Annotated in this window: 113 protein-coding genes, 3 tRNA genes and 1 pseudogene (1 of these 117 cut by a window edge); 43 read left to right on the forward strand and 74 right to left on the reverse strand. The window is 66.2% G+C overall.

Going from position 1 to position 109909, the window contains the following annotated elements:
* Both SZ55_RS28400 and SZ55_RS26190 read left to right on the forward strand, forming a co-directional pair.
* Positions 1 to 229, forward strand: a pseudogene (locus SZ55_RS28400) (IS110 family transposase); the annotation flags it as partial.
* A 149-nt stretch (positions 230 to 378) separates the two neighbouring features.
* Entirely contained in the window at positions 379 to 930 is a 552-nt protein-coding gene (locus SZ55_RS26190) for a GNAT family N-acetyltransferase (protein WP_052807680.1), read from the forward strand.
* Between the two features lie 153 nt (positions 931 to 1083).
* On the opposite strand, the gene SZ55_RS27800 is transcribed toward SZ55_RS26190, so the two are convergent.
* Complete coding sequence (locus SZ55_RS27800) at positions 1084 to 1323, reverse strand: DNA-binding protein (protein WP_232060751.1); 240 nt, start codon at positions 1321 to 1323, stop codon at positions 1084 to 1086.
* A gap of 171 nt (positions 1324 to 1494) precedes the next feature.
* On the opposite strand from SZ55_RS27800, the gene SZ55_RS26195 reads away from it, so the two are divergent.
* Positions 1495 to 1851 (forward strand): hypothetical protein, encoded by a 357-nt coding sequence (locus tag SZ55_RS26195; RefSeq protein ID WP_236692495.1) that lies wholly within the window; start codon positions 1495 to 1497, stop codon positions 1849 to 1851.
* A 46-nt stretch (positions 1852 to 1897) separates the two neighbouring features.
* Here SZ55_RS26195 and SZ55_RS26200 read toward each other — a convergent pair.
* The 4 genes from SZ55_RS26200 to dapA all read right to left on the reverse strand — a co-directional run bounded on the left by SZ55_RS26200 (position 1898) and on the right by dapA (position 5140).
* Positions 1898 to 1987, reverse strand: a tRNA-Ser gene (locus tag SZ55_RS26200).
* A gap of 148 nt (positions 1988 to 2135) precedes the next feature.
* Positions 2136 to 3005, reverse strand: a complete 870-nt coding sequence (locus SZ55_RS26205) for a phosphoribosylaminoimidazolesuccinocarboxamide synthase (protein ID WP_044414056.1) — start codon at positions 3003 to 3005, stop codon at positions 2136 to 2138.
* Positions 3006 to 3127: 122 nt separating this feature from the next.
* On the reverse strand, positions 3128 to 4243 hold the full coding sequence (gene bamC, locus SZ55_RS26210; RefSeq protein WP_044414059.1) for an outer membrane protein assembly factor BamC: 1116 nt from the start codon (positions 4241 to 4243) through the stop codon (positions 3128 to 3130).
* 18 nt (positions 4244 to 4261) lie between these two features.
* Positions 4262 to 5140 carry a 4-hydroxy-tetrahydrodipicolinate synthase gene (gene dapA, locus SZ55_RS26215; protein WP_044414061.1) on the reverse strand — a complete coding sequence of 293 codons (879 nt, stop codon included), beginning with the start codon at positions 5138 to 5140 and terminating at the stop codon, positions 4262 to 4264.
* 166 nt (positions 5141 to 5306) lie between these two features.
* On the opposite strand from dapA, the gene SZ55_RS26220 reads away from it, so the two are divergent.
* Together SZ55_RS26220 and SZ55_RS26225 are read left to right on the forward strand one after the other, a co-directional pair.
* Positions 5307 to 5864, forward strand: a complete 558-nt coding sequence (locus SZ55_RS26220; RefSeq protein WP_044414064.1) for a glycine cleavage system protein R — start codon at positions 5307 to 5309, stop codon at positions 5862 to 5864.
* Positions 5865 to 5880: 16 nt separating this feature from the next.
* Positions 5881 to 6354 carry a peroxiredoxin gene (locus SZ55_RS26225; protein WP_044414067.1) on the forward strand — a complete coding sequence of 158 codons (474 nt, stop codon included), beginning with the start codon at positions 5881 to 5883 and terminating at the stop codon, positions 6352 to 6354.
* A 53-nt stretch (positions 6355 to 6407) separates the two neighbouring features.
* Here SZ55_RS26225 and SZ55_RS26230 read toward each other — a convergent pair whose 3' ends face one another.
* Together SZ55_RS26230 and SZ55_RS26235 are read right to left on the reverse strand one after the other, a co-directional pair.
* Positions 6408 to 7487, reverse strand: a complete 1080-nt coding sequence (locus SZ55_RS26230; protein ID WP_044414070.1) for an AI-2E family transporter — start codon at positions 7485 to 7487, stop codon at positions 6408 to 6410.
* Positions 7488 to 7509: 22 nt separating this feature from the next.
* Positions 7510 to 7749 (reverse strand): sulfurtransferase TusA family protein, encoded by a 240-nt coding sequence (locus SZ55_RS26235; RefSeq protein ID WP_044414073.1) that lies wholly within the window; start codon positions 7747 to 7749, stop codon positions 7510 to 7512.
* Between the two features lie 106 nt (positions 7750 to 7855).
* Here SZ55_RS26235 and SZ55_RS26240 point away from each other — a divergent pair, with 106 nt between their 5' ends.
* Positions 7856 to 9289, forward strand: coding sequence for a M48 family metalloprotease (locus tag SZ55_RS26240; RefSeq protein WP_044414076.1), 1434 nt, complete (start codon positions 7856 to 7858; stop codon positions 9287 to 9289).
* Positions 9290 to 9350: 61 nt separating this feature from the next.
* Here the strand turns inward: SZ55_RS26240 and nadA are convergent, their stop codons facing one another.
* From nadA to aspS, 16 genes are all read right to left on the reverse strand, one after another.
* The gene (gene nadA, locus SZ55_RS26245; RefSeq protein ID WP_044414080.1) at positions 9351 to 10409 is read right to left on the reverse strand and encodes a quinolinate synthase NadA; all 1059 of its coding nucleotides are present in this window, start codon (positions 10407 to 10409) and stop codon (positions 9351 to 9353) included.
* Between the two features lie 187 nt (positions 10410 to 10596).
* Positions 10597 to 10672, reverse strand: a tRNA-Lys gene (locus tag SZ55_RS26250).
* Between the two features lie 58 nt (positions 10673 to 10730).
* A complete protein-coding gene (gene queC / locus SZ55_RS26255) occupies positions 10731 to 11405 on the reverse strand; it encodes a 7-cyano-7-deazaguanine synthase QueC (RefSeq protein WP_044414083.1) in 675 nt (224 codons plus the stop codon).
* A 1-nt stretch (position 11406) separates the two neighbouring features.
* Positions 11407 to 12054: a 7-carboxy-7-deazaguanine synthase QueE gene (queE, locus tag SZ55_RS26260; protein WP_044414455.1), complete on the reverse strand. Its 648-nt coding sequence runs from the start codon at positions 12052 to 12054 to the stop codon at positions 11407 to 11409.
* 118 nt (positions 12055 to 12172) lie between these two features.
* Positions 12173 to 12994: a tol-pal system protein YbgF gene (gene ybgF / locus SZ55_RS26265; RefSeq protein ID WP_082078346.1), complete on the reverse strand. Its 822-nt coding sequence runs from the start codon at positions 12992 to 12994 to the stop codon at positions 12173 to 12175.
* Between the two features lie 5 nt (positions 12995 to 12999).
* Entirely contained in the window at positions 13000 to 13497 is a 498-nt protein-coding gene (gene pal, locus SZ55_RS26270) for a peptidoglycan-associated lipoprotein Pal (protein ID WP_044414089.1), read from the reverse strand.
* 59 nt (positions 13498 to 13556) lie between these two features.
* Entirely contained in the window at positions 13557 to 14861 is a 1305-nt protein-coding gene (gene tolB / locus SZ55_RS26275; protein ID WP_044414092.1) for a Tol-Pal system beta propeller repeat protein TolB, read from the reverse strand.
* Between the two features lie 2 nt (positions 14862 to 14863).
* The gene (gene tolA / locus SZ55_RS26280) at positions 14864 to 15880 is read right to left on the reverse strand and encodes a cell envelope integrity protein TolA (RefSeq protein WP_044414095.1); all 1017 of its coding nucleotides are present in this window, start codon (positions 15878 to 15880) and stop codon (positions 14864 to 14866) included.
* Positions 15880 to 16338 (reverse strand): protein TolR, encoded by a 459-nt coding sequence (gene tolR / locus SZ55_RS26285; protein WP_044414098.1) that lies wholly within the window; start codon positions 16336 to 16338, stop codon positions 15880 to 15882. The genes tolA and tolR overlap by 1 nt, the downstream gene beginning before the upstream one ends.
* 36 nt (positions 16339 to 16374) lie before the next feature.
* Positions 16375 to 17070, reverse strand: coding sequence for a protein TolQ (tolQ, locus tag SZ55_RS26290; protein WP_044414101.1), 696 nt, complete (start codon positions 17068 to 17070; stop codon positions 16375 to 16377).
* A 2-nt stretch (positions 17071 to 17072) separates the two neighbouring features.
* Positions 17073 to 17519 (reverse strand): tol-pal system-associated acyl-CoA thioesterase, encoded by a 447-nt coding sequence (gene ybgC / locus SZ55_RS26295; RefSeq protein WP_044414103.1) that lies wholly within the window; start codon positions 17517 to 17519, stop codon positions 17073 to 17075.
* An 86-nt stretch (positions 17520 to 17605) separates the two neighbouring features.
* Positions 17606 to 18658, reverse strand: a complete 1053-nt coding sequence (ruvB, locus tag SZ55_RS26300) for a Holliday junction branch migration DNA helicase RuvB (protein ID WP_044414106.1) — start codon at positions 18656 to 18658, stop codon at positions 17606 to 17608.
* Between the two features lie 6 nt (positions 18659 to 18664).
* Positions 18665 to 19270 (reverse strand): Holliday junction branch migration protein RuvA, encoded by a 606-nt coding sequence (gene ruvA / locus SZ55_RS26305; RefSeq protein ID WP_044414109.1) that lies wholly within the window; start codon positions 19268 to 19270, stop codon positions 18665 to 18667.
* Between the two features lie 21 nt (positions 19271 to 19291).
* The gene (gene ruvC, locus SZ55_RS26310) at positions 19292 to 19816 is read right to left on the reverse strand and encodes a crossover junction endodeoxyribonuclease RuvC (protein WP_044414112.1); all 525 of its coding nucleotides are present in this window, start codon (positions 19814 to 19816) and stop codon (positions 19292 to 19294) included.
* 133 nt (positions 19817 to 19949) lie between these two features.
* Positions 19950 to 20699, reverse strand: a complete 750-nt coding sequence (locus tag SZ55_RS26315; protein ID WP_044414115.1) for a YebC/PmpR family DNA-binding transcriptional regulator — start codon at positions 20697 to 20699, stop codon at positions 19950 to 19952.
* A gap of 62 nt (positions 20700 to 20761) precedes the next feature.
* The gene (gene aspS, locus SZ55_RS26320) at positions 20762 to 22537 is read right to left on the reverse strand and encodes an aspartate--tRNA ligase (RefSeq protein ID WP_044414118.1); all 1776 of its coding nucleotides are present in this window, start codon (positions 22535 to 22537) and stop codon (positions 20762 to 20764) included.
* Between the two features lie 245 nt (positions 22538 to 22782).
* Between aspS and SZ55_RS26325 the strand changes: the two genes are divergently transcribed.
* The 4 genes from SZ55_RS26325 to SZ55_RS29230 all read left to right on the forward strand — a co-directional run bounded on the left by SZ55_RS26325 (position 22783) and on the right by SZ55_RS29230 (position 26447).
* Entirely contained in the window at positions 22783 to 23892 is a 1110-nt protein-coding gene (locus SZ55_RS26325; RefSeq protein WP_044414121.1) for an HD domain-containing phosphohydrolase, read from the forward strand.
* Between the two features lie 148 nt (positions 23893 to 24040).
* Positions 24041 to 24511: a Dps family protein gene (locus SZ55_RS26330; RefSeq protein ID WP_044414123.1), complete on the forward strand. Its 471-nt coding sequence runs from the start codon at positions 24041 to 24043 to the stop codon at positions 24509 to 24511.
* A gap of 107 nt (positions 24512 to 24618) precedes the next feature.
* Complete coding sequence (locus tag SZ55_RS26335; RefSeq protein ID WP_044414125.1) at positions 24619 to 25686, forward strand: GGDEF domain-containing protein; 1068 nt, start codon at positions 24619 to 24621, stop codon at positions 25684 to 25686.
* 158 nt (positions 25687 to 25844) lie between these two features.
* The gene (locus SZ55_RS29230) at positions 25845 to 26447 is read left to right on the forward strand and encodes a cold-shock protein (protein ID WP_044414456.1); all 603 of its coding nucleotides are present in this window, start codon (positions 25845 to 25847) and stop codon (positions 26445 to 26447) included.
* Positions 26448 to 26524: 77 nt separating this feature from the next.
* Here SZ55_RS29230 and SZ55_RS26345 read toward each other — a convergent pair whose 3' ends face one another.
* Together SZ55_RS26345 and SZ55_RS26350 are read right to left on the reverse strand one after the other, a co-directional pair.
* Positions 26525 to 26734 (reverse strand): SlyX family protein, encoded by a 210-nt coding sequence (locus SZ55_RS26345; protein WP_044414128.1) that lies wholly within the window; start codon positions 26732 to 26734, stop codon positions 26525 to 26527.
* Positions 26735 to 26737: 3 nt separating this feature from the next.
* Complete coding sequence (locus tag SZ55_RS26350) at positions 26738 to 27163, reverse strand: HIT family protein (RefSeq protein ID WP_044414458.1); 426 nt, start codon at positions 27161 to 27163, stop codon at positions 26738 to 26740.
* 615 nt (positions 27164 to 27778) lie between these two features.
* Here SZ55_RS26350 and SZ55_RS26355 point away from each other — a divergent pair.
* Positions 27779 to 29152, forward strand: a complete 1374-nt coding sequence (locus SZ55_RS26355) for an OprD family porin (RefSeq protein WP_044414131.1) — start codon at positions 27779 to 27781, stop codon at positions 29150 to 29152.
* 71 nt (positions 29153 to 29223) lie between these two features.
* Here SZ55_RS26355 and SZ55_RS26360 read toward each other — a convergent pair whose 3' ends face one another.
* The gene (locus SZ55_RS26360) at positions 29224 to 29640 is read right to left on the reverse strand and encodes a PaaI family thioesterase (protein WP_044414134.1); all 417 of its coding nucleotides are present in this window, start codon (positions 29638 to 29640) and stop codon (positions 29224 to 29226) included.
* A 105-nt stretch (positions 29641 to 29745) separates the two neighbouring features.
* Between SZ55_RS26360 and SZ55_RS26365 the strand changes: the two genes are divergently transcribed.
* Both SZ55_RS26365 and SZ55_RS26370 read left to right on the forward strand, forming a co-directional pair.
* Positions 29746 to 31461 carry a proline--tRNA ligase gene (locus SZ55_RS26365; RefSeq protein WP_044414137.1) on the forward strand — a complete coding sequence of 572 codons (1716 nt, stop codon included), beginning with the start codon at positions 29746 to 29748 and terminating at the stop codon, positions 31459 to 31461.
* A 10-nt stretch (positions 31462 to 31471) separates the two neighbouring features.
* Positions 31472 to 32428: a hypothetical protein gene (locus SZ55_RS26370; protein ID WP_044414140.1), complete on the forward strand. Its 957-nt coding sequence runs from the start codon at positions 31472 to 31474 to the stop codon at positions 32426 to 32428.
* 28 nt (positions 32429 to 32456) lie between these two features.
* Here the strand turns inward: SZ55_RS26370 and SZ55_RS26375 are convergent, their stop codons facing one another.
* Both SZ55_RS26375 and SZ55_RS26380 read right to left on the reverse strand, forming a co-directional pair.
* On the reverse strand, positions 32457 to 32732 hold the full coding sequence (locus SZ55_RS26375; protein ID WP_044414143.1) for an acylphosphatase: 276 nt from the start codon (positions 32730 to 32732) through the stop codon (positions 32457 to 32459).
* A complete protein-coding gene (locus SZ55_RS26380) occupies positions 32732 to 33214 on the reverse strand; it encodes a TlpA disulfide reductase family protein (RefSeq protein ID WP_044414146.1) in 483 nt (160 codons plus the stop codon). Before SZ55_RS26380 ends, SZ55_RS26375 begins: the two co-directional genes overlap by 1 nt.
* Positions 33215 to 33244: 30 nt before the next feature.
* Here SZ55_RS26380 and SZ55_RS26385 point away from each other — a divergent pair, with 30 nt between their 5' ends.
* Positions 33245 to 34651, forward strand: coding sequence for a PilZ domain-containing protein (locus tag SZ55_RS26385; RefSeq protein ID WP_044414149.1), 1407 nt, complete (start codon positions 33245 to 33247; stop codon positions 34649 to 34651).
* 122 nt (positions 34652 to 34773) lie between these two features.
* Positions 34774 to 35166, forward strand: coding sequence for a hypothetical protein (locus SZ55_RS26390; protein WP_044414152.1), 393 nt, complete (start codon positions 34774 to 34776; stop codon positions 35164 to 35166).
* A gap of 60 nt (positions 35167 to 35226) precedes the next feature.
* Here SZ55_RS26390 and SZ55_RS26395 read toward each other — a convergent pair whose 3' ends face one another.
* Positions 35227 to 35424: a hypothetical protein gene (locus tag SZ55_RS26395; RefSeq protein WP_044414154.1), complete on the reverse strand. Its 198-nt coding sequence runs from the start codon at positions 35422 to 35424 to the stop codon at positions 35227 to 35229.
* A 166-nt stretch (positions 35425 to 35590) separates the two neighbouring features.
* A complete protein-coding gene (locus SZ55_RS26400; RefSeq protein ID WP_044414157.1) occupies positions 35591 to 36811 on the reverse strand; it encodes a YihY family inner membrane protein in 1221 nt (406 codons plus the stop codon).
* A 119-nt stretch (positions 36812 to 36930) separates the two neighbouring features.
* Between SZ55_RS26400 and arsC the strand changes: the two genes are divergently transcribed.
* The 3 genes from arsC to SZ55_RS26415 are packed head-to-tail and all read left to right on the forward strand — an operon-like array spanning position 36931 to position 38289.
* On the forward strand, positions 36931 to 37284 hold the full coding sequence (gene arsC / locus SZ55_RS26405) for an arsenate reductase (glutaredoxin) (protein ID WP_044414160.1): 354 nt from the start codon (positions 36931 to 36933) through the stop codon (positions 37282 to 37284).
* Positions 37281 to 37886: an NAD(P)H:quinone oxidoreductase gene (wrbA, locus tag SZ55_RS26410; protein ID WP_044414163.1), complete on the forward strand. Its 606-nt coding sequence runs from the start codon at positions 37281 to 37283 to the stop codon at positions 37884 to 37886. The genes arsC and wrbA overlap by 4 nt, the downstream gene beginning before the upstream one ends.
* Positions 37879 to 38289, forward strand: coding sequence for a DUF2069 domain-containing protein (locus tag SZ55_RS26415; RefSeq protein ID WP_044414166.1), 411 nt, complete (start codon positions 37879 to 37881; stop codon positions 38287 to 38289). Before wrbA ends, SZ55_RS26415 begins: the two co-directional genes overlap by 8 nt.
* A 48-nt stretch (positions 38290 to 38337) precedes the next feature.
* Here SZ55_RS26415 and hda read toward each other — a convergent pair whose 3' ends face one another.
* The 3 genes from hda to SZ55_RS26430 are packed head-to-tail and all read right to left on the reverse strand — an operon-like array spanning position 38338 to position 41210.
* Complete coding sequence (gene hda, locus SZ55_RS26420; protein WP_044414169.1) at positions 38338 to 39042, reverse strand: DnaA regulatory inactivator Hda; 705 nt, start codon at positions 39040 to 39042, stop codon at positions 38338 to 38340.
* Positions 39039 to 40133: an AI-2E family transporter gene (locus SZ55_RS26425; RefSeq protein WP_044414172.1), complete on the reverse strand. Its 1095-nt coding sequence runs from the start codon at positions 40131 to 40133 to the stop codon at positions 39039 to 39041. Before SZ55_RS26425 ends, hda begins: the two co-directional genes overlap by 4 nt.
* Before the next feature lie 42 nt (positions 40134 to 40175).
* A complete protein-coding gene (locus tag SZ55_RS26430) occupies positions 40176 to 41210 on the reverse strand; it encodes a DUF2066 domain-containing protein (RefSeq protein WP_044414173.1) in 1035 nt (344 codons plus the stop codon).
* A gap of 230 nt (positions 41211 to 41440) precedes the next feature.
* Between SZ55_RS26430 and purM the strand changes: the two genes are divergently transcribed.
* The 4 genes from purM to SZ55_RS26450 all read left to right on the forward strand — a co-directional run bounded on the left by purM (position 41441) and on the right by SZ55_RS26450 (position 44275).
* The gene (gene purM, locus SZ55_RS26435; protein WP_044414175.1) at positions 41441 to 42499 is read left to right on the forward strand and encodes a phosphoribosylformylglycinamidine cyclo-ligase; all 1059 of its coding nucleotides are present in this window, start codon (positions 41441 to 41443) and stop codon (positions 42497 to 42499) included.
* Positions 42499 to 43149 (forward strand): phosphoribosylglycinamide formyltransferase, encoded by a 651-nt coding sequence (purN, locus tag SZ55_RS26440; protein WP_044414176.1) that lies wholly within the window; start codon positions 42499 to 42501, stop codon positions 43147 to 43149. The genes purM and purN overlap by 1 nt, the downstream gene beginning before the upstream one ends.
* A gap of 11 nt (positions 43150 to 43160) precedes the next feature.
* On the forward strand, positions 43161 to 43871 hold the full coding sequence (locus tag SZ55_RS26445) for a DUF3108 domain-containing protein (protein ID WP_044414180.1): 711 nt from the start codon (positions 43161 to 43163) through the stop codon (positions 43869 to 43871).
* 131 nt (positions 43872 to 44002) lie between these two features.
* The gene (locus SZ55_RS26450) at positions 44003 to 44275 is read left to right on the forward strand and encodes a Rho-binding antiterminator (protein ID WP_044414183.1); all 273 of its coding nucleotides are present in this window, start codon (positions 44003 to 44005) and stop codon (positions 44273 to 44275) included.
* A gap of 59 nt (positions 44276 to 44334) precedes the next feature.
* Here SZ55_RS26450 and SZ55_RS26455 read toward each other — a convergent pair whose 3' ends face one another.
* The 5 genes from SZ55_RS26455 to cysM form a co-directional block, all read right to left on the reverse strand.
* Entirely contained in the window at positions 44335 to 44874 is a 540-nt protein-coding gene (locus SZ55_RS26455; protein ID WP_044414186.1) for a DUF2058 domain-containing protein, read from the reverse strand.
* Between the two features lie 20 nt (positions 44875 to 44894).
* Complete coding sequence (mazG, locus tag SZ55_RS26460) at positions 44895 to 45725, reverse strand: nucleoside triphosphate pyrophosphohydrolase (RefSeq protein WP_044414189.1); 831 nt, start codon at positions 45723 to 45725, stop codon at positions 44895 to 44897.
* Positions 45726 to 45785: 60 nt separating this feature from the next.
* On the reverse strand, positions 45786 to 48035 hold the full coding sequence (relA, locus tag SZ55_RS26465; RefSeq protein WP_044414192.1) for a GTP diphosphokinase: 2250 nt from the start codon (positions 48033 to 48035) through the stop codon (positions 45786 to 45788).
* A gap of 82 nt (positions 48036 to 48117) precedes the next feature.
* Positions 48118 to 49476 carry a 23S rRNA (uracil(1939)-C(5))-methyltransferase RlmD gene (gene rlmD, locus SZ55_RS26470; RefSeq protein WP_044414195.1) on the reverse strand — a complete coding sequence of 453 codons (1359 nt, stop codon included), beginning with the start codon at positions 49474 to 49476 and terminating at the stop codon, positions 48118 to 48120.
* 180 nt (positions 49477 to 49656) lie between these two features.
* Complete coding sequence (gene cysM, locus SZ55_RS26475) at positions 49657 to 50559, reverse strand: cysteine synthase CysM (RefSeq protein WP_044414198.1); 903 nt, start codon at positions 50557 to 50559, stop codon at positions 49657 to 49659.
* Positions 50560 to 50758: 199 nt separating this feature from the next.
* Here cysM and SZ55_RS26480 point away from each other — a divergent pair, with 199 nt between their 5' ends.
* Complete coding sequence (locus SZ55_RS26480) at positions 50759 to 51559, forward strand: tetratricopeptide repeat protein (protein ID WP_044414460.1); 801 nt, start codon at positions 50759 to 50761, stop codon at positions 51557 to 51559.
* 3 nt (positions 51560 to 51562) lie between these two features.
* Here the strand turns inward: SZ55_RS26480 and SZ55_RS26485 are convergent, their stop codons facing one another.
* From SZ55_RS26485 to SZ55_RS26515, 7 genes are all read right to left on the reverse strand, one after another.
* A complete protein-coding gene (locus SZ55_RS26485) occupies positions 51563 to 51907 on the reverse strand; it encodes a DUF3325 domain-containing protein (protein ID WP_177329746.1) in 345 nt (114 codons plus the stop codon).
* On the reverse strand, positions 51904 to 53418 hold the full coding sequence (locus SZ55_RS26490) for a PepSY-associated TM helix domain-containing protein (RefSeq protein ID WP_044414201.1): 1515 nt from the start codon (positions 53416 to 53418) through the stop codon (positions 51904 to 51906). Before SZ55_RS26490 ends, SZ55_RS26485 begins: the two co-directional genes overlap by 4 nt.
* Positions 53415 to 53705 carry a hypothetical protein gene (locus SZ55_RS26495; RefSeq protein WP_044414204.1) on the reverse strand — a complete coding sequence of 97 codons (291 nt, stop codon included), beginning with the start codon at positions 53703 to 53705 and terminating at the stop codon, positions 53415 to 53417. The genes SZ55_RS26490 and SZ55_RS26495 overlap by 4 nt, the downstream gene beginning before the upstream one ends.
* Positions 53706 to 53724: 19 nt before the next feature.
* The gene (locus SZ55_RS26500) at positions 53725 to 55218 is read right to left on the reverse strand and encodes a class I SAM-dependent methyltransferase (protein WP_044414207.1); all 1494 of its coding nucleotides are present in this window, start codon (positions 55216 to 55218) and stop codon (positions 53725 to 53727) included.
* 83 nt (positions 55219 to 55301) lie between these two features.
* A complete protein-coding gene (locus SZ55_RS26505) occupies positions 55302 to 57560 on the reverse strand; it encodes a TonB-dependent siderophore receptor (protein ID WP_044414210.1) in 2259 nt (752 codons plus the stop codon).
* A 154-nt stretch (positions 57561 to 57714) separates the two neighbouring features.
* Complete coding sequence (locus SZ55_RS26510) at positions 57715 to 59055, reverse strand: HAMP domain-containing sensor histidine kinase (RefSeq protein WP_044414213.1); 1341 nt, start codon at positions 59053 to 59055, stop codon at positions 57715 to 57717.
* A 1-nt stretch (position 59056) separates the two neighbouring features.
* Positions 59057 to 59773 carry a response regulator transcription factor gene (locus SZ55_RS26515; RefSeq protein ID WP_044414216.1) on the reverse strand — a complete coding sequence of 239 codons (717 nt, stop codon included), beginning with the start codon at positions 59771 to 59773 and terminating at the stop codon, positions 59057 to 59059.
* A 119-nt stretch (positions 59774 to 59892) separates the two neighbouring features.
* Here SZ55_RS26515 and SZ55_RS26520 point away from each other — a divergent pair, with 119 nt between their 5' ends.
* The 4 genes from SZ55_RS26520 to SZ55_RS26535 all read left to right on the forward strand — a co-directional run bounded on the left by SZ55_RS26520 (position 59893) and on the right by SZ55_RS26535 (position 64615).
* Positions 59893 to 62640, forward strand: coding sequence for a response regulator (locus SZ55_RS26520; protein ID WP_044414220.1), 2748 nt, complete (start codon positions 59893 to 59895; stop codon positions 62638 to 62640).
* A 67-nt stretch (positions 62641 to 62707) separates the two neighbouring features.
* Positions 62708 to 63691, forward strand: coding sequence for a 2-hydroxyacid dehydrogenase (locus tag SZ55_RS26525; RefSeq protein WP_044414222.1), 984 nt, complete (start codon positions 62708 to 62710; stop codon positions 63689 to 63691).
* Between the two features lie 85 nt (positions 63692 to 63776).
* The gene (locus SZ55_RS26530; RefSeq protein ID WP_044414224.1) at positions 63777 to 64211 is read left to right on the forward strand and encodes a hypothetical protein; all 435 of its coding nucleotides are present in this window, start codon (positions 63777 to 63779) and stop codon (positions 64209 to 64211) included.
* Positions 64211 to 64615 (forward strand): META domain-containing protein, encoded by a 405-nt coding sequence (locus SZ55_RS26535; protein WP_044414227.1) that lies wholly within the window; start codon positions 64211 to 64213, stop codon positions 64613 to 64615. Before SZ55_RS26530 ends, SZ55_RS26535 begins: the two co-directional genes overlap by 1 nt.
* Before the next feature lie 7 nt (positions 64616 to 64622).
* Here the strand turns inward: SZ55_RS26535 and dinB are convergent, their stop codons facing one another.
* Both dinB and SZ55_RS26545 read right to left on the reverse strand, forming a co-directional pair.
* Complete coding sequence (gene dinB / locus SZ55_RS26540) at positions 64623 to 65678, reverse strand: DNA polymerase IV (RefSeq protein WP_044414228.1); 1056 nt, start codon at positions 65676 to 65678, stop codon at positions 64623 to 64625.
* Positions 65679 to 65793: 115 nt separating this feature from the next.
* Complete coding sequence (locus tag SZ55_RS26545) at positions 65794 to 66270, reverse strand: hypothetical protein (RefSeq protein WP_044414230.1); 477 nt, start codon at positions 66268 to 66270, stop codon at positions 65794 to 65796.
* Between the two features lie 455 nt (positions 66271 to 66725).
* Here SZ55_RS26545 and SZ55_RS26550 point away from each other — a divergent pair.
* The 4 genes from SZ55_RS26550 to SZ55_RS26565 all read left to right on the forward strand — a co-directional run bounded on the left by SZ55_RS26550 (position 66726) and on the right by SZ55_RS26565 (position 71544).
* Positions 66726 to 66802: transfer RNA gene (locus SZ55_RS26550), tRNA-Met, on the forward strand.
* Between the two features lie 150 nt (positions 66803 to 66952).
* Positions 66953 to 69604, forward strand: coding sequence for a bifunctional lysylphosphatidylglycerol flippase/synthetase MprF (gene mprF, locus SZ55_RS26555; RefSeq protein WP_044414233.1), 2652 nt, complete (start codon positions 66953 to 66955; stop codon positions 69602 to 69604).
* 7 nt (positions 69605 to 69611) lie between these two features.
* Positions 69612 to 70874 carry a virulence factor family protein gene (locus tag SZ55_RS26560; protein WP_044414236.1) on the forward strand — a complete coding sequence of 421 codons (1263 nt, stop codon included), beginning with the start codon at positions 69612 to 69614 and terminating at the stop codon, positions 70872 to 70874.
* A 127-nt stretch (positions 70875 to 71001) separates the two neighbouring features.
* Positions 71002 to 71544: a cytochrome b gene (locus SZ55_RS26565; protein ID WP_044414239.1), complete on the forward strand. Its 543-nt coding sequence runs from the start codon at positions 71002 to 71004 to the stop codon at positions 71542 to 71544.
* A 66-nt stretch (positions 71545 to 71610) separates the two neighbouring features.
* Here the strand turns inward: SZ55_RS26565 and SZ55_RS26570 are convergent, their stop codons facing one another.
* Positions 71611 to 73518, reverse strand: a complete 1908-nt coding sequence (locus SZ55_RS26570; RefSeq protein WP_044414242.1) for a potassium transporter Kup — start codon at positions 73516 to 73518, stop codon at positions 71611 to 71613.
* Positions 73519 to 73762: 244 nt separating this feature from the next.
* Here SZ55_RS26570 and rimO point away from each other — a divergent pair, with 244 nt between their 5' ends.
* From rimO to tsaA, 4 genes are all read left to right on the forward strand, one after another.
* Positions 73763 to 75085, forward strand: coding sequence for a 30S ribosomal protein S12 methylthiotransferase RimO (gene rimO, locus SZ55_RS26575; protein WP_044414245.1), 1323 nt, complete (start codon positions 73763 to 73765; stop codon positions 75083 to 75085).
* Positions 75086 to 75247: 162 nt separating this feature from the next.
* Complete coding sequence (locus SZ55_RS26580) at positions 75248 to 76018, forward strand: SDR family oxidoreductase (RefSeq protein ID WP_044414248.1); 771 nt, start codon at positions 75248 to 75250, stop codon at positions 76016 to 76018.
* Positions 76019 to 76225: 207 nt separating this feature from the next.
* On the forward strand, positions 76226 to 76432 hold the full coding sequence (locus tag SZ55_RS26585) for a hypothetical protein (RefSeq protein ID WP_044414250.1): 207 nt from the start codon (positions 76226 to 76228) through the stop codon (positions 76430 to 76432).
* 10 nt (positions 76433 to 76442) lie between these two features.
* Positions 76443 to 77144 carry a tRNA (N6-threonylcarbamoyladenosine(37)-N6)-methyltransferase TrmO gene (tsaA, locus tag SZ55_RS26590; RefSeq protein WP_044414252.1) on the forward strand — a complete coding sequence of 234 codons (702 nt, stop codon included), beginning with the start codon at positions 76443 to 76445 and terminating at the stop codon, positions 77142 to 77144.
* 6 nt (positions 77145 to 77150) lie between these two features.
* Here tsaA and SZ55_RS26595 read toward each other — a convergent pair whose 3' ends face one another.
* Entirely contained in the window at positions 77151 to 77453 is a 303-nt protein-coding gene (locus tag SZ55_RS26595; RefSeq protein WP_044414254.1) for a putative quinol monooxygenase, read from the reverse strand.
* Between the two features lie 60 nt (positions 77454 to 77513).
* On the opposite strand from SZ55_RS26595, the gene SZ55_RS26600 reads away from it, so the two are divergent.
* A complete protein-coding gene (locus tag SZ55_RS26600; RefSeq protein WP_044414257.1) occupies positions 77514 to 77927 on the forward strand; it encodes a VOC family protein in 414 nt (137 codons plus the stop codon).
* Between the two features lie 50 nt (positions 77928 to 77977).
* Here SZ55_RS26600 and fpr read toward each other — a convergent pair whose 3' ends face one another.
* Positions 77978 to 78757 carry a ferredoxin-NADP reductase gene (gene fpr / locus SZ55_RS26605; protein ID WP_044414260.1) on the reverse strand — a complete coding sequence of 260 codons (780 nt, stop codon included), beginning with the start codon at positions 78755 to 78757 and terminating at the stop codon, positions 77978 to 77980.
* Between the two features lie 125 nt (positions 78758 to 78882).
* On the opposite strand from fpr, the gene SZ55_RS26610 reads away from it, so the two are divergent.
* Positions 78883 to 79809: a LysR family transcriptional regulator gene (locus SZ55_RS26610; RefSeq protein ID WP_044414263.1), complete on the forward strand. Its 927-nt coding sequence runs from the start codon at positions 78883 to 78885 to the stop codon at positions 79807 to 79809.
* Here SZ55_RS26610 and SZ55_RS26615 read toward each other — a convergent pair whose 3' ends face one another.
* On the reverse strand, positions 79810 to 80175 hold the full coding sequence (locus tag SZ55_RS26615; protein ID WP_044414266.1) for a diacylglycerol kinase: 366 nt from the start codon (positions 80173 to 80175) through the stop codon (positions 79810 to 79812).
* 73 nt (positions 80176 to 80248) lie between these two features.
* Entirely contained in the window at positions 80249 to 80899 is a 651-nt protein-coding gene (gene erdR / locus SZ55_RS26620; RefSeq protein WP_044414269.1) for a response regulator transcription factor ErdR, read from the reverse strand.
* Between the two features lie 165 nt (positions 80900 to 81064).
* Between erdR and SZ55_RS26625 the strand changes: the two genes are divergently transcribed.
* Complete coding sequence (locus tag SZ55_RS26625; protein WP_044414272.1) at positions 81065 to 81949, forward strand: DMT family transporter; 885 nt, start codon at positions 81065 to 81067, stop codon at positions 81947 to 81949.
* Here SZ55_RS26625 and SZ55_RS26630 read toward each other — a convergent pair.
* The gene (locus SZ55_RS26630) at positions 81940 to 82650 is read right to left on the reverse strand and encodes a tRNA-uridine aminocarboxypropyltransferase (RefSeq protein WP_044414274.1); all 711 of its coding nucleotides are present in this window, start codon (positions 82648 to 82650) and stop codon (positions 81940 to 81942) included. The genes SZ55_RS26625 and SZ55_RS26630 overlap by 10 nt on opposite strands.
* Before the next feature lie 108 nt (positions 82651 to 82758).
* Positions 82759 to 84459 (reverse strand): OmpP1/FadL family transporter, encoded by a 1701-nt coding sequence (locus SZ55_RS26635; RefSeq protein WP_044414276.1) that lies wholly within the window; start codon positions 84457 to 84459, stop codon positions 82759 to 82761.
* Positions 84460 to 84937: 478 nt separating this feature from the next.
* Here SZ55_RS26635 and SZ55_RS26640 point away from each other — a divergent pair, with 478 nt between their 5' ends.
* Positions 84938 to 85354 carry a quorum-sensing-regulated virulence factor family protein gene (locus tag SZ55_RS26640; protein ID WP_044414279.1) on the forward strand — a complete coding sequence of 139 codons (417 nt, stop codon included), beginning with the start codon at positions 84938 to 84940 and terminating at the stop codon, positions 85352 to 85354.
* A 204-nt stretch (positions 85355 to 85558) separates the two neighbouring features.
* Positions 85559 to 86632 carry an LOG family protein gene (locus SZ55_RS26645; protein ID WP_044414282.1) on the forward strand — a complete coding sequence of 358 codons (1074 nt, stop codon included), beginning with the start codon at positions 85559 to 85561 and terminating at the stop codon, positions 86630 to 86632.
* 60 nt (positions 86633 to 86692) lie between these two features.
* On the opposite strand, the gene recX is transcribed toward SZ55_RS26645, so the two are convergent.
* The 3 genes from recX to SZ55_RS26660 form a co-directional block, all read right to left on the reverse strand.
* Positions 86693 to 87157, reverse strand: coding sequence for a recombination regulator RecX (recX, locus tag SZ55_RS26650; protein WP_074971922.1), 465 nt, complete (start codon positions 87155 to 87157; stop codon positions 86693 to 86695).
* Positions 87158 to 87161: 4 nt separating this feature from the next.
* Positions 87162 to 88214, reverse strand: a complete 1053-nt coding sequence (gene recA / locus SZ55_RS26655; RefSeq protein WP_044414285.1) for a recombinase RecA — start codon at positions 88212 to 88214, stop codon at positions 87162 to 87164.
* 86 nt (positions 88215 to 88300) lie between these two features.
* Positions 88301 to 88813 carry a CinA family protein gene (locus SZ55_RS26660; RefSeq protein WP_044414288.1) on the reverse strand — a complete coding sequence of 171 codons (513 nt, stop codon included), beginning with the start codon at positions 88811 to 88813 and terminating at the stop codon, positions 88301 to 88303.
* Positions 88814 to 88938: 125 nt separating this feature from the next.
* On the opposite strand from SZ55_RS26660, the gene mutS reads away from it, so the two are divergent.
* Both mutS and fdxA read left to right on the forward strand, forming a co-directional pair.
* Positions 88939 to 91518: a DNA mismatch repair protein MutS gene (gene mutS / locus SZ55_RS26665; protein ID WP_044414292.1), complete on the forward strand. Its 2580-nt coding sequence runs from the start codon at positions 88939 to 88941 to the stop codon at positions 91516 to 91518.
* Between the two features lie 137 nt (positions 91519 to 91655).
* Complete coding sequence (gene fdxA, locus SZ55_RS26670) at positions 91656 to 91979, forward strand: ferredoxin FdxA (RefSeq protein ID WP_044414294.1); 324 nt, start codon at positions 91656 to 91658, stop codon at positions 91977 to 91979.
* Between the two features lie 464 nt (positions 91980 to 92443).
* Here fdxA and rpoS read toward each other — a convergent pair whose 3' ends face one another.
* The 8 genes from rpoS to SZ55_RS26710 form a co-directional block, all read right to left on the reverse strand.
* A complete protein-coding gene (gene rpoS / locus SZ55_RS26675) occupies positions 92444 to 93445 on the reverse strand; it encodes an RNA polymerase sigma factor RpoS (RefSeq protein ID WP_044414296.1) in 1002 nt (333 codons plus the stop codon).
* A 103-nt stretch (positions 93446 to 93548) separates the two neighbouring features.
* Complete coding sequence (locus tag SZ55_RS26680; RefSeq protein WP_044414298.1) at positions 93549 to 94403, reverse strand: peptidoglycan DD-metalloendopeptidase family protein; 855 nt, start codon at positions 94401 to 94403, stop codon at positions 93549 to 93551.
* Positions 94404 to 94557: 154 nt separating this feature from the next.
* Complete coding sequence (locus tag SZ55_RS26685; RefSeq protein WP_172435135.1) at positions 94558 to 95193, reverse strand: protein-L-isoaspartate(D-aspartate) O-methyltransferase; 636 nt, start codon at positions 95191 to 95193, stop codon at positions 94558 to 94560.
* A gap of 41 nt (positions 95194 to 95234) precedes the next feature.
* Complete coding sequence (surE, locus tag SZ55_RS26690) at positions 95235 to 95984, reverse strand: 5'/3'-nucleotidase SurE (protein ID WP_044414304.1); 750 nt, start codon at positions 95982 to 95984, stop codon at positions 95235 to 95237.
* Positions 95972 to 97030, reverse strand: a complete 1059-nt coding sequence (gene truD / locus SZ55_RS26695) for a tRNA pseudouridine(13) synthase TruD (protein WP_044414308.1) — start codon at positions 97028 to 97030, stop codon at positions 95972 to 95974. The genes surE and truD overlap by 13 nt, the downstream gene beginning before the upstream one ends.
* The gene (gene ispF, locus SZ55_RS26700) at positions 97027 to 97500 is read right to left on the reverse strand and encodes a 2-C-methyl-D-erythritol 2,4-cyclodiphosphate synthase (RefSeq protein ID WP_044414311.1); all 474 of its coding nucleotides are present in this window, start codon (positions 97498 to 97500) and stop codon (positions 97027 to 97029) included. The genes truD and ispF overlap by 4 nt, the downstream gene beginning before the upstream one ends.
* Before the next feature lie 81 nt (positions 97501 to 97581).
* Positions 97582 to 98427, reverse strand: coding sequence for an S-formylglutathione hydrolase (gene fghA / locus SZ55_RS26705; protein ID WP_044414314.1), 846 nt, complete (start codon positions 98425 to 98427; stop codon positions 97582 to 97584).
* Positions 98428 to 98505: 78 nt separating this feature from the next.
* Entirely contained in the window at positions 98506 to 99618 is a 1113-nt protein-coding gene (locus tag SZ55_RS26710; protein WP_044414315.1) for an S-(hydroxymethyl)glutathione dehydrogenase/class III alcohol dehydrogenase, read from the reverse strand.
* Positions 99619 to 99722: 104 nt separating this feature from the next.
* Between SZ55_RS26710 and SZ55_RS26715 the strand changes: the two genes are divergently transcribed.
* Positions 99723 to 100610 (forward strand): LysR substrate-binding domain-containing protein, encoded by an 888-nt coding sequence (locus SZ55_RS26715; protein WP_044414318.1) that lies wholly within the window; start codon positions 99723 to 99725, stop codon positions 100608 to 100610.
* On the opposite strand, the gene SZ55_RS26720 is transcribed toward SZ55_RS26715, so the two are convergent.
* The 9 genes from SZ55_RS26720 to dnaE form a co-directional block, all read right to left on the reverse strand.
* The gene (locus SZ55_RS26720; RefSeq protein ID WP_052807681.1) at positions 100573 to 101166 is read right to left on the reverse strand and encodes a hypothetical protein; all 594 of its coding nucleotides are present in this window, start codon (positions 101164 to 101166) and stop codon (positions 100573 to 100575) included. The genes SZ55_RS26715 and SZ55_RS26720 overlap by 38 nt on opposite strands.
* 8 nt (positions 101167 to 101174) lie before the next feature.
* A complete protein-coding gene (gene ispD, locus SZ55_RS26725; RefSeq protein WP_044414320.1) occupies positions 101175 to 101882 on the reverse strand; it encodes a 2-C-methyl-D-erythritol 4-phosphate cytidylyltransferase in 708 nt (235 codons plus the stop codon).
* Entirely contained in the window at positions 101879 to 102160 is a 282-nt protein-coding gene (ftsB, locus tag SZ55_RS26730) for a cell division protein FtsB (RefSeq protein WP_044414324.1), read from the reverse strand. Before ftsB ends, ispD begins: the two co-directional genes overlap by 4 nt.
* Positions 102161 to 102220: 60 nt before the next feature.
* Positions 102221 to 103510: a phosphopyruvate hydratase gene (gene eno, locus SZ55_RS26735; RefSeq protein ID WP_044414327.1), complete on the reverse strand. Its 1290-nt coding sequence runs from the start codon at positions 103508 to 103510 to the stop codon at positions 102221 to 102223.
* A gap of 145 nt (positions 103511 to 103655) precedes the next feature.
* Positions 103656 to 104501, reverse strand: coding sequence for a 3-deoxy-8-phosphooctulonate synthase (kdsA, locus tag SZ55_RS26740; protein ID WP_044414329.1), 846 nt, complete (start codon positions 104499 to 104501; stop codon positions 103656 to 103658).
* A 2-nt stretch (positions 104502 to 104503) separates the two neighbouring features.
* Positions 104504 to 106135 carry a CTP synthase gene (locus SZ55_RS26745; protein ID WP_044414337.1) on the reverse strand — a complete coding sequence of 544 codons (1632 nt, stop codon included), beginning with the start codon at positions 106133 to 106135 and terminating at the stop codon, positions 104504 to 104506.
* Positions 106136 to 106299: 164 nt separating this feature from the next.
* Complete coding sequence (gene tilS / locus SZ55_RS26750; RefSeq protein WP_044414340.1) at positions 106300 to 107670, reverse strand: tRNA lysidine(34) synthetase TilS; 1371 nt, start codon at positions 107668 to 107670, stop codon at positions 106300 to 106302.
* The gene (gene accA / locus SZ55_RS26755; RefSeq protein WP_044414343.1) at positions 107657 to 108607 is read right to left on the reverse strand and encodes an acetyl-CoA carboxylase carboxyl transferase subunit alpha; all 951 of its coding nucleotides are present in this window, start codon (positions 108605 to 108607) and stop codon (positions 107657 to 107659) included. The genes tilS and accA overlap by 14 nt, the downstream gene beginning before the upstream one ends.
* Before the next feature lie 105 nt (positions 108608 to 108712).
* Positions 108713 to 109909, reverse strand: partial view of a DNA polymerase III subunit alpha gene (gene dnaE, locus SZ55_RS26760; RefSeq protein WP_044414346.1) — the 3' end only. Its footprint extends 2328 nt past the window's final position; the window shows 1197 of its 3525 coding nt (coding positions 2329-3525); its start codon lies off the right edge, out of view — the gene reads right to left on this strand; its stop codon occupies positions 108713 to 108715.

A 109909-nucleotide genomic window follows, 5' to 3' on the forward strand; every position in this document is an offset into this window, starting at 1 on the left:
ACGCATCTCCAAGATGGGCTCATCGCGCCTGAGGGCCGGCCTGTACATGCCCGCGATCAGCGCCCTGACCTACAACGAAGCGATCAGAGCCATGGGCGAACGGCTAAGGGAGCGGGGCAAGACCGGCAAGCAGATCGTCTGCGCAGCGATGCGCAAGTTGCTGAACATCGCCTATGGCGTGCTGAAATCGGGCCAGCCGTTTGACGCAAAACTGGCCCTTGCTCACTAGAAATCAAGACGGTATCTACGCATAGCGCCCTCCACGCCCGTAGGATGCGCTGAGCTCCGCGATGCGCATCGATTCACAACACCCGATACGAATGCTTTGCGTGCTGCATTACCATGCTCGCCCGCCCCTCGACTGCCAGCAGGAAGCCCATGAGCAGCCCCCCGGACATCACCCTTCACACCTCCCCGGTAGCCGATTCGGAGCTGGACTTCGTTTTCACCTTCGAGCGGCGGCAAGCGGTGGATCGGGTCATTCGCTTGCAGGCGGGACGCGCGGTGGAGAGCGCCGATCCCTTCATCGACGACTGGTCCCCGGCCGAACGCCAGGAGGTGAAGGACACGCTGCGGGCCGCACTGGCCAACGGCGGCATGGTCTGCCTGGCGACCTGTAAGGGGCGGGTCGTCGGCTTCGCCTGTGTGGACGGCGCGCCTGTCGATCCCGGCGGGCGTTACCACCCCCTGAGGGAGTTTCACGTCGAGGCCAGCGAGCGTGGTCGGGGCATCGGGCGCCTGCTGTTTGCCCGCTGCCTTGAAGAGGCTCGTCGCAAGGGCTTCCAGCGCCTGTACGTCTCTTCCCACTCGGCACGGGAGACGGTGCTGTTCTACCAGCGTCAGGGTTGCGTGGATGCGCAGTGGTTGTGGCCGGAGCAGGTGGAGCGGGAGCCGTTCGACTATCCGATGGAGTACGAGGTGGGGCGATGAGCAACGCAGGGGTGGGCAGGCCTGCCCTGTAGTCCTGCGAAGCGAAGGGCATGGCATCCGCTATTCAGGGATGCACTGGCGTTCGTCCGGTCTCAACTGCAGAGGCAAAAGCCATGCAGCGCTGGGCGGAAAGCTGCGGGACACAGCCCGTGATCACTCAGCACTGGAGGGCGATGAATCTGGATGGGTGTCGTCATAGGCCGGGCTTGTCTGCCCGATCTCAGGTGCAATCTGCCCGCAAGCCAGCCAGAACGCGTATTGGGGGTAGGCCTTCACAAGCACGTCGATCTCTTCCGTACTGACTCTTACCGCGCCTTTGCTGACGCTTCGCCAGCGGTCATGGTTGCCTCCCCCCAGCTCGCTGGCCTTTTTCGGTCCCAGCCGCTTGATCAACGCTCGTGCTCTATCGCCCGCTGTCTGCATAAAACATCTTCGACCTTAATTCTGGGCAATAACTTCCCAGAACATCATTTCGTGGGATATAGTCCACCCGTGGGAAATAGTTACCCAAGGGACGAAGGCGTGCAGGCCTTCGAAATAGCCACGGATAGTGACGGAATGGACATGGAACGGGAAGACCTCTTGCCGGCGACACTGGCTGATCTGCCGCCAGCTACTGGCACTGGAGTGGAAAGCATGAGCGGGCAACCTGTGGACACCAGAACGGCCCTGGCAAACCTGGGACAGACGGTGGTGATGGAGTTGCGCTGGGAAGAAGTGCCGCATCCGCTGTTCTGCTGCTACCACATCGTGGGTGTGGTGGTGCCGGTGGAGGGGGTTTGCGAGGAGGGCTACTTCCTGGTGAAGGACGCGCTGGCGCCGGGGCCGTTTCCGGATGAGCTGTTCTGGTCGGACATCCGCCGGATGAAGGTGCTGGTGCAGCGCCCCCTGCCAGCGCCAGGAGCGCGCGGGTATGCCTGAAAGCACAAAGCCCCTGGCTCTCTCGAACCAGGGGCTTTGCTGTGTATGGCGGGAAGATAGGGATTTGAACCCTAGGTGCCATTGCTGACACAACGGATTTCGAATCCGTCCCGTTCGGCCACTCCGGCATCTTCCCGAACGGCGCGCATCATACCAGCTCATCCGCCGATGGCGAAGCCCATGAGGCGATTTTTTCGCGTGGTTTCAGATGCTTGCAGCAGGTCGGACTTCCAGCCGCCCGCCGCTCCGTTATCGGGGCGGCAGGCGGTGGGCGTACCCTCGGTTCAGGCGGTGAGCTTGGTGAGGGCTTCGCGGTACTTGTCGGCGGTCTTCTGGGCGACGTCGGCCGGTACGGCGGGGGCCGGCGGCTCCTTGTTCCAGCCGGTGGACTCGAGCCAGTCACGGACGAACTGCTTGTCGAAGCTGGGCGGGTTCTTGCCTTCGACGTAGCTCTCGACGGGCCAGAAGCGGCTGGAGTCGGGGGTGAGCACTTCGTCCATGAGGGTCAGGGTGCCGTCTTCGTCGATGCCGAATTCGAACTTGGTGTCGGCAATGATGATGCCGCGGGTGGCGGCGTATTCGACGGCGGTGCTGTACAGGGCGATGGCGGTGTCACGGACCTTGGCGGCCAGTTCCTTGCCGATGATGGCTTCGCACTGTTCGAAGGAGATGTTCTCGTCGTGGTCGCCGACGGCGGCCTTGGTGGAGGGGGTGAAGATCGGCTGGGGCAGCTTGGAGGCCTCCTTGAGGCCGGCCGGCAGCTGGATGCCGCAGACGGTGCCGCTCTTCTGGTACTCCTTCCAGCCGGAACCGACGATGTAGCCACGGACGATGGCTTCGACGGCGACGGGCTTGAGGCGCTTGGCGACGACGGCGCGGCCTTCGACGAGGGGCAGCTCGGCGGCGGGGACGACGTCTTCGACGCGGTCACCGGTGAAGTGGTTGGGGACGATGCCGCTGAGCTTGTCGAACCAGAAGTTGGAGATGGCGGTGAGGATCTTGCCTTTCTCGGGGATGGGCTGGTCGAGGATGACGTCGAACGCGGAGAGCCGGTCGGTGGCAACCATGAGCATGCGCTTGTCGTCGATCTCGTACAGGTCGCGGACCTTGCCCGAATAGATCTTCTTCAGGCTCAGGGTGCTGGGAGTGGTCATGTCGTTTTCCGCCTCTATCAAACGAAACAGGCGAAACCGGGGTTTCGCCTATCGGGTTCCGCAGCCTGCACGGGGCCGGCCATTGGATGCCGGGCGGCGCGAGGGCCGCCCGGTTTCGGCTGTCAGCCGAGGTTTTCCTGGATCAGGGTCAGCACGCGGCGCGCCACGTCGGCGGGGGCGACGGTGTTGAGGTCCTTCTCGACGGTGACCTGGACGCTCTCGCCGACGCGGGTCAGGCGGACCTGGTAGCGCTCGGCACGGGCTTCGATTTCTTCCTTGCTCGGCGCGCTGCCGAACAAGCGGCTGAAGAAGCCGGGCTCCTTGTCCTTCTCGGCACCCTCGGCGAGGTTGATGTAGTAGACGCCGAGGCTGCGGTTGATGTCGTCGACGCGGACGTCGCCCATTTCCAGGGCGCGGCCGACGCTGGACCAGCCGCGGTCGAAGTCGGCACCGAGGTTGAGCACGGGGTTGCCGCTGCCGTCCTGGGTGAGGGTGACGCGGCTGGGGGCGTCGAAGTCGCGGGCGGCGAGCAGGGAGACGGAGCCGCCCTGTTCGGCGCTGCGGGCCAGGGTGGCGAGCATTTCGTCCATCAGCGCGGCTTCCAGGCCCGGGCTGTCGGAACGGCTCGGCCAGCCGGTGTCGGCGCTGCTGCCAGCCGGGCGGCTGGTGGTGAGGATGAAGATCTCGGAGGTGTTGCGCTGCACGCCGGGCTCGATGCGCACGCGGGCACGCACTTCGCTGTCGGGCTCCAGGCCGCTCACGCGGCTGCCGAGGCGGCGGGCCAGGGGGGCGGAGAGCTGATCGAGGCGCTGCCAGGCGGTGCTGAATTCACCGGTCTGCGGGCGCTCGTCGGCGATGCGGAAACCGCCGTCCTCAAAGAACTGGCGGGCCACCGGCCAGACTTCGGCCGGTACGCGCTGGGCGACGACCCAGCGGGAGTCGCCGCTCTTCTGCAGGCTGTACTCGCTGACTTCGCCACGCACCTGCAGGGGCTGCGGGCGCGGGACTTCGTAGTCGGGGTCGGTGCGGTTGTCGGCGACGTTGGCCGGGATCGGCAGCAGCGGGTCGAGCCGCTTGCTGTCGGCATCCGCCGGCAGCTGCATGGGCGCGGCCTGGCGCGCTTCCTGGTAATCGTTGCCGCGGTCGCGGAAGTAGCCTTTTTCGCCCCAGAGCCAGCCGCAACCGCTGGTACTGGAGATCATCAGGGCGAGCGCGGAGAGTCCGGCCAGTCGCTTCATGCGTTGTTGCTCCAAGGGTTAGGCAAGCACGCCGGACTGGCGCAGGGCCTGGCGCAGGGGTTCGTGGCAGCGGGGGCTGAGCCAGGTGAGCGGCAGGCGGATGCCGTCGGGGATCAGGCCCATTTCGTGAAGCGCCCACTTGACCGGGATCGGGTTGGACTCGATGAACAGGGCCTTGTGCAGCGGCATCAGCTTGTCATTCAGGCCACGCGCGGTGGCGGCATCGCCGGCCATGGCAGCGGCACAGAGCTGGGCCATCTCGCGGGGGGCGACGTTGGCGGTGACGGAAATGTTGCCCTTGCCGCCCATGAGCATCAGCTCGACGGCGGTGGCGTCGTCACCGGAGTAGACGAGGAAGTCCTTGCTGACGCGATCCAGTACTTCCTGGCCGCGCTTGAGGTCGCCGGTGGCTTCCTTGATGCCGATGATGTTGCCGATCTTGGCCAGGCGCTCGACGGTCTCGGGCAGCATGTCGCAGACGGTGCGGCCGGGGACGTTGTAGAGGATCTGGGGGATCGCGACGGATTCGGCGATGTGGCGGAAGTGCTGGTACAGGCCTTCCTGGGTCGGCTTGTTGTAGTAGGGGGTCACCAGCAGGCAGGCATCGGCGCCTACGTCCTTGGCGGCGGCGGTCAGTTCGACCGACTCACGGGTGGAGTTGCCGCCGGTGCCGGCGATGACCGGGATACGGCCGTTGACCTGATCCACCACGCGGCGGATGACTTCGACGTGCTCGGTGACATCCAGGGTGGCCGATTCGCCCGTGGTGCCGACCGCGACTATGGCGTTGGTGCCTTCCTGGAGGTGGAAATCCACCAGCTTGGCCAGGCTCGCCCAGTCCAGTTGACCCTGCGCGTCCATGGGCGTGACAAGCGCCACCATACTGCCCGCAATCATGCAACCGCTCCTGCCGGAAAATGAGAGCGGTAATGGTACTGGCGGCCTGGGTCCAGCACAAGGTGACACGGGGCCTGCCAGCATTCCCCTTGGCGGCGCTTTTCGCTACCCTTCCCGCTTTGATAGACGCGGCCTCGCCGCCCTCCCCTCGCTTTAGGAACGCTGCATGTCCACCACCCCGCCCCGCGAACAATTCCTCGTGATCAGTGCCCTTGGCCGGAACCCGATGGACCTGACCACCGTGCTCTGCCGCGCCAGCCAGGAAAACCGCTGTGCCGTGGTCAGCAGCCGCATGACCCGCCACGGCGAGTACTGCGCCCTGGTACTGCAGGTTTCCGGCAGCTGGGATGCGCTGGCGCGCCTGGAGTCCGGGGTACCGGCCCTGGCCAAGCGCCACGACTTCACCACCCACATGGTGCGCAGCGGCCTGCTGGAGCCGCGTCCGAACTCGATGCCGTACGTCGCATATGTGAGCGCGGTGTACCGCCCGGACATCCTCAGCGAGCTGTGCCAGTTCTTCCTCGACCACCGTGTGGAGATCGAGAACCTGACCTGCGACACCTACCAGGCGCCGCAGACCATGGGCACGATGCTCAACGCGACCATCACCGTGACGCTGCCGGCCGGCACCCAGATAAGCTGGCTGCGCGATCAGTTCCTGGACTTCGCCGATGCGTTGAACCTGGATGCGCTGATCGAACCGTGGCGTCCGCAACACCCCTGAACAGAGGAGCTTTCCCATGGCCGTGAGCCTCGACCAGCCCGTCGCCGATTTCACCGCTGCCGCTACCAGTGGCGTGGAAGTGAAGCTGTCTGACCTGCGTGGCAAGCAGGTGGTGATCTACTTCTACCCGAAGGACAGCACCCCGGGGTGCACCACCGAGGGCCAGGACTTCCGTGATCGCCACGGCGCGTTCGAAGCCGCCAACACGGTGATCTTCGGCGTCTCCCGCGATGGCCTGAAGTCCCACGAGAACTTCAAATGCAAGCAGGCCTTCCCCTTCGAGCTGATCTCGGACAAGGACGAGGCGCTGTGCCAGCTGTTCGACGTGATCCGCCAGAAGAAGCTCTACGGCAAGGAGTACCTGGGCGTCGACCGCAGCACCTTCCTGATCGACAAGGACGGCGTGCTGCGCCAGGAATGGCGCGGTGTGAAGGTGCCGGGCCATGCCGACGCGGTGCTAGCCGCTGCGCAGGCGCTGAACAAGGCCTGAGCCCCCGCCGCAATGAAAAATGCCGCGAATCTTCGCGGCATTTTTTTTGCCCGTCACATGATGGGCGCAGGCCCGACCGGCTCCGCAGAAGTACGTGGCCAGGCATCCAGCACGGCCTTGAACAGGGTGGCCAGGGGGATGGCGAAGAAGATGCCCCAGAAGCCCCACAGCCCGCCGAACAGCAGCACGGCGCAGATGATGGCCACCGGGTGCAGGTTGACCGCTTCGGAGAACAGCAGCGGCACCAGCACGTTGCCATCCAGGGCCTGGATGATGCCGTGGAGGACCATCAGGTAGATGAACTGGTCGCCCCAGCCCCATTGGAACAGGCCGATCAACGCCACCGGCACGGTGACCACCACAGCGCCGATGTAGGGCACCACCACCGACAGGCCCACCAGCAGCGCCAGCAGGGCGGCGTAGTTGAGACCGAGGGAAACGAAGGCGACGTAGGTGACGCCGCCGCAGATGACGATCTCGATGACCTTGCCACGGATGTAGTTGGCGATCTGCTGGTGCAGCTCCTTCCACACGCGGGTCATCAACTGCCGCTCGCGGGGCAGGTAGCCGCTCAGCCAGCGCAGGATCAGCTCGCGGTCCTTGAGGAAGAAGAACACCAGGATCGGCACCAGCACCAGGTAGATCATCAGGTTGACCAGCAGCGGCAGGCTGGAGAGGGAGAAGGTCAGCGCCCACTGGCCGAACTTGCCGATCTCGCTGCGGGTGACCTCGATGGCATTGAGCACCTGCTCGTCGGTCACCAGGTGCGGGTAGCGCTCCGGCAGCAGCAAAAGCAGCGACTGCCACTCGCCGAGCATGCGCGGCAACTCGTTGAAGAGGTTGCTCAACTGCTGCCAGAGCAGCGGCAGCAGCACCACGAGGAACAGCGCCAGCAGGCCGATGAACAGGGTGAACACCACCCAGACGGCCGCCGGGCCCGGCATCCGCAGGCGCTCCAGCTGGTTGACCAGCCCCTGCATCAGGAAGGCGAGCACCAGGCCGGCCAGCACCGGGGCGAGCATGTTGCCGAGGGTGAGCACCAGGGTGAAGCCCAGCACGAGGAAGACGGCCAGCACCACGGCCTCTTCATCGGAGAAGTAGCGCTGCACCCAGTCACGAAGCACCTTGAACATCGGAATCCCTCGAACGCGGCGCTCAGGCCTTGCGCAACCAGTAGCGGAACACGCCGTCGGCGGCGTCCTCGTGCAGCAGCTCGTGCCCGGCCAGGCGGGCGAAGGCACGGAAATCGCGTTGCGAACCGGCGTCGGTGGCGGTGACCTTGAGGACTTGGCCGCTGGCGAGGCGGTTGAGTTCGAGCTTGGCCTTGAGCAACGGCAGGGGGCAGTTGAGCCCGCTGGCATCCAGCTCGGCGTCGAAGGGGACGGCGTCGGTCATGGGGCATCTCCAGAAGGGCGCCTAGGATACAGAAGCGTTCTCTGCGCTGGCCAGCCGAGCGGAATGAAAGCTACATTTACGCCTTTGCCGCTACGAGCCACCGTGCATGAACCCGTTGCGCCCTACCCTGCTAGCGCTTGCCTGTCTCCTCGCCACGCCGGCCATGGCCGATGACCTGCCCTCGCTGGGGGACGCCAGCTCCTCCATCGTTTCGCCCGACCAGGAACACAAGCTGGGCCGTGCCTGGCTGGGCCTGCTGCGCGCACAGGTGGAGCAACTGCCCGATCCACAGCTCAAGGAATACGTGGAAAGCAGCGTCTACCGGCTGGCCGAGTCCAGCCAGTTGCAGGACCGCCGCCTGGAATTCGTGCTGCTGAAAAGCCCGCAACTGAACGCCTTCGCCGCCCCCGGCGGGATCATCGGCGTCAACGGCGGCCTGTTTCTCTATGCGCCCAACGAAGCCGAATACGCCTCGGTCATGGCCCACGAACTCGCGCACCTGTCCCAGCGCCACTTCGCACGCGGGGTGGAAGCCCAGCAGCGCATGCAGATCCCGGTAATGGCAGCAATGCTCGCCGGCATCGTCGCGGCAGCGGCCGGTGCCGGTGACGCGGGCATGGCGGCGATCATGTCGACCCAGGCAGCGGCCATCCAGGAGCAGCGACGCTTCTCCCGCCAGAACGAGCAGGAGGCCGACCGTATCGGCCTGCTCAACCTGGAAAAGGCCGGCTATGACCCACGCGCCATGCCGAACATGTTCGAGCGGCTGATGCGCCAGTACCGCTACGACTCCAAGCCGCCGGAATTCCTGCTGACCCACCCGGTGACCGAATCCCGTATCGCCGACACCCGCAACCGCGCCGAGCAGCTGCCTGCTGGCGGCGTGGAGAACAGCCTGCGCTACCAGCTGATGCGTGCGCGGGTGCAGCTGATGTTCGAGGAAACCCCGGGCATCTCCGCCAAGCGCTTCCGCGCCATGCTGGACAGCGATCCCAAGCTGGACGCGGCGCGCTACGGCCTGGCCATCGCCCAGATCAAGGCCGGCCAGTTGAACGAGGCCCGCGAGGCGCTGACGCAGTTGCTGGCCAAGGCGCCCAACGAGGTGGCCTACAACCTGGCCCAGGTGGACCTGGACATCACCGCCAACCGCCTGCCGGACGCGCAGAAGCGGGTGGACCGGCTGCTCGGTCTCTACCCTGCCAGCTACCCGCTGAAGCAGGCCCGGGTGGACCTGCTGCTGAAGCAGAACAAGCCCCAGGACGCCGAGAAGGTGCTGGACGATCTGGCCCGCACCCGCGCCAACGACCCGGACATCTGGTACCAGGTGGCGGAAGTGCGCGGCCTGGCCGGCAACACCATCGGCCTGCACCAGGCCCGTGCCGAATACTTCGCCCTGGTGGGGGATTTCGACCAGGCGATCGAGCAACTGGACTTCGCCAAGCGCCGGGCCAGCAGCAACTTCCCGCTGGCAGCCCGCATCGACGCGCGCCAGCAGGAGCTGATCGAGCAGCAGAAGGCGGTGAAGCAGATGATGCGCTGAGCCTGCGCCGAAACGAAAAAGCCCGGACATCGATCCGGGCTTTTTCTTGGGCGCCGTGGGCTCAGGCGTTGCCGCTGAGCTTCATGCGGGCGGCCTGGGTGAAATCGAGCATGCGCTTGAGCGGCTTGACGGCGCGAGGGATCAGCGCGGCGTCGACAAAGATCTCGTTGCTGCCTTCACGCAGGCACTGCAGGGTGCGCTCCAGGGTATTCATGGCCATCCACGGGCAATGGGCGCAGCTGCGGCAGGCGGCACCGTTGCCAGCGGTGGGCGCTTCGATGAACTGCTTGTCCGGGCAGAGCTGCTGCATCTTGTAGAAGATGCCGCGGTCGGTGGCGACGATGAAGGTCTTGTTCGGCAGCGTCTGGGCGGCCTTGATCAACTGGCTGGTGGAGCCGATGGCATCGGCCAGCTCGATGACCGACTCGGGCGACTCCGGGTGCACCAGGATGGCGGCGTCCGGGTAGAGCGCCTTCATGTCTTCGAGCTGCTTGGCCTTGAACTCCTCGTGGACGATGCAGGCACCGTCCCACAGCAGCATGTCGGCGCCGGTCTCACGCTGGATGTAGCGGCCCAGGTGCTGGTCGGGTGCCCAGAGGATCTTCTCGCCGTTGTCCATCAGGCTCTCGACGATCTCCAGCGCACAGCTGGAGGTGACGACCCAGTCCGCCCTCGCCTTCACGGCTGCCGAGGTGTTTGCATAGACGACGACCGTGCGCTCGGGGTGCTGGTCGCAGAAGGCGGAGAACTCATCCACCGGGCAGCCCAGGTCGAGGGAGCACGTGGCCTCGAGGGTCGGCATCAGCACGCGCTTCTCGGGGTTGAGGATCTTGGCGGTCTCGCCCATGAAGCGCACGCCAGCGACCACGACGGTCTGGGCAGCGTGCTGGTTGCCGAAGCGCGCCATCTCCAGGGAGTCGGAGACGCAGCCGCCGGTCTCTTCCGCCAGCGCCTGGATGACCGGGTCGCAATAGTAGTGGGCCACCAGGACGGCGTTCTGCGCCTTGAGCTCGGCCGCGATCGCCTGGCGCAGCTGGGTCTCTTCTTCGGGCGTCAGTTGCCGGGGTTGCTTGGCCGCCAGGTGGGCCTGGACGAGGAAACGTTCGGAGAGCTGGGACATGTCTGCGGACCTGCGGGACGCCTGAGCGTGGAAGCCATGTAGAACCACGGGCCGGACGACGGTCAGGCACGCGGGCGGCGGATGATAGCGCAGATCAATGACGGGGTGGATGGCTGCGGCGCCACAACGAAAAAGCGGGAAGACCTTTCGATCTTCCCGCTTCTGTTGGCCTCTTCGAGGCCTTGTATGGTGGGTCGTGTAGGATTCGAACCTACGACCAATTGGTTAAAAGCCAACTGCTCTACCGACTGAGCTAACGACCCAACGCGAGGCGTATAATACTGATTTTATTCAGGAATTCAACACCCCTCGGAAAAATTTTCAGAAATAGGGTGTCGGATCTTCCACGCCGGCCGCCGCAAAGCCTGCGGCACGCAGCCGGCAGCTGTCGCACTTGCCGCATGCCCGCCCCTGGTCGTCGGCCTGGTAGCAGGAAACGGTCAGGCCGTAGTCTACCCCCTGGGCAATACCGGCCCGGATGATCTCGGCCTTGGAGAGGTTCTGCAGCGGCGCCTGGATACGGAACCCCTGCCCTTCCACACCCGCCTTGGTGGCGAGGTTGGCCATGCGTTCGAAGGCGTCGACGAACTCGGGGCGGCAGTCCGGGTAGCCGGAGTAATCCACGGCATTCACACCAATGAAGATGTCGCGCGCACCCAGCACTTCGGCCCAGCCCAGCGCCAGGGAGAGGAACACGGTGTTGCGTGCCGGCACATAGGTGATGGGGATGCCCTCGGTGGGGCTCTCCGGCACGGCGATGCTGTCGTCGGTCAGCGCCGAACCGCCGATGCCGTTGAGGTTGAGGCCGATGACCTTGTGCTCCACGACACCCAGCTGGCGAGCCACGCGCTCGGCTGCCTGCAGCTCGGCCCGGTGCCGCTGGCCATAGTCGAAGCTCATGGTGTAGCAGGCGTAGCCGTCGGCACGGGCCAGGGCTACGACGGTGGCGGAATCCAGGCCGCCGGAAAGAAGGATGACCGCTTTCTTGTCGCTCATGTCAGTGTCCCGGTTCGTCGTTCCAGAGAATCTTGTGCAGCTGCAGTTGCAGGCGGACGGGCAGGTTGTCCGCCACGATCCAGTCGGCCAGTTGGCGCGCGTCCACCTGGTGGTGGCTGGGGGAGAACAGCACCTCGCCGGCCCGCTGTTCAAGGCGGTACTCGATGAGCTTGGAGACCGCCCAGTCGTAGTCCTCACGGGAGCAGATGACGAACTTCACCTGGTCGTTCGGGGTGAGCTGGGCAATGTTCTCGTAGCGGTTGCGCGCGACTTCGGCGGAGCCGGGCGTCTTGAGGTCAAGCACGCGGCTCACGCGGGTGTCGACGGCGGCGATGTCGAGCGCGCCGCTGGTCTCCAGGGACACCTCGTAGCCGGCATCGCACAGGCGCGCCAGCAGCGGGATGCAGTTGGGCTGGGCCAGCGGCTCACCCCCGGTGACGCAGACATGGCGCGGCCGGTAGGCGGCCACCTGCTCGAGGATGTCGTCGAGGGACTGGAGTTGCCCGCCATTGAAGGCATAGGCGGTGTCACAGTACTGGCAGCGCAGGGGACAGCCGGTCAGGCGCACGAATATCGTCGGCAAGCCGGCGGTACGCGTCTCCCCCTGCAACGAGTAGAAGATCTCGGTGATTCGCAGGGTCTGTTGCATAAGGGCCACGGGCGTGACGGCGAAACAGGCCATCCGCCTCCGTTGCGGGTAAGAAGGGCGGCGATTCTAAACGAAAAAACCCGCGACGGGCGCGGGTTTCTCGATGGACGCGAGGGACTCAGCGAAGACGCTGCAGGTCGCGCTGGGCCAGTTGGGCAGCCGAAGTACCCGGGTACTGGGAAATCACCTGGCGGAGGATGCCCTTGGCCTTGTCGGCGTTACCCAGGCGCTGCTCGACATCGGCGAGCTTGTAGAGCGAGTCGGGCACCTTGGCGTGCTGCGGGTAGGTCTGGCTGACACGGGCAAAGGCCTGGCCAGCACCTTGCAGGTCGCCTTTGGCCAGGTTCACTTCACCGAGCCAATACTGGGCATTACCGGCGTACTGGCTGTTGGGGTATTTGCGCAGGAAAGCGGTGAAGGCCTGGCTGGCCTTGTCGAAGTCCTTGGCCTTGATGAGGTCGAAGGCGGCTTCGTAGTAGAGCTTTTCCTTGGCGGGGTCGGCTGGCTCGTTGCTCGCAGCAGGTTGCTGGGCGGGAGCGGCCGGAGCACCGGCGGCGTTGATGGCGCCATCGGCGGGAGCATTCTGTTGGGCCGGAGCCGGGGCACCTGCGGCGCCAGAGCTCAGCCGGCTGTCCAGGTCCTGGTAGCGTTCCAGGCTCTGTTGCTTCAGCTGTTGGATCTCGTTCTGCTGTTCTTCGACCATGCCGCGCAGGCGACCGATCTCTTCCTGCATCTGCTGCAGTTGCATGAACAGCTCGCCTTGCGCGGAAACCGGGGCTTGCGCCCCGGTTCCGGCATAGGCGCCGTTCGTACCATAACCAGCGGGCGGATAAGCGCCGTAACCGGCGTTGTTTCCGTCCACCACGGGAACCTCGGCAAACACTGCGAAGGGCAGGCTACCCAGGGCCAATACAGTCAAAGCACGACGGCACTTGCGCATAGCTATTACTTACGCAGCTCTACGCGACGGTTCTGAGCCCAGGACTGCTCGTCGTTGCCGGTGGCAACCGGACGCTCTTCACCGTAGGAAACCAGTTCCAGCTGAGCCGGGGAAACGCCCTGCAGAACCAGGTAGCGCTGAACGGCCTTGGCACGACGCTCACCCAGAGCCATGTTGTACTCGCGGGTGCCGCGCTCGTCGGTGTGGCCTTCCAGGACAACGCGGTTGCCGTTGGCTTTCAGGTCCTTGGCGTGTACGTCCAGAGCGCGCATGGCTTCCGGCTTCAGGTCGGAGCTGTCGTACTCGAAGTAGAAAGTGGTGATGGCGCGCAGAGCGGCTTCTTCGCTCAGGCTGGAATCCAGACCACTGTTGTTGGCGTTGTAGCCAGCGTTCGGATCTACGGCGCCTTCGCCGGAGTTTTCGCCGCCCTTGGAGGAGCAACCTACTGCTACGGCCATGGCCAGAGCCAGTGCTGCGAATTTACCGAACTTGATCATTTCCATCGTTGTAACTCCTAATGAGCCCCAGTGTGTTTAGCAAAAAGCAAATAGTCAGCACCGCGTCAGTTCAGGTACGGCGACCAGGACGGTTCGCGGATATCGCCTTGAACGGTTGGAATTGGAAGCCGCACGCGCCCATTGGTGGACACGAGCATCAGGACTCCCTGGCCCTGCTGGCGGGTGGCGTAGATTAGCATGGTGCCGTTGGGCGCAACAGTGGGCGAATCGTCCAGCGAGGTGTTGGAAAGGATGCGCGGAGCGGCCCCGGCACGGGTCAGATCAAGGGCGGCCACCTTGAAGTTGGTGAAGCCATCCTGGCGGTGGATCATCACCAGGGTCTTCTCGTCAGCGGAGAGTTTCGGGTTGGCGTTGTAGTTGCCCACGAAGGTCACGCGCTGCGGTTCCCCACCGTTGATGTTGGCCTTGTAGATCTGCGGCTTGCCGGCGCGGTCGGAGGTGAAGTACAGGGTCTGGCCGTCGGCGCCCCAGAAGGGTTCGGTGTCGATGGCCATGTGGTTGGTGACGCGGCGCAGCTGACGGCTGCCCAGGTCCATCACGTAGATCTCCGGGTTGCCGTCCTTGGACAGGACGAATGCCAGGCGATTACCTTCCGGCGACCAGGCCGGCGCACCGTTGAGGCCTTCGAAGTTGGTGATCTGCTCGCGGCGACCGGTATCGATGTGCTGGATGAAGATGCGCGGACGCTTCTGCTCGAACGAAACGTAGGCAATGCGACGGCCATCCGGAGCATAGCGCGGCGAGAGGATCGGCTCGCGGGATTGCAGCAGGGTCACGGCACGGGCGCCGTCATAGTCGGAGCGCTGCAGGGTGTAGCGGGTGTTGTTCACCGAGAAGCGCTCTGCGGTGACATACAGCATGCGGGTGGAGAAGGCGCCCTTCACACCGGTGAGCTTCTCGAAGGCCTGGTCGGAGACGTAGTGGGCCATGTCACGCAGCTGGTCGGTGGAACCGCTGACGGTTCCGGCGAACACCTGCTGCTCGGTCGCGACGTTGAACAGGGCGAACTGCACCTGCAGGCGACCTGCAGCCGGCACGATGCTGCCGACGAGCACGTACTGGGCGCCCAGCGCCTTCCAGTCGCGGTAGATCACTTCGGCTGCCTGGGTCGGCAGGCTGATCATGTTCTGACGCGGGATGGGCTCGAAGTAGCCGGAGTTGCGCAGGTCGTTGCCGATGATCTCGGACATGTCTTCCGGCAGCACGGTACCGCCCTGCCAGCCGAACGGGACGACGGCGATTGGAACGGCCCTATCTACCCCTTTCGAAATAAGAATATTTTTCTCTTCAGCGTTGGCGAAGCCTGCCAAGCAGAGCGCGATTAGAAGAAAACCTCTAAGAATTTTCATCACTACTCCAGGTCCTCAGGGGTAAATGTCATTTTGAATGAGCGGTAAATATTGAACTCAGAGGGCTTCATACCCTGCATTTCTGGAATACGGCCCACATTCCTAACCGCGCTGACAGCCGACTGGTCGAACGACGGGTCACCACTAGAGCGCACAACTGTTGCGTTTGTGATGGTGCCGTCAGGCAGCATATTAATTTGAACCTGCACCGACATACCGTTACGAGCTGACGGAGGTCGAGTCCAGAGTTCAGATACTCTCAGCCGGATAAGATCATCATAATTACCAGAAGTGGTATCACCCACCTCGTCAGCGGGCGCCTGCTGGTTCTCGACCTTATCTCCAAGCAGCTCCGCCAACGCAGCCGCCTTCTGGTCACGGGCCGCCTTGCGCTTGGCTTCTTCCGCCGCTTTCTTCTTGGCCTCTTCGGCTGCCTTTTTCTTGGCATCCTCGGCGGCTTTCTTCTTCGCTTCCTCGGCCGCCTTCTTCTTGGCGTCCTCAGCCGCTTTCTTCTTCGCCTCTTCGGCGGCCTTCTTCTTGGCCTCCTCTTCGGCTTTTTTCTTGGCTTCTTCCTCGGCCTTCTTCTTGGCGATGTCGGCCTGCTGCTTCTTGGCCGCTTCCTCGGCCGCCTTCTTGGCGTCCTCGGCCTTCTTCGCCTCTTCGGCTTTCTTGGCTTCTGCCGCCTTTCGAGCTTCTTCGGCTTTCTTTTGTTCCGCGGCCTTGGCGGCAGCCACTTTCTGCTCTTCCGCCTTCTTCATTTCCAGCTGCTCGGCTTCATACATCGGAGCAGCGGTCTTCTTGGCCTCGCCGGCGATCTTCTGGTTGGTCTGGGTGGTCGCCTGGCTCTGGGACTTCAACTGGTAAAGGGTGGCCTGGACGATAGGGCGCGCCGGCGGCAGCTCCGGGGTGAAGGCGAAGCTGACGAAGAGCATGCCGAAGATGAGCACATGCAGCCCGACAGCCCATACGACGGGCCAGAAGTAGCTTTCAGAGGGGGAGCGTTCGCTCTGCTGATGCATCAGGGCGCCTCGGTGATCAGCCCGACATTGCCGACGCCGGCCTGCTGCAGGCCACCCATGACCGCCATGACGGAGCCGTAGTCGACCGCCTTGTCACCCCGGACGAAGACCTGGACCTTCTTACCCTGGCTGGCGTTCTGGCTCATGATCGCGGTCACGGTGCGCACCAGGTCCGGCAGCGCCGTGGCGGTTTCGCTGCCCTTGCCCTGATCCGGGTCGACTTCCTCGCCCATGTTCCAGTAGTAGGTCTTGTCGGCCTTGATGGAGATGGTGAGCACGCGGGAGTTGTTGTCCTGCGGCAGCACCTCGCTGGAGACCTTGGGCAGGTCGACCTTGACGCCCTGGTTGAGCATGGGCGCCGTCACCATGAAGATGACCAGCAGCACCAGCATCACGTCGATGTAGGGCACCACGTTCATCTCGGCGACCGGCTTGCGTTTATGGCGGTTTCTGGCCATGGCTTGGAACCTGTCCTTTCGTTGAACCTGCGTCTATCACTCGTCGCTGGTGTGCACCTTGCGGTGCAGGATGGCCTGGAACTCGTCGGCGAAGGTGTAGTAGCGACCGATCAGGGTTTCGCCACGGGCCGAGAAGCGGTTGTAGGCGATGACCGCCGGGATCGCCGCGAACAGGCCGATGGCGGTGGCGATCAGGGCCTCGGCGATGCCGGGGGCAACGGTCGCCAGGGTGGCCTGCTGGACCTGGGCCAGGCCACGGAAGGAGTTCATGATCCCCCAGACGGTGCCGAACAGGCCGATGTAGGGGCTGGTGGAGCCGACGGTGGCGAGGAACGGCAGGCTCTGCTCGAGCTTTTCCTCTTCACGGGAAATGGCCACGCGCATGGCACGGGCCACGCCCTCCATCACCGCGTCCGGGTCGACGCCGGGCTGCTGGCGCAGGCGGGAGAACTCCTTGAAACCGGCACGGAAGATCTGCTCCACACCGCAATCCGGATCCGGGTTGCTGCCGGCCTGGCGGTACAGCTTGGACAGGTCGATGCCCGACCAGAAGCGTTCCTCGAAGGCCTCCAGGGACTTCTTGGCCGCACGCAGCAGGTTGCTGCGCTGGAAAATCATGATCCACGAGGTGACCGAGGCGGCCACCAGGGTGAGCATGACCAGTTGCACCACGAGGCTGGCGTTGCTGATCAGGCTCCACATGGAGGTATGGTCGACGACGTTGGCTTCCACGCTTAGTCTCCTGCAGGGGATTGGCCCGGTACGGCGGCGAAGGCTTCACGCAGCGCTTCGGGGATCGCCCGGGGTTTCAAACTGTCGGCGCGCACACAGGCCACCAGGAACTGCCCTTCGCAGAGCAGCGCATCATCCGTAACCCGCCTCACCTGTTGACGAAACTTCAGGCTCGCACGGTTCAATTCGATCACTTCGGCGCTGATGGCCAGTTCATCGTCCAGGCGGGCCGGCTTGTGGTAACGCGCCTCGGCCGAATGCACGACGAACAACAGGTTCTCCCCGACCAGCTCGGACTGGGCAAAACCCAGGCTCCGCAGGTACTCGGTTCGAGCCCGCTCCATGAACTTGAGGTAGTTGACGTAATAGACGATGCCGCCGGCATCGGTGTCCTCGTAATAGACGCGGCTCCGATGCACGAAAGGTGGGGCCTCATTTTGCGCGCGCATACTCTAGTGCTTACTCCAAGGGTTGCCAATCCGGCCCGACAACTGTTTTTGCGCCGTTCCGACGCACGCTTCGACCGCGGGGATGTTCATTCGTCACCCGGGGTGAACAAATCCCCCGAGGGCTCCTCCAGCAGCCGCCCCGGCAGCTTCAGACCGAAGTGCAGGTAGGCATGCCGGGTAACCACCCGTCCGCGCGGGGTGCGCATGATGTAGCCCTGCTGGATCAGGTAGGGCTCCAGCACATCCTCGATGGTGTGCCGCTCTTCGCTGATGGCAGCGGCGAGGCTGTCGACGCCGACCGGGCCCCCGTCGAACTTGTCGATCATCGCCAGCAGTAGACGCCGGTCCTGGTGGTCGAAGCCACGTTCATCCACATCCAGCAGGTTGAGCGCCTGGTCGGCGATGACGCGGGTGATCTGCCCCTGGGCCCGGACTTCGGCAAAATCCCGCACGCGGCGCAGCAGGCGGTTGGCGATACGCGGCGTGCCACGGGCACGGCGGGCGATCTCGAAGGCACCCTCCGGCTCGATGTGCAGGCCGAGGATGCCGGCGGAGCGCGCCACGATGGTGGAGAGGTCCTGGGTGTTGTAGAACTCCAGGCGCTGGACGATGCCGAAGCGATCCCGCAGCGGGTTGGTCAGCATCCCGGCGCGGGTGGTGGCTCCTACCAGGGTGAAGGGCGGCAGGTCGAGCTTGATCGAACGGGCCGCCGGGCCTTCGCCGATCATGATGTCCAGTTGGAAGTCTTCCATCGCCGGGTAGAGCACTTCCTCGACCACGGGCGAGAGGCGGTGGATTTCGTCGACGAACAGCACGTCGCCCGCTTCGAGGTTGGTCAGCAGCGCCGCCAGGTCGCCTGGTCGCTCCAGCACCGGGCCGGAGGTGCTCTTGAGGGAGACGCCCATCTCGTGGGCGATGATGTTGGCCAGGGTGGTCTTGCCCAGGCCGGGCGGACCGAAGATCAGGGTATGGTCCAGGGCCTCCCCCCGCCCCTTGGCGGCCTTGATGAACAGCTCCATCTGCTCGCGCACCACCGGCTGGCCGATGTAGTCGGCCAGGCTCAGCGGGCGGATGGCACGGTCCAGCTGTTCGTCGCGGTCGCGGCTGCTGGCAGTGATCAGGCGGTCGGCTTCGATCATCGGGGCTTACACCATTCCTTTCAGGGCGCGGCGGATCATTTCCTCGCTGGACAACCCTTCTTCCTTGATCGCAGCGACGGCGCGACTGGCTTCCTGCGGCTTGAAGCCGAGGGCGATGAGGGCGCTGAGGGCGTCGCTTTCGGCGCTGGAAACACCGGCACCGGCCACCGGCTCGACAATGAGGGGGGCGATGGTGGGCATGTTCTCCCAGGCCTTGAAACGGTCCTTGAGCTCCACCAGCAGGCGCTCGGCGGTCTTCTTGCCGACGCCGGGGATCTTCACCAGCGTGGACGTGTCCTGGGCCTGCACGCAGCGGACCAGTTCATCCACTTCCAGCCCGGACATGAGCGCCAGGGCCAGCTTGGGGCCGACGCCGTTGAGGCGGATCAGCTCGCGGAACAGCTCCCGGTCACGGCGCTCGTAGAAGCCATAGAGCAGGTGCGCGTCCTCCCGCACCACCAGGTGGGTGTGCAGGGTGACGGGCTCGCCGACACTGGGCAGGCGGTAGAGGGTGGTCATGGGCACTTCCAGTTCGTAGCCGACGCCATTGACGTCGAGGATCAGGTGCGGCGGCTGTTTCTCCGCCAAGGTGCCACGCAAACGTCCGATCACGAAGAGCGTCCTTAAATGAGGTTACAAACGCAGGCGGCCACTGCGCCGCTTGGCGGTGGCCAGTCCATGGGGAATCAGGCTCTGCCGATGGTGGGCGTGGCAGAGGGCGATGGCCAGGGCGTCGGAGGCGTCGATCTGCGGCTTCTGCACCAGCTTGAGCAGGTGCATGACCATCATCTGCACCTGCTGCTTGTCGGCGCCGCCAGTGCCGGCAATGGCCTGCTTCACCTGGCTGGCGGTGTACTCGGCCACCTCCAGCCCCTCCTCCACCGCCGCCACGATGGCAGCCCCGCGGGCCTGCCCGAGCTTGAGGGCGGAGTCGGCATTGCGCGCCATGAACACCTGTTCGATGCCCATGGTGACGGGGCCGTGGGTCTGGATCACTTCACGCACGCCACGGAAGACGATCTGCAGGCGCTCCTGCAGCGGGCCCGCCCCTGTGCGTATGCAGCCGGAAGCGACGTACTCGCACCCTCGCCCGGTGTCGCGCACCACACCGTAGCCGGTGATGCGCGAACCCGGGTCGATACCAAGAATCAGGGTCATGCCGCCCGTCTCTCCACGTGCCGGCGAACCAGCACACTGTCTATTTATCCAGCCGCGAGTATACGGACCGGCCCTCCAACAAAAAAGCCGGAAGCGCACGAGGCGACTTCCGGCTTCAGGCGCAGGCTGGAACTCAGTCCAGCTGCTCCATGATCTCGTCGGGGATCTCGGCGTTGTGATAGACGTTCTGCACGTCGTCGAGGTCTTCGAGCATGTCGATCAGCTTCAGCACCTTCTGGGCGGTCTCCAGGTCGGCAATGGGAGCGCTGATGGACGGGATCATGGCGATCTCGGCTTCCTCACCCTTGAACCCGGCAGCCTGCAGAGCCTCGTTCACGGCATGGAAGTCGGGGAAGCTGGTGGACACCAGGGCGGAACCGTCCTCGCCCATTTCCACGTCCTCGGCACCGGCCTCCAGGGCTGCTTCCATCAGCGCATCTTCGTCGACGCCAGGGGCGAAGCTGATCTGGCCCTTGCGGTCGAACATGTAGGCGACGGAACCGTCGGTCCCCAGGTTGCCCCCGCACTTGGTGAAGGCGTGGCGCACTTCCGCAGCGGTGCGATTACGGTTGTCGGTCATGGCCTCGATGATGATGGCCACGCCACTGGGCGCGTAACCCTCGTAGGTCAGCTCGGCCATGTTATCGGCATCGTTGTTGCCGGCACCACGGGCGATGGCACGATCGATGGTGTCGCGCGGCATGTTGGCGGTCAGCGCCTTGTCCACGGCCAGGCGCAGACGCGGGTTATCCGCCGGGTTCGGGCCGCCGTGCTTGGCCGACACGGTCAGCTCACGGATCAGTTTGGTGAAGATCTTGCCCCGCTTGGCGTCCTGCCGACCCTTGCGGTGCTTGATGTTGGCCCACTTGGAATGACCAGCCATAACGCACTCCGTACTCTGCTTTGACGGACGGCGCCCTGGGGCGCCGTCGCGGTTGGTTCTACTTACTCAGCCTTGGGCTGCTCGCGCAGCCGGATGTTCAGCTCGCGCAGGGCCTTGGCATCCACGACACCCGGCGCCTGGGTCATGACGCAGGCGGCACTCTGGGTTTTCGGGAAGGCGATCACTTCGCGGATCGACGAGGCGCCGGTCATCAGCATCACCAGGCGGTCCAGGCCGAAGGCCAGGCCGCCGTGCGGCGGAGCACCGAACTTCAGGGCGTCCAGCAGGAAGCCGAACTTCTCCTGCTGCTCGTCTTCGCTGATGCCCAGCACGCGGAACACCGCCTGCTGCATCGCCTTGTCGTGGATACGGATCGAACCGCCACCCAGCTCGGTGCCGTTGAGCACCATGTCGTAAGCGCGGGACAGCGCGGCGGCCGGATTGGCCTCCAGCTCTTCCGGGCTGCACTTGGGCGAAGTGAAGGGGTGGTGCATGGCGGTGAGGCTGCCGTCGTCGTTCTCTTCGAACATCGGGAAGTCGACCACCCACAGCGGGGCCCACTCGCAGGTCAGCAGGTTCAGGTCGTGGCCCAGGCGGATGCGCAGGGCACCCAGGGCGTCGCAGACGACCTTGGCCTTGTCGGCACCGAAGAACACGATGTCGCCATCGACCGCGCCCACGCGATCGAGGATCACGTTCAGGTTCGGCTCGGCGATGTTCTTGACGATGGGCGACTGCAGGCCCTCGACGCCCTTGGCGCGCTCGTTGACCTTGATGTAGGCCAGGCCCTTGGCACCGTAGTTGCCGACGAACTTGGTGTACTCGTCGATCTTGCTGCGCGGCATGCTCGCACCGCCCGGTACGCGCAGGGCGGCGACACGGCCTTTCGGGTCGTTGGCCGGGCCGGAGAAGACCTTGAAGTCGACATCCTTCAGCTGGTCAGCCACGTCCACCAGCTCCAGCGGGATGCGCAGGTCCGGCTTGTCGGAGCCGTAGCGGCGCATGGCTTCGGCCAGGGTCATGTGGGGGAATTCGCCGAACTCCAGATCCAGCACTTCCTTGAACAGGTTGCGGATCATGGTCTCGGTGATGCCCATGATGTCGTTCTCATCGAGGAAGCTGGTCTCGATGTCGATCTGGGTGAATTCCGGCTGACGGTCGGCACGCAGGTCCTCGTCGCGGAAGCACTTGGCGATCTGGTAGTAGCGGTCGAAGCCGGCCACCATCAGCAGCTGCTTGAAGAGCTGGGGCGACTGCGGCAGGGCGAAGAAGCTGCCGGGATGGGTGCGGCTGGGCACCAGGTAGTCGCGGGCGCCTTCCGGAGTGGCGCGGGTGAGGATCGGGGTCTCGACGTCGAGGAAGCCGTTCTCGTCCAGGTAGCGGCGGATGCTGCTGGTGATGCGCGAGCGCAGCTTCAGCTTGGCGGCCATTTCCGGGCGACGCAGGTCGATGAAGCGGTAGCGCAGGCGGGTTTCCTCGCCCACGTCGGAGTACTCGTCCAGCGGGAAGGGCGGGGTTTCGGCCTGGTTCAGGACTTCCAGCTCATAGCCCAGCACCTCGATGGCACCGGACGCCATGTTGGCGTTGCGCGCACCCTCGGGGCGCAGGCGCACCTTGCCGGTGATCTTGACCACGTACTCGCTGCGCACGCGGTCGGCCTTGGCGAAGGTGTCGGCACGATCCGGGTCGAAGACCACCTGGGCCAGACCTTCACGATCGCGGATATCAAGGAAGATGACCCCGCCATGGTCGCGACGGCGGTGAACCCAGCCGCAAAGGGTGATTTCCTGGCCGTCCAGGCTCTCGTTCAGTTGGCCGCAATAATGGCTGCGCATCATGGTCGTGTTTCGCTTCTCTGAGTCGTGAATTCGTCGGGCCGCTGGGCACGAGGGGAAATATCGTCCATCGGCGCCAGACCGGCCGACAAGGCGACCGGAGGCGCATCGCCCCGGTGCTTCGGTAGGCCGAGCACAGGCCCGCAACCGTGGCAAAGGGCCGGATTATATATGGTTAATCGATACCGCGCAGCCGCCCGCCCACAGGCTTTCTATACTCAAATCCCCCGAGCACGCGGAGCCTCGCCATGGCCACCCAACGCCCAGCCGACTTCAATCAGGACCTCCTTGATGATTTCCGCCAGGAAGCCTACGAGGGCTTCAATCGCTGCGAGCAACTGCTGATCGACCTTGAGCGCACGCCAACCGATCCGGAGCGACTGCGCCAGCTCTTCCGCCAGGTCCACAGTTTCAAGGGCAACCTGGGCTACGTCGGCCTCGAACGCCTCAACACCTTGCCCCAGGCCCTGGAGGATGTCCTCGACCAGCTGCGAGAGGGTCGGCTGACCTTCGACAGCCTGCTGGGCGACATCATGTTGCTGATACTGGATCGCCTGCGCGACCTGGTCAGGGGCGCACTGGCCGGTGAGCCTGGGCTGCCACCCGACACCCTGCCACTGGCCAAGGCGCTGTCGTCGCTGGCCCAAGCGCCCGAGCAACGGCAGACGGAGATGCGCCAGGCCTTGCTGTTCCGCCTGGACCCAAACACGCGATTGACCACGCCACAGGCCGACCCCGTAACAGCCACCGGCGCCCTGACACGCCACGGGCTATCGGATGACCCCGACCTGGCGTTCTTCCTCGACCTCATGCAAGCAGCCGAGCGGCGCTCGCACTATTGGCTCGGTCGGGGTGAGCGCCAGTTGGAGGTGGCACTGGCGATGAACCGCCGCGCCGGCCACCCCGTCGACCCGCGCCAACTCGCCACGGCCGTATGCCTTCATGACCTGGGCATGGCGCTGATGCCCCTCCCCCTCCTGCACAAGGCCGAACGCCTGACTCGGGAGGAGCGCCGCCTGATGCAAGCGCATCCTCGGATGGGCGCCGACCTGCTGCGACGCCTGCCCCAGTGGGACGAAGCGGCCGAGATCATCCTTCAACACCAGGAGCACGCGGACGGAAGCGGCTACCCCAAAGGGCTGCGCGAGGCGGAGATCGTCCCTGGCGCACTGATCCTGAACATCGTCGACACCTTCGACGCACGCACCCACGAACGCGCCCACCAGACGCTCAGCAAGCGCCCCGTCCTGCGTGCGATCCTGGAGATCAATGGCCTGGCCGGCAGCCAGTTCAGCGCCCACTGGGTCGAGGTATTCAATGTCTGCCTCGGCGAAGAGCCCCACCTGACCCGGCTGTAACGCCCGCCGCGCAGCCGCTCCCCGATGCGCGACGATAGGCATAAGGTATCGCAACCATTGATTTTTACCGGCATCGAAGCGCCATTTCCCTGTGCTAGTCTCTGCCGATCACGGGCCCTAGCCGGCCTGCACCACTGAGGAGAGACGTATGGAAATCAACATCGGAATCGCCGAACAGGACCGCGCAGCCATTGCCGAAGGCCTCTCCCGCCTGCTGGCGGATACCTACACCCTTTACCTGAAGACCCATAACTTCCACTGGAACGTGACCGGTCCGATGTTCAACACCCTTCACCTGATGTTCGAGGCCCAGTACACCGAACTGGCCCTGGCTGTCGACGCCATCGCCGAGCGCATCCGCGCCCTGGGCTTCCCGGCTCCCGGCACCTACGCCGCCTACGCCCGCCTGTCCTCCATCAAGGAAGAAGAAGGCGTCCCGGCTGCAGAAGACATGATCAAGCAACTGGTCCAAGGCCAGGAGGCCGTGGTTCGTACCGCACGCGGCATCTTCCCGCTGCTGGACAAGGTGAGCGACGAACCGACCGCCGACCTGCTGACCCAGCGCATGCAGGTCCATGAAAAGACCGCGTGGATGCTGCGCAGCCTGCTGGCTGCCTGACCCTCCATGCCCTCCGAGAGGCCCGGTTCGCCGGGCCTTTTTGCTGGGCGACAGCACCCCGCCTGAACTATGCTTCGCACAATCTCCCTCCTTGTCAGTACCCGTTGATGAGCCAGCCCTCCAAATCCCCCCTGCTGCTCGAACTCTATCCGGAGGAGACCCGCGAGGCAGCGGAATTGCTCAAGCAAGCCGTCCCGCTCATGGTTCGCCATGACATTCCGCCAAACCCCATCCACTACGCCCTCTGGTACACCTACAGCCAGGGCAAGCAGCCCGACCTCAACCGCCGCCTGGACAAGATCGTCAAGGACTTCGACGCTTTCCCGCCTGATTCGGCAGTGAAGCTGTTCCGCGACTTCATCATCCGCGGTGAACTGGAAGAGGCCCGCGCAGGGCAGCAGCAAGTCATCGAACTGGTGGATGACATCGAGACGGATGTCAGCCGGAGCGTCGTGGGCAGTACGGTCTACCAGCAAAGCCTGGAAGCGGGCCTGGCCGCCCTGCATGACCCGATCATCGACGACCTGCCCAGCGTGCTGAACGACCTGCACCAGAGCACCCAGCTGATGCATGACCAGCAGGAGCAGTTCCTCTACCGACTGCGCGCCGCTCAGGCCGAAATCCACACCCTGCGCCTGCAACTGGAACGAGCACAGATGGCCGCCACGCTGGACAGCCTGACCCAGGTGTTCAACCGGCACGCCTTCACCCGACTGCTGGAACAGGCCCTGGCAGAAAACACAGCCGGCCTGGCCCTGATCATGCTGGATATCGACCACTTCAAGCAGTTCAACGACCACTTCGGCCATCCCCTGGGTGATCGCGTGCTGCAGCATGTCGGCCAGTTGCTCAAGGACCTGCTGCCCCCGCGCGCCCTGGCAGCCCGCTACGGTGGCGAGGAGTTCTGTGTCGTCTTGCGCGACTGCCATGAACTGGCCAGTGCCCGCGCCTTCGCCGAGATGCTGCGATTGAAGTTCCAATCCCTGCGCGTCAAGGTCCGCCGCACCGACCAGGTGCTGGACACCATCACTGCCAGCTTTGGCATCGCCCTGGCCGAACCGGGCGACAACCTGGAAAGCCTGCTCACCCGAGCCGACGATGCCCTCTACCAGGCCAAGCGCAACGGCCGCAACCAGGTCCATCCCGGCGCGCCAGAAGCTGCGCTAACTGCTTGATTTGAGTAGCCCTAGTCTTTCCTGTTAAATAGCGCCCGGTGCCTGCAACCCGCCACACAGCAGGGTTACAGGCATAGGCTGGCGCGACCTCTTTACCGGATTACCGGCGCGCTCGCTCTTTCCGTTGTGCGTTTCCTATCAAGGTGAGTCCATTGAACATGTTGAAAATCGTCCATCTGCTGACGGGCGCTGCTGCGCTCCTGTTGTCCTTCATTCCCAGCCTGCGCGGTGATGCCCTGCCGTACCTGCAGCAACCTGACGCCCTCTACCTCGCTCTGATCGGGCTGCTCAACCTGCTGATGGCGCCCGTCGTTCCGGTCTGGGCACGCGGCACCCGCAGCCAGCTCCAGGCGTCTGTCTCCGCCCTGCTGGTGCTCGCGGTTATCCTGCAGATCGCCGTGCTGCTGGCACCGATCCCGGAAATCGGCGGCAAGCCCGCTATCCTGCTGAGCCTGCTGGCCAGCTTCCTCGCCGTCGCTCTGCACCTGCTGCTGAACCTGCGCAAGGTCACCCAGGCCGCCCCGATCCTGCAGGACATGAGCAACCGTGAAACCGGCACGGTGAAGTGGTTCAACACCTCCAAGGGCTTCGGCTTCATCTCCCGGGACTCGGGGGACGACATCTTCGTCCACTTCCGCGCCATCCGTGGCGAAGGGCATCGCGTACTTGTGGAAGGCCAGCGCGTCGAGTTCACCGTGATGCAGCGGGACAAGGGCTTGCAGGCGGAAGACGTGATCGCCGCCCTGCCCGGCCGCCGCTGAGCAATACCAGGCCAATGAAAAAGCCCGCCATCACGGCGGGCTTCTTCTTTTATATATAGAGGCGAAACAGGCACAGCTTAGTAATGGGGCGGCGGCGCCTCATCGCCATCGGATGCACCGAACTGGCTCAGCAGCTCTTCCTGCCGACGGGCCAGCGCCGCGACCTGCATCTGCAAGCGCTCGACGATCCGCTGCTGTGCCACGATTTCATCGTTGAGGGCCTGGATCGTGTCGTCCTGGAAAGCCAGGCGAGTCTCAAGCTCCATCACGCGCATTTCCAAACTCATGCCCTACTCCTCCGCGAATCGGAAATCATCCGTCAGGACCAGGCGCAGACGTGCCAGCAGGTCCGCGATCTGCCCTTCGGTGTAGGGAATGGCAGGAGCACGCCCCCACACGGGGGCCGGCCAGGCAGCGTCGCTCTTGCGCCGGGCGATCACATGCACGTGAAGCTGGCTGACGACGTTACCCAGCGTGGCGACGTTCATCTTGTCCGCGCCAAAACTGTCCTTCAGCACCTCGGCCAGCGACACCGCCTCCTTCCAGAGCTGCTGCTGATCAGCAGCGTCCAGCTGGAACAGCTCGCTCACCTCCTCCCGCCTAGGAACCAGAATGAACCAGGGGTACTGCGAGTCGTTCATCAGCAACAGGCGGGAAAGGGGGTAGTCCCCGATCACCCGGCAATCCTGCTGAAGCCTTGGATCCAGATTGAACATGGCGATCTTCACCTCAGTCATGCAAAACGCCCATCAAACGGGGCAAGAAATGGCTGCGAAGAATACCCAACCGTCACCGACCGGGACAGCCAAACCCGGCAGGGTTACCGCCATGCACCAGAATCGACCACACGCACCACCGTGAGGCGTTACCTCGTAACACCTCAAGCAGCCGTTTCGGTCGCATTGAGAACGAATGACCAATACCCAGCTATCATTTCTGCCCAACACCTGCACGCCCGGCGGAAAACCTCACAGCAGCAAGAGCAGGCTGTATGGTTTGTGCACGGAAGTTGCTTTAGGCAACGCCATGGTCGACCGGGTCATCTCGGTACGCCTGTTCCGGACGCGAACGTCGCGACAGGCCTAGTTGCACTAAGTGCCTGTAACGACCGCAGAAAAACAAGAACCAAGGGACTGGAGCAAGAACTACGAATATGCGACACGCGCCCACCCGAATTGCGACATGGCCGTGAAGTTTTCGTAAGGAGCGGAGCCCAGCTATCGCCATCTTGAGACGTCGTGCTATAAGTTAGCGCCGACACAAAAAGAAAGAACCGCCTTCAATAAATTAAGAAAGCGGCGAGAATCTTCAAAACCAAAGGAGCAATCACAATGCAAGTGATGAAGTGGAGCGCACTGGCCCTGGCCGTGACCGCCGGTACCACCCAGTTGGCGTTCGCCAGCGCCCAGGACGAGTCCAAGGGCTTCGTCGAAGACAGCAAGCTGTCTGTGCTGAACAAGAACTACGCCTTCTACCGCGACCTCCGTAACAATACCTCGGAGGACCAGAGCTACCGTAACGAATGGGCTCACGGCATCATGGCCACCTACTCGTCCGGTTACACTCAAGGCACGGTAGGTTTCGGTGTTGACGCTCACGCAATGCTGGGCATTAAGCTGAACAGCGGTAAAGGAACCTCCGGTACAGGTCTTTTCCCCACTGGCTCCGATGGTCGCTCTCAAGATGACTACTCCTATGCTGGCGGCGCTGTAAAGGCTCGTATATCCAACACTGAGCTCAAGTACGGCAACCTGATTCCAACCGCGCCAGTGTTCGCTACCGGTACTGCTCGCTTGTTCCCTGGTAGTGCCGAGGGCTTTCAGATTTTGAGCAAGGAGATCGAGGGCCTGTCCATCGATGCAGGTCACTTCACCTCCATGCGAGATGGCAGCGCCTCCACCAACCGTGATGGAGTTATCGCGCTGGCTTATGCTGGTAAATCCAACGCAAACGCTGTTGGTGGCGAAGTAGCTATTGATGCCAAGAACGCCGATTACCTGGGTGGCACCTACACGATAAATGATCAGCTTTCCGTAAGCCTCTACGGCGTTGAGCTGGAAGACATTTACCGCCAGTACTACAGCAATGTGAACTACACCCTGCCGCTGGCCGATGATCAGTCTCTAGGCTTCGACTTCAACATCTACCGCACCACTGATGAAGGTAAGTCCAAAGCCGGTGATATCTCTAACACAGCCTTCTCGTTGGCAGCCTCATACACCATCGGCGCTCACAAACTGACCCTCGCTCACCAGCGCGTGAATGGCGATGAGCCCTTTGACTACATTCTGATGGATGGTGGAAACTCCGGTGACTCCATCTTCCTGGCCAACTCCGTTCAATACTCGGACTTCAACGCTCCGAACGAACGTTCCTGGCAAGCCCGTTACGACCTGAACATGGCGACCTTGGGCGTCCCTGGCCTGAGCTTCATGGCCCGCTACATTACTGGTAGCCACGCCGATGGCACCAATGCAGACGTGAATGGTGCCTATAAAGGTGCGTTTGGCAGCGACGGCAAAGAATGGGAACGCGATCTGGAAGTCAAGTACGTCGTTCAGGAGGGCCCGGCGAAAGACCTGTCCTTCCGCGTACGTCATGCGACCTGGCGCTCCAACAATGACATGGGTGGCTTCTACTCCGCTGGTAGCAGCGCTGTGGATGAGGTTCGCGTCATCACCGAGTACCCGCTGGACATCCTCTAACACAGGACGGATAGCGAACTCACGAAAAAGCCCGGCCTAGCCGGGCTTTCTCTTTTCCGCTGTGCCGTCATCTATATAGGCAGCGCATAGGTGCCCGTCACATGGGCCACCATCTCTTCCTCTGCCCCTACCGAATACAGCGCGACCTCGCACACAGCCTGACGCCTGCTCAAACGCAGGATGCGAGCATCGGCCAGCAGGTCAACCGGCCTGGGTTTGGCCAGGAAGTTGATGTTGAGGTTGCTGGTGACCGCCATCTCCAACCTCCCCAGACTGCCCAGCACCACCGCGTACATCGCCGCATCAGCCAGCGCCATGATGGCCGGGCCGGACAGGGTGCCGCCCGGGCGGACCAGGCGAGGGTGGAATGGCACCCGTGCCAAGGCACGGCGTGCATCCAGGAGGTCGATCTGCAAGTCGATATCCGCCGCCATCGGCACCCCTTCCCGGATCAGCGCCTGCACCTGCTGAGCACTTAATGAAGACATCACCACCCTCCTCTCGCGGTTGGGCCCGCAACCTGTACGCGCCCCGATGAGCGCCGTACAATGCCCAGCCACTCAAACCCATCGCAACCGACGAAACGGCCAAACATGCGTACCAGTCAGTACCTGCTTTCCACCCTCAAGGAAACTCCCGCCGATGCCGTGGTGATCAGCCACCAGCTGCTGCTGCGTGCCGGCATGATCCGCAAGCTGGCGTCGGGCCTCTACACCTGGTTGCCGATGGGCCTGCGGGTACTCCGCAAGGCGGAGACCATCGTCCGCGAAGAGATGAATGCCGCCGGCGCCCTGGAAGTGTTGATGCCCGCCATCCAGCCCGGCGAGCTCTGGCAGGAGTCCGGTCGCTGGGAGCAGTACGGCCCCGAGCTGCTGCGCCTGAAGGACCGCCATGGTCGCGAATTCTGCGTCGGCCCGACCCACGAAGAAGTCATCACCGACCTCGCCCGCAACGAGCTGAACAGCTACAAGCAGCTGCCCATCAACATGTATCAGATCCAGACCAAGTTCCGTGACGAGATCCGTCCGCGCTTCGGCCTGATGCGTGGGCGCGAATTCATCATGAAGGACGCCTACTCCTTCCACGACTCCCAGGCTTCCCTGCAGGAAACCTACGACGTCATGTACGGCGCCTACTGCAAGGTCTTCACCCGCCTGGGCCTCGACTTCCGCCCCGTGCAGGCCGACAACGGCTCCATCGGCGGCAGCGGCTCCCACGAATTCCACGTGCTGGCCGAGTCCGGCGAAGACGACATCGTCTTCAGCGACAGCTCCGACTACGCCGCCAACATCGAGAAGGCCGAAGCCGTACCGCGCGAGAAGGAGCGCCAGGCCCCCCGCGAGGAACTGCGCCTGGTCGACACCCCCGACACCAAAACCATCGCCGCCCTGGTGGAGAAGTTCGGCCTGCCGATCGAGAAGACCATCAAGACCCTGGTGGTCCACGGCGCCGAGGAAGGCACCCTGGTGGCCCTGATCGTCCGTGGCGACCACGAACTGAACGAGATCAAGGCTGCCAACCAGCCCCTGGTCGCCAGCCCGCTGGTCTTCGCCAGCGAAGAAGAACTGCGTGCCGCCATCGGCGCTGGTGCCGGCTCCCTCGGCCCGCTGAACCTGCCCATGCCCTGCATCGTCGACCGCTCCGTGGCCCTGATGAGCGACTTCGCCATCGGCGCCAACATCGACGACAAGCACTACTTCGGCGTCAACTGGGAGCGCGACCTGCCGCTGCCCGAAGTCGCTGACCTGCGTAACGTCGTCGCCGGCGACCCGAGCCCCGATGGCAAGGGCACCCTGGTGATCAAGCGCGGCATCGAAGTTGGCCACATCTTCCAGCTCGGCACTAAGTACAGCGAGGCCATGAACCTCAGCGTACTGGGCGAGAGCGGCAAGCCGGTCACCCTGATCATGGGCTGCTACGGCATCGGCGTTTCCCGCGTGGTGGCCGCCGCCATCGAGCAGAACAACGATGACCGCGGCATCCTCTGGCCGGACGCCCTGGCGCCCTTCCAGGTAGCCCTGGTTCCGCTCAAGTACGAGACCCCCGCCGTCAAGGAAGCCACCGACAAGCTGTATGCGGACCTCACCGCCGCCGGCATCGAAGTGCTGCTGGACGACCGCGACAAGAAGACCAGCCCCGGCGTGAAGTTCGCCGACATGGAGCTGATCGGCATCCCTCACCGCGTCGTCGTCAGCGAACGCGGCCTGGCGGATGGCAACCTGGAATACAAGAACCGTCGCGAGACCGAAAGCCAGCCCGTTGCCGTCGACGACGTGCTGTCCTTCATCAAGGCCCGCCTCAACCGCTGATCGAGAAGACATGTCCAAGCGTCGTACCACCCGCCTCCTGGGAGCTGCCTTGTGCAGCTCCCTGTTCCTCGGCGGCTGCGCCAACCACCTGCCCCAACGCAGCGAACATGAGGAGCGTGTCGAGCGCAAGCTGCTCAACCACGCCCTGCAGGTCGACGCTGGCGAACCCCGTGTCCTCGAACTGCCTCAACGCCGCGTGCGGGTCTATGACCAGAAGACCTTCGAAGTCACCGAATTCGAGGTCACCCGCCGCTATGACCGCTACACGCCCTACCAGCCCTGGCGCGAGATCTACGAGATTCCCCTCGGGGCCGTCGCGGTGGTGGCCGGTGTGGGCGCCAACGTCCTCAACGTCGCCCTGCTGGGCAGCCTGCCCGACACCGCCACCAAGGACTGGATCAGCTACGGTTTCGCCGGGCTCAACCCGTTCATGAACGTCGAGTCCAACGGGCGCTCGGAGCAAAACCTGGCCAGCATTGACGAAGAACAGCGCGACAAGCGCGTCGAGTATTCCAGCCTGCCCTGGTCGGAACGGCCGGTGATGGTCACCGCCGGCAAGCAGACCAGCGAGCTGCTCACCGACCGCCATGGCGTGCTGCGCCTCAACCTGCTGGATGGCCCCTTCGCCGACCAGGACATCAGCCGCGTCGGCAAGCTGCTATTGAGCGTCGAAGACCCGCAGGACGGCGCCCGCGCCGAAACCACTCTGATGGTCAGCCGGGACCTGCGCGGCAAGCTCAAGGAAGCCCACGCGCTGATCTACGAAGACCTGGAAGACGACGAGGTGTCCCAGTGGGTCCACCGCGTCAAGCGCCTCTCCGAGCTGGGCCTGGAAGAAGAAGCCAGCGAACTGGAACAGAGCCTGATCGAACTGACGCGCAATGATCCGGAACTCCAGCAGGAATTCCTCAAGGCGCTGATGAAGGATGCCGGCCGCCTGGTGGCCGACCCAGGTGAAGGCGAGTAGGCCGTCACAACGTGACGGCCATGCCGATTCAGCGACGGACCACGAACCCCGCGATCCCCTGTAACGGGTGAACCTCCAGCTCCACGGCGCTGACCCGCGCTTCCTCGGGGCCCTGCTCCAACCAGGCTGCCAACTCACGAACGGCGGCCTCTTCCCCCTCGAACAGCACCTCTACACGGCCATCCTCAAGGTTGCGCACCCAGCCATCCAGGTCCAGCCGGTCGGCCTCTTCCTGGGTGGATTGGCGGTAATAGACGCCCTGCACCTTGCCGCTGACGTAGCCATGCATGCAGATTCTCGCCATCACGGCTTCTCCTGCCGCAGGCCTGAAAGCCGCTCGCTCAAGCCCTTCGCGGTCTGCTCGCCCAGCAGGCGCTCGCGCACCTGGCCACGGGCATCGAGGATGTAGGTCACCGGCAACGCCTCGCTGCGCGGCAGCTTGAAGCGCTCGGAAGGGTCCTGGGCCAGCACGGTGAAGCCGATGCCCATCTGGCGGCTCGCCTTTTCCAGCTCGGCGCCCTGCAAGCCATCGAAGTTCACCCCCATGACCTGCACCCCCTGCCCCTTCAGCTGTTCAGCCAGAGCGTTCAGCTCGGGGATTTCCGTGCGGCACGGCGCGCACCACTCAGCCCAGTAATTGATGACCAGCCACTGGTTTTCGAAGCGCTCACTCGTTACCTTCTGCCCATGCTGATCGAGGCCCAGATCCTCAGAACAGCCTCCCAGCAACAGAGCGGCCCCCGAAACGATGAGCGCCCCGAAAACAGCCTGGAGTCGTGATCCCATCTCGTCGATCCTCGTACCTGCGGGGTTGATATGACGTTGGATGCCCTGCGCCTCGAGGTACCGGACATCATCGACGAGGATGGCAGCTGCCTCATGGGGCTCAACCCCGCGCTGGCCAGCGCCCGGCTGCTGCCCCTGGAGACCGGCCTGCAACAGGCCCTGGGACAGCTGTTCCGCCTCAATCGAAGTGCGGTGACCTTACTCGAAAGGCAGCGGGCGCTGCAAAGCTTCAGCGAGGAATACCGCCACTACGCCGCCGACTTCATCGAGTCCCGCCCCCCGCCGCCGCTGTTCCTGCGCTATTGCGCCGAACTGGCCGCCGGCTTCAAGCGCCTGCTGCTGCAGATCCTCCAGGGCCGCCAGCCCTCGCTTCCGCACCTCGCCTGGTGCCTCTACATGGCCCAGCACTTCACCGCGCAGACGCTGATGCGCCACTACCAGCAGTACCAGGAGCCGCCCGGCGCCCTCTGGCGTGACAGCCACCTGCTGTACTGGATCGGCGAACATCAGGGCTGCCTGGACGAACCGGTCGCCGCCGCCTTCCGGCCAACCCCGGCCGACACCCTGCGCGGCCTCTACCAGCAGGTCCTGCTGCTGGCCCTGAGCAACCCGTTCCACCTCACCGAAGGCGAGTGCCCGCTGCTGTTCGGCGCACTCGCGCCCCTGGCCGGCCTCGCCCGGTTGCTGCCCTGGGACGGCGAGGACGAATCCGAAGGCCCCGTCGTCGACCTCGGCCTACCGCAACCCTACCTGCCACTGGACCAGCCCGCCCGCGCCCCGTCTGCCCAGTTGCGCAGGCTCGAACTGGGCCCCTTGCTGGTGGCCCTGTACGAACCCGCGCCCCTGCAAAGCCCGGTCGAGCACGACCTGCTGGAGCGCGTCAGCGCCAACTGGCTGGGTCGCCAGCAGCGACGTCATGTCCGAACCGAGAACGAAACCGCCTGCACCCTGGTGGCCGGCCTGCCTGCCATCCATGCCCACCTGCTGGCCCAGCGCCCCGGGGCCATCGAAGCGCGCATGCAGGACGCCAGCGCCGGCGGCGCGCGCCTGCTCTGCCTGCCCCACCAGGCACCGCAACTGGCGGTCGGCCAACTGGTGCTGCTGCTCAACAGCGGCACCCCCACCCTGGCCCTGGTGCGCTGGCGCCACGGCAACCGCGAGGGCCTGCATATCGGGCTGCGCTACCTCAAGGGGCTGCCCCGCCCCGTCTGGCTGAGACGCGCTCCCAACGCCCAGACCCACCCCGGCGTCCTGCAGAGCACCCCGGCCCCCGGCAACGGCTGGCACCACGGCCTGTGGCTGCCCCAGGACCAGTTCGTCGAAGGCGAACAGCTCTGGCTCCAGCTCGCCAGCGTCAACAGCCAGGCCATGCTGCCGCTGCCTGCCGCGAACCTGGCGACGCCCCTGGTGGCCCGCCACCCGCTGAAACTTGCCTGATCGGCCAAACTGCGAGCCGAGTCACGCCGCGCGCCGCTCAAGCGCACAGTTTCCCCGCCCGTCGATTCCTATAATCAGCGGCCTACCGTCCGCCGCCCTGCCCGAAGACAGGAATCCCCACGATGTCTCAGAACCTCGACAAACTGATCGGCCCCGTTCCCTCCCGAATCGTCGAAGGCGCGCATTTCGTAGTGACCCCCTACGAGGGTCGCGTGGCCGAATTCAACGTCGCCGCCTGGCTGCAACTGCCTGGGCTGGCCAGCCTGCCGGTGTCGCTGCTGGTGAGCTACCGCGATGGCGAAACCCGCCGCGAGGTCATGGTTGACCACGGCAAGGTCAACGCACACGGCAAGATCCTCCTCTCCGGCATTGCCCGCCTGCCCGCCCGGCAACGCATCGAGGACATGCAGGTGCGCCTGAAATCCGCCGTGCCCTGCCAGAGCCTGCAGGTCGAAGAACTGTTCGTGCAGGCCGTCGAACAAGCCGTCAGCGACAGCCGCCAGGCCATGGCCTGACAGCAACCGGACATGAAAAACCCCGCCTAGGCGGGGTTTTTCATTTATGCGGCAACCGCGTCAGGCGCGTGCAGCATCACTGGTGGGCGGCGTCGACTCGTCCGGCCTGACCGGCAGCGCGTCATCCGCCGTCCTGGGCGGCACCAGCGACTCCGGCCAGCGGGTGAAACGCAGCCCGGTGATGCGGTTCAGGCGTTCGAGGGCCTCTTCCGGATCACGCTCATGTAGGTGGACAACCTTCGATCTGCCCTTGCTCATAGAAGTACTTCAGTCCTTGCGGCCCGCCTGCTGGCAGGGTGATGGCATGTTGCACGGGTATCTGCCAGAAACGTGCCAGTCATCCCGAATGCAGGGGCGCCCCACCGTTACACGCCAGATACCAAGCGCCACGAAACAGACACCCGCAACCAGCTGACCTTTTTTGTCACTCCTCGACCGGCCGCAGCCAACTGGCCAGGCTTTTGTCGAACAATGCCTGCTGATCCTCCTGCAGCCGCTCCAACGCGACCTTGAGCGCCGGATACCAGGGTTCGTCCAAGTGGCCCGGCAACTGCGCCGGTTTCGGCATCGGCCAGGGGCAGTGGTTGAGCAGTTGGTGCAGGCTGTAGCTGGAAAGGTCGCGGCACAGCACCCAGGAACCCACCGCCACCGGGCAGGCCAGGTGCTGGGCCTCGAGGAAGTCCATCAGCTCCAGCCACTCATCCTCCGGCAGCAGCCAGCCGGCACGCTGCACATCCAGGTGGCGGACCGGCAGGCCACGCTGCTGGCGGTCATGCATCACCCGCAGGATGCCCAGCACCACCAGCAGCCGCGGCAAGGCCTGGCGGCGCCAGTGGCGCGAATGGCCCAGGTTGCACACCAGCTCCGCACCAAAGAGCACGATCACCCATGAGACATAGACCCACAGCAGGAACAGCGGAACCGTGGCAAACGCACCATAGATCAGCTGGTAGCCGGGAAAGAGGCTGACATACAGGCCGAACAAGGCCTTCGCCAACTCGAACAACAACGCCGTGAACGCGCCCCCCACCACGGCATGCCGCAGGGGCACGCGGACGTTGGGCACCGCCGCATAGAGCAGGGTAAAGGCCGCCACGTTGAACAGCAGCGGGGTGAACCCCAGCAACGCGCGGGTGCCGGCGATCTCGTTGAGGCTGGACAGCAGCGCCAGGGAAGTGATGTAGGTGCTCACCGCAAAGCCCGCGCCCAGCAGCAGCGGCCCCAGGCTCAGCACCGCCCAGTAGAGCAGGAAGCTGGCCATGCCCCGGCGCCGCTGGCGCACGCGCCAGATGGTGTTGAAGGCCTTCTCGATGGTCACCAGCATGGTGAAGGCCGTGATGGCCAGCAGCCCCACACCCACCCAGGTCAGGTGCCGCGCCTGCAGCGTGAAGCCCTGCAGGTACTCCTGCACGGCCTCGCCGGTACTGGGCACGAAGTTGTGGAAGATGAACCGCTGGATCTGCTCGCCCATGCCCTGGAAGGCCGGGATCACCGAGAGCATGGTGAAGGTCACCGTCATGATCGGGACCACGGCGAACAGGCTGGTGTAGGTGAGGGCCGCCGCGCTGTTGAAACCGTTGTCGCTGATGAAGCGCTGCAGCAGGAAACGCCAGAACTCCTCGATGTCTCTGATCCGCTGGCGCATTCCTTCTCCTTCGTTGACTGAGGTGCCTTGTCCGCCGCCCGAAACCACATGCACGGTTCAGGCCCGCACGCGGACGCGGTTAGAATAGCCGCCTCACTCAAGGCCTTGCGACCCCCGCCATGACCGAAATGACCCTGTATCACAACCCGCGCTGCTCGAAATCCCGTGGCGCGCTGGAGCTGCTGGAGGCCCGCGGCCTCACCCCGACCGTGGTGCGCTACCTCGAAACCCCGCCCAGCTCGGCCGAGCTGAAGACCCTGCTGGCGCGCCTGGGCATCGGTGCCCGCCAGTTGCTGCGCACCGGCGAGGAGGAATACCAGAGCCTGGGCCTGGCCGACACCGGGCTCAGCGACGACCAGTTGATCGACGCCATGAGCCAGCACCCGCGCCTGATCGAGCGCCCCATCCTGGTGGTGGGTGACAAGGCCGTGGTGGGCCGCCCACCGGAGAAGGTGCTGGAGATCCTGCCTTGAGCACGCCCTACGTCCTCGTCCTCTACTACAGCCGCCACGGCGCCACCGAGCGCATGGCTCGCCAGATCGCCCGTGGCGTCGAACTCGCCGGGCTGGAAGCGCGCCTGCGCACCGTGCCGGCGGTGTCCGCCGACTGCGAGGCCAGCGCGCCGGACATCCCCGCCGAAGGCGCCCCGTACGCCACCCTCGACGACCTCAAGGGCTGCGCCGGGCTGGCCCTGGGTAGCCCGACCCGTTTCGGCAACATGGCGGCACCGCTGAAGTACTTCATCGACGGCACCAGCAGCCTCTGGCTCAGCGGCGAACTGGTGGGCAAGCCGGCCGCCGTGTTCACCTCCACCGCCAGCCTGCACGGCGGTCAGGAGAGCACCCTGCTGTCCATGCTGCTGCCCCTGCTGCACCACGGCATGCTCATCACCGGCATTCCCTACAGCGAACCCGCCCTGCTCAGCACCACCGGCGGCGGCACCCCCTACGGCGCCAGCCACTACGCCGGCGCCGATGGCAAGCGCGGCCTGGATGAGCAGGAGAGCGCCCTCTGCCGCGCCCTGGGCCAACGCCTGGCACAGACGGCCCTGCGACTGGAGAACGGACGTGGCTAGAAAACCCAAGAAACTCCCGGAGCTGGACTGGCTCGCCCCGCGCCTGGCCATCAGCCGCGCCCTGAGCCTGGCCAGCTTCCTCGGCCTGATCCTGCTGCTGACCGTGTGGACCCTGGTGTACGCGGACCTGAACGGCGCCCGCTACTGGGTGGTGCTCAGCATCGAGCTGCTGCCCCTGGTGCTGCTGGCCCCCGGGATGCTCCTCGGCAACGCCCGCGCCCACGCCTGGGCCTGCTTCGTGATCAACCTCTACTTCATCCAGGGCGTGCTGGCCGCTGCCGATCCCAAGCGCATGGTGTTCGGCTGGCTGATGGTGGTGCTCAGCGTGGTGCTGTTCTGCGCGGCTTTGCTGTACACGCGCTGGAAGTTCCAGCACAACCGCAAGCTGGCCGGCGAAAGCTGAGGTCGGGAACGGTGAATCGCACGAAGCGCCCTACGGGGCGCTTCGTCGTTACCAGCCCAGGGTTTCCTTGAGGAAGGGGATGGTCAGCTTGCGCTGCGCCTGGAGAGAGGCCTGGTCCAGGCGTTCGAGGATGTCGAACAGCACGCTCATGTTGCGCGAGCCGCGGGTCATGATGAAGCGGCCGACTTCCTCGGTCAGGTGCAGGCCACGGCGCGAGGCACGCAGTTGCAGGGCACGCAGCTTGTCTTCGTCGGAGAGGGCGTGGAGCTGGAAGATCAGCGCCAGGGTCAGGCGCGACTTCAGGTCCGGCAGGGCGATGGGCAGTTCCCGCGGCGCGGTGTTGGCAGCCAGCAACAGCTTGCGGCCGGCATCGCGCAGGCGGTTGAACAGGTGGAACAGCGCCTCTTCCCAGTCGGCGCGCCCGGCCACGGCATCCAGGTCGTCCAGGCAGACCAGCTCGCACTGCTCCAGGTTGTCGAGGATCGCCGTGCCGTACTGCACCAGGTCCGCCAGGGGCAGGTACACCGCCTGCTCGCCACGCTGCTCGAAGCGCAGGCAGGCCGCCTGCTGCAGATGGCTGCGTCCGACACCCTCCGCACCCCACAGGTAGATCAGGCTCTCGGTCCACCCGGCATCGGGTTCGCAAAGACGCTCGACATAGCCGAGGGCCGCGGCGTTGGCGCCGGGGTAATAGTTGGCGAAGGTCGCGTCGTCACGCAGGCGCACGCCAAGGGGAAGCTGGATGGGTTTCATGCCGTATCGCTGGGTTCGTCGGAACCGCTGCCGGTCTCTCCGTAAAGATCCGAAAGTTTATAGAAATCATGCGCATGGCGCAGCAAAACCATGATCACGGCCGCCACGGGCAGCGCCAGCAGCACACCGGTGAAGCCAAACAGCTGGCCGCCGGCGAGGATCGCGAAGATCACCGCCACCGGGTGCAGGCCGATCCGGTCGCCCACCAGCATGGGGGTCAGCACCATGCCTTCGAGCAACTGGCCGACGCCGAACACCACGGCAATTCCCAGCAGGGCATAGGGATCGACCCCGCCGAACTGGAACAGCGCCGCCACCACGGCCATGCCGATACCGACGATGAAGCCCATGTACGGCACGATGCTGGCCAGCCCGGCCAGCAGGCCGATCAGCAGGCCGAGGTCGAGGCCGACGATCATCAGGCCCACCGCATAGATGCCGCCCAAGGCCAGCATCACCAGCAGTTGCCCACGGATGAACGCCCCCAGCACCTCGTGGCATTCGCCGGTGAGCTTCACCACCAGCCCTTCGCGGCTGCGCGGCAGCAGGCCACGCAGCTGGGCCACCATCAGGTCCCAGTCACGCAACAGGTAGAAGCCCACCACCGGGATCAGCAGCAGGTTGCCGACCCAGCCCACCAGCGCGAGGCCCGAAGCCGTGGCACTGGTCAGGATCACACCCACCAGATCGGTGGTCTGTCCCAGGTGGCCACTGACGACCTCCTTGAGCTTGTCGAAGCGCCAGAAGCCCTGGGGCAACCCCAGCTTGGCCTGGACCCAGGGCAGCGCACTGTTCTGCAGCCAGTCCAGCATCTGCGGCGCCGTCTCGTAGAGCCGCGCCACTTGCCGCGCCAGCATCGGGATCAGGATCAGCAGCAGCGCCAGCAGCACCAGGCTGAACAGGGTGAACACCGCCACCACGCCCCAGGTGCGGGACAGCCCCCGTGCCTCCAGGCGGTCCACCAGCGGGTCCCCCATGTAGGCCAGCAGCATGCCCACCAGGAACGGCGAAAGAATCGGATGCAGCAGGTACAGCAGCCAGCCCAGGAGCAGCACGCCCCCGACCCACAGCCAGCGACGCGAATCAGTCATGACGGTCCCTCATCCCGGACGAATGTGGCAGGTTCGGCATCCTTACCACTGGAAGCGCAGCGCATTCTGCCGTGGCACGACCTGCGGCGCAGCGCCCGGTGCAGCCGGTTGGGCCGCGTCCACCGGCGCCTGCTCGGCAGGCGACTCGGTCAACCCACTGAGGGCCAGCTGGGCACGCAGTTGGTCGACGCTGGCGCTGACGTGGAAGCGCAGGACATTGCCTTCCACCTGGTACAGCCGGGCCCCGAAGGGCTCCAGCGCACGCGAAAGCTCGGCGTAGCGGTCCAGGTCAGCGCCCTTCACTTCCAGCACCTGCTCCTGGCCGACGCCCGGCGCCACCACGAAACGCGGCGCCAGGCGCTGGCTCACGGCAAGCATCACGGCATCGGCCAGGGCCGCCGGATCGGCCGCCTCCAGGGTGCCCTGCTCGCGGCTGTCGCCGATCCACAGGTGCCAGGTGGCCTTCCACTTGCCATCCGCCTCGCTGGCCAGCACGGCGAGCAGGGCATCGGCACCATAACGCTCGGAGGCCGGGCGCAAGGCTGCCGGGTCGGCGGCAGTCAGGTTCTCCGGCGTCGCCGCCAGTTGCTCACTGAGGTCCGCCAGCGGCAGGCGCAGCGGCAGTCCACGGTGCTGGGCGGCATCACGCAAAGGAGCGGCGGCGGTCTGGGCGTCGCCCACCAGGCTGGCGCCCTCGGCCGCCTGGTTCAGCCACCAGGTCAGGATCGCCGGGCGGTTGGCACTCCACAGGCCGATGCCGGCCTGGCGGAAGGTGCGATCGGTGGTCACCGGGTCGAAGTCCACCTGCAGCGACTGCCCCTCGTAGCCGAACTGGCTGATCAGTTGCTGCGGGTTCTTGCGCACCTCGGCCAGCGCCGGGTTGTTCAGCGCCTTGGTGTCGCCGGTCAGGCGGATCACCAGGGTTTCCAGCGCGCGGTTCAGCGCCTGGTCGCGCTCCTCGGGTTGCTGGGACAGCACCGGCTCGCGCACCTGATAGAGGCTGGCGACCGTTTCGGCATGGGCCAGCGGGCTGAGCAGCGGCAGGCAGACCAACAACAGGCGGGCGATCAGGCGCATGGGGGGACTCTCGACGAACGGATGGAGCGGCCGGGGCCGCATCGGGAAGGGCTATACCTTAAACAGGCCCATCCTGGCCGGCAACGGGCGGCGCCCGGCGGTGCGGGCTTTTCCCCCTGCGCGACCGCTGCCGATGGCCGCTACAGGCCAACCCTGATAAAATCGCGCGCCTTCGCGAATCGGCCCTTGTGGCCGGTCGACCCACGAATTTCCCCTAAAGGCCTGGATCTATGAGCAAGCAACCCTCCCTGAGCTACAAGGACGCCGGTGTGGACATCGACGCGGGCGAAGCCCTGGTCGAACGCATCAAGGGCGTGGCCAAGCGCACCGCCCGCCCTGAAGTGATGGGCGGCCTGGGTGGCTTCGGCGCCCTCTGCGAGATCCCGGCCGGCTACAAGCAGCCCGTGCTGGTCTCCGGCACCGACGGCGTCGGCACCAAGCTGCGCCTGGCGCTGAACCTGAACAAGCACGACAGCATCGGCCAGGACCTGGTCGCCATGTGCGTGAACGACCTGGTGGTCTGCGGCGCCGAGCCGCTTTTCTTCCTCGACTACTACGCCACCGGCAAGCTCAACGTCGACGTGGCCGCCACCGTGGTCACCGGCATCGGTGCCGGCTGCGAACTGGCCGGCTGCTCCCTGGTGGGTGGCGAGACCGCCGAGATGCCCGGCATGTACGAAGGCGAGGACTACGACCTGGCCGGCTTCTGCGTCGGCGTGGTGGAAAAGGCCGAGATCATCGACGGCTCCAAGGTCCGCACCGGCGACACCCTGATCGCCCTGCCCTCCTCCGGCCCGCACTCCAACGGCTACTCGCTGATCCGCAAGATCATCGAAGTCAGTGGCGCCGACATCGAGCAGATCCAGCTGGACGGCAAGCCCCTGGCCGACCTGCTGATGGCCCCGACCCGCATCTACGTCAAGCCGCTGCTCAAGCTGATCAAGGACACCGGCGCGGTGAAGGCCATGGCCCACATCACCGGCGGCGGCCTCACCGAGAACATCCCGCGCGTGCTGCCCGAGGGTGCCCAGGCCGTCATCGACGTCGCCAGCTGGACCCGCCCGGCCGTCTTCGACTGGCTGCAGGAGAAAGGCAACGTCGATGAGCGCGAGATGCACCGCGTACTCAACTGCGGCGTCGGCATGGTCATCTGCGTGGCCCCCGAACAGGTGGACGTGGCCCTGGAAACCCTGCGTGCCGCTGGCGAACAGCCCTGGGTGATCGGCCAGATCGCCGCAGGTGCCGAAGGCAGCGAGCGCGTCGTGCTGAACAACCTGAAAGCCCACTGATGACCGACCGCTGTGACGTGGTGGTGCTGATTTCCGGCTCCGGCAGCAACCTGCAGGCCCTGATCGACAGCACCACCAGCGCCGGGCATCCGGCGCGAATCCGCGCGGTGATCTCCAACCGCGCCGATGCCTACGGCCTGGAGCGTGCGCGCCAGGCCGGCATCGAAACCCGTGTACTGGACCATCGCGAATTCGACGGACGCGAGGCCTTCGACCAGGCCCTCGCGGCACTGATCGACAGCTTCACCCCGCACCTGGTGGTCCTGGCCGGCTTCATGCGCATCCTCAGCCCGGGCTTCGTGCGCCACTACACCGGCCGCATGCTGAACATCCACCCCTCCCTGCTGCCCCGCCACAAGGGCCTGCACACCCACCAGCGCGCGCTGGAAGCCGGCGACGCCGAGCATGGCTGCAGCGTCCACTTCGTGACGGAGGAACTCGATGGTGGCCCTCTGGTCGTACAAGCGGTAATCCCGGTAGAGTCTGGCGATTCGCCAGACACCCTGGCCCAGCGGGTGCACGCCGAGGAACACCGTATCTACCCGCTGGCCGTGCGCTGGTTCGCCGAAGGCCGTTTGCGCCTCGGCGAGAGCGGCGCCCTACTGGACGGCCAAGCGTTGCCCCCTACCGGGCAGCAGTTGCGTAACTAGGAGATTTGCCAATGCGTCGTGCTGTGCTGTTGCTCCTCGCCCTCTTCACCCTGCCGGTCACTGCGGCCGAGCTGAAGCCGTTCAAGGCCAGCTACACCGCCGACTGGAAGACCATGCCCATCAGCGGCAGCGCCGGCCGCTCCCTGAAGCAACTGGACGATGGGCGCTGGCAGCTGGATTTCGAGGCCTCCATGCTGGTGGCCAGCCTGAGCGAAGTCAGCGTATTCCGCCTGGACAAGACCACCTTCCTGCCCGTCACCTACCGCTTCAACCGCAGCGGCCTGGGCAAGAGCAAGCAGGTCGAGCTGGACTTCGACTGGGGTGAGAAGCAGGTCATCGGGACCGACCGCGGCAACCAAGTGCGCCTGCCCCTGAACCGCGGCATGGTCGACAAGTCCACCTACCAACTGGTGCTCCAGCGCGACGTTGCCGCCGGCAAGAAGAGCATGAGCTACCAGGTGATCGACGGCGACGAAGTGGAAACCTACGACTTCCGCGTCCTCGGCCAGGAGCGCGTGGACACCATGGCCGGCAGCGTCGATGCCATCAAGGTCGAGCGCGTGCGCGACCCCACCCAGAGCGCCCGCAAGACCACCCTCTGGTTCGCCAAGGACTGGGACTACCTGCTGGTGCGCCTGAACCAGGTGGAGAAGGACGGCAAGGAATACCAGATCATGCTCAAGGAAGGCAGCGTCGACGGCCGCGAAGTCAAGGGCAGCTGAGCCATCACGCCATCTCCCCAGAAGCCGGGCCCTGCGCCCGGCTTTTTATTGGGCGCCCCACCGCAAGGCCGGGCTGGCAGCCACGCCGGACGGGTATAGGATGTCGGGGCACAGCCCTTGAGGATGCCCTCATGACCCCTTACCTGCCCCTTTCCTGCGAGCTGTACGACTACATCGAACTGGCCTGCCTGCACCGCTACCAGCTGCTCATCGAACTGGACGACGGCCGCCAGCTGGAAGCCCGCGCCATGGACACCGAGACCGACCGCAACAAGGATGAATTCCTGCTGGTACACAGCGAGGCCGGGCGCGAGCGCTTGCGGCTGGACCAGATCGCCGCCATCACCCCGCTGACCGAAGGCGCGCACTTCGGCCGGGTGCTGCTGGGCAACCAGGTCTGCTGAGGATCCCCCAGCCATGAAAAAGCCGGGCATTGCCCGGCTTCTTCCCATTCAACCCGCACTCACCACATCAGGTCGTCCGGCACCTTGTAGGCGGCGTACGGATCGTCCTCGTCCACCTCTTCGGAGGCGACGTTGAGCAACACGATACGACGCGGGTCGCGCTCCTGGATGCGCAGGGCGGCATCACGCGGGATCACCTCGTAGCCGCCGCCGTGCTGGACGATGGCCAGCGAGCCACGGCTCAGCTTGTCGCGCATCAGGTCGTTGACGGCGATGCGCTTGACCTTCTTGTTGTCGACGAAGTTGTAGTAGTCGTCGGTGGTCAGCTTGGGCAGGCGGGTGCGTTCGATCAGTTGCTTGACCTGCGCCGCGCGGGCCTTCTGGTCGGCCTTCTCCTGCTGCTGGCGGTTCAGCTCCTGGTCCTTGGCCAGCTTCTCGGCCTGGGCCTGGAGGGTGGCCTGGCGCAGGCTGTCGTCCTTCTCCACCTGGTTCTTCTTCTCCAGGCGTTGTTGCTTCTGCTGTTGCTTACCGGCCTGCTTGGCCTGCTTTTCACTGACCAGTCCGGCTTTCAGCAGCTGGTCACGAAGGGAAAGGCTCATGGGTCGTTCAGTCTCTCTGCTTAGCAGCCAAGGGTGGCTTTTTCCTGTTTCTTGGCCTCGCCCCAGAGGGCGTCCAGTTCATCCAGGGTGCAATCTTCAATGGGACGACCCGCTTCGCGCAATGCCTGTTCGATGTAGCGGAAGCGCCGCTCGAACTTGGCGTTGGCCGAACGCAGTGCCGTCTCGGGGTCGACCTTAAGGTGACGGGCGAGGTTGACCGCAACGAACAGCAGGTCGCCCAGTTCCTCGGCCACTGCCTCGGGGTCGTTCTCGCTCATGGCTTCGAGGACCTCGTCCAGCTCCTCGCGGACCTTGTCCACCACCGGCAGCGCCTCGGGCCAGTCAAAGCCCACCTGGGCCGCGCGCTTCTGCAGCTTGGCCGCCCGGGACAGGGCCGGCAGCGCGCTGGGCACGTCGTCCAGCAGGGAGAGCTGCTCCGGGGCGGCGGCCTGCTCAGCGCGCTCCTCGGCCTTGATCTCCTCCCAGCGCTGCTTGATGGCGGCCTCCTCCAGGCGTGCCATGTCCGGGGCGCCGTACAGGTCACCGTCGGGGAACACATGGGGATGGCGGCGCACCAGCTTGCGGGTGATCGCATCGACCACCGTGGCGAACTCGAAGCGGCCCTCCTCCTTCGCCAGCTGGCTGTAGTAGACGACCTGGAACAGCAGGTCACCCAGCTCGCCGGGCAGGTGGGCGAAGTCGCCCCGCTCGATGGCGTCCGCCACCTCGTAGGCCTCTTCGAGGGTGTGCGGGACGATGCTGGCGTAGTCCTGCTTCAGGTCCCAGGGGCAGCCGTACTGCGGGTCACGCAGCCGGGCCATCAGGTGCAGCAGGTCATTGAGTTGGTACATGGCAGATCCAGTGGTTGAACCCGGCGCGACCTGAACGTCACGCGCGAATCGCGCAGCGGTTCAGGCTGCGCGATTACGACGGGCCTCGATGATGTTGGGCAGCTGGGCGATCTTCGCCAGCAGGCGGCCCAGGGCGTCAAGCCCCGGGATCTCGATGGTCAGCAGCATGGAGGCGGTGTTGTCCTCCTTGTTCGAGCGGGTGTTCACCGCCAGCACGTTGATGCGCTCGTTGAGCAGCACCTGGGACACGTCACGCAGCAGGCCGGAACGGTCGTAGGCCTTGATGACGATGTCCACCGGGTAGGTCTGCACCGGCACCGGGCCCCAGCTGACCTGGATCATCCGCTCGGGTTCGCGGCTGGCCAGCTGCAGCGCCGAGGCACAGTCCTGGCGGTGGATGCTGACGCCACGACCGAGGGTGATGTAGCCGACGATCGGGTCGCCCGGCAGCGGCTGGCAGCAGCCGGCCATCTGGGTGAGCAGGTTGCCGACGCCCTGGATCTGCACGTCGCCGCGCTTGCCCGGCTTGTACTGTCCGGTGGAGCGGCGGGGGATGAGCTCCAGCTGCTCGCTGGTGCCGCGCTCCGGCTCCACCAGTTGCTGGGCGTTGCTCACCACGTGGGCCAGGCGCAGGTCGCCGGCCCCCAGGGCCGCGTGCATGTCCTCGGCGGTGCGCAGGTTGCACTTCTCGGCGAGCTTCTCGAAGTCCACCGGCGGCAGCGCCAGGCGCGCCAGCTCGCGCTCGAGCATGGCCTTGCCGGCGGCGACGTTCTGGTCGCGGGCCTGCAGCTTGAACCAGTGGACGATCTTCGCCCGCGCCCGGGAGGTGGTGATGTAGCCCAGGTTGGGGTTGAGCCAGTCGCGGCTCGGCGAGCCCTGCTTGCCGGTGATGATTTCCACCTGCTCGCCGGTCTGCAGGCTGTAGTTCAGCGGCACGATGCGCCCGTTGATCTTCGCGCCCCGGCAGTTGTGGCCGATCTCGGTGTGCACGCGGTAGGCGAAGTCCAGGGGCGTGGCGCCCTTGGGCAAGTCGATGGCGTGGCCATCGGGGGTGAACACGTAGACGCGGTCGGGCTCGATGTCGACCCGCAGCTGCTCGGCCAGCCCGCCGATGTCGCCCAGTTCCTCGTGCCACTCCAGCACCTGGCGCAGCCAGGAGATCTTCTCTTCGTAGTGGTTGGAGCTGGTCTTGACGTCGGTGCCCTTGTAGCGCCAGTGGGCGCAGACACCGAGTTCGGCTTCCTCGTGCATGGCGTGGGTGCGGATCTGCACCTCCAGCACCTTGCCGTCCGGGCCGATCACCGCCGTGTGCAGGGAGCGGTAGCCGTTCTCCTTGGGGTTGGCGATGTAGTCGTCGAATTCCTTGGGGATGTGGCGCCACAGGGTGTGCACGATGCCCAGCGCGGTGTAGCAGTCGCGCACTTCCGGCACCAGCACGCGCACAGCGCGCACGTCGTAGATCTGGCTGAACTGCAGGCCCTTGCGCTGCATCTTCCGCCAGATGGAATAGATGTGCTTGGCACGCCCGCTGATGTCGGACTTGATGCCCGCCGCCGTGAGTTCCTGGCGCAGCTGGTTCATCACGTCGGCGATGTACTGCTCGCGGTCCAGGCGGCGCTCGTGCAGCAGCTTGGCGATCTTCTTGTACTGGTCCGGCTCCAGGTAGCGGAAGGACAGGTCCTCCAGCTCCCACTTGATATGGCCGATGCCCAGGCGGTGGGCCAGGGGCGCGTAGATGTCGAACACCTCGCGGGCAACGCGGTGGCGCTTCTCCTCGTCGGCGTTCTTCACCTCACGGATGGCGCAGGTGCGCTCAGCCAGCTTGATGAGGGCGACGCGTACGTCGTCGACCATCGCCACCAGCATCTTGCGCAGGTTCTCCACCTGGGTCTGGGTGCCCAGCACCATGGACTGGCGCGGGTTGAGGCTGGCACTGATGGCGGCCATGCGCAGCACGCCCTCGATCAGCTTGGCGACCACCGGACCGAAGCGCTGCTGCACGTCGGCCAGGGGGATCTTGCCCTCGCGCACGCCGCGGTAGATCACCGCCGCCACCAGGGACTCCTGGTCGAGCTTGAGGTCAGCGAGGATCTCGGCGATCTCCAGGCCCGTCTGGAAGCTGGAGGTGCCTTCGGCCCAGAGGTTCTGCGCGGCGTTGGCCTGCTGCTCGGCATCGCGGGCGAACTCGCAGGCCTGCTTCAGCACGGCGCGGTCCAGCACCGGATCGAGACTGAGCACATGGTCCAGCCATGCCTCGAGGTTGATACTGCCGTCGGTGTTGACCGGCTGTTGCGCTCTGACCTGTACCATCTTGCCTTACCTTCCCTACGGCGCATGCCAGCGCGCCGAATGATCGCCAGCCTCTCTGGGCCAGTCGGATTACGCGAGCGTCCTAGCCCGCCTCGAATAACGCCATGGCCTCCACATGCGCCGTCTGCGGGAACATGTCGAGGATGCCGGCCGTCCTCAGCCGGTAGCCCTGCCGGACCAGCTCGGCGCTGTCGCGCGCCAGGGTGGCCGGGTTGCAGGACACATACACCACCCGCTTCGCCTTCAGTTCGCCCAGGTGGCGAGCCACCTCGAACGCCCCGTCACGCGGCGGGTCCAGCAATACTGCGTCGAAGCCCCCGGTCGCCCAGGTGGCTTCGGCCAGCGGCTTCGACAAGTCGGCCGCAAAAAAGTGCGCGTTGCCCAGGCCGTTCGCCCGGGCGTTGTCGCGGGCCCGCTCGACCATCGCCTCGACGCCTTCCACCGCCACCACTTCGCGGCTCATCCGCGCCAGCGGCAGGGCGAAATTGCCCAGCCCGCAGAACAGGTCCAGGACCCGCTCGTGGCCCTGGGGTGCCAACCAGTCTAGCGCCTGGCGGACCATCGCTTCGTTGATCCAGGCATTGACCTGGACGAAATCGCCCGGGCGGTAGCCCAGCGCCAGGTCCCACTGTTCCAATCGGTAACCCAGCTGCGCGTCGGCGTGGTCCGGCTGCGGCTCACCCGCCCCCTGCAGCCAGAGCAGCGCCTGGTGCTCGGCGCAGAACGCGCGCAGGCGTGCCAGGTCGCCGTCGACCAGCGGTTGGGTATGGCGCAGCAGGAGGGAAGAGGCGGTGCCGTGAAAGAGCTCGACGTGTCCGATCGCTTGCGGTCTTTCCAGGCCGGCCAGCAGGGGCGGTAACGCACGCAGGATCGTCTGCAAGGGCTGTACCAGCACGGCACAGTCCTGCACGGCGACGATGGACTGGCTCGCCGCAGCGCGAAAACCCACCTCCAGGCGCGCGGCCTTGGCGTCCCAGCGCACCGCCACGCGGGCGCGACGCCGGTAGCCGAACTCCGGCCCCACCAGCGGCGCGGCCCAGGTTTCCGGCACCAGGCCGGCGAAGCGCTCCAGCTGCTCGGCCAGCGTGCGCTGTTTCAGGGCGAGCTGGGCCTCATGGGGCAGATGCTGGAGCGAACAGCCACCGCACTGGCGGGCATGGGGGCACGGCTCGGCGCGACGCTCCGGGCTGGCCCGCAGGATACGCTCGGCACGGGCCTCCACCACCTGGCTGCGGGCACCCAGCACCCGCGCCTCGACGGACTCGCCCGGCAGGGCGCCGTCGACGAACCAGGTGCGCCCCTGCTCGAAGGCGATGCCCCGGCCGTCATGGGCCAGGCGCTCCACCTCCAGGGTCTGCTTCTTGCCCACCGGCACTGCCGGCGAGGCCTGGCGCTTGCCGCCCCCGCTCTGGAAGCGCAGCCCACCGTTACGCTTGGACATCGGGCCTCCGTAGCGGCAGGTGCATGCGCAGCGGCACCAGCACGCTCGGCGCGCAGCGCGAAAGCACCGGCAATGCCGGCACGCGGCTGACCCCGAGCACGGGCGCGGTGGACAGGTGAATGCGATAGGCCCGGAGCGAGTAGCGCCCCGGGCGAAGGTCAGGACGGGAAATCGGAGTCATCACGGGCGCGCGTCGTACACACCGGTGGACAGGTAGCGATCGCCACGGTCGCAGATGATCGCCACCATCACGGCGTTCTCCACCTCGCGGGACAGGCGCAGCATGGCCGCCACCGAACCGCCGGAGGACACGCCGCAGAAGATGCCTTCCTCGCGCGCCAGGCAGCGCATGGTGTCCTCGGCTTCGGACTGGGCCATGTCGACGACGCGGTCCACGCGCTCGGCCTGGTAGATCCTCGGCAGGTATTCCTGGGGCCAGCGGCGGATGCCGGGGATGGCCGAGCCTTCCTGGGGCTGCAGGCCGACGATCTGGATCGCCGGGTTCTGCTCCTTGAGGTAGCGCGAGGTGCCCATGATGGTGCCGGTGGTGCCCATGGAGCTGATGAAGTGGGTCACGGTGCCCTGGGTCTGACGCCAGATCTCCGGGCCGGTCCCCACGTAGTGGGCCTCGGGGTTGTCACCGTTGGCGAACTGGTCCAGCACCTTGCCACGGCCTTCGGCCTGCATGCGCTCGGCCAGATCGCGGGCACCTTCCATGCCCTCGTCCTTGCTGACGATGATCAGCTCGGCGCCGTAGGCGGTCATCGCCGCCTTGCGCTCGGCGCTCATGTTGTCCGGCATGATCAGGATCATCCGGTAACCCTTGATCGCCGCCGCCATGGCCAGGGCGATGCCGGTATTGCCGGAGGTGGCCTCGATCAGCGTGTCGCCGGGCTGGATGTCACCGCGCAGCTCGGCACGGGTGATCATCGACAGGGCCGGGCGGTCCTTCACGGAGCCGGCCGGGTTGTTGCCTTCGAGCTTGACCAGGAGGGTGTTGCGGGTGTCGCCCCCCAGGCGCTGCAGGCGCACCAGCGGGGTGTTGCCGATGCAGTCGGCGATGGTTGGGTACTGCAGGGTCATGGCGGTTCTGCGATCCAGACTCAGAGGGGCGCCCATGATACCGGCAAACCCCTCTACGCCATATCGCACAAGCGTTTCCGCTTATGGCTTAGCGCTATATCCATGGAACGGAATGGCATTTGGAAAGGCTGCGCCCGTGGTTTTACAGCACAAATGGAAATGAATACTATTCGCCGCCTTTCCCCTGGCCATGCCGCCCATGTCCCTCACCCTGACCCGCACCGACATCCTCGACCGCGAGGCCCTGCAGCAACGCCTGGCCAGCGAACCGCGCCAGGCCGCCAGCGCCGTGCTGGCCGCCGCCCGTGAAGGCGTGGTGCCCGCGCAGACCCTGCTGGGCCAGCTGCTGCTGGACGGGCGCGGCATCGAGCGCGACCCGGCGCTGGCGCGGCAGTGGTTCCGCATCGCCGCCGCCCAGGGCGACCCCATGGCCCACAACATGCTCGGCCGCTGCCTGGAACAGGGCTGGGGCGGCGAGGTGGACCTGCCCGGCGCCGCCCGGGCCTTCCGCCAGGCCATGGAAGCCGGGCTCGACTGGGGTTGCTACAACTACGCCCACCTGCTGGCCACCGGACGTGGCGTGGCGAAGGACCCGGCCCAGGCCCTGGCCCTCTACGAGCGCGCCGCCGCCCAGGGCCACGCCAAGGCGATGAACTTCGCCGGGCGCTTCCATGAAGAAGGCATCGGCGTGCCCGCCGACCCCGAGCGCGCCCACGCCTGGTACCGGCGCTCCGCCGAGGCCGGCGACTTCCGTGGCCAGTTCAGCCATGCCACCGTGCTGGCCGACCAGGGCGACCTGGCAGGCGCCCTGCACTGGCTGCGCCTGGCCCTGGCCGGCGGCAACCTCAACTTCCTCCGGGAGAGCCGCGCCCGCCTCGCCCAGGCCCGGCACGCCGACATCCGCGCCCTCGCCCTGCCCTACTACCAGCGCGCTGCCGAACTGGGCGACGACAGCGACCGCCAGGCCCTGGAGGCCTACCAGCAAAGCAGCGCGGGCTGAGATTCAGGACAGCCCCTGGACCACGCCCAATACGGCCATCACCGGCAGCCAGCCCAGCGGCAACCACGCCGCCAGCCTGGGCCGGTAGGGCAACAGCAGCGCCAGCAACAACCCCGACAGGGACACCAGCCCGAACCAGGCCACCGGCCCCATCGCCCAGCCCCAGAACGCCGCACTCGCCGGCAAGGCCAACGCCAACAGGCCCCAGCCCGCCGCCCGCAGGCCACGCCGCAGTGCGGGCGTCGGCTCACGCTGCCACACCTGGCGAAAATGCCGGGGCAGGCCCAGGCACAACGCGGCCATTCCGCCGTGGACCAGGCCCGCCGCCACGCTCAGCATCAGGCTCATCCCTGCACCTCCGCTTTCGGGCGACGCACCCGCGCCGGTCGCACGGCCGCCGGCTGCTGCACGCGCCAGGCGCACCCGGCCAGCAACAGGCCGATGGCAACGGCCGTCACTTCCAGCATGCCGCGGGTGAAATCCCCTGCCCCGCTGCCGGTGGCCCAGCCCAGCAACGGCACGCCCAGGCACAGCGCCGCGCCACAGCCGAGCTGCTCGCTCCAGCCCCGCGCCCCCGGCCGCCACACGGCGTGGACCAGGCTGGCCAGCCAGAGCAGGAAGAACACCCGCACCTCCCACTGCGCGCGCCCGGCCAGCTCCAGCGGCAGCAGGCGGTTGGCCCACAGCAGCCCCACGCAGGCCACGCCCAGGCCGGCCACCGCCGACAGATTCAGTGCCGCCACCAGGCGCGCGCCCATGCCAGGGCTGGCCTGGCGCCGCTGCTTCACCTCGTAGAGCAGCAGGCCGGTGGCGATCATCACGCAGCCGCCGAGCCCACAGAGGAAATACAGCCAGCGCATGGGGTAGCCGCCGAACTGGGCGAAGTGCAGCCCCATGATCACCCGGTGGGTCAGCACGCTGGCGCGCATGGCCGGCGGCGCCTGCAGCAGCGCCCCGGTCACCCCGTCGAAGACCATGTTCTGCCCCTTGGTCAGGGCGATGCGGTTGCCCAGCACCCGCCGCACTTCCACCCGGGCATCGCTGCGCCCGGGATGGCGGATCACCACGCCGCCCACCGGCCCCATCTTCCGCTCGGCCTCGGCCAGCATCGGCGCCAGCGCGGCCAGAGGGGCCGGCTGCGTCTGGCCACGGGGCGGGTGGGCCTCCTCGGTGCCGGACTGGGCGTGGAAGTACGCCTCGACGTCGCCGTCGAACAGGCTCTCCAGCGCCGCCGGCATGTAGATCAGCAGGAAGATGGCCAACCCGGTGTAGGCGATCATCAGGTGGAACGGCAGCAACAGCACCGCCGTGGCGTTGTGGGCATCCAGCCAGGAGCGCTGGCCCTTGCCGGGGCGGAAGGTGAAGAATTCCTTGAAGAACTTCTTGTGGATGACGATGCCGGTCAGCAGCGCCACCAGCATGCCCAGCGCCAGCAGACCCACCACCCAGATGCCGAGCATGCGCGGCAGGTCGAGGGTGAAATGGAAGCGGAAGAAGAACAGCCCGCCGGCACTGTCACGTTGCGGCAGCACCTCGCCCGTCGCCGGGTCCAGGGCCACGCCACCGCCGTGGCGACGTTCGCCCGCAGAGACGGACAACCCCGGCGAGCGCTCGGTGGGCAGGTTCAGGGTCCAGGCCCGTGCCTCGGGGTGGTGCTGCCGCAGGTAGGCCAGCCCGCGCTCGGCGGCCTCGGCGGTAGGCACCGGGGTGTCGCGCACCTCCGGGTGCATCCAGTGATCGATCTCCTGGTCGAACACCGCCAACGTCCCGGTGAGGAACACCGCAAACAGCAGCCAACCGGCCAGCAGGCCGCCCCAGGTGTGCAGCCAGGCCATAGACTGGGTGAAGGTCTTCTTCATGCCAGCCACTCCAGCAGGCGCGGCCAGAAGCCCAGGGCCGCCAGCGGCAGCGCCGGGGCCAGCCCCAGCCAGGCAAGCAGGGCGCTGCGGGCGGCGAAGGCCCAGCACACCGCCAGGGTGTAGACCACGAAGCACGGCAGGCTGGCCACCAGCAACGCATCCACCGGGTGCAGCGGCAACAACCGCGCCAGCGCGGCGGTGAAGGCGTAGGTGAAGGCATAGCCGCCGAGCAAGGCGGCCACCACACGCGAAAGGACCGGCGCCCAGGCCGGCAGGGACAGGGTCATGAACAGGCTCCTCACGGGGTCATGGCACCACGCCCAGTTGCCGCCAGACCGGCAGCACGGCGTGTTCGAACTGGTTCAGCTGTGCGTCGTCCACCTGCACCTGCCAGCCCTCGCGGCGCAGCAGGGCCAGGCCGGTTTCGCGCAGCAGGCCGCCGCGCAGGCCCGGCATCTCCAGCAGCACCCGCGCCAGGGCCATCTGCTGCGCCGTCACGGGGATGGATGCTCCCAGGCTGGGCGCCACCAGGTGGCGATAGCCAACCCCGGCCAGCGCCCCTTCGGCCAGCAGGCGGTTGAGTCGCTGACCGGTTTCCACTGCCACCGGCCCCGGCGTCAGCGGGTGGGCATGCCCGGCCCAGGTGAGCATCTGCAACGCCCGGTTGAGCTGGCCGAGCTGCGGCGCCAATGCCGGCCGCCGGGCCAGTTCGGCGAAGCCCTGGGGCCCTTCGGCGAGGGCCTGCAGCAACGGCGAGAACAACGACGCCTCGCCCTCCACCGGGCCGATGCGGGTGTCGAAGCACAGGCCACCCCGGGTCGGCGCCCCCGGCAATGCCGCCCAGCAGCCCTCCAGCAAGGCCTGGCGATGGGCCGCCGGCGCGAGCGCCTGGCCCGTGCGCTGGTAGAGGTCGCGCCGCTGGGACTGGTTACGCGCCAGGTCCTTGGCCGTCTCGCGGGCCTCGGGCGTCTGCAGCGCCTCCAGCAGCGGCAGGCAGGCGCCGGGCACCGACAGCGCGTCGATGTTCTCCAGCGGCACGGCACTGCCGGCGTAGTCCAGGCCGATCGCCGTGAACTCGCCCATCACCTGGGCCACCGGCAGGGGCTCCCAGTGTTCGCAGAGCAGTTCATGGGCAAGCTGGGCCAGGTCCTCCGGCTCGCCGGCGTCCAGCCGCCGGGCCACGTCGGGGTGCTCGACGAAGTAGCCGGCCCCCGCCGCCTGCCAGCCACGCAGGGCGGCGAAGGCACTGCGCAGGCGTTGCGTCGGTGTGCCAGGTGCCTGCCGGGCGTGCTGCCAGATGAAGCGCTGGGCGGCGCGGAACGCCGACAGGCCCGGCTCGGTCATGTAGCCCAGGTAAGCCACGCCACCGGGCCGCAGGCGCTGCTGGATAAAGCTGCGGATGGCCGCCCGGTTGGCCGGCGACACCCAGGAATAGACGCCGTGCAGGACGATGAAGTCGAAGCCCTCGCCCAGGTCCTGCCCGGCCAGCCCGTCGAACGCCGCCTCGACGAAGCGCAGGTTGCCGAGCCCGGCCCGGGTGGCCAGGTCACGTCCGTGGGCAATGTGCCGGGGGTTGAAGTCCACCGCGACGAACTCGCCAGCCGGGTTGGCCGCTGCCAGCAGCAGGCTGCCCAGCCCCTGGCCGCAGCCCAGCTCGCAATAGCGAAAGCCCCGGGACAGGTCCGGGGCGCTGCGCCCAAGGGCGGTGAGGGTGGCCACCATCCAGCTCGGTGCGAGTTCCGGCTGGACCAGGTGGGGATAAGGGGCATCGGCCAGGTAGCCGTCGTGCCAGAGGCTCATGCGCTGCATCCATCATGAAAAGGCCCCGCCGGAGCACCCGGCGGGGCATGGGCCTGCCGTTTCCGGCAGGCCAGGAGCCCAGGTCAGAACGAGGCGGTGACGGAGGCGAAGTACGACCGGCCCGGTTCGTTGTAGGTGTTGGCGCCGGCGTCGCTGGCGTTGCCTTCGCGGTAGATGCGTTTGTCGAACAGGTTGTTGATGCCCAGGCGCACGCTGTAGTTCTCGCTGAACGCGTAGCCGGCGCTGACGCCCATCAGCCCGTAGGGGTCCACGTCCTTCTGCGCGGTGGTGGCATAGGCCTGATTGGTGCGCTGGTTGAGCGAGGGCGCTTCCTGCTTGCCGTAGTAGGTGCCGCTGACCTGCAGGGAGAGCTGCTCGGTGGCGTACCAGTCCAGGGTGGTGTTGACGGTGTACTCGGGGATGATGCTCAGCGGCTCGCCGGTGTCGCGGTCCTCGGACTGGATCATGTAGGTGAGGTTGGTGTTCCACTCCAGGCTCGGGTCGAGGGCGATGAACAGGTTGCCCTCGATGCCTTCCACCACCGCCTTGCCGGCGTTCTCCCACTGCTGCACGCGACGGCCATTGGCCAGGCGGTAGGTGAAGTTGTTGCTGCCGACGATCTTGTTCTTGTAGTCGTTGCGGAAGTAGGTGGCGCTGGCGCGCCATTGCCCCATGTCCAGGGCCAGGCCGATTTCCTTGTTGATGCTGGTTTCCGCCTCCAGGTTCGGGTTGCCCACCAGGTAGCAGCCGCCGCTGTTGGTCTGCCCGGCGTTGCAGCCGTTGCCCATGCTGTAGAGCAGGTAGTTGGGGTTGGACTGGTAGAGGTTGGGCGTCTTGTAGGCGCGTGCGATGCCGCCCTTCAGGGTCAGTTCGTCGGTGAGCTTGTGGGAGGCGTTGAGGCTCGGGCTCCAGTTGCCGCCGAACTCCTCGTGCTGGTCATAGCGCAGGCCCGGGGTGACGGTGGTGCGGCTGTCCAGCTCGATATTGTCCTCGGCGTACAGCGCGTAGCTGCGGGCGTCGGTCTTGGTATTGCCACGGCTGAAGCCGGGGATGGGCGGTACGCCGGCGCTGCCCGGGTCGAAGGTCTGGGCGCGCAGGGAGCCCGGGTCGTTGAGGACCTCGTAGAGGTACTCGCCCCCCAGGGTGAGCATCTGCTCGAACCCCAGGCTCAGGGGCAGGTTCACCTCGCCGCTGGCGCGGGTGTTGCGCAGGCGCGAGGTGAAGGCCCCGGCGCCGTTGGCAGGCGCGCCTTCGGAGCTGCCGGCCAGGCCTTCGTTGAGGCGCCAGTTGCGGGTGTAGTCGTAGGCCAGGCTGGCCTTGGAGGTGCCCCATTCGAAGTCGCCGTTGTGGGTCAGCGAATAGGCGCTGCGCTGCATCACGTTGGTTTCCGAGCCCACCAGGCCGCTGACGAAGGCGCCGCCGTTGTTGAGCATGGTGTCGCCGGCAAAGATGTTGCCCTGGCGGCTGTAGCTGGCCTCCAGGTCGAGGCTCTGCTCGGGGTTGAGCTGCCAGCTGAGCAGGCCGTTGACGTCCTTGTTGCGCACGCCTTCACGGCCCGCCACCAGGGAAGTGGGGTCGCTCTGGTGGCCAGCGTTGAGGTCGGCGTCGTCGGCATCGGTCTTGCTCATGCCGCCGTACACGCGGAAGGCCAGCGCGTCGTTCAACGGGCCGCTGAGGTTGAAGTTGGTGCGGCGGCTGGCGCCCTCGGCATCGTCCTCGGGGAGCTGGGTGAACACGGTCATCGAGCCGTGCAGTTCCTGGGTGGGGCGCTTGGTGATGATGTTGACCACGCCGCCCATGGCGCCGGAGCCGTAGCGGGCAGCGGCCGGGCCACGGAGGATCTCGATGCGCTCCACTTCCTCGGCCGGCACCCAGTTGGTCTCGCCACGGGTGTCGCGGTCGCCGTTCCAGCCGTAGCGCACGGCGTTGCGCGAGGTGGAGGGCTTGCCGTCGATGAGGATCAGGGTGTTTTCCGGGCCCATGCCGCGCAGGTCGATCTGGCGGTTGTTGCCACGGTTGCCGCTGGTGCTGTTGCCGGTGAGGTTGACCCCCGGCTCGCGGCGGATCACGTCGGACAGGTCATTGGCCGGCGGACGCTTGCGGATGTCCTCGGCGGTGATGATGGAAACCCCCGGGGCCTGCTTCAGCTCCTGCTCGGCGGTGCCGATCACGCGGGTTTCCTGCAGCTCCAGCGCCTGCTCGGCGGTTTCACCGACCTTTGTCCGGGCCTGCTCGGCGACGTCGTCGGCCAGCTCCAGCGTCTCGGCCTGGACCCAGGCCGGCGCGGAGGCGGCCAGCAGGGCCAGGGCGAAGGGGTTGAGGGTGAATCGCGGCTGCGTCATGGGGCACTCCTTGGGCAATCGGGCAGTCACGTGGGACGGGGCATGCCGATGAAGGCGGAGCGACCGCGCTGGTCTTCATTTGGCAGGCCCGAGTCGGACGCGGGTCGGCGCAAATGGTATTTATTCTTATTTGGCAGTAAAGATCATTTACAAACTATACATTTGCCAAACGCAGGCACAGGCGCAGGCCCCGCGCACCGTTCTCCGCCCACAGGTCACCGCCCTGTGAGCGCAGGGTGCCGCGGGCGATGGCCAGCCCCAGACCGAAGCCCTCGCCCCCCGGGCGGGCACTGCTGAGGCGGGTGAAGGGCCGGAAGATGGCCTCCAGCTGGGCCGGGTCCACGCCGCCGCCCTCGTCCTCCAGCCACAGCTGCCAGTGCTCGCCCTCGCGCTGTGCACCGAGGCGGATCGTGCCATCCGGCGGGGAATGGCGGATGGCGTTGCGCAGGCCGTTCTCCAGGGCCTGGGCCAGGCCGTTGAGGTTGCCGTGGACGCGGCAGTCCGTCGGCAGCTCGCAGCGCAGGCGCTCCGGCGGCCAGCCGCTTTCGAAGCAGGCGTCCTCGCTGAGCACGGCCCAGAGCGAGGCCACGTCGATCACCTCCCGTGGCAGCTGCGGGCGCTCGGTGTCCAGCCACACCAGCTCCAGGGTGTCGTCCACCAGCTTCTGCATGCATTGCACTTCGCGCTCCAGGCGCTGGCGCAGTTGGCCGATCTCCAGCTCGCTCTCCCCCGCCACCCGCAGCCGGCTCAGCGGCGTGCGCAGCTCGTGGGAGAGGTCGCAAAGCAATTGGCGCTGGTGCTCCACCGTGGTTTCCAGGCGCTCGGCCATGTGGTCGAAGGCCCGGGCCAGCTCGCCCAGTTCATCGCGACGGCGGCTGACCTCGGGTGAAACCCGGGTGGACAGGTGGTTGCCGCGCAGGGCGTTGGCCTGCTCGCGCAGGTGACGCAACGGGGCGAGCAGCAGGCGGTACAGCCCGACGCAGAGGAGGAAGGCCAGGGCCCCCGGCACCACGCCGTGGATCACGAAGCGCGCCAGCAGGCTGAACCCGCCGGGCAGGTAGCGCTCGGGCAGGCGCATCACCAGCTGGCCGGCATCCGGTGCCTCGGGGAACGGCAGGCTGAGGATCGGCAGCCCGCCACTGCGCTTGCTCATGGGCCAGTCGACGCGCCGCATGAAGGTCAGGCGCCCGTACTCCTCCACGTTCAGCGGGCGGCTGCCGAGGCTGCGCAGGTCGGGCCCCACCACCACGGCCCAATCCGGTTCGCGGGCCTGGTGGCGCTCCAGCCAGCGGTCCACGCCAGCTTGGCCGTCGCGCCGCCAGGCCTGCTCGGCCTCTGCGGCGTAGCGGTTGAGCCGGGCCTGGGCAGCCTCAGTGAGGTGGTAGCTCTGCAACTCGACGTACTCGCCCCAGGCGCGGGCGAGCCAGATCACCAGCACGCTGAAGGCCACCAGCAGCACCGCGAGGGGCCAGAACAGCGAACGCCGCCCGGGCATGTCAGGCGTCCTGCCGGGTGAACAGGTAGCCCTTGCCCCAGGCCGTTTCCACACGGCCGTTGGTGTAGCCGGCGGCAACGAGCTTGCGGCGGATGTGGCTGACGTGCATGTCCAGGCTGCGGTCGTGCTGGGAATAGGCCCGGTGCAGCACCTGCTGATAAAGGAAGGCCTTGCTGAGCACCTCCTCGGCGTGGCGGACCAGGGTCTCAAGCAGGCGGTACTCGGTGCCGGTGAGCCCGGCCCAGTTGCCCTCGCAGGCGACATCGCCCTTCACGTCATCGAACTGCAGGCCTGGCTCCTCCAGGGCTGCGGCGGTGACCGCGCCCCGGCGCTCATAGGCCACCCGGCGCAACACCGCGTCGACGCGCACCTGCAGTTCCACCAGGCTGAAGGGCTTGGGCAGGTAGTCGTCGGCGCCCCGGCTGAAGCCGGCGATGCGGTCCTGCTCGGCGCCCAGGGCGGACATCAGGATCACCGGCACGCCACGCTCCCGGCGCAGCTCGCCGAGCACCTCCAGGCCATTGCGCCCGGGCAGCAGGATGTCCAGCAGGATCAGGTCGAAGGGCTCGCGGCGGGCCAGCCCGAGGCCGACCTCGCCATCGTGCTGCAGGACCACTTCGAAACCTCGGCGCCCGAGGTGGTCGGCCAGGTGGGCGGCCAGCACCGGGTCGTCCTCGATGGCCAGGATGCGGGCGGCCCCCGGCGAGCAATTGTTCATGACTTGCACCAGCGAATACGAAGCATTCCTAAAAGAGCGCGCATTCTGTCAAAACGGCAGGCAGATTCCCACCGGGCGAGTCGCTACACTTCGGGCACTTTCGTCTAAAGGATTCCGGCGTGTTCAAGGATCTCGGCATCAAGGGTCGTGTGCTGTTGCTGACCCTGCTCCCCACCAGCCTGTTGGCCATGGTGCTGGGTGGCTACTTCATCTGGGCCCAGCTTTCCGACATGCAGGCCCAGCTCCTGCAGCGCGGGCAGATGATCGCCGAGCAACTCGCGCCCCTGGCCGCCCCCGCCCTGGTGCGCGGCGACGGCCTGCTGCTGGAACGCATCGCCGACAACGCCCTGGACCAGCCCGACGTGCGCGCGGTGAGCTTCCTCAGCCTCGACCGGGTGCGCCTGGCCCACGCCGGGCCGAGCATGCTCAACGGCAGCCCGGACAACGACGGCAGCCACACCAGCCAGATCAGCAACACCGATGCCACGCGCTTCATGCTGCCGGTGTTCGAGCGCCACCGGGTGCTCGCCGGCGACGCGCCACCCGGCGAAGGTGACAAGGTGCTGGGCTGGGTGGAACTGGAAATGTCCCACCACGGCACCCTGCTGCGCGGCTACCGCAGCCTGTTCGCCAGCCTGATGCTGATCACCGCCGGCCTGGCCGTCACCGCGCTGCTGGCGCTGCGCATGAGCCACTCCATCAACGAACCGCTGCGGCGCATCAAGCAGGGTGTCGCGCTGCTCAAGGAAGGCCGCCTGGAAACCCGCCTGCCGCAACTGGGCAACCACGAGATGGACGAGCTGGCCGCCGGCATCAACCGCATGGCCGAGGCCCTGCAGAGCGCCCAGGAAGAGTTGCAGCACAACATCGACCAGGCCACCGAGGACGTGCGGCAGAACCTGGAGACCATCGAGATCCAGAACATCGAACTGGACCTGGCGCGCAAGGAGGCCCTGGAGGCCAGCCGCATCAAGTCCGAGTTCCTCGCCAACATGAGCCACGAGATCCGCACGCCGCTCAACGGCATCCTCGGTTTCACCAACCTGCTGCAGAAGAGCGAGCTGTCGCCGCGCCAGCAGGACTACCTGGGCACCATCGAACAGTCCGCCGAGAGCCTGCTGGGGATCATCAACGAGATCCTCGACTTCTCGAAGATCGAGGCCGGCAAGCTGGTGCTGGAGAACATCCCCTTCAACCTGCGCGACCTGATCCAGGACACCCTGACCATCCTCGCCCCGGCCGCCCACGAGAAACGCCTGGAGCTGGTCAGCCTGGTGTACCGCGACACCCCGGTGCACCTGATGGGCGACCCGCAGCGCCTCAAGCAGGTGCTGACCAACCTGGTGAGCAACGCCATCAAGTTCACCCGCGAGGGCACCATCGCCGTGCGGGCGATGCTCGAGGACGACAGCGAGCCGGACCTGGTGCAGCTGCGCATCAGCGTGCAGGACACCGGCATCGGCCTCTCCGACGAGGACCTGCGGGCGCTGTTCCAGGCCTTCACCCAGGCCGACAACTCGCTCTCGCGACAGGCCGGCGGCACCGGCCTCGGGCTGGTCATCTCCAAGCGCCTGGTGGAACAGATGGGCGGCGAGATCGGCGTGGCCAGCACCCCGGGCGCGGGCTCGGAGTTCTGGATCAGCATCAGCCTGCCCAAGGCCCGCGACGATGCAGACGACCTGCCCAAGGCCCCCCTGGCCGGGCGTCGTGCCATCGTCTTCGAGCCCCAGGAGCTGACCCGCCAGGCCCTGCGCCACCAGTTGGAGGACTGCGGCCTGGAGGTGCTCGACGCGCCCAGCCTGGAGGCCCTGCTGGAACAGGTCGCCGCCCAGCGCCAGGGGCCGCAGGCCATCGGCTTCGCCGTGCTGGCCGCGAGCACCGCGGAACTGCCGGCGGAGCGCCTCGCCCAGTACATCTGGGACCTGGAACAACTGGGCTGCAAGAGCCTGGTGCTCTGCCCCACCACCGACCAGGCGCTGTACCACCCGGTGCTGCCCGACTCCCACAACCAGCTGCAGGCCAAGCCGGCCTGCACCCGCAAGCTGCACCGTGCCCTCAGCAGCCTGGTGGGGCCGCGCCCGGTCCGCGTGGAAGCGCCGATGCCGGTGGTGCAGCGGGCGCCGCGCATCCTCTGCGTGGACGACAACCCGGCCAACCTGCTGCTGGTGAAGACCCTGCTCGGCGACATGGGCGCCGAGGTGACGGCGGTGGACAGCGGCTATGGCGCCGTGGACGCGGTGCGCCAGCAGACCTTCGACCTGGTGCTGATGGACGTGCAGATGCCCGGCATGGACGGGCGCCAGGCCACGGAGGAAATCCGCCGCCTGGAGGCCAACCACGAGACCAGCCCGGTGCCCATCGTCGCCCTCACCGCCCACGCCCTGGCCAACGAGAAGCGCGCCCTGTTGCAGGGCGGCATGGACGACTACCTGACCAAACCCATCGGCGAGCGCCAACTGGCCCAGGTGGTGCTGAAGTGGACCGGCCTGGCGCTCCAGGGCCCGGTGGCGGAGCGCCCCGCCGAGCCCGCCGCGCCCCAGGAGGAGCCAGCGGTGCTGGACCCGGAGGAAGGCCTGCGCCTGGCCGCCGGCAAGGCCGAACTCGCCGCCGACATGCTGGGCATGCTGCTGGCCTCCCTGGACGCCGACCGCCAGGCCATCCGCCAGGCGCTGGAGGCGGATGATCGCGCCACGCTGCTGGAGCGGGTGCACCGCCTGCATGGCGCGACGCGCTACTGCGGCGTGCCCCAGCTGCGGGCCGCCTGCCAGCGCAGCGAGACCCTGCTGAAGAAGAATGACCCGGCCAGCCGCGAAGCCCTGGACGACCTGGACCGCGCCATCGAGCGCCTGGCGGCCGAGGCCGGCTGAGCTGACCTGAGGCAAGGCCCCGGCGGGAAGGGATTCCTAGACTCCGGGCACCTATAAAGGAGCGCCCATGCGAACCATCCTGTTCAGCACCCAGACCTACGACCGCGACAGCTTCCTGGCCTGTTCGTCCGACCTCGACCTGCACTTCCAGCCCGCCCGCCTGACCCTGGACACCGCTGCCCTGGCCCAGGGCCACGCGGTGGTCTGTGCCTTCATCAACGACGACCTTTCCGCCCCGGTGCTGGAGTGCCTGGCCGAGGGCGGCACCCAGCTGATCGCCCTGCGCTCGGCCGGCTACAACCACGTCGACCTGCACGCTGCCCAGCAGCTGGGGCTCACGGTTGTGCGGGTGCCGGCCTACTCGCCCCACGCCGTCGCCGAGCATGCGGTGGCGCTGGTCCTGGCCTTGAACCGGCGCCTGCACCGCGCCTACAACCGCACCCGCGAGGGCGATTTCAGCCTCCACGGGCTGACCGGCTTCGACCTGGTGGGCAAGCGCGTCGGGGTAGTGGGCACCGGGCAGATCGGCGAGGTGTTCGCCCGCATCATGGCCGGCTTCGGCTGCGCCCTGCTGGCCTACGACCCGTACCCCAACCCGGCGGTGGAAGCCCTGGGCGGGCGCTACGTGCCCCTGGACGAGCTGCTGGCCGAGAGCGACATCGTCAGCCTGCACTGCCCGCTGAACGACGGCACCCGCTACCTGGTCAACAGCCACAGCCTGCAACGCATGAAGCGCGGCGCCATGCTGATCAACACCGGGCGCGGCGCGCTGGTGGAGACACCGGCGCTGATCGAGGCGCTGAAGAGCGGCCAACTGGGCTACCTGGGCCTGGATGTCTATGAAGAGGAAGCCAACCTGTTCTTCGAGGACCGCTCCGACCTGCCGCTGCAGGACGATGTGCTGGCCCGGCTGCTGACCTTCCCCAACGTGATCGTCACCGCCCACCAGGCCTTCCTCACCCGCGAGGCCCTGGCCGCCATCGCCCGCACCACCCTGGACAACATCAGCGCCTGGGCCAGCGGCGCGCCGGTGAACCGGGTCGAAGCCTGAGCCTTTGCGAAGGCGCCCTGGCGCGCCTTCGCAATCCGATGAAGACGCCTAGTCTGTTAGCATGCGCGTCGATTCCGGAGGACCCATGGCCGAACACGATTTCCGCTACACCCTGCTCAACCCCGCCCACACCCTCAACGAATGCCGCGCCCTCGCGCCGGGCCGCTACCAGGTCACCGGGGTCGGTGGCTCGGTGAAGGATGGCGACACCCTGCTGGTCACCCTGCGCGGCAGCCGCGAGCTGTCCATGCGCCTGGAGGTGGAGAAGGTCCGCCACCTGATCAACCCGCCCGGCCAGTGGCTGGCCGTGGCCAAGGGGCCGGCGTTCAAGGAGCTGTCGATCCTGCAGTGGAAGGTCGACTGCGACGCCTGCGGCAAGCGCCTGGACTTCGAATTCGCCGTGGACGCCAGCCTGGGCAAGCCCGCCGAGACACCCGCCGCCGAAGCGCGCATCGCCGAGCTGGGCTGGGCCAAGCGTGACGGTCGCCACCTCTGCCCCACCTGCCAGGAGACCGTGTGATGAAACGACTCGCCCTGCCGCTGGCCCTGGTCGGCGCCACCCTCGCCGGCTGCGCCACCGAAGGCCCCACCCTGGAAACCGAACGTACCTACCAGGTGGAGTGGATCGGTGAGCGCCCGCTGATCGACCGCAGCCACCTGACGCTGACCCTGGGCCACGATGGCCGCGCCTACGGCAATGCCGGCTGCAACCACTGGTTCGCCCCCTACACCCTGGAGGGCGAGCGCCTGAGCTTCGGTCCGGTGGGCAGCACCCGCAAGGCCTGTGCCCCAGCCCTGATGGAACAGGAACAGCGCTTCCTGGACTTCCTCCCCAACGTGCAGCGCTGGGACTTCTCGGCCACCGAGCAACTGCGCCTGTGGCCGGCCGAAGGCAAGGCCCTGCGCCTCTGGCCGGAGCGCTGAGTCGGCGTCAGAACAGGCTGAGCTGTTCGGCGGCGCCGCGCAGGTCCTGCAGGCGCACGCCGATGCCGATCAGCCGCACCGGGCGCTCGCCCCGCGCGAAGGCGGCGCCCAGCAACAACCGATAGCTGTCCAGGTCCCGCCCGGCCCCCGCCTGCTCCAGGGTGGTCTGGGTGAAATCGAGGAACTTCAGCTTCACGAACGGCTTGTCCGGCCGGTAGCTGGCATCCAGCCGCGCCAGGCGCCGTTCCAGCTCCTCATGCAGTGCCGGCAGGCGCTCCAGGCAGGCCGCCAGGTCCGGCAGGTCATGGTCGTAGGTGTTCTCCACGCTCAATGACTGGCGCCGGCTGTCCACCTGCACCGGGCGCTCGTCGTGCCCACGCGCCAGGTTGTAGAGGCGCTCGCCGAAGCTGCCGAACTCCCGCGCCAGTGCCGTCAGGCTCCATTCCCGCAGGTCCGAGCAGAGGTGCACGCCGAGGCGCCCGAGCTTGTCGGCCGTGACCTTGCCCACTCCATGCAGCTTCGCCACCGGCAGCTCGGCGACGAACGCCTCCACCTGGTCCGGAGTGATGACGAACAGGCCATCGGGCTTGCGCCAGTCGCTGGCGATCTTGGCGAGGAACTTGTTCGGCGCCACCCCGGCGGAGACGGTGATGCGCAGCTCCTGCCAGACCCGCCGGCGGATGTCCTGGGCGATGCGGGTGGCGCTGCCGCTGAAGTGCGGGCTGTCGGTGACGTCGAGGTAGGCCTCATCCAGGGACAGCGGCTCGATGCGCTCGGTGTAGTCCCGGAGGATGCCGTGGATGGCCTTCGAGGCTTCGCGGTAGGCCTCGAAGCGCGGCTTGACGATCAGCAGGTCCGGGCAGAGCTTCAGCGCGTGGCGCGAGGACATCGCCGAGCGCACGCCGTAGGCCCGCGCCTCGTAGTTGCAGGTGGCGATCACCCCGCGACGATCCGCCGAGCCGCCAACGGCCAGCGGCCGCCCCACGAGGCTGGGGTCGTCACGCATCTCGATGGAGGCGTAGAAGCAGTCGCAATCGATGTGGATGATCTTCCGCTGGCTCATGGAGGCGGCACGGGTCACGGCTGCGCAGACGGGGCGCACGCATATATGAAGGGAGGCGGATTCTAGCGGATTCGCGGCAAGGCGGCCCGGCCACGTGAGGGCCGGGCCGGCGGGGTCAGGCAGGGCAGGCAGCCAGCGCGCGCTGGTAATGGGCGGGCCAGTCCCGGCGAGCCGCCTCGTCGACGGCCCAGTGGCGCTGGTAGCAGGCCCAGGTGCCGGCCTCATCGCCGAGCGATGGCAGGCCGGCCGGGTCGCTCCATAACAGCAGGCGCGCCAGGGCAGCGGCGAGCACATCGTCATGCTCCAGCGCGCTGTAGACCCGCTCGGCAATCGGCGGCACCTGCCGGGCATCGCACACCGCCACGGCCAGGTCGCGGGTCTGCGCAGCCCGCAGCACGCCACCGACCATCACCCCGTCGGGCAAGGCCCGCCAGTAACCCCGGCCCGGGCCACGGGCATCCCGCCGGGTCTGGAAGCCACTGGCGGCCAGGCCGCTGGCCAGCAGCAGCACCTCCGCCTCGCGCCCGGACAGGGATTCGGGCAGCAGGGCCAATGCAGGGTGCAGGATGGTGCGACGGATCGCATCGAGCATGAGGAGTCCTCCGGAACGATTACGCAGTCGGGCTGGGCAAGAACCGCCAACCCTGACGAAAAAAGCCCCACTCAAGGAGTGGGGCTCGCCGGGAGAGGCGACGGCCGTACCGGGTACGACCGCCCGGCCAGTATCCCCACCGCCGGACACGCTTCAACGCCCGGATCGCCAATCAGAAATCTCCTACCCTTTTCTGACAACTTTCCCAGCCAGCCTCCCGCTAGCCTGCTCGGGTGCCTGGTAATGGAAGGACCGGCACCCTCGAGGCCGGTCCCTACCCCGTACCGGCCTCGAGGTCTTTCCTACCCCCTTGAGTAAACAATTCTCCCGGCTGCAGGCCATGTACCACGGGGGATGGCGCCGTTTCGACGCGCTAAGTTTCTGATGAAAAACCACTTTTTCAGAAATCAGTTGTTGACAGGGCCAGATTAATCGCTAGAATGCCGACCCACAGACGCGGGATGGAGCAGTCTGGTAGCTCGTCGGGCTCATAACCCGAAGGTCGTTGGTTCAAATCCAGCTCCCGCAACCAAACAAAGAAAGGCCACTCAAACGAGTGGCCTTTTCTTTTGTGGGGTGTTTTCCTCTACCGCCAGGAGCGCCAGGGAAAAATTGCACGCCGGGGCTTGGAACTTGAACGTCCAGCCCACATCCTGTGGCGCAAATTTCCATGAGGTGCTCGATGCGCGCCAGCCCCGCTACACCCGACGAATCCGCCCTGCCTGATGACGAGCAACCGGTCGACGCCAACCAGTTGCGCTGGCTCGACCGCCTGAGTGCCTACCGGCAACCCCTGGGGCTGGCCTTTACCCTCCTTCTCTTCACCATCGGCCTGGTGGCCTGCTGGCACCTGCTGCGCGAACTCGACCCCAACGCCCTGCGCGGTGCCCTGCACGACGTGCCGGTGAGCAGCCTGCTGGCGGCCGTCGGCGCCACGGCGGTGAGCTTCATGGCCCTGGTGGGCTACGAGTGGTCCGGCCTGCGCTTCGCCGGCGTGCGCATCCCACTGCCACGCATGGCCCTGGGCAGCTTCTGTGCCTCGGCCATCGGCAATGCCATCGGCCTCTCGGTGGTCACCGGCGGCTCGGTGCGCTACCGCCTCTATAGCCGCGACAACGTCAGTGCGCCCGATATCGCCCGGGTCACGGTGTTCGCCAGCCTGGCGCTGGGCTCGGCCCTGCCACCGCTGGCAGCCGTTGCCGCGCTGAGCAACCTGGACGCGGCCTCCCAGGCGCTGCGCTTGCCGCCCTCGATGGTGGCGCTGATCGCCGGCGCCGTACTCGGCCTCACCCTGCTGGCGGTGTTCTGGTTCTCGCGCCTGCGCGAACCCGAAGCCCCGGTGCCCGGCTGCATCAGCGTGCGCCTGCTGGGCCGTGGCGTGCGCCTGCCCGGCCTGGGCCTGTCGGGCCTGCAATTGCTGATCACCCTGGTGGACGTCTGCGCAGCCGCCAGCGTGCTCTACCTGCTGCTGCCGGAGGCCCCGCCCTTGGGCGCCTTCATGCTGGTGTACCTGCTGGCCCTGGCGGCCGGCGTACTCAGCCACGTGCCCGGTGGCGTCGGCGTGTTCGAAGCGGTGCTGCTGGCCGCCTTCGCCGGCCAGCTCGGTGCAGCCCCGCTGGCCGCTGCGCTGCTGCTCTATCGCCTCATTTATGTGGGGCTGCCGCTGGTAGTCGCTTGCATGCTGCTGCTGGTGAACGAAGCCCAGCGCTTCCTGCCGGCTGGCCGCCAGGCCATGCGCAGTGCCTCGGGCCTCGCGGCGCCGGTGCTGTCGTTGATGGTGTTCCTCTCCGGCGTGGTGCTGCTGTTCTCCGGCGCCACCCCGGCCATCGACACCCGCCTGGACGACCTCAGCTTCCTCATCCCCCACCGCCTGATCGACGCCTCGCACCTGGCCGCCAGCCTGGTGGGCGTGCTCTGCCTGCTGCTCGCCCACGGGCTGCGCCGGCGGCTGTCGGCAGCCTGGGCACTGACCCTGGTGCTGCTGGTGACCGGCGCGGTGCTGTCGATGCTCAAGGGCGTGGACTGGGAAGAGGCCACCCTGCTGCTGCTGACCGCCTCGCTGCTGGCGATGTTCCGCAGCGCCTTCTACCGCCCCAGCCGCCTGCTGGAGGTGCCGTTCTCCCCGGTGAACCTCGGTGCGGCCGCCTGCGTGCTGGCTGCGTCGATCTGGCTGATGTTCTTCGCCTACCAGGACGTGCCCTACAGCCGCGAGCTGTTCTGGCAGTTCGCCGTGGACGCCGACGCGCCGCGCACCCTGCGCGCCGCCCTGGCCAGCGGCCTGCTGCTGGCCGGCCTGGGCCTGGTGTGGCTGCTGCGTCCGGTGCCCCTGGTGATCCACGAACCCACCGAGGAAGAGCTGCTGAAGGCAGCGCGCATCGTCCGTGGCTCCGCCCAGCCCGATGGCGGCCTGGTGCTGACCGGCGACAAGGCCCTGCTGTTCCACCCGGAGGAAGACGCCTTCCTGATGTTCGCCCGCCGTGGCCGCAGCCTGGTGGCGCTATTCGACCCCATCGGCAAGGCCAACCACCGCGCCGAGCTGATCTGGCAGTTCCGCGACCTGTGCGACGTGCACCACGCCCGCCCGGTGTTCTACCAGGTGCGCGCGGAGAACCTGCCCTACTACATGGACATCGGCCTCAGCGCCCTGAAGCTCGGCGAGGAGGCCCGCGTGGACCTGCGCCGCTTCGACCTGGACGCCAAGAACAAGGCCATGAAGGACCTGCGCTACACCCTCAGCCGGGGCCAGCGCGACGGCCTGACCCTGGCCTTCCACGAAGCGGGCGAAGCGCCCATCGAAGCGCTGCGGGAAATCTCCGATGCCTGGATGCAGGGCAAGAACGTGCGCGAGAAAGGCTTCTCCCTGGGCCGCTTCGACCCGGACTACCTGAAGTACTTCCGCATCGCCGTGGTGTCCTTCGAAGGCCGCCCCATGGCCTTTGCCAACCTGCTGGAGACCGACAGCCAGGAACTGGCCAGCCTGGATCTGATGCGGGTGCACCCGGAAGCGCCGAAGCTGACCATGGAATTCCTCATGCTCAACCTGCTGCTGCACTTCAAGGAGCGGGGCGTGGAGCGCTTCAGCCTCGGCATGGTGCCGTTGGCCGGCCTGCAGCCCCGTCGCGGCGCGCCGTTGACCCAGCGCCTCGGCGCCCTGGTGTTCCGCCGTGGCGAGCAGTTCTACAACTTCCAGGGGCTGCGCCGCTTCAAGGACAAGTTCCAGCCGGACTGGGAGCCCCGCTACATGGCCGTACCGCCGGGCCTTGACCCCCTGGTGGCACTGGCCGACACCGCAGCCCTGATCGCGGGCGGCTTCACTGGACTGGTCAAACGCTGAGGGACCCATGCTCAAACGCCACTGGCACCGCCTGCTGATCATCTTCCTCGTGCTCGTGGTGGGCACCGCCTTGCTGCTGTGGGGCCGCCCCTCGCCGCAAGCCCGGGTGGAACAACGCACCCTGGCCGACGGCAGCCGCGCCACCATCGCCCTGCCCCCGGGCGAGACCCGTGCCCGCGTGCTGCTGGTGGTGGACGCCAAGCAACAGCTGAACGAGGCCCAGTTGCTGACCCTGGCCCAGGACGGCGGCGCACGCCTCGTCCAGCTGCAACTGCCCGCTGACAACTGCGATGCCCAGCAGCACCTGCTGGGCCTGGCCCGCACCGTGCTGGAAGGCGACCCGACCCTGGTGGCCGGCATCGGGCCGGGTGCAGCCTTCGCCTGGCGCTGGCTGGCCGGCCAGGGCAACGACCAGGCCCGCGCCCTATCCATCGACTTCAGCCTCGACCAGCCCGATTGCAGCGCCCCGCTGCCCAAGGCAGCGCCCCACGGCCACTGGACCATCGCCTGGAACGACAACCCGGACGACCCCAGCGCGGCCTTCGCCCGTGACCAGGCCAACGCCGATACCGGCATCAGCGACTACGACACCAGCCTGCCCGAGCTGCTCAACGAGCGCCTGCGCAGCCTGCTGGAAGGCGGCGGCAGCCAGATGCCGGTGGTGGAAGTGCCGGCGGACCATCCCTCCGACACCGTCACCCTGTTCTATTCCGGCGACGGCGGCTGGCGCGACCTGGATCGCGCCGTGGCCGAAGAGATGGCCAAGCTCGATCACTCCGTGGTCGGCATCGACGCGCTGCGCTATTTCTGGCAGCACAAGAGCCCCGAGCAGGGCGCAGCCGACCTCAGCCGCCTGATGAAGCGCTACCGCGAGCAATGGGGTGCCAAGCGCTTCGTCCTGGCGGGCTACTCCTTCGGCGCCGACGTGTTGCCGGCCTTCTACAACCGCCTGCCCAAGGCCGACCAGCAGCAGGTGGACGCCATCCTGCTGCTGGCCCTGGCCCGCAGCGGCAGCTTCGAGATCGAAGTGCAGGGCTGGCTGGGCAAGGCCGGCCAGGAAGCGGCCACCGGCCCGGAACTGGCCAAGCTGCCACCGGAGAAGGTGCTCTGCGTGTACGGCAAGGACGAAGCCAAGGACAGCGGCTGCACCCAGCCCGGCGCCATCGGCGAAGTGCTGGGCCTGCCCGGCGGTCACCACTACGACGAAAACTACCCGGCCCTGGCCGAGCGCCTGGTCAAGGCCATCGCCAAGCGCCAGGCCAAGCCCTGAGCCCTCCGCCGCCCCGCCCAGGGGCGGCGAATCCCCCGTTCTTTGACCTGCTTCATTTTCACTTAAGGCCCAGCCGCTAAGCTGAGGACAAGCCCGCCACCACGATGCGGGACAACAAGGAGCCGTGATGACCACCCAGACCTCCCGCTACGGGAAACTTTCCATCGCCATGCACTGGCTGATGCTGCTGCTGATCGCCGCCGTCTACGCCACCATCGAGCTGAAGGGCAACTTCCCCAAAGGCAGCGAGACCCGCGAACTGCTCAAGCAATGGCACTTCATGCTGGGCCTTTCGGTATTCGCCCTGGTGTTCGTGCGCATCGCCGCACGCTTCCTCTCGCCCACCCCGCCGATCACCCCCAACCCGCCGGCCTGGCAGAACGCCCTGGCGAAGCTGATGCACCTGGCGCTGTACGGCCTGATGCTGGGCCTGCCGTTCGCCGGCTGGCTGATCCTCAGCGCCGCCGGCAAGCCGATCCCCTTCTTCGGCCTGGAACTGCCGCCGCTGATCGGCAAGAACCCCGACCTCGCCGGGCAGATCAAGGAAGTGCACGAGACCGTGGCCGTTCTCGGTTACTGGCTGATCGGCCTGCACGCGGTGGCCGCGCTGTTCCACCACTTCATCAGCAAGGACGACACCGTGCGGCGCATGCTGCCCGGCCGCGGCTGATCGTCACCCCATGAAAAAGCCCGGGCCATGCCCGGGCTTTTTCGTTGTGGCGAACCTCGTCGTCGGCTAGATCTCCACCTGGGTACCCAGCTCGATCACCCGGTTCAGCGGCAGGTTGAAGTAGCGCAGGTTGCCGTTGGCATTCTTCAGCAGGAAGGCGAACAGCGCCTCGCGCCACAGCGCCATGCCGATCAGCTTGGAGGGGATCACCGTCTCGCGACTGAGGAAGTAGGTGGTGCGCATCGGGCTGAAGTCCAGGTCGTTGAGGTGGCACAGCTTGAGCGCCTGGGGAATGTCCGGATCCTCGATGAAGCCGAAATGCAGCAGCACCCGGAAGAAGCCCTCGCCATAGGCGTCCACCTCGAAGCGCCGCTCCGGCGCCACCCGCGGGCTGTCTTCGTTGACCACCGTGAGCAGCACCACCTGCTCGTGCAGCACCTGGTTGTGCAGCAGGTTGTGCAGCAGCGCATGGGGCACCGCATCGGAGCGGGCGGTGAGGAACACCGCCGTGCCCTGCACGCGGTGCGGCGGCTGCGAGCGGATGCTGGCGATGAACAGCGGCAGCGGCAGCGAACCCTCGTCGAGGCGCTCCACCAGCAGCTGGCGGCCGCGCTTCCAGGTGGTCATCAGGATGAACAGCGCGATGCCGGCGATCACCGGGAAGGCACCGCCCTGGATGACCTTGGGCAGGTTGGCGGCGAAGAACAGGCTGTCCACCAGCAGCATCATCAGGAAGAACGGAATGGCCATCCACATCGGCCATTTCCACAGCAGCCAGATCACCACGCCCATCAGCAGCGTGGTCATCAGCATGGTGCCTGTCACCGCCACGCCGTAGGCCGAGGCCAGGGCCGCAGAAGACTCGAAGCCCAGCACCAGCAGCACCACGCCCACCATCAGCGCCCAGTTCACGGCGGCGATGTAGATCTGCCCCTGCTCCTGGCTGGAGGTGTGCTGGATGAACATGCGCGGCACGTAGCCCAGCTGGATGGCCTGGCGGGTCAGGGAGAAGGCACCGGAGATCACCGCCTGGGAGGCGATGACGGTGGCGGCCGTGGACAGCGCGACCATCGGCAGCAGCGCCCAGCCGGGCGCCGTCAGGTAGAAGGGGTTACGCGCGGCTTCCGGGTTGACCAGGATGGTCGCGCCCTGGCCGAAGTAGTTCAGCACCAGCGCCGGCAGCACCAGGGCGAACCAGGCGCGGGCAATGGGCTTGCGGCCGAAGTGGCCCATGTCGGCGTAGAGCGCTTCGGCACCGGTCAGCGCCAGCACCGTGGCGCCGAGAATGGCCACGCCGATGCCCGGGTGGGAGATGAAGAAGTTCACCGCCCAGGCCGGGTTCATCGCCTTGAGCACTTCCGGCTGCTGGGCGACGCCGTAGATGCCCAGGGCGGTCAGCGCCAGGAACCAGGCCACCATCACCGGCCCGAAGAGGATGCCGATGCGCGCCGTACCGTGCTTCTGGATCAGGAACAGGCCCACCAGCACCACCAGCGACAGCGGCACCACCCAGTGCTCAAGGCCGTCGAAGGCGATCTCCAGACCCTCGATGGCAGAGAGCACCGAGATGGCCGGGGTGATCATGCTGTCGCCGTAGAACAGCGCGGCGCCGATCAGGCCGGCCGCCACCACCATGGCCTGCAGGCGGCGACGCCCGGTGGCGGCACGACGGGCCAGCGCCGAAAGCGCCATGACGCCGCCCTCGCCTTCGTTGTCGGCCCGCAGGACGAAGATCACGTACTTGATCGAGACCACCCAGATCAACGACCAGAAGATCAGCGACAGCACGCCGAGCACGCCATCGTGGTTGGCCTGCACGCCATAGCCGCCGATGAAGACTTCCTTGAGGGTGTACAGCGGGCTGGTGCCGATATCGCCGTAGCACACCCCGACGGCGCCGACCATCAGGCCGACGGCGGAGCTCGAGTGGGGGTGTTGTTCCTGCTCAGCGGTCCCGGTGCTTGCATCGGACATGTAACAAAATCCCTCAGACAAAATTCGGCGCATCCTGCTCTCACCCCAATCGGGTTGCAAGAGCCGGTCATTTTCATTCCCGCTGACTATAGGCCGTATTCCCCGGGACGCCCGCTGGCAGGGCCTGGGCATGCACCTGCGACGACTTGCCTCGGAGAGGCTGTTCAAGTGTGTAGGCCGCCGCTAGAATTGCGCACTTTTTGATCAGAGGCGCCCCCAAGGTGCCCTTCCGAGGTTAGCCCCCATGTCCACCGCAACACCCAAAGTCGGATTCATCTCCCTCGGCTGCCCCAAGGCGACCGTCGACTCCGAGCGCATCCTCACCCAGCTGCGCATGGAGGGTTACGAGATCGTTCCGACCTACCAGGACGCCGACGTCGTGGTGGTCAACACCTGCGGGTTCATCGACAGCGCCAAGGCCGAGTCCCTGGACGCCATCGGCGAGGCGCTCTCGGAGAACGGCAAGGTGATCGTCACCGGCTGCATGGGCGTGGCCGAGGACAGCATCCGTGACGTGCACCCGAGCGTGCTGGCCGTGACCGGCCCGCAGCAGTACGAGCAGGTGGTCAACGCCGTGCACGAAGTGGTGCCACCGAAGACCGAGCACAACCCGCTGATCGACCTGGTTCCGCCCCAGGGCATCAAGCTGACTCCGCGCCACTACGCCTACCTGAAGATTTCCGAAGGCTGCAACCACAGCTGCAGCTTCTGCATCATCCCCTCCATGCGCGGCAAGCTGGTCAGCCGCCCGGTGGGTGACGTGCTCTCCGAGGCCGAGCGCCTGGTGAAGGCCGGTGTGAAGGAACTGCTGGTGATCTCCCAGGACACCAGCGCCTACGGCGTGGACCTCAAGTACAAGCTGGACTTCTGGAACGGCCAGCCGGTGAAGACCCGCATGCTGGAGCTGTGCGAGGCGCTCTCGGCCATGGGCGTGTGGGTGCGCCTGCACTACGTGTACCCGTACCCGAACGTGGACGACGTGATCCCGCTGATGGCCGCCGGCAAGCTGCTGCCCTACCTGGACATCCCCTTCCAGCACGCCAGCCCGAACGTGCTCAAGGCCATGAAGCGCCCGGCCTTCGAGGACAAGACCCTGGCCCGCATCAAGAAGTGGCGCGAGATCTGCCCCGAGCTGACCATCCGCTCCACCTTCATCGTCGGCTTCCCCGGCGAGACCGAAGAGGACTTCCAGTACCTGCTGGACTGGCTGACCGAAGCTCAGCTGGACCGCGTCGGCTGCTTCCAGTACTCCCCGGTGGACGGCGCCCCGGCCAACGACCTGGGCCTGGAGCCGGTGCCGGACGACATCAAGCAGGACCGCTGGGACCGCTTCATGGCGCACCAGCAGGCCATCTCCGCTGCCCGCCTGCAGCGCAAGATCGGCCAGGAGATGGACGTGCTGGTGGACGAGGTGGACCACGAGGGCGCCGTGGCCCGTTCCTGGGCCGATGCCCCGGAGATCGACGGCAGCGTGTTCATCGACAACCCCAACCTGAAGCCGGGCGAGAAGGTCCGCGTGCGGGTGGTGGACGCCGACGAGTACGACCTGTGGGCCGAGTGCATCTGACCCCCGCGATCGGCTGACGAACGCCGCGACGTCCCCAGGGCTCGCGGCGTTTTCGTTTCCATGGGGGCTGGAATGGCCGTGCATTCCCCGTCTCGATGATGGCTCTGCCGCCGCCCACCAGCGGCTAGGGTAAGGCCCTCACCCACTGACGAGGCTCACCCCATGGAGAAGTACTTCAGCCTGAAAGGCCGCACGGCACTGGTCACCGGCGGCACCCGCGGCATCGGCCGGATGATCGCCCAGGGCCTGCTGGAAGCCGGCGCCCGCGTGTTCATCTGCGCCCGCAATGCCGAGGCGTGCGCGGAAGCCGCCACCGAACTCTCGGCCTTCGGCGAATGCGTCGGGCTGGCGGCGGACCTCTCCAGCGAACAAGGCGCGCGTGCCCTGGCCGAAACCCTGGGCGGGCAGGTCGGGCAGCTGGACATCCTCGTCAACAACGCCGGCACCACCTGGGGCGCGCCGCTGGAAAGCTACCCGGTCAAGGGCTGGGAGAAGGTCATGCAGCTCAACGTGACGGCCGTCTTCAGCTGCATCCAGCAGTTGCTGCCGCTGCTGCGCAAGGCCGGCACCGCGGCCAGCCCGGCGCGGGTCATCAACATCGGCTCGGTGGCGGGGATCACCGCCATGGGCGAGCAGGCCTACGCCTACGGCCCCAGCAAAGCCGCCCTGCACCAGCTGTCGCGCATGCTGGCCCATGAGCTGGTGAAGGAACACATCAACGTCAACGTCATCGCCCCCGGCCGCTTCCCGAGCAAGATGACCCGCTTCATCGCCCAGGACGACGATGCCCTGGCGGCGGACGTTGCCCTCATCCCCATGCAGCGCTGGGGCCGCGAAGAGGAGATGAGCGCCCTGGCCATCGCCCTGGCCGGCACCGCCGGGGCCTACATGACCGGCGCCATCATCCCCATCGACGGCGGCTTCCACCTCTGAGGCCCGAGCCGGGCGCTGCGCACTGGCGCGCGCCCACGGCTTGCACCTGGCGAAGGCCGGCGCAGGCAGGAAGGCGAAGCACGAAAAAAGCCCGGTCCAGGTGGAGTAAATGGGCCACTTGAGGGCGCCTTCAGCGCTGCAGCGGCGGCGTGGCCAGTGTTTCAACAACCTGCTAGGGTAGCCGCGCATTCTTCCCGGAACCCCACCATGCGTGCCCTGCTGCTGTGCCTCGCCCTGCTCCCTGCCCTGCCGGCCCTTGCCGCGCCGGCGCCGTTCTATGTCTGGCAGAGCACGCTGGACGGCCGCTTCACCTGCGCCCAGGTGCAACCCGGCGAGGGCTGGGTGCGCCACAGCGGCCCCTACCGCGACGCCGGGTGCCGGGTGCCCCAGGGCGCACCGATCCGCAGCCGCTGAGTCACACACCATGCAGCATCTGGTTTCCCCGGTCGGCATCCTGCGGTCCTGCTTCAAGGAAAAATTCGCCATTCCCCGCCAGCCCCAACTCGCCCCGGCCGCCCGTGGCGTGCTGGAGCTGCTGCCACCCTTCGATGGCGGCGAGGCGGTGGCCGGTCTGGAGCAGGTGAGCCATGTGTGGCTGCTGTTCCTCTTCCATCAGGCGCTGGAGGACACACCGCGCCTGAAGGTGCGCCCGCCCCGCCTGGGCGGCAACCAGACCCTGGGGGTCTTCGCCAGCCGCGCCACGCACCGCCCCAACGGCATCGGCCAGTCGGTGGTGAAGCTGGACAAGGTGGAAGCCGGCCGGCTCTGGCTGTCGGGCATCGACCTGCTGGACGGGACGCCGGTGCTCGACATCAAGCCCTACGTGCCCTACGCCGATTGCCAGCTGGACGCACGCAACGGCATCGCTGCGGCCCCGCCGGAACTGATTCCGGTGGAGTGGACGCCCGAAGCCCTGGCCCAGGCGCGGCTAGAAGGCGAGCGCCTGGGTGAGCCGCTGGTGGCGCTGGTGGAGCAGTGCCTGGCCCAGGACCCTCGCCCGGCCTACCAGAAACCCCAGCCGGAGCGCCGCTACGGCGCGCGCCTGTGGGACGTGGACGTGCGCTGGCACTACCCCGAGGCTGGCCGCATCCGCGTGCTGGAGATCGCACGCGGAGCGGACGCCTGAGGCGACTCAGCGAAAGGGGTTGAGGGCCAGCGCGTCGGCCTCGATGCAGTCCTGCCGGAGAATCAGCGGCTCCACCAGCGGCCGGCTCGCCAGGAAGTGCGGCGTCCGCATGTGGGCCTCGAACGCCGCTTCGTCGGTGTACACCTCGTAGAGCCACACCCGATCCGGATCACTGCGGTCACGCAGCACGTCGAACACCAGGCAACCCGGTTCATCCCGCACCGAGGCGGCGGCATTGATGCGCATCGCTTCCATGAAGGCCTCCAGGCTTCCGGGTTTCAGTTGGGTCTTGAGCAGCAGGCAGTACATGGGTGAGTCCTTTTTGTCTTATATTCTCGAAAAATTGTATACAAAAAGGAGTGCCGTCACATGTCCAACCGCCCTGCCCGGCTCAACGGCCTACGCCACATCGCCCTGCTGGTTCCAGATCTCGAGGCGTGCGAGCGCTTCTACGTCGACGTGCTGGGCATGGAGGTGCTGCACCGTGCCCACGAGGACCTGGTCTACCTCACCTGCGGCAACGACAACCTGTCCCTGGGGCGCGCCACGGTGCCGAGCCACGGCGCGCAGGCGGTGGACCATTTCGGTTTCGTGGTGGACAGCCTGGAAGACCTGGAGGCCTGGTACCGCTACCTGAAGGACCAGGGCGTCACGCTGCTGGACCGCCCCTTCGCCCATGGCGACGGCACCCACAGCTTCCACCTGCTGGACCCGGCCGGGAACAAGGTCCAGCCGATCTACCACCCTGCCCTGTCCGGCCAGCGCTTCAGCCTGCCGGGCTGAAACGAAAAAGCCCGCCGGATGGCGGGCTTCTCGTCAGGCGCGGCGCGGGATCACTTCTCGACGAAGGCGCGCTCGATCAGGTAGTCACCCGGCTCACGCATGCGCGGCGATACCTTCAGGCCGAAGCTGTCGAGCACCTGGCTGGTCTCGTCGAGCATGCTCGGGCTGCCGCAGATCATGGCGCGGTCGTCCTGCGGGTTGATCGGCGGCAGGCCGATGTCGCGGAACAGCTTGCCGCTGCGCATCAGGTCGGTCAGGCGGCCCTGGTTCTCGAAGGGCTCGCGGGTGACGGTGGGGTAGTAGATCAGCTTTTCTTTCACCGCCTCGCCGAAGAACTCGTTCTGCGGCAGGTGCTCGGTGATGAACTCGCGGTAGGCCACTTCGTTCACGTAGCGCACGCCGTGCACGAGGATGACCTTCTCGAAGCGCTCGTAGGTCTCCGGGTCCTGGATCACGCTCATGAAGGGCGCGAGGCCGGTGCCGGTGCTCAGCAGGTAGAGGTGCTTGCCCGGGTTCAGGTCATCGAGGACCAGGGTGCCGGTGGGCTTCTTGCTGATGATGATCTCGTCGCCTTCCTTCAGGTGCTGCAGCTGGGAGGTCAGCGGGCCGTCCGGCACCTTGATGCTGAAGAACTCCAGATGCTCTTCCCAGTTCGGGCTGGCGATGGAATAGGCGCGCATGAGCGGACGGCCGTTGGGCTGCTGCAGGCCGATCATGACGAACTGGCCGTTCTCGAAGCGCAGGCCCGGGTCGCGGGTGCACTTGAAGCTGAACAGCGTGTCGTTCCAGTGATGAACGCTGAGGACGCGCTCGGAGTTGAAGTTGCTCATGTTTCCGGAAGCTCCGAAGAGGGAATGTCGCCAGCGCCGCTTGGGCGCAATTGCGCGGCATTGTAGTGATCGCCACAATATCTGTTAACTGGATTATCAAGATATAGGTTATCGGTTATATCGATATGCGTTTCACACTCCGTCAATTGCAGGTTTTCGTCAGCGTCGCCCAGCAAGGCAGCGTCTCTCGCGCAGCCGAATCGCTGTCCCTTTCACAATCGGCGGCCAGCACCTCGCTGACCGAGCTGGAGCGGCAGTCTGGCTGCCAGTTGTTCGACCGTGTCGGCAAGCGCCTCAGCCTCAATGCGCTGGGCCACCAGTTGCTGCCCCAGGCGGTCGCCCTGCTGGATCAGGCCCGGGAGATCGAGGACCTGCTCAACGGCAAAAGCGGCTTCGGTTCGTTGGCGGTGGGCGCCACCCTGACGGTGGGCAACTACCTGGCGACCCTGCTGATCGGCAGCTTCATGCAACGCCACCCGGAGTGCCAGGTGAGCCTGCACGTGCAGAACACGGCGAATATCGTCCAGCAGATCGCCCACTACGAACTTGATCTGGGTCTAATCGAAGGCGATTGCCAGCACCCGGACATCGAGGTCCTGCCTTGGGTGGAGGACGAACTGGTGGTGTTCTGCGCCCCCGGCCATCGCCTGGCCCAGCAGCAGCCGGTGAGCCTGGACGAGCTGTGCCGGGAGGCGTGGATCCTCCGCGAGCAGGGCTCCGGCACGCGCCTGACCTTCGACCAGGCCATGCGTCATCACCCGGTGCCACTGAACATCCGCCTGGAGCTGGAGCACACCGAAGCGATCAAGCGCGCGGTGGAGTCGGGATTGGGCATCAGCTGCATCTCGCGCCTGGCGCTGCGCGATGCCTTCCGCCGGGGCAGCCTGGTGCCGCTGGAAACCCCGGGGATCGACCTGCGTCGGCAGTTCTATTTCATCTGGCACCGGCAGAAGTACCAGACGGCGGCCATGCGCGAGTTCCTCGAACAGTGCCGCGAACTCACGGTGGGGGTACGGCGCAGCGACGAGATCGTGCTGCCCGAGATCCCCTGATCAACCCAGCAGGATGGTGGCCCAGACCGAACCGATGAGCGTCAGGGCGACGAACTGGGCGGCGCTGCCCATGTCCTTGGCGTTCTTGGACAGCGGGTGGCGGTCCAGGGAGATGCGGTCGATGGCCGCCTCCACCGCCGAGTTGAGCAGCTCGACGATCAGGGCCAGCAGGCACACGCCGATCATCAGCGCCCGCTCGCCGCGGCTGACATCGAAGAAGAACGCCACCGGAATCAGCACGACGTTGAGCAGCACCAGCTGGCGGAACGCGGCTTCACCGGTGAAGGCGGCACGCAGGCCATCGAAGGAATAGCCGGCGGCGTTGAGGATACGTTTGAGGCCGGTCTGGCCTTTGAATGGCGACATGGGAAGGCTGGCTGTTTGAAAGGAGCGCGCAGCCTAGCGCGGCGCGTCTAAAATTTGCGTGAAAAGGCCGGCGTCAGGCTGGCGGAATCGATTCCATCTGTTGCAGCAGCAAGGCGGCCTGGGTACGGGTCCGCACGCCGAGCTTGCGGAAGATGGCGGTGACGTGGGCCTTCACCGTGGCCTCGGACACATTCAGCTCGAAGGCGATCTGCTTGTTCAGCAGGCCTTCGCAGACCATGGTCAGCACGCGGAACTGCTGGGGCGTGAGGCTGGCCAGGCCGGCACTGGCGGCACGGGCCTCGTCGGATACGACCACCGCCTCGTCTGCTTGCGGCGGCCACCAGGCATCGCCATCGAGCACGGCACGCACGGCCGACTGGATGACTTCGAGCGGGCTGGACTTGGGAATGAAGCCGCTGGCACCGAACTCCCGCGCCCGCACCACGACCGATGCCTCCTCCTGGGCGGAGATCATCACCACCGGGATCTGCGGGTACTGGCCACGCAACAGCACCAGGCCGGAGAAGCCGTAGGCGCCGGGCATGTTCAGGTCCAGCAGGACCAGGTCCCAGTCACTCTTCTGCGCCAGGCGCTCCTCGAGTTCGGCAATGCTGGCCACTTCCACCAGACTCACATCCTGGCCCAGCCCCAGGGTCAGAGCCTGGTGCAGGGCGCTGCGAAACAGCGGGTGATCGTCGGCGATGAGGATGTCGTAAGCGGCCATCGAGGGGTCCTTTTCTGGCGGGCCCCACCACCCTGGCGGCGATTGGAGGGCCCTGGCGGCTAATGGGCGGCCGTGGAGCGGCGCCCAGCATGCCGACCCTCGGCGGGGTGGTCAAGCGGCCATCTTTGCGTCAGAGTCTTGGCCTTTTGACTGCCGAGAAGTCCCATGCGAAGCCAAGCCCTGCGCGCCGACATCCTGATGCTGATCACCGCCGCCATCTGGGGCGCTGCGTTCGTGGCACAACGGCTCGGCATGGATGCCATCGGCCCCTTCCTCTATACCGGCCTGCGCTTCGGACTCGGTGCCCTGGTGCTGCTGCCGCTGCTCTACCTGCTGCCACGTGGCGAACACCATGAGCCGATGAACCGGGGCCTGCTGCTGGGCGGTGTGCTGATGGGGCTGGCCCTGTCCCTGGGTATCAACCTGCAGCAGGTGGGCCTGCTGTTCACCAGCGTGACCAACTCCGGCTTCATCACCGGCCTGTACGTGATCATCGTGCCGCTGCTGGGGCTGTTGCTGGGCCATCGCACCGGCATGGGCACCTGGATCGGCGCGCTGCTGGCGGTGGGCGGCATGTTCCTGCTCAGCGTCGGTGACAACTTCCAGGTGGCGCGCGGCGACTGGCTGCAACTGGCGGGTGCGGTGGTCTGGGGTGTGCACGTGCTGCTGGTGGGGTTCTTCGCCAGCCGCCACGACCCGGTGCGACTGGCCATCCTGCAGTTCATCACCTGCGCGGTGATCAGCCTGGCCCTGGCCCTGGTGCTGGAAGACATCCGCCTGGACGCCATCGTCTCGGCCGGCCCGGCCATCCTCTATGGCGGGGTGATCGCCGTGGCCATCGGCTACACCCTGCAGGTGGTGGCGCAGAAGCACGCGATTGCGTCCCACGCGGCCATCATCCTTTCCCTGGAGGCGGTGTTCGCCGCCATCGCCGGCGCCCTCATGCTCAGTGAGTCCCTGCATGCGCGGGGCTACCTGGGCTGTGCGCTGATGTTCGTCGGCATGCTGGTGGCGCAGCTCTGGCCGCAGCGCCACGAGGCTCAGAGGTAAGGGCGCAGCGCCTGGTGCGCCGGGCTCTCCAGGTCCAGCGGCAGGGCATGCTTGGCGCCCAGGTAACGTTCGGTGAACAGGTCCAGGTACGCATCCAGCGCGCCAGCGGCCTGTGAGTCACCGCCCAGTTCCAGGCACAGCGCGGCCACCTCGGCCGTGCACAGGTGCTCGTCACGCTTGGAGCGGCGCAGGCGGTAGCGGGAGATCTGCTCCGGGCGCAGGCTCAGCACCGGGAAACGGTCCAGGTACGGGCTCTTGCGGAACATCTTGCGAGCCTCCGTCCAGGTTGCATCCAGCAGGATGAACAGCGGTCGCTTGCCTGGCTCGACCGCCACCTCCTCCACCACCCGCTCCGGCTCGGCGTATTCCCCCGGGAACACCACGTACGGCTGCCACTGGGGATCGTTCAGCAGGGCCTCGGCTGCCGGGTCGAGGGCGATCCGCGACCATTCGAAGGCGGCGGTATCGGCCACCACGTCGGCGATCAGCCAGCCGGTGTTGCTCGGTTTGAGCGGCTCCGAGTAGTACATGAACAGGCACATCCCGGCGTTGGCCGGCACCTGCGGACGCTGGTCGCAGAAGCAGTAGGCGGGAATCACCCGGCAACGCGGACAGCGGGGGGCGCGGGAGCCGCGGGCAACGAACGGGCGGGTGGCGCGGGCCAGGCATTCGGCGCGCAAGCGGAAGACGGCGTGGGTCATGGAAGGCGGGAAACCAGGGCTGTGCGGAAACGGCGCGCAGTGTACCCCCGCCCGGTCATCGATGGGCAGCGGGCCGGACGAGCCGTTGCCCACTGCCCATCGCCCCACTCAGAAGGTGTGGTTGAGGGCCAGCCCGATGAAGTGGATCTGGGTCTTGTACTCGCCCTTGTAGTTGCCCCCGTTGCCGGTGCAACGCTGGCCGCTGTCGACGTAGAGACCGCCGCTGCCGGGGACCCAGCCTGCGGGGGAGCAGTTGTCGGCGTAGTCCATCTTGCCGGTGTCGAACTGCACGAAGCTGTAGGCCAGGTCCACCGAGGTGTCCTTGAACAGCTGGTAGTTGGCGCCGAACGACAGCCAGTAGCGATCCGCGTCGGGGAAGCCGGGGTGGCGCGTGCTGGCGCCGCTAACCGGGCTCTTGTCGTAGGCGATGCCGGTGCGCAGCAGCAGGTCGTCGCTGTACTGGTAGTTCATCCCCAGGGAGATCTTGTAGGTGTCGTTCCAGTCCTGGCGGACGTTGAGGTCGCCCTCGGTGACGCCGTTGAAGTAGGGGTAGCCGGCAACCTGGTCCAGGCCGACGCCGATGGTGCCGAGCCGGGAGTGGCGGGTCCAGGTGACGTCGGCCATCAGCGCGACCTTGTCGTTGAGCTGGTGGAAGGCGTTGATGGAGAGCGACTCGGGGGTGTCGATGGAGGTGCTGGCCTTGGAGTTGGGGTGCAGGCGGGTGGCGGCGAAATCCCCCGGGTTGACCCAGTTGGCCGGGTCCAGCACCAGTTCGAGCTGGTCCTTGGGCGGCAGGGTGATCACACCCAGGTCGATGCCGCCGCTGAGGTCCGCGGTCGGCGAGGGCACGGCGCCCTGGACATCGGCGAAGCTCCACTTCGACTCGCCCTTGAGGGTGTGCTTGATGTGGGAGCGGTAGGCGATGCCGAAGCGGGTCGACTCGGTGGGCTCCCAGAGGTAGCCGATGTTCCAGCCGAAGCCCCAGTCGTCGCCCTTGGCGCGGAAGTAGCCGTCGCCCTGCACGTTATCGGCGAAGTTGGAGGCCACGCAGTCGACGAAGGCATCGCCGCTCTGGCCATTACAGCGGGTGATTTCCTCCGGCACGCTGACGCCGTAGAGCAATGGGATCGCGGCCTGGCCGAGGGGCGAGGCGGCCAGCTCGGTGACCTGCTGGTTGGCCGCGACGAACTGCCCGGCCAACTGGCGGGACGCGCCCTTCACATCCGCCGCCCCACGCTGGACCGACTTGATGTACTGGGCCGAGACGCCGAAGCCGATGCTGTGATGCTCGTTGAAGCGGTAGGCGATGCTGGGGTTGAAGTTGACCGTCTCCAGGCTGGCCGACTGGATGCCGTAGCGGCCGCTCCAGTCCTCCTCGTAGTCGAGCTTGGCGCCGTAGGGCACGAAGATGCCGAGGCCGACGGTGACCTGGTCGTTGATCTGCCGGGAAAAGTAGAAATTCGGCGCCGCAGCGGCATCCGGCAGGTAGGAGCCGGCATCACCGTCACCGCTGCCGGTGGGGTTGCCGAAAACGTCGGTGCTGCCCTTGTCCTCGTATTCGCCACGGGGGATGAGGAGGCTCATGCCGGTGGTCATCTGGGTGCCCTTGAGGCGCGCCAGGCCCGCGGGGTTGTAGAAGATCACCGAGGGGTCGGCTGCCTCGGCACCATTGGCGTGGGCGGTGCCCTGGGCGGACACCGACTGGGATCCGAAGTGGTAGCCCGAGGCCAATGCAGGGGCGTGGAAGGCAAGCACGAGGCTGCCGCCGCAGAATGCGGTCAGCCAGCCGGCAGGACGAGTTGTTGTCATTGTTCTCGACTCCGAACTGTAGCGGCGGGGAACATGGCCCCGCCCTTTGTTTTCAATGACCCGCACGCAAGGCCTGGGGTGGCCGGGTCATTCCTCACTGGACACCGGAAGGCATCACGGGTTTTGGGACAGTTCGTGTTTTGCCGTCGATCCCCATCCTTAAGTCGAGGTGGGCCCTGCCTCGTGGTCATCTGCCGGTAACAGCACGCAGCCACGACGCAGGGGCCAAGCGAAGCGGCAACCGGGCCCGCGCCCCTTGTGACGGGGTTCGTTCAGGTAGGGCGGGTTGTTACGCATGACCACAGGCTGGCAGGCCGCCAGCACCGGGGGACCGCTCGTCGGCACGGTCCCGCGTTGGGAACGCCGACGGACCTTGATCTGCGGGCGGCGCTTGTTCAGGATGCGCGCACCAGGCTCCCGGGCCATGAACACTCGGCCGCAGCCAGAGTCAAAGGCTGCCCCACCCTCGGAGATTCGTATGCAACGCCTAACCCTCGCCGCCCTCGTCCTTCTCGCGCCCATCGCCGTGCAGGCGGCCTCGCTCAAGGATTTCGAGCTGACCAAGATGCTGGAGAAAGTGGCTGAGGAGAGCAGCGTCGGCACGCCCCGCGCCATCAACGAGGACATCCTTGACCAGGGCTACACGGTGGAGGGTACGGAGCTGATCAACCACCTCAGCGTCCGCCCCGCCCACGCCGCCCAGATGCGTGCCAACCCCGACTCGGTGCGCGCCCAGCTGGCCAACAGCGTGTGCCGCAACAACGGCTACCGCCAGTTGCTGGCCCGTGGCGCGGCGCTGCGCTACGCCTTCACCGAGTACAAGAGCAATCGCCCGGTCACCAACGAACGCTTCATTGCCAGCGACTGCGGCCTGAAGGCCTCCACGGCCAAGTAACACGGCCCTCCCCTCCTGCCTGCGGCTGCCGGCCCCCGTGTCCTACAGGTGGCTGGGGTCGAGGCTGCGTCTTGCGGCTGGAAAAGCCCGAGGCACTCGCGCAAGCTGTCCCAGCGTCCTGCATCCGGGTCGAATGCCCCGTTGGCAGGGCTCTGGCGCGCCCACCCCGGGCGTGCCGTGCAGTTGCTGAGCAAGGAGAACGCTATGCCTTTCGAACCGGATGACTACCTCTCCCGGCACTTCCAGACCAGCGGGATCGACCTGGCGCAAAAGGTCGACGAACTGGTCGGGCTGGTGGTTCCGCACGAAAGCCCCAACCTGTCCCTCTACCGCGAGATGGTGACCACCGTGGTGCGTATGGCCCAGGCGGATCGCAACCGCTGGGACGCCAAGATCATGCTGCAGACCCTGCGCGAGATGGAGCACGCCTTCAGCGTCCTCGAGCAGTTCAAGCGCCGTCGCAAGGTCACCGTGTTCGGTTCCGCACGCACGCCCGTGGAGCACCCGCTGTACGACCTGGCCCGCCAGTTGGGCGAGGCCATCTCCCGGCTCGACATGATGGTCATTACCGGTGCCGGGGGCGGCATCATGGCCGCCGCCCACGAAGGCGCCGGGCAGGAGAACAGCCTGGGCCTGAACATCACCCTGCCCTTCGAACAACGCGCGAACGCCACGGTGGCGGGCACCGACCACCTGCTGTCGTTCCACTTCTTCTTCATCCGCAAGCTGTTCTTCGTCAAGGAAGCCGATGCCCTGGTGCTGTGCCCGGGGGGCTTCGGCACGCTGGACGAGGCCCTCGAAGTGCTCACCCTGATCCAGACCGGCAAGAGCCCGCTGGTGCCGGTGGTACTGCTGGACGAGCCCGGCGGCAGCTACTGGAAGGATGCGCTGGACTTCCTGCACCGCCATCTGGAACTGAACCGCTACATCCTGCCCAGCGATCTGCGCCTGGTTCGGCTGGTGCACAGCGCGGAAGACGCGGCCATGGAGATCGCCCGCTTCTACGGCAACTTCCACTCCAGCCGCTGGCTGAAGAGCGACTTCGTCATTCGCATGAACCACCCGCTGACGGAGTCGGCCCTTCACACCCTGCACGAAGAATTCAAAGGCCTGTGCCTGCAGGGCGGCTTCGAACAGCGCCCCTACTGCGAGCCTGAGCGGGACGAGCCGGAGTTCTGCCACCTCATCCGCCTGGCGTTCCGCTTCAACGGCCGCGACCACGGGCGTCTGCGGGAGCTGGTGGATTTCATCAACCTGCCGGAACACTGGGTGCGCTGACGCCCAATGAAAAAGCCCTGCCAGGTACGCCTGGCAGGGCTTTTCAGTACGTACAACACCTCAATCGTCCAGCGACGAGCCTCTCAGCAAGCGGCTGATCATCTCCATCGAATACCCCCGGTAGGCCAGGTAGCGCCCTTGCTTGGCGCGCTCCTTGGCGTCGAGGGGCAATCGCGCGAACTTGCGCGTCCAGGTTTCACGCAGGTGCGCGCCCCAATCGATATCGGCTTCACGCAAAGCCGCCTCGATGGCCGGACGGGGCAAGCCACGCTGGGCCAGGTCTTCACGGATACGCGCAGGCCCGTGACCGGAGCGGGCACGGCTGGCAATGAAGCTTTCGAGGTAGCGGGATTCATCGAGAAGGCCCTCGTCGGCAAGCCGGTCGAGGGCACTTTCGATCAGTTCAGGCGGGGCGCCGCGCTGACGCAGCTTGCGCGTCAGCTCGACGCGACCGTGCTCGCGCATCGCCAGCAGGTCCATCGCGGCCCGCCGCACGGCGGCGGGGCTGTCGAGCACGACGGGCACGGGATCAGGCGTCAGCGTCGGCTTCAGCGGCTTCTTCGGCGGTGGGGACGAAGTCCTGCTTGCCGTTGTTGCGGTTCAGCAATTGCTCGCGGATCAGCTTCTCGATCGCCTTGCCGGTTTCCGGGTTGTCCTCAAGGTACTTGGCGGCATTGGCCTTGCCCTGGCCGATCTTGTTGCCCTGGTAGCTGTACCAGGCGCCGGACTTCTCGAGGATGCCCTGCTGCACACCGAGGTCGATGACTTCGCCGCTGCGGTAGATGCCCTTGCCGTAGAGGATCTGGAACTCGGCCTGGCGGAACGGCGGGGAAACCTTGTTCTTGACGACCTTGACGCGGGTCTCGCTGCCCACCACTTCCTCGCCTTCCTTCACCGCGCCGATACGGCGGATGTCCAGGCGGACGGAGGCGTAGAACTTGAGCGCGTTACCACCGGTGGTGGTTTCCGGGCTGCCGAACATGACGCCGATCTTCATGCGGATCTGGTTGATGAAGATGACCAGGCAGTTGGCGTTCTTGATGTTGCCAGTGATCTTGCGCAGGGCCTGGGACATCAGGCGGGCCTGCAGGCCGACGTGGGAGTCGCCCATCTCGCCTTCGATCTCGGCCTTGGGCACCAGGGCGGCAACGGAGTCGACGATGATCACGTCGACCGCGTTGGAACGCACCAGCATGTCGGTGATTTCCAGGGCCTGCTCGCCGGTGTCGGGCTGGGAAACCAGCAGGTCATCGACGTTGACGCCCAGCTTGCCGGCGTAGTCCGGGTCCAGCGCGTGCTCGGCGTCGACGAAGGCGCAGGTGGCCCCCATGCGCTGGGCTTCGGCGATCACGGACAGGGTCAGGGTGGTCTTGCCCGAGGATTCCGGGCCGTAGATCTCGACGATACGCCCCTTGGGCAGGCCGCCGATGCCGAGGGCGATGTCCAGCCCCAGGGAGCCGGTGGAAATGGCCGGGATGGCCTGGCGCTCATGGTCGCCCATGCGCATGACCGCGCCTTTGCCGAACTGCTTCTCGATCTGGCCCAGGGCAGCCGCCAAAGCACGCTTCTTGTTCTCGTCCATTGAAGTCCTCGCTCATCAAGAGGGCCTGACGGCCACCAACAACTGTATAAGTAGACAGTATTATTTCACAGGAAACTTTCGCTCGCCTACCCCTCGAACGGTTTTTCTCCTGCAGCTAGTCGGATGACACCGTGGAGGGCCGTTTCCACCGTTTGCCGACGCACCTGCTGGCGGTCGCCCACGAACTGGTAGCGACGACTGTGGCGCGCGTCTCCGTCGGCCCAGGCGATCCAGACGGTACCGACCGGCTTCTCGGGCGAGCCCCCATCAGGCCCCGCAACGCCGCTGACTGCGACGGCGAATCGCGCGCCACTGTGGGCTTGTGCGCCTTCAACCATGGCCAGGACCACCTCGCGGCTGACCGCACCGACCTGGCTGAACAGGGCTTCCGGTACACCCAGTTGCGCCGTCTTCTGGGCATTGGAATAGGTGACATAGCCGGCTTCGAACCAGGCGGAGCTGCCCGGGATACGGGTGATCGCTTCGGCGATGCCACCTCCGGTGCAGGACTCCGCCGTGGTGACCTGCGCTTTTATGGCCGCCAGGGCCTTGCCAAGGCGGGCGGCAAGTTCGGTCAGGGAGAGATCGGTGTCGGGCATGTGCAACTCCGGGGTTAAAGCAGGCAAGCCGGATACCGTACACTAGCGCCCTTCCCATGCAAGACCGGGCATCGGTTCATGGCAATCGGAATGCCCGGCCCCACCTTCAGAATCGCGAAGCACCGATGGCCAAAGATACCCAGGACCTTTCCGAACACACGCCCATGATGGCTCAGTACTGGAGGCTGAAGAACCAGCATCCGGACCAGCTGATGTTCTACCGCATGGGCGACTTCTACGAGATTTTCTACGAAGACGCGAAGAAGGCGGCCAAGCTGCTGGACATCACCCTGACCGCGCGCGGGCAGTCGGCCGGCAAGGCGATTCCCATGGCAGGCATCCCCTTCCACTCCGTGGAGGGCTACCTGGCGAAGCTGGTCAAGCTCGGTGAGTCGGTGGTCATCTGCGAGCAGATCGGCGACCCGGCCACCAGCAAGGGTCCGGTCGAACGCCAGGTCGTTCGGATCATCACCCCGGGTACCGTCAGCGATGAGGCCCTGCTGGACGAGCGTCGCGACAACCTGCTCGGCGCCGTGCTGGGTGACGAGCGCCTGTTCGGCCTGGCCGTGCTGGACATCACCAGTGGCCGCTTCGCCGTGCAGGAAATCAAGGGCTGGGAAAACCTCCTGGCCGAGCTCGAGCGCCTCAACCCGGCCGAACTGCTCATCCCCGACGACTGGCCGCAGGGGCTGCCGGCGGAGAAGCGTCGGGGCGTGCGCCGCCGCGCGCCCTGGGACTTCGACCGGGATTCGGCGAAGAAGAGCCTGTGCCAGCAGTTCGGCGTACAGGACCTCAAGGGCTTCGGTTGCGAGAACCTGACCTTGGCGATCGGCGCGGCAGGCTGCTTGCTGGCGTACGCCAAGGAGACCCAGCGTACCGCCCTGCCCCACCTGCGCAGCCTGCGCCATGACCGCCTCGACGATACGGTGATCCTCGACGGCGCGAGCCGTCGCAACCTGGAACTGGACGTCAACCTTTCGGGCGGGCGGGACAACACCCTGCAATCCGTCGTCGACCGCTGCCAGACCGCCATGGGCAGCCGGCTGCTTGGGCGCTGGCTGAACCGTCCGTTGCGTGACCGGGCTGTGCTGGAAGCACGCCAGGACTCCATCACCGCGCTGCTGGACGGCTACCGCTATGAAGGGCTGCAACCGCAGCTGAAGGAGATCGGCGACGTCGAACGGATCCTCGCCCGTATCGGCCTGCGTAACGCCCGCCCCCGCGACCTGGCTCGCCTGCGCGACGCCCTGACCGCGCTGCCGGCCCTGCAGGACGCCATGAGCGGTCTGGATATCCCTCACCTCCAGACCCTGGCCGGCAGCATCCGCACCTATCCGGAGCTGGCCGACCTGCTCACGCGCGCCATCATCGACAACCCGCCGGCGGTCATCCGCGATGGCGGCGTGATCAAGACCGGATACGACACGGAACTGGACGAGCTTCAGGCGCTCAGCGAGAACGCCGGCCAGTACCTGATGGATCTGGAAGCCCGGGAGAAGGCCCGAACCGGGCTGCCGAACCTCAAGGTCGGCTACAACCGCATCCACGGCTACTACATCGAACTGCCACGGGTGCAGGCCGAGCAGGCACCTGCCGACTACATCCGGAGGCAGACGCTGAAGGGTGCCGAGCGCTTCATCACCCCGGAACTCAAGGCCTTCGAGGATAAGGCGCTGTCGGCCAAGAGTCGCGCCCTTGCGCGCGAGAAGATGCTCTACGAAGCCCTGCTGGAACTGCTGATCGAGCAGCTCGCGCCTCTGCAGGACACCGCAGCCGCGCTGGCCGAACTGGACGTGCTGAGCAACCTGGCCGAGCGTGCACTCAACCTCGACCTGAACCGCCCCCGCTTCGTCGACGAGCCCTGCCTGCGCATCACCCAGGGCCGCCACCCGGTGGTGGAGCAGGTGTTGGAAACCCCCTTTGTCGCGAACGACCTGACCCTGGATGACAGCACGCGGATGCTGATCATCACCGGACCGAACATGGGTGGTAAGTCGACCTATATGCGCCAGACGGCCCTGATCGTGCTGCTGGCCCATATCGGCAGCTTCGTGCCGGCAGCACGGTGCGAGCTTTCCATGGTGGATCGCATCTTCACCCGCATCGGCTCCAGCGACGACCTGGCGGGCGGGCGCTCGACCTTCATGGTGGAAATGAGCGAAACCGCGAACATCCTCCACAACGCTACGGACCGCAGCCTGGTGCTGATGGACGAAGTAGGCCGCGGGACCAGCACCTTCGACGGCCTCTCACTGGCCTGGGCGGCTGCCGAGCACTTGGCCAAGCTGCGTGCCTACACCCTGTTCGCCACCCACTATTTCGAACTCACGGTGCTGCCGGAAAGCGAGCCGGTGGTGGCTAACGTGCACCTGAACGCTACCGAGCACAATGAGCGGATCGTCTTCCTGCACCATGTTCTGCCAGGCCCTGCCAGCCAGAGCTATGGGTTGGCGGTGGCGCAACTGGCGGGCGTCCCGGGTGGCGTGATCCAGCGCGCTCGCGAGCACCTGGCACGGCTGGAAACCACCAGCCTGCCCCACGAATTGCTCCAGGCAGCGCCAGGGAAACCCGCGCCACCGATGCAGAGCGACCTGTTCGCCAGCCTGCCCCACCCCGTGCTGGAGGACCTGGCCAAGGCCGATCCGGACAACCTCACGCCCCGGCAGGCACTTGATCTGCTTTATGCACTGAAATCACGAATCTAACGCCGAGGCAAACAAGCTGTTAGAATCCCGCGCGCTCTGGACGAGCTTCGGTCGCCAGCCTGAGCCGGGATAGCCGATCCAGAGCAGGAAGCCCATGAAGTCGGGCTTCCATGCCGCCGCTTGAGGAGAGAATCAGAATGACCTTCGTCGTCACCGACAACTGCATCAAATGCAAATACACCGACTGCGTGGAAGTCTGTCCGGTAGACTGCTTCTACGAAGGCCCGAACTTCCTGGTGATCCACCCGGACGAGTGCATCGACTGCGCGTTGTGCGAACCCGAGTGCCCCGCACAAGCCATCTTCTCCGAGGATGAAGTACCGGAGGACATGCAGGAGTTCATCGAACTGAACCGCGACCTGGCGGAAGTCTGGCCGAACATCACCGAGAAGAAAGAAGCCCTCTCTGATGCCGAAGAGTGGGACGGTGTGAAAGGCAAGCTCCAGCATCTGGAGCGCTGAAAAGCACCAAAAGAAAAGGCCCGCCAAAGCGGGCCTTTTTTCATTTCTTGCGGGCAAAAAAAGGGGCGGTTGCCCGCCCACTCTTTTGTCCCTATCCCTTTGTTTCCCAATCATCATCCTGATGAACCGCATCCTGCGGCGTTCCTGGCAGAAATCCGTCTCTGCCTGCAACCATTCCGTGTCGCGTGGAAGTGATATTAACGGCTTCCTCGAACGGGACAAGCTCACGCCATGGAGCTGGAGAACAATGCCCTCGCTTTTTATCTCAAAAAAATATTCTTTAATTTCAATTAGATAGAAAAAAGAGAAACCTAAAAACCCCGTTCACGTCGCGCTCTTTACACACTTCACTTACGCCACATGTAAGCGATAGCTTACAAAAGCTCTATCACTTCGGCCGGACACTTGCTGAGACCCCTCAATAAAAAACCCGGCCGAAGCCGGGTTCTCAAGGGCAGCTCGCCTTATTGGAAAAGTGCGTCGCTGGAAAGCCCATTCTTTTCAAGGATTTCACGCAGGCGCTTCAGGGCCTCAACCTGAATCTGGCGCACGCGCTCTCGGGTGAGGCCAATCTCCTGGCCTACCTCTTCCAAGGTGCAACTCTCATGGCCACGCAGACCGAACCTGCGCACCACTACCTCCCGCTGCTTGTCCGTCAGGTCGGAGAGCCACTGGTCGATGCTCTGGGACAGATCATCGTCCTGCAGAAGCTCGCAGGGGTCGGTAGGGCGGTCGTCGGTCAGTGTATCCAAGAGGGTCTTATCGGAGTCTGGACCAAGGGAAACGTCAACCGAAGTCACCCGCTCGTTCAGGCCGAGCATGCGCTTGACCTCTTCGACAGGCTTCTCCAGCAGGTTGGCGATCTCTTCGGCCGATGGTTCGTGGTCGAGTTTCTGGGTCAGCTCACGAGCCGCACGCAAATAGACGTTCAGTTCCTTGACCACGTGGATCGGCAGCCGGATGGTCCGGGTCTGGTTCATGATCGCGCGTTCAATGGTCTGACGTATCCACCAGGTGGCGTAGGTGGAAAAACGGAAGCCACGCTCGGGATCGAACTTCTCAACCGCCCTGATCAAACCGAGGTTGCCCTCTTCGATCAGGTCCAGCAGTGAGAGACCGCGATTGACATAGCGTCGGGCGATCTTGACCACCAGCCGGAGGTTGCTTTCGATCATGCGCTTGCGTCCGGCGGGGTCGCCCCGCTGGGCCAGTCGCGCAAAGTGGACTTCTTCTTCTGGAGTAAGGAGAGGGGAAAAGCCGATTTCGTTGAGATAAAGCTGGGTCGCGTCCAATGCGCGGGTGTAGTCGATGTACTTGTGTTGCTTGGGTGAGTTCGACTGCCTCGAACGCGTGCCAGACGAAGTTGCCTCGGGCTCCTCGGTCAGCACGTCATCCACGATGCCCGGCTCAAGAATGAGCAGGTCGTCATCGACATCAAACTCCGGCGCTTCTTTGTTGAGTGCCATTGTTGTTGTCCCTTGCTGAGTTCGACAACAAGCCCTGGCGATACCATTTCCCTGGCTACGCCTGAGCCCGTCCAACCTACGAGGACGACGGGCTGAACAACGATCAGCGAGGCGGCAGATATTGCAGCGGATCTACAGGCTTGCCCTGGCGGCGAATCTCAAAGTGCAGCTTCACCCGGTCGGTACCTGTGGAGCCCATTTCTGCAATGGTCTGGCCAACCTTGACCTGCTGTCCCTCCCGAACCAGCAACCTGCGGTTGTGACCATAGGCGCTCACGTAGGTATCGCTGTGCTTGATGATCACCAGTTCACCGTAGCCCCGTAATCCACTTCCGGCATACACAACGGAACCATCAGACGCAGCTAAGACAGGCTGGCCTAATTCCCCGCCTATATCAATGCCTTTATTCAAACTTCCGTTTGAGGAGAATCGGGCAATCAACGGACCGCCCGCCGGCCAGGCCCAACCTCCCGCAGGGCGCCCGGCTGGCGGGGCTGGAGGGGGCTGGGAGACACCCGGAGCAGGCTGCGGCCTGGAAGTGGCCGGCGGCGTCTTGGTAGTCGAAGACGGCGGAACCGGTCGGGTCGACGGCGACGTCGTAGGAGCCGTTGCCACAGTACGAGTGGGAGTTGAGCCGGTCTGGCCGTCGAAACGGATGACCTGGCCCGGGCGGATTACGTAGGGAGCCGGAATGCTGTTGCGTGCCGCAAGGGCCTTCCAGTCCCAGCCGAAACGGAACGCAATGGAATAGAGGGTATCGCCCCGCTGGACACGGTACTGCCCGGAGGTGGTCGGCTGTCGCTGCGTGCCGGAGGCCGACGGGTTGTTCCGGTCCACGACCTGGACACCACCCTTGGGCGAGCTGGCGCACCCCGCCACCAACCAGGCGATGACGACCATCGCTGCCAGTGCACGCATGCTTCCAGTGCTAATCCCCTGCCGAATGGCCAGGCTCATTCCCGTCCCCTTTCCCTACGTCCCAAGGTCATGCTTATTGTTGCCAATTATATCTGAGGGGCACGTTATCCACTGCGCACCGCGGCGCAAGACTACGCCCGGCCACCAGCCAATCAGAGAGCCGACTGGCCTTGCAGGTTCCCTGCTGGCCGCATCAGGCCAGCGGACCGCTCAGCAAGGGTACGAACCGCACCGCATCAAGGATGTGCCGGGAGAAACCGTTTTCCTCGCGGACGATCAGCATCAATTGCTGGACGTCCCCTGCCCCAACCGGAATCACCAGCCGCCCACCCGGTGCCAATTGGTCCAGCAGCGCTTGCGGAACTTCGGCGGCAGCCGCCGTGACGATGATGCCGTTATAGGGTGCCAGTGCAGGCCAGCCTTCCCAGCCATCGCCCCAGCGGAAAACCACGTTGCGCAGGTTCAGCTCGGCCAGACGCTCCTTCGCACGATCCTGCAGTGCCTGGATCCGCTCGACGGAGAACACCCGCTCCACCACCTGCGCCAGGATCGCGGTCTGGTAGCCGGAACCGGTGCCGATTTCGAGCACCTTGTCCAAGGGCCCCGCTGCCAGCAGCAGCTCGCTCATGCGCGCCACCATGTAGGGCTGCGAGATCGTCTGGTTGTGGCCGATGGGAAGCGCTGTGTCTTCGTAGGCCCGGTGGGCCAAGGCCTCATCGACGAACAGGTGGCGCGGGGTCCGACGGATGCTTTCCAGCACATGGGCGTTGGACAGCCCTTCCTCATAGAGGCGCTGGATCAGGCGTTCGCGGGTGCGCTGCGAGGTCATGCCGATGCCCCGGCGCAACAGATCATCCTGCTCGCGAGCCATCAGGACAGGCCTCCCAACCAGCTATCCAACGAGTCGAACGCCTGGGTGAAGGTGCGATCGAGCTGGAGCGGGGTGATCGAGACATAGCCCTGCATGACCGCATGGAAATCAGTCCCGGGCCCACCATCCTCCGCGTCCCCGGCGACCGAGATCCAGTAGCCCTCCTTCCCCCTCGGGTTCACCACTTTCACCGGTGCGGCTGCACGAGCGCGATGGCCAAGGCGGGTGAGCTGGATGCCGCGGATATGGTCCAGCGGGAGGTTGGGGATATTCACGTTGAGCACGGTGCGGGGCGGGAGGTCAAGCTGCTCGTGCGCCTCCACCAGCAGGCGGGCGAAATGCGCCGCTGTCGGCAGGTTGTCCGGCTGCCGCGAAAGCAACGAGAAGGCAAAGGCCGGGCGCTCCAAGAAGCGACCCTCCAAGGCAGCAGCCACCGTCCCGGAATAAAGCACGTCATCCCCCAGGTTGGCGCCCAGGTTGATGCCGGAGACCACCATGGCAGGGGCTTCCTCCAGCAACCCGTTCAGGCCGAGGTGCACGCAGTCGGTCGGGGTACCGTTGATGCTGATGTAACCGTTGGCCAAGACCTGCGGATGCAGGGGGCGGTCCAGCGTCAATGCACTGCTGGCGCCGCTCCGGTCCTGGTCGGGCGCGATGACCACACACTCGGCATAACCCTCGAGCGCAGCATGGAGGGCGGCGATACCGGGTGCGTTCACCCCGTCGTCGTTGGAAATCAGAATACGCATGGATTGTCCGTGTGCCCCACCGGCACCAGATCGACAAGCTCGCGCACCACAGCGGTAGCGAAGCATCCGGCCGGCAGGACGAATTCCAGTTGCAGAACGTCAGGCCCGGGATAATGCCACGTAAGTCCCCCGATGGGGAGGCGCAGGATGCGCCGTTCGTGCGCCATGCCCGCCTCGACGAGCCAGTCACGCAGGGCCGGCTCGGCCAGCGCCACGGATTGCTCCAATGCCTGCGTCGAACCGCCGGCCGGCGAGTCACCCTGGCCCCACAGCGGACCGGTGGGATGCAGATCGAGAATCGCCAACCTCGGGTCGGCGCACTCGGCCTCTCCTGCCGGGAAGAAACTCCGGCTGTCGGTAAAGGCCAGGAGATCGCCGACCTGCGCCTGGTTCCAGTTGCCATTGGCCACACGCGCAGCCAGTACCCGGTTGAACAGGTAACTGCGGCCTGCCGAGAGCAAACGGGAGCGCAAGTTGCGTTGCTCGGGCAATACGTGCTGCTCGGCGAAGTGCCGGGCCTGCAGCAGGTTGCCGCCCTCGTGGCCAAAGCGCTGCAGGCCGAAGTAGTTGGGCACGCCGACGGCAGCCAGCGTCTTCAGCCGAGCCTCCAGGGCTGCCGGGTCGGCCTGCAAGGCCGTCAGCCTCAGGGTGAAGCCGTTGGCCGAGTGGGCACCCCGCTGCAGCTTTCGCTTGTGACGGACCTGGCGCAGGATGCGCAGGGTCTCGCCTTCTGCCGAAGCAAGGTCCGGATCGGCCTTGCCCGGCAGGTGCAGGCTGAACCACTGGCGGGTCAGCGCCTGGCGATCCTTCAGGCCGGCGTAGCTGATGGCCCGCTGGGGAACGCCCGCAGCCCGCGCAATACGCCGGGCCGCTTCCTCGGTATTGAGGCCGCGCTTTTCCACCCACAACCACAGGTGTTCACCTTCACCCGCCAGGGGAATGTCCAGCACCTCGTCCACCTGGAAGTCCTCGGCCACCGCCTTGAGGACGGCCTGGCCGAGCGCTTCGCCATGGGCCCGGGGCCCCAGCAGTTCGAGTTCGGTCATAGCGGCAGCAGCAGGGCAACAGCATGGACGGCGATGCCCTCTTCACGCCCGGTGAAACCGAGCTTCTCGGTGGTGGTCGCCTTGACGTTGACCTGGTCGATACCGACCTCAAGGTCAGCCGCAATAGTAGCGCGCATCGCCTCGATGTGCGGCGCCATCTTCGGTGCCTGGGCCACGATGGTGGCGTCGACGTTACCCACCTTCCAGCCCTTGCCCTTCACCTGGGCCAGGACATGGCGGAGCAGCACGCGACTGTCCGCTCCCTTGAACTGCGGGTCGGTGTCCGGGAAGTGCTTGCCGATATCACCGAGTGCCGCCGCGCCGAGCAAGGCGTCGGACAGTGCGTGCAGCACCACGTCGCCGTCGGAATGGGCCACAAGGCCGAACCTATGGGGGATGCGTACCCCGCCGATGGTGATGTGATCACCGTCACCGAAGCGGTGTACGTCGTAACCGTGTCCAATGCGCATGAGAGGAGTGCCCCGTAAGAACAGGGGCGGGATTCTACCCGAAAGCGGAGCGACCGATGGCCGCCCCGCCTAGGTACCGCGTCAGCCCCGCAGGGCCGAAGCGTGATGGCGCAGGTGATCGTCGATGAAGCTGGCGATGAAGTAGTAGCTGTGGTCGTAGCCCGGCTGCAACCGCAGGGTCAGCGGATGGCCACTGGCGCGGGCGGCAGCCTGCAGCGCGTCCGGCTTGAGCTGACCCTCCAGGAAGTCATCGCGGTCGCCCTGGTCAACCAGGATCGGCAGGCGCTCCTGGGCTTCGGCCAGCAGTGCACAGGCATCCCACTCGCGCCAGCGCGAACGGTCATCACCCAGGTAACGGGAGAACGCCTTCTCGCCCCAGGGGCAAGCCATTGGATTGCTGATCGGCGCAAAGGCCGAAACCGACTGGTAGCGCCCAGGGTTCTTCAGCGCGCAGACCAGCGCGCCGTGCCCACCCATGGAGTGCCCCGCGATGCCACGGCGGTCCGAAACCGGGAAGTTGGCCTCCACCAGCGCCGGCAGCTCATGCACCACATAGTCGTACATGCGGTAGTGACGGGCCCAGGGCTCCTGGGTCGCATTGACGTAAAAACCGGCACCCAGGCCGAAATCCCAGGCCTTGTCCGGGTCATCCGGCACACCCTCGCCCCGGGGGCTGGTGTCGGGCGCGACGATGATCAGCCCAAGCTCGGCCGCCAGGCGCTGGGCGCCGGCCTTCTGCATGAAGTTCTCGTCGGTGCAGGTCAGCCCGCTCAGCCAGTAGAGCACGGGCAGCTTCTCGCCCTGTTCCGCCTGGGGCGGCAGGTACACCGCGAACACCATGTCGCAGTTCAGGCAGGTCGAGCGATGGCGGTAGCGCTTGTGCCAGCCACCAAAGCTCTTGTTGCTGGAAACGATCTCGAGGGTCATGGGGGCCTCCGGGTCGTCCTCAGGGCAACGCACAGGCGACAGGCAATCCCTGCCGCCCTGTGCCAGCCGAAAGGGCAGTCAGTAGTGGATGACGGTGCGGATGCTCTTGCCTTCGTGCATCAGGTCGAAGGCCTCGTTGATGCGATCCAGCCCCATGGTGTGGGTGATGAAGGTGTCCAGCGGGATCTCGCCCGACTGGGACTTCTCCACGTAGGTCGGCAGCTCGGTGCGGCCTTTCACCCCACCGAAGGCCGAGCCACGCCACACGCGACCGGTGACCAGCTGGAACGGACGGGTCTTGATTTCGGCACCGGCCGGGGCCACGCCGATGATGACCGACTCTCCCCAGCCCTTGTGGCAGCACTCCAGCGCCGCACGCATCAGGTCGACGTTGCCGACGCACTCGAAGCTGTAGTCCACGCCGCCATCGGTCATCTCGACGATCACGTCCTGGATCGGCTTGGCGTGGTCCTTCGGGTTGACGAAGTCGGTCGCACCCAGCTCGCGGGCCACGTCGAACTTGGAGGGGTTGATATCGATGGCGATGATGCGCGAAGCCTTGGCCATCTTGGCGCCGATGATGGCGGCCAGGCCGATGCCGCCGAGGCCGAAGATGGCGACGGTAGCGCCCTCCTCCACCTTCGCGGTGTTGAGCACGGCGCCGATGCCGGTGGTCACGCCACAACCCAGCAGGCAGACCTTCTCCAGCGGGGCTTCCTTGGGAATCTTCGCCAGGGAGATCTCCGGCAGCACGGTGTACTCGGAGAAGGTCGAGCAGCCCATGTAGTGGTAGATCGGCTGGCCGTTGTAGCTGAAGCGGCTGGTGCCGTCGGGCATCAGGCCCTTGCCCTGGGTCGCACGGACCTTCTGGCACAGGTTGGTCTTGCCGGACTTGCAGAACTTGCACTCGCGACATTCGGCCGTGTAGAGCGGGATCACGTGGTCGCCCACCGCCAGGGAGGTGACGCCTTCGCCCACCGCCTCGACGATGCCGCCGCCTTCGTGGCCGAGGATGCACGGGAACACACCCTCGGAATCCGCGCCCGACAGGGTGTAGGCGTCGGTGTGGCAGACACCGGTGGCGACGATGCGCACCAGGACCTCGCCCGCCTTGGGCGGCGCGACATCGACTTCGACGATCTGCAGGGGTTTGCCAGCCTCGAAGGCAACGGCGGCGCGGGACTTGATCATGGCGCTTCTCCAGCGATGTGAACGGTGGCGGGAGTGTAGATGACCTCGATTTGGTAAATAATCCGCCGCAAAGCAAAACTTTATTGCCACATAGGGATAATCCAATGAACCGGTGGGAAGGCCTGGACGAATTCATCGCCGTTGCGGAAACCGGCCAGTTCACCGCCGCGGCTCAGCGCATCGGCCTCTCTTCATCCCAGGTGAGCCGCCAGATCGCCCGCCTGGAAGAACGCCTGCAAACCCGCCTGTTCTACCGCAGCACCCGCAAGGTGGCGCTGACCGAGGCCGGGCAGACCTTCCTGCAGCACTGCCAGCGCTTAGTAGATGCGCGGGACGAGGCTATGCGCGCCATCAGCGACCTGACCGGCGAACCCAAGGGCCTGCTGCGCATGACCTGCGCGGTGGCCTATGGCGAGCGCTTCATCGTGCCGTTGGTGAACGCCTTTATGGCGCGTCACCCGCAGCTGCGGGTCGACATCGAGCTGAGCAACCGCCCGCTGGACCTGGTGCACGAAGGCCTGGACCTGGCCATCCGCCTTGGCCGCCTGCAGGACTCGCGGCTGGTGGCGACGCGCCTTGCGCCCCGCGTCATGTACCTGTGCGCCGCCCCGAGCTACCTGGAACGCTATGGCCGGCCCCACAGCCTGTCCGAGCTGGCCCGGCACAACTGCCTGGTGGGCAGCTCGGACCAGTGGACCTTCCAGCAGGACGGCAAGGAACAGAGCCTGAGGGTGCAGGGCAACTGGCGCTGCAACAGCGGCCAGGCCGTGCTGGATGCCTCGCTACGTGGCTTCGGCCTGTGCCAGCTCCCCGACTACTACGTGCTGGACCACCTGAAGAGCGGCGAGTTGGTGTCCCTGCTGGAGCAGCATCGCCCGCCGAATACCGCCGTCTGGGCGCTGTATCCCCAGCAGCGCCACCTGTCACCCAAGGTCCGCCAACTGGTGGATGCACTCAGGGACGGCCTGGCGTCGACCCACCCGGCGGCGTAGGCGTGGAGGCCCGCCCATGGCGATGCAGGAAGCCGTGGACGTGTCCAGGGAAGCGCGAAGCCACCCAGGCGAACCCCAGGTACTTGAGGACCTTGCCTGCCAGGATGGCGGCGAACGCTCCCGGGTAGGCTAGCGGCACGGTGGACAACGCCAGCAGCGCCGGCGTCTGCGGCAAGGGCAGCAGGGCCACGGCGAAGAGCGCCAGCAGGCCGTACTCATGGGTCCAGCCCATCACCCGCAGCCAGGACGGGTCAGTGGCCATGGCCGGGAACCAGGCGTACAGCTGGCTCCAGCCCAGGTAGTGGGCGATCAGCATCATCCCCAGCGCACCGCAGCTGCTGCCCAGGGCGGCGAACAGGCTGACCACGCCCCAGCGCCGGGGCGCCATGAGCACGGCGGGAACCAGGACGGAGGTGATGGGATAGGCCGCCGTCAGGGTGCCGACGAAGGCCAGCCCCAGACACAGCCAGGGCAGCCGCCAGCCGTCACCGGCCCAGCGCAGCACCCGGTGCAGGTAGCCTTCCAGGCGGGGCAGCAGGCGTCCCAGGCGCTTCATGGCAAGGCTCAGCGGTCGAACAGGCCACGCTGCAGGCGCAGCAGGTCTTCGGGGGTGGTGACCTTGATGTTGTCGGCGCGCCCTTCCACCAGACGGGGCGCAGCGCCGGCCCACTCCATCGCCGACGACTCGTCGGTGATCGCCACGCCGGCGACCAGCGCATCGGCCAGGCCCCGGTGCAGCGCACCGAAACGGAACATCTGCGGGGTGTAGGCCTGCCAGACCTGGCTGCGGTCGATGGTGTCGGCGACTCGCCCATCAGGGCCGATCCGCTTGAGGGTGTCCCGGGCGGGGACCGCCAGCAGGCCGCCCACCGGATCGTCGGCCAGCTCCGCCAGCAGGCGATCCAGGTCGAAACGGGACAGATTGGGTCGGGCCGCATCGTGCACCAGCACCCAGTCGCGCGGTTGCGCGCCGAGTTCGGCCAGACGCAGGAGTGCATTGAGCACCGAGTCCGCACGCTCCCGGCCACCCTCGGCGCGCTCGATGCGCGGGTCACGGGATGCAGCAAGGCTCGGCCAGTACGGGTCCTCAGGGCTCAAGCTGACAACCAGGCGCTTGAGCCGTGGGTGGTCGAGAAAGGCTGCAAGGGTATGTTCGAGCAAGGTGCGCCCGGCCAGCTCCAGGTACTGCTTGGGCCGGTCGGCACGCATGCGGGCCCCCACGCCGGCGGCGGGGATCACGGCCCAGAATTCGGGGAGCTCGGGTGGGGTCATTCGGTGATCTGGTAGAGGGTCTCGCCCTCTTTGACCATGCCCAGCTCATGGCGGGCACGCTCCTCGACGGTTTCCGTACCCTTCTTGAGCTCCGACACCTCGGCCTCGAGGATGCGATTGCGCTCGAGCAGGCGCTCGTTCTCGCCCTTCTGCTCGGCGATCTGCTTTTCCAGTTCGGCGACTTGGGCGAGGCTGCCATCACCCACCCAGAGGCGATACTGCAACCCGGACAAGGCCAGGATCAGTACAACGAACAACCAGTAGGGGGATTTGGCCATCGAAAGAGAAGTATCCATACGAAAAGGGCAGCTTTCGCTGCCCTTTTTATCATCCCCGGCTTAGCCGCGGAACTCGGCACGACCGCGGTAAGGGGCCTTTCCGCCCAGTTGCTCTTCGATACGCAGCAGCTGGTTGTACTTGGACACGCGGTCGGAACGGCACAGGGAGCCGGTCTTGATCTGGCCGGCAGCGGTGCCTACGGCCAGGTCGGCGATGGTGCTGTCCTCGGTTTCACCGGAACGGTGGGAGATCACCGCAGTGTAGCCGGCAGCCTTGGCCATCTGGATGGCTTCCAGGGTCTCGGTCAGGGAACCGATCTGGTTGAACTTGATCAGGATCGAGTTGGCGATGCTCTTGTCGATGCCTTCCTTGAGGATCTTGGTGTTGGTCACGAACAGGTCGTCACCCACCAGCTGCACCTTCTCGCCGATCTTCTCGGTCAGGGACTTCCAGCCGGCCCAATCGGACTCGTCCATGCCGTCTTCGATGGAGATGATCGGGTAGCGCTGGGTCAGGCCGGCCAGGTAGTCGGCGAAACCGTTGGCGTCGAACACCTTGCCTTCGCCGGCCAGGTCGTACTTGCCGTCCTTGAAGAATTCGCTGGAAGCGCAGTCCAGGGCCAGGGTCACGTCGGTGCCCAACTTGTAGCCAGCATTGGCGACGGCTTCGGCGATGGCGCCCAGAGCGTCTTCGTTGGAGGCCAGGTTCGGGGCGAAGCCGCCCTCGTCACCCACCGCGGTGTTCAGGCCACGGGCCTTCAGCACGGCTTTCAGGTGGTGGAAGATCTCGGCGCCCATGCGCAGGGCGTCGGCGAAGTTCTTGGCGCCGACCGGCTGGACCATGAACTCCTGGATGTCGACGTTGTTATCGGCGTGCTCGCCGCCGTTGATGATGTTCATCATCGGGACGGGCATGGAGTACTGGCCCGGAGTGCCGTTCAGGTCGGCAATGTGCGCGTACAGCGGGACACCCTTGGCCTGGGCAGCTGCCTTGGCAGCCGCCAGGGACACGGCGAGGATGGCGTTGGCGCCCAGCTTGGCCTTGTTCTCGGTACCGTCGAGCTCGATCATCGCGCGGTCCAGGGCCTTCTGGTCGGTCGCGTCCTTGCCCAGCAGCAGGTCGCGGATCGGGCCGTTGATGTTGGCCACGGCCTTCAGCACGCCCTTGCCCAGGTAACGGCTCTTGTCGCCATCACGCAGTTCCAGCGCCTCGCGGGAACCGGTGGATGCACCGGACGGCGCGCAGGCGCTGCCGATGAAACCGTTCTCGAGGATCACGTCGGCTTCCACGGTGGGGTTGCCACGGGAATCCAGAACCTCGCGGCCCTTGATGTCGACGATCTTTGCCATTGTTGTTAGCACTCCAAAGTTGACGATAACGCTGCAGCGAAATTAGAGGGGCGGGCCGTCCGGATGTTCATTCGGCAGTTCCGGCGAAAACATGACCAACTGGTCAGCTTGCGCCCGCCCGGCACTTTACCGGAGAACTGCCGGCTCAGGCAGTCTCGATCGGCGGAAAAGCCTTGACCAGGTCATCCAGGCGCTTGAGCTGGTCGAGGAACGGCTCAAGCTTGTCCAGGCGTAGGGCGCACGGGCCATCGCACTTGGCGTTGTCCGGGTCCGGGTGGGCCTCGAGGAACAGGCCGGCCAGCCCCTGACTCATGCCCGCCTTGGCCAGGTCGGTGACCTGGGCGCGACGACCGCCCGCGGAATCCGCGCGGCCGCCCGGCATCTGCAAGGCGTGGGTGACGTCGAAGAACACCGGGTAGCCGAACTGCTTCATGATGCCGAAGCCGAGCATGTCGACCACCAGGTTGTTGTAGCCGAAGGACGAACCGCGCTCGCAGAGGATCAGGCGATCGTTACCGGCTTCTTCGCACTTGGTCAGGATGTGCTTCATCTCCTGGGGTGCGAGGAACTGGGCCTTCTTGATGTTGATGACTGCGTTGGTCTTCGCCATCGCCACCACCAGGTCGGTCTGGCGGGAGAGGAAGGCCGGCAGCTGGATGATGTCGCAGACCTCGGCCACCGGAGCGGCCTGGTAAGGCTCGTGCACGTCGGTGATGACCGGCACGCCGAAGGTCTTCTTCACCTCTTCGAAGATCTTCATCCCCTCTTCCAGGCCGGGGCCACGGAAGGAGTTGATGGAGGAACGGTTGGCCTTGTCGAAGCTGGCCTTGAACACATACGGGATACCGAGCTTCTCGGTGACCCGCACGTACGCTTCGCAGACCTTCAGCGCCAGGTCACGGGACTCCAGCACGTTCATGCCACCGAAGAGCACGAAGGGCTTGTCGTTGGCGATCTCGATGTCGCCGACGCGAACGATCTTCTGCTGCATGCTCAGGCCTTCTTCGCTTTCTGGGCCAGGGCGGCCTTGACGAAGCCGCTGAACAGCGGATGGCCGTCACGCGGGGTGGAGGTGAACTCCGGGTGGAACTGGCAGGCGACGAACCACGGATGGTCCGGTGCCTCGACCACTTCGACCAAGGCGCCGTCGCCGGAGCGGCCGGTGATCTTCAGGCCGGCTTCCTTCAGTTGCGGCAGCAGGTTGTTGTTCACTTCGTAGCGGTGGCGGTGGCGCTCGACGATCTCGTCCTTGCCGTAGCAGGCGTGAACCTGGGAGCCGGCCTCCAGCTGGCAGGCCTGGGCGCCGAGGCGCATGGTACCGCCCAGGTCCGAGGCTTCGGTACGGATCTCGGTGGCACCGGTGGCGTCCTGCCACTCGGTGATCAGGCCGACCACCGGATGGCCGCTGGCCTTGTCGAACTCGGTGGAGTTGGCGTCGGTCCAGCCAAGTACGTTACGGGCGAACTCGATCACGGCCACCTGCATGCCGAGGCAGATGCCCAGGTAGGGGATCTTGTTCTCGCGGGCGTACTTGACGGTGGTGATCTTGCCTTCCACGCCGCGCAGGCCGAAACCGCCGGGGACCAGGATGGCATCGACGCCTTCCAGCAGGCTGGTGCCCTGGTTCTCGATGTCTTCGGAGTCGATGTAGCGCAGGTTCACCTTGGTGCGGTTCTCGATGCCGGCGTGGCTCATCGCTTCGATCAGCGACTTGTAGGCATCCAGCAGCTCCATGTACTTGCCGACCATGGCGATGGTGACTTCCTTCTCGGGGTTCAGCTTGGCGTCAACCACGCGATCCCACTCGGACAGGTCGGCACCGCCGCACTGCAGGCCGAAACGCTCGACGACGAAGTCGTCCAGACCCTGGGCGTGCAGCACGGAAGGAATGCGGTAGATGGTGTCGACGTCCTGCAGGGCGATGACCGCACGCTCTTCCACGTTGGTGAACAGCGCGATCTTGCGGCGGGAGGACAGGTCGACCTCGTGGTCGGAACGGCAGATCAGCACGTCGGGCTGCAGGCCGATGGAACGCAGCTCCTTCACCGAGTGCTGGGTCGGCTTGGTCTTGGTCTCGCCGGCGGTGGCGATGTAGGGCACCAGGGTCAGGTGCATCAGCATCGCGCGCTTGGCGCCGACCTCCACCCGCAGCTGGCGGATGGCTTCGAGGAAGGGCTGGGACTCGATGTCACCCACGGTGCCGCCGATCTCCACCAGGGCCACGTCGGCATCGCCGGCGCCCTTGATGATGCGACGCTTGATCTCGTCGGTGATGTGCGGAATCACCTGGATGGTGGCGCCCAGGTAGTCACCACGGCGCTCCTTGCGCAGCACATCAGCATAGACGCGGCCGGTGGTGAAGTTGTTGTTCTGGGTCATGGTGGTGCGCACGAAGCGCTCGTAGTGGCCCAGGTCGAGGTCGGTCTCGGCGCCGTCCTCGGTGACAAACACTTCGCCGTGCTGGAACGGGCTCATGGTGCCCGGGTCCACGTTGATGTACGGGTCCAGCTTGAGCATGGTGACCTTCAGGCCCCGCGCTTCCAGAATGGCGGCCAAGGATGCCGAGGCGATGCCTTTCCCCAATGAAGAAACAACACCACCCGTGACGAAGATGTAGCGCGTCATGAATAACCCTAGAAGTCAGCGTTTAGGCGGAAGGCCGCCGGAGAGAGCGAATCGGGCCTGGGCCCGGAATCTGGAACAGTGCCGAAACGGCAAGCACCTGCCAGTTCCGAGGGAATCGGCAGGTGCTCTGTAAGACGGGAGCGTAGTCTACCGGAAAGACCCTTTCAGCTCAAACCTTGGTCATTCGTCGGGGGTGTCCAAGACAGGGTCCAGCCCCCCTCCCGAGGCCCCTCCAGCCCTTGAAGATTGGGCACCGCAAGCAGTTCGTCGCCTCGGTAGAGCAAGGGCAGGCGACCCCGGGCAAAAGCCGGGAAACCCCGTTCGTTGAGCAGCCGCTTGAGGTCACGGCGCCCCCGTCCGTCGAGCTGCATGGCCTCCCCGCCTTGGCGATAGCGCACCTGCAAGGGACCTTCCGGTTCCCGCCCCTCGATCCACACCACACCATTGCCGTCCAGGGCCAGGGGATGCTCGGGGTTTGGCCAGGGCTGAGCCGTCGGCACGGTATCCAGCCAGGCGCTGCCGAGCCACCAGAGCCGGCCACCGGCGCGGCGCAGTTCGCCACCAGCCAGGCGCCAGACCGGTTCGGCATCCGGTGCGGCATCACGCAGGGCCACCCAGCCCGCCCAGTGATCGCTGTCGGGCATGGCCGTGAAGGGGGCGAGCCAGTGACGCAAGGCATTGCGCTGCCGTGGTTCGGACAACGCCAGCAGCGGATCGAGGGAGAGGGTCGGCAAACCCAGCCAGGGGAATATCTCGGAGTCTCGCGCGGCAGCCAGGTCGATGGCTGCCAACTCCCCCAGCAACGCCTCACCCTCGGCCAGGTGCGCAGCACTGCGGGCCATGCCGCCGAGCGCGCGCGGCCAGCGTGACACCAGGGCAGGCAGTACGATCTGTCGCAGGTAGTTGCGGTCCAGCCGGGTGTCCTGGTTCGACGGGTCCTCGACCCAGTCCAGCCCTTGCTCCCGCGCATAGGCCTCCAGGTCCTGGCGGGCCACGTCCAGCAACGGCCGCAGCAAGTGACCGCCGCCCAGAGCGCGGCTCACCGGCATCCCCGCCAGCCCCCGCACGCCAGCACCGCGCATCAACCGGAACAGCAGCGTCTCAGCCTGATCGTCACGGTGCTGAGCCAGCATCAGCACCTGCCCCCCCTCCACAGCCTGCTCGAAGGCGCCATAGCGCGCCCGACGAGCGGCATTCTCCAGGCTGGCGCCCTCCTCCACGACAACGGAGGCATGCATCAAGGGCACACCGAGTCGGTCACACACGGCCTGGCAATGGGCCGGCCATGCCTCGGCAGCCGCCTGCAGGCCGTGATGGACATGAAGTGCGCTGAGCGGCGGCACGTCACCCTGGCGGGAGAGCACAACGAGCAGATGCAGCAGGACGGTGGAGTCGAGGCCACCGGAGAAGGCGACCATCCACCCCGGCGCGGAACGCCAGGGCAGGGTGCGGGACAGCAGGAGGGAATGGAGCGAGCGGGCCAGTGGCGAGCCCTCATCGGCCCGCCCCGGCGCGTGGCCCTCAGGCCACGCCATAACTCATCAGGCGCTCGTAGCGACGGGCCAGCAGGTCGTCGACCGACAGCTTCTTCAGGGTCTTGAGCTGGCCGAGCAGCTCCTCGCGAATCGACTGGGCCGCAATGGCCGGCTCGCGGTGGGCACCGCCCAGCGGCTCCGGAATGACCTTGTCGACGATCCCCAGGCCCTTCAGGCGCTCGGCGGTGATGCCCATGGCCTCGGCCGCGTCGGGCGCCTTCTCGGCGGTTTTCCACAGGATGGAGGCGCAGCCTTCCGGCGAGATCACCGAGTAGGTGGAGTACTGCAGCATGTTCAGGCGATCGCACACGCCGATGGCCAGCGCACCGCCGGAACCACCTTCGCCGATCACGGTGGCGATGATCGGGGTCTTCAGACGCGCCATGACCCGCAGGTTCCAGGCGATGGCCTCGCTCTGGCCGCGCTCTTCGGCATCGATGCCCGGGTAGGCACCAGGGGTGTCGATGAAGGTCAGGATCGGCATCTTGAAGCGCTCGGCCATCTCCATCAGGCGGCAGGCCTTGCGGTAGCCCTCGGGACGGGGCATGCCGAAGTTGCGACGGACCTTCTCACGCACTTCACGGCCTTTCTGGTGACCGATCACCATCACCGGCTGGTCGTCCAGGCGGGCTACGCCGCCGACGATGGCCGCGTCGTCGGAGAAATGGCGATCGCCATGCAGCTCGTCGAACTCGGTAAAGATGTGGCTGATGTAGTCCAGGGTGTAGGGCCGGCGCGGATGGCGGGCCAACTGGGCGATCTGCCAGCTGGTCAGGTTGCCGAAGATGCTTTCGGTCAGGGCGCTGCTTTTTTCCTGAAGGCGGGCAATCTCGTCGCTGATGTTCAGCGCATTGTCGTTGCCGACCAGGCGCAGCTCCTCGATCTTGGCTTGCAGGTCAGCGATCGGCTGTTCGAAATCCAGAAAGTTCGGGTTCATAGGCTTCCGTCGTGCGCGTGGGGCCAGGCGGCTGGGTCCATTTGGCGCCCTACCTTAAAGGAAGGGCGCATGTGGGTCGAGAGAACGCGGCGCGTCAGCCGCGTCTCACCGGTAGTGCAGGAAGACGTTGTCGCGCCCGAACTGGTCACGCAATGCCTGAATCAGCGTATCGGCCGGGTCGATGCACCACTGCTCGCCGAACTGCAGCAAGGCCCGGGCACTGGGACCTGCGTAGTCGATGGTGATCGGGCAGGAGCCCCGGTGGCGCCCGCACAGGTCGGCGAGCCAGCGCAGGCGGTCGCCTTGCAGGGCCCTGTGGTCCACCTTCATCCGCAGGCTCTCGGCCAGCCCGGTACGCGCCTCCTCCAGGCTCATGACGCGCTTGGCACGCAGGCGCAGGCCACCGGAGAAGTCGTCGTGGCTCACCTCCCCTTCCACCACCACCAGCGCATCGGTCTGCAGCAGGGTGTGGGCAGAGGCGAAGGCATCGGCGAACAGGGAGGCCTCGATGCGCCCGGAGCGGTCGTCGAGGGTGATGAAGCCCATCTTGTCGCCCTTCTTGTTCTTCATCACCCGCAGGTTGACGATCAGGCCGGCGATGGTCTGGGTATCCCGCGCGGGCTTGAGTTCGACGATGCGCTGGCGGGCGAAGCGGCGCACCTCGCCCTCGTATTCGTCGATGGGGTGGCCGGTGAGGTAGAGCCCCAGGGTGTCCTTCTCGCCCTTGAGGCGCTCCTTGAGGGTCAGCTCCTTGGCCCGACGGTGGTTGGCGTAGACGTCGGCGTCGGGCTCGGCGAAGAGCCCTCCGAACAGGTCCATGTGGCCGCTGTCGTGGCTGCGGGCGGTCTGCTCGGCGGCCTGGATGGCCTCCTCCATTGCCGCGAGCAGCACGCCCCGGTTGCGGTCGATGCCAGCCTGGTAGGCCTTGGGCTCGTCACTGAAGAACGGCCCGAGGCGATCCAGCGCACCGCCACGGATCAGCGCTTCCAGCGTGCGCTTGTTGATGCGCTTGAGGTCGACACGGTTGCAGAAGTCGAACAGGTCCTTGAACGGCCCGCCCTCGTCACGGCATTCGACGATGGCCTCCACCGGCCCCTCGCCCACGCCCTTGATCGCACCGAGGCCGTAGATGATCTGCCCGGCGTCGTCGACGGTGAAGCGGTAGTCGGAGTTGTTCACGTCCGGCGCGACGATGCGCAGCTTCATGCTGCGGCACTCTTCGATGAGCGTCACTACCTTGTCGGTGTTGTGCATATCCGCCGTGAGCACCGCCGCCATGAAGGGCGACGGGTAGTGGGCCTT

Origin of the sequence: Pseudomonas sp. FeS53a (assembly GCF_000931385.1) — a bacterium.
Taxonomy (GTDB): Bacteria; Pseudomonadota; Gammaproteobacteria; order Pseudomonadales; family Pseudomonadaceae; genus Metapseudomonas; species Metapseudomonas otitidis.

Coding starts and splice junctions, on each gene's coding strand:
- SZ55_RS26190 (WP_052807680.1), top strand. CDS start 379: ATGAGCAGCCCCCCGGACATCACCCTTCACACCTCCCCGGTAGCCGAT.
- SZ55_RS26195 (WP_236692495.1), top strand. CDS start 1,495: ATGGAACGGGAAGACCTCTTGCCGGCGACACTGGCTGATCTGCCGCCA.
- SZ55_RS26205 (WP_044414056.1), bottom strand. CDS start 3,005: ATGACCACTCCCAGCACCCTGAGCCTGAAGAAGATCTATTCGGGCAAG.
- bamC (WP_044414059.1), bottom strand. CDS start 4,243: ATGAAGCGACTGGCCGGACTCTCCGCGCTCGCCCTGATGATCTCCAGT.
- dapA (WP_044414061.1), bottom strand. CDS start 5,140: ATGATTGCGGGCAGTATGGTGGCGCTTGTCACGCCCATGGACGCGCAG.
- SZ55_RS26220 (WP_044414064.1), top strand. CDS start 5,307: ATGTCCACCACCCCGCCCCGCGAACAATTCCTCGTGATCAGTGCCCTT.
- SZ55_RS26225 (WP_044414067.1), top strand. CDS start 5,881: ATGGCCGTGAGCCTCGACCAGCCCGTCGCCGATTTCACCGCTGCCGCT.
- SZ55_RS26230 (WP_044414070.1), bottom strand. CDS start 7,487: ATGTTCAAGGTGCTTCGTGACTGGGTGCAGCGCTACTTCTCCGATGAA.
- SZ55_RS26235 (WP_044414073.1), bottom strand. CDS start 7,749: ATGACCGACGCCGTCCCCTTCGACGCCGAGCTGGATGCCAGCGGGCTC.
- SZ55_RS26240 (WP_044414076.1), top strand. CDS start 7,856: ATGAACCCGTTGCGCCCTACCCTGCTAGCGCTTGCCTGTCTCCTCGCC.
- nadA (WP_044414080.1), bottom strand. CDS start 10,409: ATGTCCCAGCTCTCCGAACGTTTCCTCGTCCAGGCCCACCTGGCGGCC.
- queC (WP_044414083.1), bottom strand. CDS start 11,405: ATGAGCGACAAGAAAGCGGTCATCCTTCTTTCCGGCGGCCTGGATTCC.
- queE (WP_044414455.1), bottom strand. CDS start 12,054: ATGCAACAGACCCTGCGAATCACCGAGATCTTCTACTCGTTGCAGGGG.
- ybgF (WP_082078346.1), bottom strand. CDS start 12,994: ATGCGCAAGTGCCGTCGTGCTTTGACTGTATTGGCCCTGGGTAGCCTG.
- pal (WP_044414089.1), bottom strand. CDS start 13,497: ATGGAAATGATCAAGTTCGGTAAATTCGCAGCACTGGCTCTGGCCATG.
- tolB (WP_044414092.1), bottom strand. CDS start 14,861: ATGAAAATTCTTAGAGGTTTTCTTCTAATCGCGCTCTGCTTGGCAGGC.
- tolA (WP_044414095.1), bottom strand. CDS start 15,880: ATGCATCAGCAGAGCGAACGCTCCCCCTCTGAAAGCTACTTCTGGCCC.
- tolR (WP_044414098.1), bottom strand. CDS start 16,338: ATGGCCAGAAACCGCCATAAACGCAAGCCGGTCGCCGAGATGAACGTG.
- ybgC (WP_044414103.1), bottom strand. CDS start 17,519: ATGCGCGCGCAAAATGAGGCCCCACCTTTCGTGCATCGGAGCCGCGTC.
- ruvB (WP_044414106.1), bottom strand. CDS start 18,658: ATGATCGAAGCCGACCGCCTGATCACTGCCAGCAGCCGCGACCGCGAC.
- ruvC (WP_044414112.1), bottom strand. CDS start 19,816: ATGACCCTGATTCTTGGTATCGACCCGGGTTCGCGCATCACCGGCTAC.
- SZ55_RS26315 (WP_044414115.1), bottom strand. CDS start 20,699: ATGGCTGGTCATTCCAAGTGGGCCAACATCAAGCACCGCAAGGGTCGG.
- aspS (WP_044414118.1), bottom strand. CDS start 22,537: ATGATGCGCAGCCATTATTGCGGCCAACTGAACGAGAGCCTGGACGGC.
- SZ55_RS26325 (WP_044414121.1), top strand. CDS start 22,783: ATGGCCACCCAACGCCCAGCCGACTTCAATCAGGACCTCCTTGATGAT.
- SZ55_RS26330 (WP_044414123.1), top strand. CDS start 24,041: ATGGAAATCAACATCGGAATCGCCGAACAGGACCGCGCAGCCATTGCC.
- SZ55_RS26335 (WP_044414125.1), top strand. CDS start 24,619: ATGAGCCAGCCCTCCAAATCCCCCCTGCTGCTCGAACTCTATCCGGAG.
- SZ55_RS29230 (WP_044414456.1), top strand. CDS start 25,845: ATGTTGAAAATCGTCCATCTGCTGACGGGCGCTGCTGCGCTCCTGTTG.
- SZ55_RS26345 (WP_044414128.1), bottom strand. CDS start 26,734: ATGAGTTTGGAAATGCGCGTGATGGAGCTTGAGACTCGCCTGGCTTTC.
- SZ55_RS26350 (WP_044414458.1), bottom strand. CDS start 27,163: ATGTTCAATCTGGATCCAAGGCTTCAGCAGGATTGCCGGGTGATCGGG.
- SZ55_RS26355 (WP_044414131.1), top strand. CDS start 27,779: ATGCAAGTGATGAAGTGGAGCGCACTGGCCCTGGCCGTGACCGCCGGT.
- SZ55_RS26360 (WP_044414134.1), bottom strand. CDS start 29,640: ATGTCTTCATTAAGTGCTCAGCAGGTGCAGGCGCTGATCCGGGAAGGG.
- SZ55_RS26365 (WP_044414137.1), top strand. CDS start 29,746: ATGCGTACCAGTCAGTACCTGCTTTCCACCCTCAAGGAAACTCCCGCC.
- SZ55_RS26370 (WP_044414140.1), top strand. CDS start 31,472: ATGTCCAAGCGTCGTACCACCCGCCTCCTGGGAGCTGCCTTGTGCAGC.
- SZ55_RS26375 (WP_044414143.1), bottom strand. CDS start 32,732: ATGGCGAGAATCTGCATGCATGGCTACGTCAGCGGCAAGGTGCAGGGC.
- SZ55_RS26380 (WP_044414146.1), bottom strand. CDS start 33,214: ATGGGATCACGACTCCAGGCTGTTTTCGGGGCGCTCATCGTTTCGGGG.
- SZ55_RS26385 (WP_044414149.1), top strand. CDS start 33,245: ATGACGTTGGATGCCCTGCGCCTCGAGGTACCGGACATCATCGACGAG.
- SZ55_RS26390 (WP_044414152.1), top strand. CDS start 34,774: ATGTCTCAGAACCTCGACAAACTGATCGGCCCCGTTCCCTCCCGAATC.
- SZ55_RS26395 (WP_044414154.1), bottom strand. CDS start 35,424: ATGAGCAAGGGCAGATCGAAGGTTGTCCACCTACATGAGCGTGATCCG.
- SZ55_RS26400 (WP_044414157.1), bottom strand. CDS start 36,811: ATGCGCCAGCGGATCAGAGACATCGAGGAGTTCTGGCGTTTCCTGCTG.
- arsC (WP_044414160.1), top strand. CDS start 36,931: ATGACCGAAATGACCCTGTATCACAACCCGCGCTGCTCGAAATCCCGT.
- hda (WP_044414169.1), bottom strand. CDS start 39,042: ATGAAACCCATCCAGCTTCCCCTTGGCGTGCGCCTGCGTGACGACGCG.
- SZ55_RS26425 (WP_044414172.1), bottom strand. CDS start 40,133: ATGACTGATTCGCGTCGCTGGCTGTGGGTCGGGGGCGTGCTGCTCCTG.
- SZ55_RS26430 (WP_044414173.1), bottom strand. CDS start 41,210: ATGCGCCTGATCGCCCGCCTGTTGTTGGTCTGCCTGCCGCTGCTCAGC.
- purM (WP_044414175.1), top strand. CDS start 41,441: ATGAGCAAGCAACCCTCCCTGAGCTACAAGGACGCCGGTGTGGACATC.
- purN (WP_044414176.1), top strand. CDS start 42,499: ATGACCGACCGCTGTGACGTGGTGGTGCTGATTTCCGGCTCCGGCAGC.
- SZ55_RS26445 (WP_044414180.1), top strand. CDS start 43,161: ATGCGTCGTGCTGTGCTGTTGCTCCTCGCCCTCTTCACCCTGCCGGTC.
- SZ55_RS26450 (WP_044414183.1), top strand. CDS start 44,003: ATGACCCCTTACCTGCCCCTTTCCTGCGAGCTGTACGACTACATCGAA.
- SZ55_RS26455 (WP_044414186.1), bottom strand. CDS start 44,874: ATGAGCCTTTCCCTTCGTGACCAGCTGCTGAAAGCCGGACTGGTCAGT.
- mazG (WP_044414189.1), bottom strand. CDS start 45,725: ATGTACCAACTCAATGACCTGCTGCACCTGATGGCCCGGCTGCGTGAC.
- relA (WP_044414192.1), bottom strand. CDS start 48,035: ATGGTACAGGTCAGAGCGCAACAGCCGGTCAACACCGACGGCAGTATC.
- rlmD (WP_044414195.1), bottom strand. CDS start 49,476: ATGTCCAAGCGTAACGGTGGGCTGCGCTTCCAGAGCGGGGGCGGCAAG.
- cysM (WP_044414198.1), bottom strand. CDS start 50,559: ATGACCCTGCAGTACCCAACCATCGCCGACTGCATCGGCAACACCCCG.
- SZ55_RS26480 (WP_044414460.1), top strand. CDS start 50,759: ATGTCCCTCACCCTGACCCGCACCGACATCCTCGACCGCGAGGCCCTG.
- SZ55_RS26485 (WP_177329746.1), bottom strand. CDS start 51,907: ATGAGCCTGATGCTGAGCGTGGCGGCGGGCCTGGTCCACGGCGGAATG.
- SZ55_RS26490 (WP_044414201.1), bottom strand. CDS start 53,418: ATGAAGAAGACCTTCACCCAGTCTATGGCCTGGCTGCACACCTGGGGC.
- SZ55_RS26495 (WP_044414204.1), bottom strand. CDS start 53,705: ATGACCCTGTCCCTGCCGGCCTGGGCGCCGGTCCTTTCGCGTGTGGTG.
- SZ55_RS26500 (WP_044414207.1), bottom strand. CDS start 55,218: ATGAGCCTCTGGCACGACGGCTACCTGGCCGATGCCCCTTATCCCCAC.
- SZ55_RS26505 (WP_044414210.1), bottom strand. CDS start 57,560: ATGACGCAGCCGCGATTCACCCTCAACCCCTTCGCCCTGGCCCTGCTG.
- SZ55_RS26510 (WP_044414213.1), bottom strand. CDS start 59,055: ATGCCCGGGCGGCGTTCGCTGTTCTGGCCCCTCGCGGTGCTGCTGGTG.
- SZ55_RS26515 (WP_044414216.1), bottom strand. CDS start 59,773: ATGAACAATTGCTCGCCGGGGGCCGCCCGCATCCTGGCCATCGAGGAC.
- SZ55_RS26525 (WP_044414222.1), top strand. CDS start 62,708: ATGCGAACCATCCTGTTCAGCACCCAGACCTACGACCGCGACAGCTTC.
- SZ55_RS26530 (WP_044414224.1), top strand. CDS start 63,777: ATGGCCGAACACGATTTCCGCTACACCCTGCTCAACCCCGCCCACACC.
- SZ55_RS26535 (WP_044414227.1), top strand. CDS start 64,211: ATGAAACGACTCGCCCTGCCGCTGGCCCTGGTCGGCGCCACCCTCGCC.
- dinB (WP_044414228.1), bottom strand. CDS start 65,678: ATGAGCCAGCGGAAGATCATCCACATCGATTGCGACTGCTTCTACGCC.
- SZ55_RS26545 (WP_044414230.1), bottom strand. CDS start 66,270: ATGCTCGATGCGATCCGTCGCACCATCCTGCACCCTGCATTGGCCCTG.
- mprF (WP_044414233.1), top strand. CDS start 66,953: ATGCGCGCCAGCCCCGCTACACCCGACGAATCCGCCCTGCCTGATGAC.
- SZ55_RS26560 (WP_044414236.1), top strand. CDS start 69,612: ATGCTCAAACGCCACTGGCACCGCCTGCTGATCATCTTCCTCGTGCTC.
- SZ55_RS26565 (WP_044414239.1), top strand. CDS start 71,002: ATGACCACCCAGACCTCCCGCTACGGGAAACTTTCCATCGCCATGCAC.
- SZ55_RS26570 (WP_044414242.1), bottom strand. CDS start 73,518: ATGTCCGATGCAAGCACCGGGACCGCTGAGCAGGAACAACACCCCCAC.
- rimO (WP_044414245.1), top strand. CDS start 73,763: ATGTCCACCGCAACACCCAAAGTCGGATTCATCTCCCTCGGCTGCCCC.
- SZ55_RS26580 (WP_044414248.1), top strand. CDS start 75,248: ATGGAGAAGTACTTCAGCCTGAAAGGCCGCACGGCACTGGTCACCGGC.
- SZ55_RS26585 (WP_044414250.1), top strand. CDS start 76,226: ATGCGTGCCCTGCTGCTGTGCCTCGCCCTGCTCCCTGCCCTGCCGGCC.
- tsaA (WP_044414252.1), top strand. CDS start 76,443: ATGCAGCATCTGGTTTCCCCGGTCGGCATCCTGCGGTCCTGCTTCAAG.
- SZ55_RS26595 (WP_044414254.1), bottom strand. CDS start 77,453: ATGTACTGCCTGCTGCTCAAGACCCAACTGAAACCCGGAAGCCTGGAG.
- SZ55_RS26600 (WP_044414257.1), top strand. CDS start 77,514: ATGTCCAACCGCCCTGCCCGGCTCAACGGCCTACGCCACATCGCCCTG.
- fpr (WP_044414260.1), bottom strand. CDS start 78,757: ATGAGCAACTTCAACTCCGAGCGCGTCCTCAGCGTTCATCACTGGAAC.
- SZ55_RS26610 (WP_044414263.1), top strand. CDS start 78,883: ATGCGTTTCACACTCCGTCAATTGCAGGTTTTCGTCAGCGTCGCCCAG.
- SZ55_RS26615 (WP_044414266.1), bottom strand. CDS start 80,175: ATGTCGCCATTCAAAGGCCAGACCGGCCTCAAACGTATCCTCAACGCC.
- erdR (WP_044414269.1), bottom strand. CDS start 80,899: ATGGCCGCTTACGACATCCTCATCGCCGACGATCACCCGCTGTTTCGC.
- SZ55_RS26625 (WP_044414272.1), top strand. CDS start 81,065: ATGCGAAGCCAAGCCCTGCGCGCCGACATCCTGATGCTGATCACCGCC.
- SZ55_RS26630 (WP_044414274.1), bottom strand. CDS start 82,650: ATGACCCACGCCGTCTTCCGCTTGCGCGCCGAATGCCTGGCCCGCGCC.
- SZ55_RS26635 (WP_044414276.1), bottom strand. CDS start 84,459: ATGACAACAACTCGTCCTGCCGGCTGGCTGACCGCATTCTGCGGCGGC.
- SZ55_RS26640 (WP_044414279.1), top strand. CDS start 84,938: ATGCAACGCCTAACCCTCGCCGCCCTCGTCCTTCTCGCGCCCATCGCC.
- SZ55_RS26645 (WP_044414282.1), top strand. CDS start 85,559: ATGCCTTTCGAACCGGATGACTACCTCTCCCGGCACTTCCAGACCAGC.
- recA (WP_044414285.1), bottom strand. CDS start 88,214: ATGGACGAGAACAAGAAGCGTGCTTTGGCGGCTGCCCTGGGCCAGATC.
- SZ55_RS26660 (WP_044414288.1), bottom strand. CDS start 88,813: ATGCCCGACACCGATCTCTCCCTGACCGAACTTGCCGCCCGCCTTGGC.
- mutS (WP_044414292.1), top strand. CDS start 88,939: ATGGCCAAAGATACCCAGGACCTTTCCGAACACACGCCCATGATGGCT.
- fdxA (WP_044414294.1), top strand. CDS start 91,656: ATGACCTTCGTCGTCACCGACAACTGCATCAAATGCAAATACACCGAC.
- rpoS (WP_044414296.1), bottom strand. CDS start 93,445: ATGGCACTCAACAAAGAAGCGCCGGAGTTTGATGTCGATGACGACCTG.
- SZ55_RS26680 (WP_044414298.1), bottom strand. CDS start 94,403: ATGAGCCTGGCCATTCGGCAGGGGATTAGCACTGGAAGCATGCGTGCA.
- SZ55_RS26685 (WP_172435135.1), bottom strand. CDS start 95,193: ATGACCTCGCAGCGCACCCGCGAACGCCTGATCCAGCGCCTCTATGAG.
- surE (WP_044414304.1), bottom strand. CDS start 95,984: ATGCGTATTCTGATTTCCAACGACGACGGGGTGAACGCACCCGGTATC.
- truD (WP_044414308.1), bottom strand. CDS start 97,030: ATGACCGAACTCGAACTGCTGGGGCCCCGGGCCCATGGCGAAGCGCTC.
- ispF (WP_044414311.1), bottom strand. CDS start 97,500: ATGCGCATTGGACACGGTTACGACGTACACCGCTTCGGTGACGGTGAT.
- fghA (WP_044414314.1), bottom strand. CDS start 98,427: ATGACCCTCGAGATCGTTTCCAGCAACAAGAGCTTTGGTGGCTGGCAC.
- SZ55_RS26710 (WP_044414315.1), bottom strand. CDS start 99,618: ATGATCAAGTCCCGCGCCGCCGTTGCCTTCGAGGCTGGCAAACCCCTG.
- SZ55_RS26715 (WP_044414318.1), top strand. CDS start 99,723: ATGAACCGGTGGGAAGGCCTGGACGAATTCATCGCCGTTGCGGAAACC.
- SZ55_RS26720 (WP_052807681.1), bottom strand. CDS start 101,166: ATGAAGCGCCTGGGACGCCTGCTGCCCCGCCTGGAAGGCTACCTGCAC.
- ispD (WP_044414320.1), bottom strand. CDS start 101,882: ATGACCCCACCCGAGCTCCCCGAATTCTGGGCCGTGATCCCCGCCGCC.
- ftsB (WP_044414324.1), bottom strand. CDS start 102,160: ATGGCCAAATCCCCCTACTGGTTGTTCGTTGTACTGATCCTGGCCTTG.
- eno (WP_044414327.1), bottom strand. CDS start 103,510: ATGGCAAAGATCGTCGACATCAAGGGCCGCGAGGTTCTGGATTCCCGT.
- kdsA (WP_044414329.1), bottom strand. CDS start 104,501: ATGCAGCAGAAGATCGTTCGCGTCGGCGACATCGAGATCGCCAACGAC.
- SZ55_RS26745 (WP_044414337.1), bottom strand. CDS start 106,135: ATGACGCGCTACATCTTCGTCACGGGTGGTGTTGTTTCTTCATTGGGG.
- tilS (WP_044414340.1), bottom strand. CDS start 107,670: ATGGCGTGGCCTGAGGGCCACGCGCCGGGGCGGGCCGATGAGGGCTCG.
- accA (WP_044414343.1), bottom strand. CDS start 108,607: ATGAACCCGAACTTTCTGGATTTCGAACAGCCGATCGCTGACCTGCAA.